The 92,333-nt window shown below is 68.8% G+C and carries 93 protein-coding genes; 68 read left to right on the top strand and 25 right to left on the bottom strand.

Translation table 11 applies throughout. From position 1 onward, the window contains the following. The 39 genes from AB0I81_RS59030 to truA form a co-directional block, all read left to right on the top strand. Positions 1–213, top strand: a 213-nt coding sequence (locus tag AB0I81_RS59030; protein ID WP_175600297.1) for a hypothetical protein, incomplete at its 5' end; no start/stop codon positions are given. Between the two features lie 16 nt (positions 214–229). Next, the gene (locus tag AB0I81_RS59025; protein ID WP_360678263.1) at positions 230–4,105 is read left to right on the top strand and encodes a DNA-directed RNA polymerase subunit beta'; all 3,876 of its coding nucleotides are present in this window, start codon (positions 230–232) and stop codon (positions 4,103–4,105) included. 724 nt (positions 4,106–4,829) lie between these two features. Beyond that, positions 4,830–5,204: a 30S ribosomal protein S12 gene (gene rpsL, locus AB0I81_RS59020; RefSeq protein ID WP_049572713.1), complete on the top strand. Its 375-nt coding sequence runs from the start codon at positions 4,830–4,832 to the stop codon at positions 5,202–5,204. Positions 5,205–5,206: 2 nt separating this feature from the next. Then, the gene (gene rpsG, locus AB0I81_RS59015; RefSeq protein WP_043623423.1) at positions 5,207–5,677 is read left to right on the top strand and encodes a 30S ribosomal protein S7; all 471 of its coding nucleotides are present in this window, start codon (positions 5,207–5,209) and stop codon (positions 5,675–5,677) included. A gap of 40 nt (positions 5,678–5,717) precedes the next feature. After that, complete coding sequence (gene fusA / locus AB0I81_RS59010; RefSeq protein ID WP_360678260.1) at positions 5,718–7,817, top strand: elongation factor G; 2,100 nt, start codon at positions 5,718–5,720, stop codon at positions 7,815–7,817. Positions 7,818–7,969: 152 nt separating this feature from the next. Beyond that, on the top strand, positions 7,970–9,163 hold the full coding sequence (gene tuf, locus AB0I81_RS59005) for an elongation factor Tu (protein WP_360678258.1): 1,194 nt from the start codon (positions 7,970–7,972) through the stop codon (positions 9,161–9,163). Between the two features lie 255 nt (positions 9,164–9,418). Next, positions 9,419–9,727 carry a 30S ribosomal protein S10 gene (gene rpsJ / locus AB0I81_RS59000; protein WP_012887830.1) on the top strand — a complete coding sequence of 103 codons (309 nt, stop codon included), beginning with the start codon at positions 9,419–9,421 and terminating at the stop codon, positions 9,725–9,727. 14 nt (positions 9,728–9,741) lie between these two features. After that, positions 9,742–10,395: a 50S ribosomal protein L3 gene (gene rplC / locus AB0I81_RS58995; protein WP_360678256.1), complete on the top strand. Its 654-nt coding sequence runs from the start codon at positions 9,742–9,744 to the stop codon at positions 10,393–10,395. Continuing rightward, positions 10,392–11,042: a 50S ribosomal protein L4 gene (rplD, locus tag AB0I81_RS58990; RefSeq protein WP_360678254.1), complete on the top strand. Its 651-nt coding sequence runs from the start codon at positions 10,392–10,394 to the stop codon at positions 11,040–11,042. Before rplC ends, rplD begins: the two co-directional genes overlap by 4 nt. Before the next feature lie 68 nt (positions 11,043–11,110). Then, the gene (rplW, locus tag AB0I81_RS58985; protein WP_360678276.1) at positions 11,111–11,413 is read left to right on the top strand and encodes a 50S ribosomal protein L23; all 303 of its coding nucleotides are present in this window, start codon (positions 11,111–11,113) and stop codon (positions 11,411–11,413) included. Between the two features lie 106 nt (positions 11,414–11,519). Beyond that, complete coding sequence (rplB, locus tag AB0I81_RS58980) at positions 11,520–12,356, top strand: 50S ribosomal protein L2 (RefSeq protein WP_360678252.1); 837 nt, start codon at positions 11,520–11,522, stop codon at positions 12,354–12,356. Positions 12,357–12,367: 11 nt separating this feature from the next. Next, on the top strand, positions 12,368–12,646 hold the full coding sequence (rpsS, locus tag AB0I81_RS58975; protein ID WP_360678250.1) for a 30S ribosomal protein S19: 279 nt from the start codon (positions 12,368–12,370) through the stop codon (positions 12,644–12,646). 31 nt (positions 12,647–12,677) lie between these two features. Further along, complete coding sequence (gene rplV / locus AB0I81_RS58970; protein WP_360678248.1) at positions 12,678–13,031, top strand: 50S ribosomal protein L22; 354 nt, start codon at positions 12,678–12,680, stop codon at positions 13,029–13,031. Then, positions 13,031–13,897, top strand: coding sequence for a 30S ribosomal protein S3 (rpsC, locus tag AB0I81_RS58965; protein ID WP_360678246.1), 867 nt, complete (start codon positions 13,031–13,033; stop codon positions 13,895–13,897). Before rplV ends, rpsC begins: the two co-directional genes overlap by 1 nt. Positions 13,898–13,899: 2 nt before the next feature. Continuing rightward, entirely contained in the window at positions 13,900–14,319 is a 420-nt protein-coding gene (rplP, locus tag AB0I81_RS58960) for a 50S ribosomal protein L16 (RefSeq protein ID WP_125644673.1), read from the top strand. Then, a complete protein-coding gene (rpmC, locus tag AB0I81_RS58955) occupies positions 14,319–14,555 on the top strand; it encodes a 50S ribosomal protein L29 (RefSeq protein ID WP_360678244.1) in 237 nt (78 codons plus the stop codon). The genes rplP and rpmC overlap by 1 nt, the downstream gene beginning before the upstream one ends. Further along, complete coding sequence (gene rpsQ, locus AB0I81_RS58950) at positions 14,548–14,844, top strand: 30S ribosomal protein S17 (RefSeq protein WP_360678242.1); 297 nt, start codon at positions 14,548–14,550, stop codon at positions 14,842–14,844. Before rpmC ends, rpsQ begins: the two co-directional genes overlap by 8 nt. Before the next feature lie 191 nt (positions 14,845–15,035). Continuing rightward, positions 15,036–15,407, top strand: a complete 372-nt coding sequence (gene rplN, locus AB0I81_RS58945) for a 50S ribosomal protein L14 (RefSeq protein ID WP_360678240.1) — start codon at positions 15,036–15,038, stop codon at positions 15,405–15,407. Between the two features lie 11 nt (positions 15,408–15,418). Beyond that, positions 15,419–15,712: a 50S ribosomal protein L24 gene (rplX, locus tag AB0I81_RS58940; protein WP_360678274.1), complete on the top strand. Its 294-nt coding sequence runs from the start codon at positions 15,419–15,421 to the stop codon at positions 15,710–15,712. Then, positions 15,712–16,299, top strand: coding sequence for a 50S ribosomal protein L5 (gene rplE, locus AB0I81_RS58935; RefSeq protein ID WP_360678238.1), 588 nt, complete (start codon positions 15,712–15,714; stop codon positions 16,297–16,299). Before rplX ends, rplE begins: the two co-directional genes overlap by 1 nt. Positions 16,300–16,303: 4 nt before the next feature. Then, positions 16,304–16,489, top strand: a complete 186-nt coding sequence (locus AB0I81_RS58930) for a type Z 30S ribosomal protein S14 (RefSeq protein ID WP_020542298.1) — start codon at positions 16,304–16,306, stop codon at positions 16,487–16,489. Between the two features lie 193 nt (positions 16,490–16,682). Continuing rightward, positions 16,683–17,081, top strand: a complete 399-nt coding sequence (gene rpsH, locus AB0I81_RS58925) for a 30S ribosomal protein S8 (protein WP_219467986.1) — start codon at positions 16,683–16,685, stop codon at positions 17,079–17,081. Positions 17,082–17,097: 16 nt separating this feature from the next. Next, positions 17,098–17,640: a 50S ribosomal protein L6 gene (gene rplF, locus AB0I81_RS58920; protein ID WP_360678236.1), complete on the top strand. Its 543-nt coding sequence runs from the start codon at positions 17,098–17,100 to the stop codon at positions 17,638–17,640. A gap of 2 nt (positions 17,641–17,642) precedes the next feature. Continuing rightward, entirely contained in the window at positions 17,643–18,026 is a 384-nt protein-coding gene (gene rplR / locus AB0I81_RS58915; RefSeq protein ID WP_360678234.1) for a 50S ribosomal protein L18, read from the top strand. 25 nt (positions 18,027–18,051) lie between these two features. Next, complete coding sequence (gene rpsE, locus AB0I81_RS58910; RefSeq protein ID WP_043623468.1) at positions 18,052–18,681, top strand: 30S ribosomal protein S5; 630 nt, start codon at positions 18,052–18,054, stop codon at positions 18,679–18,681. A gap of 2 nt (positions 18,682–18,683) precedes the next feature. After that, a complete protein-coding gene (gene rpmD, locus AB0I81_RS58905; protein ID WP_189141227.1) occupies positions 18,684–18,866 on the top strand; it encodes a 50S ribosomal protein L30 in 183 nt (60 codons plus the stop codon). Positions 18,867–18,868: 2 nt separating this feature from the next. Next, positions 18,869–19,324, top strand: a complete 456-nt coding sequence (gene rplO / locus AB0I81_RS58900) for a 50S ribosomal protein L15 (RefSeq protein WP_360678232.1) — start codon at positions 18,869–18,871, stop codon at positions 19,322–19,324. A 168-nt stretch (positions 19,325–19,492) separates the two neighbouring features. Further along, a complete protein-coding gene (secY, locus tag AB0I81_RS58895; protein ID WP_360678230.1) occupies positions 19,493–20,797 on the top strand; it encodes a preprotein translocase subunit SecY in 1,305 nt (434 codons plus the stop codon). Next, on the top strand, positions 20,797–21,447 hold the full coding sequence (locus tag AB0I81_RS58890) for an adenylate kinase (RefSeq protein ID WP_360678228.1): 651 nt from the start codon (positions 20,797–20,799) through the stop codon (positions 21,445–21,447). Before secY ends, AB0I81_RS58890 begins: the two co-directional genes overlap by 1 nt. Before the next feature lie 115 nt (positions 21,448–21,562). Beyond that, positions 21,563–22,372 (top strand): type I methionyl aminopeptidase, encoded by an 810-nt coding sequence (gene map / locus AB0I81_RS58885; RefSeq protein ID WP_360678226.1) that lies wholly within the window; start codon positions 21,563–21,565, stop codon positions 22,370–22,372. Positions 22,373–22,387: 15 nt separating this feature from the next. Next, on the top strand, positions 22,388–22,819 hold the full coding sequence (locus tag AB0I81_RS58880) for a DUF1707 domain-containing protein (protein ID WP_360678224.1): 432 nt from the start codon (positions 22,388–22,390) through the stop codon (positions 22,817–22,819). A gap of 239 nt (positions 22,820–23,058) precedes the next feature. After that, positions 23,059–23,280 (top strand): translation initiation factor IF-1, encoded by a 222-nt coding sequence (gene infA, locus AB0I81_RS58875; protein ID WP_012887858.1) that lies wholly within the window; start codon positions 23,059–23,061, stop codon positions 23,278–23,280. Positions 23,281–23,304: 24 nt separating this feature from the next. Next, entirely contained in the window at positions 23,305–23,418 is a 114-nt protein-coding gene (gene rpmJ, locus AB0I81_RS58870; protein ID WP_003956441.1) for a 50S ribosomal protein L36, read from the top strand. Between the two features lie 219 nt (positions 23,419–23,637). Then, positions 23,638–24,018, top strand: coding sequence for a 30S ribosomal protein S13 (gene rpsM, locus AB0I81_RS58865; protein ID WP_360678221.1), 381 nt, complete (start codon positions 23,638–23,640; stop codon positions 24,016–24,018). Between the two features lie 45 nt (positions 24,019–24,063). Beyond that, complete coding sequence (rpsK, locus tag AB0I81_RS58860) at positions 24,064–24,468, top strand: 30S ribosomal protein S11 (RefSeq protein ID WP_020542285.1); 405 nt, start codon at positions 24,064–24,066, stop codon at positions 24,466–24,468. Between the two features lie 17 nt (positions 24,469–24,485). Beyond that, the gene (gene rpsD / locus AB0I81_RS58855) at positions 24,486–25,112 is read left to right on the top strand and encodes a 30S ribosomal protein S4 (RefSeq protein ID WP_360678219.1); all 627 of its coding nucleotides are present in this window, start codon (positions 24,486–24,488) and stop codon (positions 25,110–25,112) included. 105 nt (positions 25,113–25,217) lie between these two features. Beyond that, the gene (locus tag AB0I81_RS58850; protein WP_043623495.1) at positions 25,218–26,234 is read left to right on the top strand and encodes a DNA-directed RNA polymerase subunit alpha; all 1,017 of its coding nucleotides are present in this window, start codon (positions 25,218–25,220) and stop codon (positions 26,232–26,234) included. Positions 26,235–26,354: 120 nt separating this feature from the next. Next, a complete protein-coding gene (gene rplQ, locus AB0I81_RS58845; RefSeq protein ID WP_360678217.1) occupies positions 26,355–26,903 on the top strand; it encodes a 50S ribosomal protein L17 in 549 nt (182 codons plus the stop codon). Positions 26,904–26,981: 78 nt separating this feature from the next. Further along, entirely contained in the window at positions 26,982–27,983 is a 1,002-nt protein-coding gene (gene truA, locus AB0I81_RS58840) for a tRNA pseudouridine(38-40) synthase TruA (RefSeq protein WP_360678215.1), read from the top strand. Here the strand turns inward: truA and AB0I81_RS58835 are convergent. The 3 genes from AB0I81_RS58835 to AB0I81_RS58825 all read right to left on the bottom strand — a co-directional run bounded on the left by AB0I81_RS58835 (position 27,970) and on the right by AB0I81_RS58825 (position 34,008). Further along, complete coding sequence (locus tag AB0I81_RS58835; RefSeq protein WP_360678213.1) at positions 27,970–31,020, bottom strand: hypothetical protein; 3,051 nt, start codon at positions 31,018–31,020, stop codon at positions 27,970–27,972. The genes truA and AB0I81_RS58835 overlap by 14 nt on opposite strands. 99 nt (positions 31,021–31,119) lie before the next feature. Beyond that, positions 31,120–33,309 carry a hypothetical protein gene (locus AB0I81_RS58830; protein WP_360678211.1) on the bottom strand — a complete coding sequence of 730 codons (2,190 nt, stop codon included), beginning with the start codon at positions 33,307–33,309 and terminating at the stop codon, positions 31,120–31,122. 24 nt (positions 33,310–33,333) lie between these two features. After that, on the bottom strand, positions 33,334–34,008 hold the full coding sequence (locus tag AB0I81_RS58825; RefSeq protein ID WP_360678209.1) for a CAP domain-containing protein: 675 nt from the start codon (positions 34,006–34,008) through the stop codon (positions 33,334–33,336). Between the two features lie 395 nt (positions 34,009–34,403). Here AB0I81_RS58825 and rplM point away from each other — a divergent pair, with 395 nt between their 5' ends. Genes rplM through glmM form a run of 3 tightly spaced genes read left to right on the top strand, consistent with a single transcriptional unit; the run spans position 34,404 to position 36,750 of the window. After that, positions 34,404–34,847 (top strand): 50S ribosomal protein L13, encoded by a 444-nt coding sequence (rplM, locus tag AB0I81_RS58820; RefSeq protein ID WP_049562428.1) that lies wholly within the window; start codon positions 34,404–34,406, stop codon positions 34,845–34,847. A 27-nt stretch (positions 34,848–34,874) separates the two neighbouring features. Continuing rightward, positions 34,875–35,402 (top strand): 30S ribosomal protein S9, encoded by a 528-nt coding sequence (rpsI, locus tag AB0I81_RS58815; protein ID WP_360678206.1) that lies wholly within the window; start codon positions 34,875–34,877, stop codon positions 35,400–35,402. Position 35,403: 1 nt separating this feature from the next. Next, positions 35,404–36,750, top strand: coding sequence for a phosphoglucosamine mutase (glmM, locus tag AB0I81_RS58810; RefSeq protein WP_360678204.1), 1,347 nt, complete (start codon positions 35,404–35,406; stop codon positions 36,748–36,750). Positions 36,751–36,794: 44 nt separating this feature from the next. Here the strand turns inward: glmM and AB0I81_RS58805 are convergent, their stop codons facing one another. The 8 genes from AB0I81_RS58805 to coaA form a co-directional block, all read right to left on the bottom strand. Next, a complete protein-coding gene (locus AB0I81_RS58805; protein ID WP_360678202.1) occupies positions 36,795–37,262 on the bottom strand; it encodes a hypothetical protein in 468 nt (155 codons plus the stop codon). Beyond that, on the bottom strand, positions 37,259–38,527 hold the full coding sequence (locus tag AB0I81_RS58800) for an AAA family ATPase (RefSeq protein WP_360678200.1): 1,269 nt from the start codon (positions 38,525–38,527) through the stop codon (positions 37,259–37,261). The genes AB0I81_RS58805 and AB0I81_RS58800 overlap by 4 nt, the downstream gene beginning before the upstream one ends. 21 nt (positions 38,528–38,548) lie before the next feature. Further along, positions 38,549–39,265: an ABC transporter permease subunit gene (locus AB0I81_RS58795; RefSeq protein WP_360678198.1), complete on the bottom strand. Its 717-nt coding sequence runs from the start codon at positions 39,263–39,265 to the stop codon at positions 38,549–38,551. Position 39,266: 1 nt separating this feature from the next. Beyond that, positions 39,267–40,181, bottom strand: coding sequence for an ABC transporter ATP-binding protein (locus tag AB0I81_RS58790; protein WP_360678196.1), 915 nt, complete (start codon positions 40,179–40,181; stop codon positions 39,267–39,269). Next, positions 40,178–41,038: an ABC transporter permease gene (locus AB0I81_RS58785; protein ID WP_360678194.1), complete on the bottom strand. Its 861-nt coding sequence runs from the start codon at positions 41,036–41,038 to the stop codon at positions 40,178–40,180. The genes AB0I81_RS58790 and AB0I81_RS58785 overlap by 4 nt, the downstream gene beginning before the upstream one ends. Next, entirely contained in the window at positions 41,031–41,942 is a 912-nt protein-coding gene (locus tag AB0I81_RS58780) for an ABC transporter ATP-binding protein (RefSeq protein ID WP_360678192.1), read from the bottom strand. Before AB0I81_RS58780 ends, AB0I81_RS58785 begins: the two co-directional genes overlap by 8 nt. Positions 41,943–41,982: 40 nt before the next feature. Further along, on the bottom strand, positions 41,983–42,909 hold the full coding sequence (locus AB0I81_RS58775; RefSeq protein WP_360678190.1) for a DUF389 domain-containing protein: 927 nt from the start codon (positions 42,907–42,909) through the stop codon (positions 41,983–41,985). Positions 42,910–43,138: 229 nt separating this feature from the next. Beyond that, positions 43,139–44,044, bottom strand: coding sequence for a type I pantothenate kinase (coaA, locus tag AB0I81_RS58770; RefSeq protein WP_360678272.1), 906 nt, complete (start codon positions 44,042–44,044; stop codon positions 43,139–43,141). A gap of 184 nt (positions 44,045–44,228) precedes the next feature. On the opposite strand from coaA, the gene AB0I81_RS58765 reads away from it, so the two are divergent. The 12 genes from AB0I81_RS58765 (at position 44,229) to tsaD (ending at position 54,273) form a co-directional block, all read left to right on the top strand. Continuing rightward, positions 44,229–45,626: an alkaline phosphatase PhoX gene (locus tag AB0I81_RS58765; RefSeq protein WP_360678188.1), complete on the top strand. Its 1,398-nt coding sequence runs from the start codon at positions 44,229–44,231 to the stop codon at positions 45,624–45,626. A 13-nt stretch (positions 45,627–45,639) separates the two neighbouring features. After that, positions 45,640–45,990 (top strand): holo-ACP synthase, encoded by a 351-nt coding sequence (locus AB0I81_RS58760; RefSeq protein ID WP_360678186.1) that lies wholly within the window; start codon positions 45,640–45,642, stop codon positions 45,988–45,990. A gap of 57 nt (positions 45,991–46,047) precedes the next feature. Beyond that, positions 46,048–47,499 carry an NAD(P)H-hydrate dehydratase gene (locus tag AB0I81_RS58755; protein ID WP_360678270.1) on the top strand — a complete coding sequence of 484 codons (1,452 nt, stop codon included), beginning with the start codon at positions 46,048–46,050 and terminating at the stop codon, positions 47,497–47,499. A gap of 57 nt (positions 47,500–47,556) precedes the next feature. Beyond that, the gene (gene alr, locus AB0I81_RS58750) at positions 47,557–48,717 is read left to right on the top strand and encodes an alanine racemase (protein WP_360678184.1); all 1,161 of its coding nucleotides are present in this window, start codon (positions 47,557–47,559) and stop codon (positions 48,715–48,717) included. A gap of 19 nt (positions 48,718–48,736) precedes the next feature. Beyond that, a complete protein-coding gene (locus AB0I81_RS58745) occupies positions 48,737–49,786 on the top strand; it encodes an alpha/beta hydrolase (protein WP_360678182.1) in 1,050 nt (349 codons plus the stop codon). Between the two features lie 23 nt (positions 49,787–49,809). Beyond that, positions 49,810–50,244, top strand: coding sequence for a tRNA (adenosine(37)-N6)-threonylcarbamoyltransferase complex ATPase subunit type 1 TsaE (gene tsaE, locus AB0I81_RS58740; protein WP_360678268.1), 435 nt, complete (start codon positions 49,810–49,812; stop codon positions 50,242–50,244). A gap of 168 nt (positions 50,245–50,412) precedes the next feature. Continuing rightward, entirely contained in the window at positions 50,413–51,099 is a 687-nt protein-coding gene (locus AB0I81_RS58735) for a hypothetical protein (protein ID WP_360678180.1), read from the top strand. 4 nt (positions 51,100–51,103) lie between these two features. Continuing rightward, positions 51,104–51,646: a class F sortase gene (locus AB0I81_RS58730; RefSeq protein WP_360678178.1), complete on the top strand. Its 543-nt coding sequence runs from the start codon at positions 51,104–51,106 to the stop codon at positions 51,644–51,646. A gap of 209 nt (positions 51,647–51,855) precedes the next feature. After that, positions 51,856–52,131, top strand: coding sequence for a hypothetical protein (locus tag AB0I81_RS58725; RefSeq protein WP_360678177.1), 276 nt, complete (start codon positions 51,856–51,858; stop codon positions 52,129–52,131). Positions 52,132–52,158: 27 nt separating this feature from the next. Next, the gene (gene tsaB / locus AB0I81_RS58720) at positions 52,159–52,806 is read left to right on the top strand and encodes a tRNA (adenosine(37)-N6)-threonylcarbamoyltransferase complex dimerization subunit type 1 TsaB (RefSeq protein ID WP_360678175.1); all 648 of its coding nucleotides are present in this window, start codon (positions 52,159–52,161) and stop codon (positions 52,804–52,806) included. 11 nt (positions 52,807–52,817) lie between these two features. Continuing rightward, entirely contained in the window at positions 52,818–53,249 is a 432-nt protein-coding gene (rimI, locus tag AB0I81_RS58715) for a ribosomal protein S18-alanine N-acetyltransferase (protein WP_360678266.1), read from the top strand. Then, positions 53,242–54,273: a tRNA (adenosine(37)-N6)-threonylcarbamoyltransferase complex transferase subunit TsaD gene (gene tsaD / locus AB0I81_RS58710; protein ID WP_360678173.1), complete on the top strand. Its 1,032-nt coding sequence runs from the start codon at positions 53,242–53,244 to the stop codon at positions 54,271–54,273. The genes rimI and tsaD overlap by 8 nt, the downstream gene beginning before the upstream one ends. Before the next feature lie 54 nt (positions 54,274–54,327). Here tsaD and AB0I81_RS58705 read toward each other — a convergent pair whose 3' ends face one another. Continuing rightward, positions 54,328–56,367: a hypothetical protein gene (locus tag AB0I81_RS58705; protein WP_360678171.1), complete on the bottom strand. Its 2,040-nt coding sequence runs from the start codon at positions 56,365–56,367 to the stop codon at positions 54,328–54,330. A gap of 196 nt (positions 56,368–56,563) precedes the next feature. Next, positions 56,564–57,793 (bottom strand): methyltransferase domain-containing protein, encoded by a 1,230-nt coding sequence (locus AB0I81_RS58700; protein WP_360678169.1) that lies wholly within the window; start codon positions 57,791–57,793, stop codon positions 56,564–56,566. A 383-nt stretch (positions 57,794–58,176) separates the two neighbouring features. Here AB0I81_RS58700 and groES point away from each other — a divergent pair, with 383 nt between their 5' ends. Together groES and groL are read left to right on the top strand one after the other, a co-directional pair. After that, positions 58,177–58,491 carry a co-chaperone GroES gene (gene groES, locus AB0I81_RS58695; RefSeq protein WP_197093639.1) on the top strand — a complete coding sequence of 105 codons (315 nt, stop codon included), beginning with the start codon at positions 58,177–58,179 and terminating at the stop codon, positions 58,489–58,491. A gap of 70 nt (positions 58,492–58,561) precedes the next feature. Continuing rightward, the gene (groL, locus tag AB0I81_RS58690; protein ID WP_360678167.1) at positions 58,562–60,181 is read left to right on the top strand and encodes a chaperonin GroEL; all 1,620 of its coding nucleotides are present in this window, start codon (positions 58,562–58,564) and stop codon (positions 60,179–60,181) included. Positions 60,182–60,414: 233 nt separating this feature from the next. On the opposite strand, the gene AB0I81_RS58685 is transcribed toward groL, so the two are convergent. Next, positions 60,415–61,266: a helix-turn-helix transcriptional regulator gene (locus AB0I81_RS58685; protein WP_360678165.1), complete on the bottom strand. Its 852-nt coding sequence runs from the start codon at positions 61,264–61,266 to the stop codon at positions 60,415–60,417. Between the two features lie 174 nt (positions 61,267–61,440). Here AB0I81_RS58685 and AB0I81_RS58680 point away from each other — a divergent pair, with 174 nt between their 5' ends. The 4 genes from AB0I81_RS58680 (at position 61,441) to AB0I81_RS58665 (ending at position 64,420) form a co-directional block, all read left to right on the top strand. Continuing rightward, positions 61,441–62,217 carry an SDR family oxidoreductase gene (locus tag AB0I81_RS58680; protein WP_360678163.1) on the top strand — a complete coding sequence of 259 codons (777 nt, stop codon included), beginning with the start codon at positions 61,441–61,443 and terminating at the stop codon, positions 62,215–62,217. A 381-nt stretch (positions 62,218–62,598) separates the two neighbouring features. Beyond that, the gene (locus tag AB0I81_RS58675) at positions 62,599–63,345 is read left to right on the top strand and encodes a hypothetical protein (protein WP_360678161.1); all 747 of its coding nucleotides are present in this window, start codon (positions 62,599–62,601) and stop codon (positions 63,343–63,345) included. A 269-nt stretch (positions 63,346–63,614) separates the two neighbouring features. Next, positions 63,615–64,250, top strand: coding sequence for a sigma-70 family RNA polymerase sigma factor (locus AB0I81_RS58670; protein ID WP_090930520.1), 636 nt, complete (start codon positions 63,615–63,617; stop codon positions 64,248–64,250). Next, positions 64,247–64,420, top strand: coding sequence for a hypothetical protein (locus AB0I81_RS58665; RefSeq protein WP_360678159.1), 174 nt, complete (start codon positions 64,247–64,249; stop codon positions 64,418–64,420). Before AB0I81_RS58670 ends, AB0I81_RS58665 begins: the two co-directional genes overlap by 4 nt. On the opposite strand, the gene AB0I81_RS58660 is transcribed toward AB0I81_RS58665, so the two are convergent. After that, positions 64,381–64,758 carry a DUF5319 domain-containing protein gene (locus tag AB0I81_RS58660; RefSeq protein ID WP_080043188.1) on the bottom strand — a complete coding sequence of 126 codons (378 nt, stop codon included), beginning with the start codon at positions 64,756–64,758 and terminating at the stop codon, positions 64,381–64,383. The genes AB0I81_RS58665 and AB0I81_RS58660 overlap by 40 nt on opposite strands. Positions 64,759–64,797: 39 nt before the next feature. Beyond that, a complete protein-coding gene (locus AB0I81_RS58655; protein WP_360678157.1) occupies positions 64,798–65,814 on the bottom strand; it encodes a helix-turn-helix transcriptional regulator in 1,017 nt (338 codons plus the stop codon). Between the two features lie 454 nt (positions 65,815–66,268). Here AB0I81_RS58655 and guaB point away from each other — a divergent pair, with 454 nt between their 5' ends. The 3 genes from guaB (at position 66,269) to AB0I81_RS58640 (ending at position 69,246) form a co-directional block, all read left to right on the top strand. After that, complete coding sequence (gene guaB / locus AB0I81_RS58650) at positions 66,269–67,750, top strand: IMP dehydrogenase (RefSeq protein ID WP_360678155.1); 1,482 nt, start codon at positions 66,269–66,271, stop codon at positions 67,748–67,750. A 3-nt stretch (positions 67,751–67,753) separates the two neighbouring features. Next, positions 67,754–68,875 carry a GuaB3 family IMP dehydrogenase-related protein gene (locus AB0I81_RS58645; RefSeq protein ID WP_360678153.1) on the top strand — a complete coding sequence of 374 codons (1,122 nt, stop codon included), beginning with the start codon at positions 67,754–67,756 and terminating at the stop codon, positions 68,873–68,875. Between the two features lie 116 nt (positions 68,876–68,991). Beyond that, a complete protein-coding gene (locus AB0I81_RS58640) occupies positions 68,992–69,246 on the top strand; it encodes a hypothetical protein (RefSeq protein WP_360678151.1) in 255 nt (84 codons plus the stop codon). A gap of 189 nt (positions 69,247–69,435) precedes the next feature. Here the strand turns inward: AB0I81_RS58640 and AB0I81_RS58635 are convergent, their stop codons facing one another. Further along, positions 69,436–70,002 carry a dihydrofolate reductase family protein gene (locus AB0I81_RS58635; RefSeq protein WP_360678149.1) on the bottom strand — a complete coding sequence of 189 codons (567 nt, stop codon included), beginning with the start codon at positions 70,000–70,002 and terminating at the stop codon, positions 69,436–69,438. 72 nt (positions 70,003–70,074) lie between these two features. On the opposite strand from AB0I81_RS58635, the gene AB0I81_RS58630 reads away from it, so the two are divergent. Together AB0I81_RS58630 and AB0I81_RS58625 are read left to right on the top strand one after the other, a co-directional pair. Then, positions 70,075–70,647, top strand: a complete 573-nt coding sequence (locus tag AB0I81_RS58630) for a TetR family transcriptional regulator (protein WP_360678147.1) — start codon at positions 70,075–70,077, stop codon at positions 70,645–70,647. A gap of 10 nt (positions 70,648–70,657) precedes the next feature. Next, a complete protein-coding gene (locus AB0I81_RS58625) occupies positions 70,658–71,434 on the top strand; it encodes an aminoglycoside phosphotransferase family protein (RefSeq protein WP_360678145.1) in 777 nt (258 codons plus the stop codon). Between the two features lie 28 nt (positions 71,435–71,462). Here the strand turns inward: AB0I81_RS58625 and AB0I81_RS58620 are convergent, their stop codons facing one another. Genes AB0I81_RS58620 through AB0I81_RS58605 form a run of 4 tightly spaced genes read right to left on the bottom strand, consistent with a single transcriptional unit; the run spans position 71,463 to position 75,207 of the window. Continuing rightward, a complete protein-coding gene (locus AB0I81_RS58620) occupies positions 71,463–72,287 on the bottom strand; it encodes a class II fructose-bisphosphate aldolase (protein ID WP_360678143.1) in 825 nt (274 codons plus the stop codon). 9 nt (positions 72,288–72,296) lie between these two features. Then, positions 72,297–73,205: a 1-phosphofructokinase family hexose kinase gene (locus AB0I81_RS58615; protein ID WP_360678141.1), complete on the bottom strand. Its 909-nt coding sequence runs from the start codon at positions 73,203–73,205 to the stop codon at positions 72,297–72,299. Beyond that, positions 73,202–74,338, bottom strand: coding sequence for an N-acetylglucosamine-6-phosphate deacetylase (gene nagA, locus AB0I81_RS58610; protein WP_360678139.1), 1,137 nt, complete (start codon positions 74,336–74,338; stop codon positions 73,202–73,204). The genes AB0I81_RS58615 and nagA overlap by 4 nt, the downstream gene beginning before the upstream one ends. Next, positions 74,335–75,207, bottom strand: a complete 873-nt coding sequence (locus tag AB0I81_RS58605) for a sugar isomerase (protein WP_360678137.1) — start codon at positions 75,205–75,207, stop codon at positions 74,335–74,337. Before AB0I81_RS58605 ends, nagA begins: the two co-directional genes overlap by 4 nt. Positions 75,208–75,336: 129 nt before the next feature. On the opposite strand from AB0I81_RS58605, the gene AB0I81_RS58600 reads away from it, so the two are divergent. Beyond that, positions 75,337–76,107 carry a DeoR/GlpR family DNA-binding transcription regulator gene (locus AB0I81_RS58600; RefSeq protein WP_360678135.1) on the top strand — a complete coding sequence of 257 codons (771 nt, stop codon included), beginning with the start codon at positions 75,337–75,339 and terminating at the stop codon, positions 76,105–76,107. 126 nt (positions 76,108–76,233) lie between these two features. Further along, the gene (gene glpD, locus AB0I81_RS58595; RefSeq protein WP_360678133.1) at positions 76,234–77,967 is read left to right on the top strand and encodes a glycerol-3-phosphate dehydrogenase; all 1,734 of its coding nucleotides are present in this window, start codon (positions 76,234–76,236) and stop codon (positions 77,965–77,967) included. Between the two features lie 73 nt (positions 77,968–78,040). Here glpD and AB0I81_RS58590 read toward each other — a convergent pair whose 3' ends face one another. From AB0I81_RS58590 to AB0I81_RS58575, 4 genes are all read right to left on the bottom strand, one after another. Further along, positions 78,041–79,288 carry a S8 family serine peptidase gene (locus AB0I81_RS58590; protein WP_360678131.1) on the bottom strand — a complete coding sequence of 416 codons (1,248 nt, stop codon included), beginning with the start codon at positions 79,286–79,288 and terminating at the stop codon, positions 78,041–78,043. A gap of 156 nt (positions 79,289–79,444) precedes the next feature. Then, positions 79,445–81,454, bottom strand: a complete 2,010-nt coding sequence (locus tag AB0I81_RS58585) for a beta-propeller domain-containing protein (RefSeq protein WP_360678129.1) — start codon at positions 81,452–81,454, stop codon at positions 79,445–79,447. A gap of 32 nt (positions 81,455–81,486) precedes the next feature. Next, positions 81,487–83,664 (bottom strand): serine/threonine-protein kinase, encoded by a 2,178-nt coding sequence (locus AB0I81_RS58580; RefSeq protein ID WP_360678127.1) that lies wholly within the window; start codon positions 83,662–83,664, stop codon positions 81,487–81,489. Positions 83,665–84,242: 578 nt separating this feature from the next. Next, positions 84,243–84,635: a hypothetical protein gene (locus AB0I81_RS58575; RefSeq protein WP_360678125.1), complete on the bottom strand. Its 393-nt coding sequence runs from the start codon at positions 84,633–84,635 to the stop codon at positions 84,243–84,245. On the opposite strand from AB0I81_RS58575, the gene AB0I81_RS58570 reads away from it, so the two are divergent. Continuing rightward, positions 84,628–92,333, top strand: a 7,706-nt coding sequence (locus AB0I81_RS58570) for a DUF6531 domain-containing protein (RefSeq protein ID WP_360678123.1), incomplete at its 3' end; no start/stop codon positions are given. The genes AB0I81_RS58575 and AB0I81_RS58570 overlap by 8 nt on opposite strands.

The raw sequence follows: 92,333 nt of genomic DNA, 5'->3' as shown, positions 1-92,333 counted from the left end.
GTCAAGGGCGAGAACATTCCCGAGCCGGGCATCCCCGAGTCCTTCAAGGTGCTCATCAAGGAAATGCAGTCGCTGTGCCTCAACGTCGAGGTGCTCTCCAGCGACGGTATGTCCATCGAGATGCGTGACACCGACGAGGACGTCTTCCGCGCCGCGGAGGAGCTCGGTATCGACCTGTCCCGGCGTGAGCCGAGCAGCGTGGAAGAAGTCTGAGGGGGAGATCGCAAACATGCTGGACGTCAACTTCTTCGACGAGCTTCGGATCGGGCTGGCGACGGCCGACGACATTCGTCAGTGGTCGCACGGCGAGGTCAAGAAGCCGGAGACGATCAACTACCGGACCCTCAAGCCGGAAAAGGACGGGCTCTTCTGCGAGAAGATCTTCGGTCCGACCCGGGACTGGGAGTGCTACTGCGGTAAGTACAAGCGAGTCCGGTTCAAGGGCATCATCTGTGAGCGCTGTGGCGTCGAGGTCACCCGCGCCAAGGTGCGTCGTGAGCGGATGGGCCACATCGAGCTGGCCGCGCCGGTCACGCACATCTGGTACTTCAAGGGTGTCCCGTCGCGCCTCGGTTACCTGCTCGACCTGGCCCCGAAGGACCTGGAGAAGGTCATCTACTTCGCGGCGTACATGATCACGCATGTCGACACCGAGATGCGTGAGCGTGACCTGCCCTCGCTGGAGGCGAAGATCTCCGTCGAGCGGCAGCACATCGAGCAGCGCCGTGACGCCGACGTCGAGACCAGGCAGAAGAAGCTCGAGGCCGACCTGGGCGAGCTTGAGGCCGCCGGCGCCAAGGGCGACCAGCGCCGCAAGGTCCGCGAGGGCGCCGAGCGCGAGATGCGTCAGCTCCGCGACCGGGCCCAGCGCGAGCTGGACCGGCTCGACGAGGTCTGGAGCCGCTTCAAGAACCTCAAGGTCCAGGACCTTGAGGGCGACGAGCTGCTCTACCGCGAGATGCGCGACCGCTTCGGCCGCTACTTCAAGGGCGGCATGGGCGCGCAGGCGATCCAGGACCGCCTGATCAGCTTCGACCTCGACGCCGAGGCCGAGAACCTGCGCGAGACCATCCGCAGCGGCAAGGGCCAGAAGAAGGCCCGCGCGCTCAAGCGGCTCAAGGTCGTGTCCGCGTTCCTGAACACGACCAACTCGCCGCGCGGCATGGTGCTCGACTGCATCCCGGTCATCCCGCCGGACCTGCGCCCGATGGTGCAGCTCGACGGTGGCCGGTTCGCCACCTCCGACCTCAACGACCTGTACCGCCGGGTCATCAACCGCAACAACCGCCTCAAGCGTCTGCTCGACCTCGGCGCGCCCGAGATCATCGTGAACAACGAGAAGCGGATGCTGCAGGAGGCCGTGGACGCGCTGTTCGACAACGGCCGTCGCGGCCGCCCGGTCACCGGGCCCGGCAACCGGCCGCTGAAGTCCCTCAGCGACATGCTGAAGGGTAAGCAGGGTCGTTTCCGCCAGAACCTGCTGGGCAAGCGAGTCGACTACTCCGGCCGTTCGGTCATCGTCGTCGGCCCGCAGCTCAAGCTGCACCAGTGCGGTCTGCCCAAGCAGATGGCGCTGGAGCTGTTCAAGCCGTTCGTGATGAAGAGGCTCGTGGACCTCAACCACGCGCAGAACATCAAGTCGGCCAAGCGGATGGTCGAGCGCGCCCGCCCCGTGGTGTGGGACGTGCTCGAAGAGGTCATCACCGAGCACCCGGTGCTGCTCAACCGGGCGCCGACGCTGCACCGTCTGGGCATCCAGGCGTTCGAGCCGCAGCTGGTCGAGGGCAAGGCCATCCAGATCCACCCGCTCGTCTGCACCGCGTTCAACGCGGACTTCGACGGCGACCAGATGGCCGTGCACCTGCCGCTGTCGGCTGAGGCCCAGGCCGAGGCACGCATCCTGATGCTCTCGACCAACAACATCCTCAAGCCGGCCGACGGCAAGCCCGTGACGATGCCCACCCAGGACATGGTCATCGGCCTGTACTGGCTGACCACCCAGAAGGACGGCGCGCAGGGCGAGGGCCGCGTGTTCGGCTCCATCGCCGAGGCGCAGATGGCCTTCGACCGCCGCGAGCTGGAGATCCAGGCGAAGATCCAGATCCGGCTCAAGGACGTCCTGCCGCCGCGCGAGTGGGTGGCTCCCGAGGGCTGGGAGCAGGGCGACCCCCTGCGGCTGGAGACCACGTTCGGGCGGTGCCTGTTCAACCAGACGCTGCCGGCCAGCTACCCCTTCGTCGACTTCCAGGTCGGCAAGAAGCAGCTGTCCATCATCGTGAACGAGCTGGCGGAGACCTACCCCAAGATCGAGGTCGCCAACTCGCTCGACGCGCTCAAGGACGCCGGCTTCCGCTGGGCGACCCGCTCCGGTGTCACCATCTCGATCGAGGACGTCGTCGCGCCCCCGAACAAGCAGGACATCATGGAGAACTACGAGCGCCGGGCCGACAAGGTTCAGCGTGAGTACGAGCGCGGTCTGATCACCGACGAGGAGCGCCGTCAGGAGCTCATCGAGATCTGGACGCACGCGACGGCCGACGTCGAGACCGACATGGTCAACGCCTTCCCGGCGACCAACCCGGTCTGGATGATGGTCAACTCCGGCGCCCGCGGTAACAAGATGCAGGTCCGGCAGATCGCCGGTATCCGTGGCCTGGTGTCCAACACCAAGGGTGAGACGATCCCGCGGCCGATCAAGGCCTCCTTCCGCGAGGGCCTGTCGGTGCTGGAGTACTTCATCTCCACCCACGGTCAGCGGAAGGGTCTGGCCGACACCGCCCTGCGTACCGCCGACTCGGGTTACCTGACCCGTCGTCTGGTGGACGTGGCGCAGGACGTCATCGTGCGCGAGATCGACTGCGGCACCGACCGCGCGGTCCCGCTGCACGTCGGCGAGCGGGACTCCTCGGGCAACCTGGTCAAGGCGGAGAACGCCGAGTCCAACGTGCACGGGCGCATCCTGGCCGAGGACGTCGAGGTGGACGGCAAGGTCATCGTCCCGGTGGGCGTCGACATCAACGACATCCACGTGACGAAGCTGGTCGAGGCCGGCGTCGAGACCGTGCGTACCCGCAGCGCGCTCGTCTGCGAGGCCAAGATCGGTGTCTGCGCGACCTGCTACGGCCGCTCGCTGGCCACTGGCAAGCTCGTGGACGTCGGCGAGGCGGTCGGCATCATCGCCGCCCAGTCGATCGGTGAGCCGGGCACGCAGCTGACCATGCGTACGTTCCACACCGGTGGTGTGGCCGGCGCCGACATCACCCACGGTCTGCCCCGTGTCACGGAGCTGTTCGAGGCGCGCATCCCCAAGGGTGTCGCCCCGATCTCCGAGGCCGAGGGCCGGGCTCGCATCGACGAGACCGACAAGACCAGGAAGATCGTGATCACCCCGGACGACGGGTCCGAGGAGATCGCGTACCCGGTGTCGATGCGTTCGCGCCTGCTCGTGCAGGAGGGCCAGCGCATCACGGTCGGCCAGCAGCTCGTCGCCGGTGCGGTCAACCCCAACGAGGTGCTGCGCATCCTCGGCCCGCGGGCCGTGCAGCTGCACCTGGTGGCGGAGGTCCAGCAGGTCTACCGCTCGCAGGGTGTGTCGATCCACGACAAGCACATCGAGATCATCGTGCGGCAGATGCTCAAGCGCGTGAACGTGCTGGAGTCCGGTGACACCGACCTGCTGCCCGGTGAGCTGGTGGAGCGTCCGCGCTTCGAGCAGATGAACCGCGAGACGGTGGCGGAGAGCGGCTCCCCGGCCGCCGGCCGCCCGGTGCTCATGGGCATCACGAAGGCGTCGCTGGCCACCGAGTCGTGGTTGTCGGCGGCATCCTTCCAGGAGACGACCAGGGTCCTGACGGACGCGGCGATCCACGCCAAGTCCGACTCGCTCCTGGGCCTGAAGGAGAACGTCATCATCGGTAAGCTCATCCCGGCCGGTACCGGCATGCCGCAGTACCGCAACATCCGGGTCGAGCCGACCGAGGAGGCCAAGGCGGCCATGTACACGGTCGGCGGCTACGACGGCTCCGCGGCCGACTACACCTTCGGCACCGGCAGCGGCGAGGCCGTCCCGCTGGAGGAGTACGACTTCGGCCAGTACAACCGGTAAATGCTCTGAGTGATGCGCCCGGGTCTCTCGTCAGGGAGGCTCGGGCGCGTTGCTTTTCCCATCCGTCGCGGCGCCGCTTTTTCCATCCGTTACGGCGTTGCCTTTTTGATCCGTTACGGCGCTGCCGTGGCCGCCCCAGACGCCGTACGGGGCTGAGGACCTTCCAGGGAGACGCCCGCTGAGCCCTTCAGTGGCTGGGCGCCGTTACGGCGCCCTGTGGGCCGTCTGTGTGGTGCACAGGACCTCCGGGCCGGTGGGATCTCCCTCGATGGTTCGCCAGGGGACACTAACCGCCAGGTGAGAGGCCGGACAGTCGAGTCTTCACTGTTCCGATGCCGGAGGTTCGACGAACAGCTCGCAAGATGGTCGCGAAGGCCGATATCATGGTCGGCGGAGCTGTAGATGGGCTGGATGAAAGGCCCTGGCGATCCGGAGCGGTAAGGCTTGCCCGCCTTGTCGCGTCGTTTTGACGTGTCGCTGGAGGCTGGGTAGTCTTGAGCATCGTGCCCGTCTTCTAGCGGGCTCTCGACCGCGCGCTCATTGCGGGCGCAGGACGGCTCTCTGGCTCGTACATCCTCGCGGGACGTGTCTGTGTGACTAGCGCGACACGCCCGAGCGCGGGGGCGCCGAGACAAGAAAAACCAGCAGGTCATGACACCGGCAGCACCTGCGAATCGCAAGACCTTTTGACGTAACACCGGCCAAGGCACGAAACGGAGTGGCAGTGCCCACTATTCAGCAGTTGGTCCGCAAGGGCCGGCAGGACAAGGTCTCCAAGACCAAGACTCCTGCCCTCAAGGGGAGTCCGCAGCGGCGCGGTGTGTGCCAGCGCGTTTACACCACGACTCCGAAGAAGCCCAACTCGGCACTGCGCAAGGTGGCCCGTGTTCGGCTCACGAACGGCATCGAGGTCACGGCCTACATCCCCGGTGTGGGTCACAACCTGCAGGAGCACTCCATCGTGCTCGTGCGTGGCGGTCGTGTGAAGGACCTGCCTGGTGTTCGCTACAAGATCATCCGCGGCTCGCTGGACACCCAGGGTGTCCGCAACCGCAAGCAGGCCCGTAGCCGCTACGGCGCGAAGAGGGAGAAGAGCTAACAATGCCTCGTAAGGGTTCTCCTGGCCGTCGTCAGCTCATGTCTGACCCGGTTTACAGCTCGCCGCTCGTGACCGCCCTGATCAACAAGGTGCTCCTGGACGGCAAGCGCTCCATCGCGCAGTCGATCGTCTACGGCGCCCTCGAGGGCTGCAGGGAGAAGACGGGCAACGACCCGGTCGTCACCCTGAAGCGCGCGCTTGACAACGTCAAGCCGACCCTTGAGGTCCGCAGCCGTCGCGTCGGTGGCGCGACCTACCAGGTGCCGGTCGAGGTGCGCGCCGCGCGCAGCACCACGCTGGCCCTGCGCTGGCTGGTGCAGTACTCCCGCGCCCGCCGCGAGAAGACGATGACCGAGCGCCTCATGAACGAGCTCCTCGACGCCAGCAACGGCCTCGGGGCGAGCGTGAAGAAGCGCGAGGACACCCACAAGATGGCCGAGTCCAACAAGGCCTTCGCCCACTACCGCTGGTAACCCCGGCGGGTTCGACGAGACGACGAGGACGCGAGTTAAAGTGGCCGCTACGACCGCTCTTGACCTGGCCAAGGTCCGCAACATTGGGATCATGGCCCATATCGACGCGGGCAAGACCACCACGACCGAGCGCATCCTGTTCTACACCGGCATCAACTACAAGATCGGTGAAGTCCACGAGGGCGCTGCCACGATGGACTGGATGGAGCAGGAGCAGGAGCGCGGCATCACGATCACGTCTGCCGCGACGACCTGCGAGTGGCTCGGTCACACGATCAACATCATCGACACCCCTGGTCACGTCGACTTCACCATCGAGGTGGAGCGTGCGCTCCGCGTCCTCGACGGTGCCGTCGCCGTGTTCGACGGTGTCGCCGGTGTTGAGCCGCAGTCGGAGACGGTGTGGCGCCAGGCTGACCGCTACAACGTCCCGCGCATCTGCTTCGTGAACAAGATGGACCGGGTCGGCGCGGAGTTCCACCGCTGCGTCGACATGATGATCAGCCGCCTCGGCGCGATCCCGGCCGTCGTTCAGCTCCCCTGGGGCGTGGAGGCCGGCTTCCGGGGTGTCATCGACCTCGTGAAGATGAAGGGCCTGCTCTGGAGCGAGGAGGCGGCCAAGGGCGAGATGTACGACACCGTCGACATCCCGGCCGACCACGCCGAAGCCGCTCGCGAGTGGCGCGACAAGCTGGTCGAGACCGTCGCCGAGAACGACGACGAGCTGATGGAGCTGTTCCTGGAGGGCACCGAGCCCACCGAGGAGCAGCTGGTCGCGGCCCTGCGCCGCGCCACCCTCGCCGGCAGCATCAACCCGGTTCTCACCGGCACCGCGTTCAAGAACAAGGGCGTGCAGCCCCTGCTCGACGCGATCGTCGCCTACCTCCCCGCCCCGACCGACATCCCTGCCTTCAAGGGTCACGCGGTCGGCAACGAGGACAAGGTGGTCGAGCGTCACGCGGACCCGACCGAGCCGTTCGCCGCGCTGGCCTTCAAGATCCAGAGCGACCAGCACCTGGGCCGTCTCACCTACATCCGCATCTACTCGGGCACGCTCGAGTCCGGTTCCGGAGTCATCAACTCCGTGAAGGGCAAGAAAGAGCGGATCGGCAAGATCTTCCAGATGCACGCGAACAAGCGTGAGGAGCGCCCGTCGGCGCACGCCGGGCAGATCGTCGCCGTGATGGGTCTGAAGGACACCACCACCGGTGACACCCTGTCCGACTCCACGCACCAGGTCGTGCTCGAGTCGATGACGTTCCCGGCTCCGGTCATCAACGTCGCCATCGAGCCCAAGACCAAGGGCGACCAGGAGAAGCTGTCCACCGCCATCCAGCGGCTGGCCGAGGAGGACCCGTCCTTCCAGGTCCGCCGTGACGAGGAGACCGGTCAGACGGTCATCTGGGGCATGGGCGAGCTTCACCTGGAGATCCTCGTCGACCGGATGCGTCGCGAGTTCAAGGTCGAGGCCAACGTCGGCCGCCCGCAGGTCGCCTACCGCGAGACCATCCGCCGCAAGGTGGAGAAGGTCGACTACACCCACAAGAAGCAGACCGGTGGTTCCGGTCAGTTCGCGCGGGTCATCATCAACCTCGAGCCGCTCGGCGAAGGCAACGACGGCTACGAGTTCGAGAACAAGGTCACGGGTGGCCGCGTCCCGAGGGAGTACATCCCCTCGGTCGACGCCGGCGCCCAGGAAGCCGCCGAGTTCGGCGTGCTGGCCGGTTACCCGATGGTCGGCGTGAAGGTTACGCTGACCGACGGCGCCGCCCACGACGTCGACTCCTCGGAGATGGCGTTCAAGATCGCTGGTTCGATGGCGTTCAAGGAGGCCGCTCGCAAGGCCGACGCGGTGCTTCTCGAGCCCACGATGTCCGTCGAGGTCACCACGCCCGAGGACTACATGGGTGATGTCATCGGCGACCTCAACGGCCGCCGCGGGCAGATCCAGTCGATGGACGAGCGCGCAGGCGCTCGCGTCATCACGGCGCTCGTGCCGCTCAATGAGATGTTCGGCTACGTGGGTGACCTGCGTAGCAAGACGCAGGGGCGGGCGAGCTACAGCATGCAGTTCGACTCCTACTCGGAGGTGCCCCCGGGCATCGCCAAGGAGATCGTCGCGAAGGCCCGGGGCGAGTAGTTCCTGGTCTGACCCCGTGAGGGGTTGGGCCGGGACGTCAAGTCCTGGTCCCTGGCGGGATGGTGAGAGCCATCCCGCCTCCAAGGGGTTCGGAATCACCCGGGCCCGAGTGTGCAGACGAAAGTCAGTCAGATTCTCTAAGGAGAGAACCAGTGGGCAAGGCCAAGTTCGAGCGGAACAAGCCGCACATGAACATCGGCACCATTGGGCATATCGACCACGGTAAGACCACACTGACCGCGGCGATCACCAAGGTGCTCCACGACCGTTACCCCGAGCTGAACGCCGCGACGCCGTTCGACAAGATCGACAAGGCGCCGGAGGAGAAGGCTCGTGGCATCACGATCTCCATCGCGCACGTCGAGTACCAGACCGAGAAGCGCCACTACGCCCACGTGGACTGCCCCGGTCACGCCGACTACGTGAAGAACATGATCACCGGTGCGGCTCAGATGGACGGCGCGATCCTCGTGGTCGCCGCCACCGACGGCCCGATGCCGCAGACGAAGGAGCACGTCCTCCTGGCCCGCCAGGTCGGCGTCCCCTACATCGTCGTGGCGCTCAACAAGTCGGACATGGTGGACGACGAGGAGATCCTCGAGCTCGTCGAGCTTGAGGTCCGTGAGCTCCTCTCCGCTCAGGAGTTCCCCGGCGACGACCTGCCCGTCGTCCGCGTCTCCGCCCTGAAGGCTCTTGAGGGCGACCAGAAGTGGGCCGACAGCATCGTCGAGCTCATGAACGCCGTGGACGAGAGCGTTCCCGAGCCCCCGCGTGAGACGGAGAAGCCGTTCCTCATGCCGGTCGAGGACGTCTTCTCGATCACCGGTCGCGGCACCGTCGTCACCGGTCGTATCGAGCGCGGCATCGTCAAGGTCAACGAGCAGGTCGACATCATCGGCATCAAGGCCGAGAAGACGACGACCACCGTCACCAGCATCGAGATGTTCAACAAGATGCTCGACGAGGGTCACGCGGGCGACAACGCCGCCCTGCTGCTCCGTGGCATCAAGCGGGACGACGTCGAGCGCGGCCAGTGCATCATCAAGCCGGGCACGACCACCCCGCACACCGAGTTCACCGGCCAGGTCTACATCCTGTCCAAGGACGAGGGCGGCCGCCACACGCCGTTCTTCAACAACTACCGCCCGCAGTTCTACTTCCGTACGACTGACGTGACCGGTGTGGTGAACCTCCCCGAGGGCACCGAGATGGTCATGCCGGGCGACAACACCGAAATGCGCGTTGAGCTGATCCAGCCCATCGCCATGGAGGAAGGCCTCAAGTTCGCGATCCGTGAGGGTGGCCGCACCGTCGGCGCCGGCCGGGTCGTGAAGATCATCAAGTAGCTGTACCGTCGGGCCGGCGGTCGGCCCCGAACCCCGGGACCGGCCGCCGTACCACGCAGGGCCCCATGCACGGCGCCGTGATCCTGCAGTAGCTTCGGCCGAACGTGACCGAAGTCACTGCCGGATCACGGAAGAAAAGGCAGATCGACTGCGTCTGCCTCGTGGGGTCAGCGCAGGTCTGACCTGCGCAAATGATTAGCGGCAACAGGCCGCACGATACTTTTTCAGACGACAGCGAAGGACACCGAGGCCACTATGGCGGGACAGAAGATCCGCATCCGGCTTAAGGCCTATGACCACGAGGTCATCGACAGCTCGGCCAAGAAGATCGTCGAGACGGTGACGCGGACTGGCGCGAAGGTCGCGGGCCCGGTGCCGCTGCCGACCGAGAAGAACGTGTACTGCGTCATCCGCTCGCCGCACAAGTACAAGGACAGCCGCGAGCACTTCGAGATGCGCACGCACAAGCGGCTGATTGACATCATCGATCCGACCCCCAAGACCGTCGACTCGCTCATGCGGCTCGACCTCCCCGCGGGTGTCGACATTTCGATCAAGCTCTGAGGGAACGCACTGACATGGCTAAGACGATCAAGGGCGTCCTGGGCAAGAAGCTCGGCATGACCCAGGTCTTCGACGCGGACAACCGGATGGTTCCGGTCACCGTGGTCGAGGCCGGTCCGTGCGTGGTGACCCGGGTCCGCACAGCAGAGAAGGACGGCTACTCCGCCGTACAGCTCGGCTTCGGGCAGGTCGACCCCAGGAAGGTCAACAAGCCGCTCGGCGACTACCTGCGTAAGCACGACATCACCCCGCGCCGTTACTTCGCGGAGATCCGCACCGACGACGCGAGCGACTACACCCTGGGCCAGGAGCTGCTGGCCGACACCTTCGAAGCCGGCCAGTTCGTCGACGTGACGGGCAAGAGCAAGGGCAAGGGCTTCGCCGGTGTCATGAAGCGGCACGGCTTCGGTGGTCTGGGCGCGTCGCACGGTACGCAGCGCAAGCACCGCTCGCCGGGTTCCATCGGTGGCTGCGCCACCCCGGGCCGCGTTTTCAAGGGTCTGCGCATGGCTGGCCGGATGGGTAACGTCCGCACCACCGTGCAGAGCCTGAAGGTTCACGCCGTGGACGCCGAGAACGGTCTCATCCTGATCAAGGGTGCGATCCCCGGCGCCAACGGCAGCCTGGTCCTCGTCCGTACCGCTGCCAAGAAGGGGGCTGCCAAGTGAGCACCACTATTGACGTCCTCGACGCCAGCGGCGCGAAGACCGGCACCGTTGACCTGCCCGACGCCGTTTTCGGCGCCAAGGTCAACGTTCCGCTGATCCACCAGGTGGTCGTGGCCCAGCTCGCCGCTCGCCGGCAGGGCACCCACAAGACCAAGACCCGTGGTGAGGTCTCCGGCGGCGGCAAGAAGCCGTACCGCCAGAAGGGCACCGGCCGCGCCCGTCAGGGCTCGACCCGCGCTCCCCAGTTCGCCGGCGGCGGCGTCGTCCACGGCCCCGTGCCGCGTGACTACTCGCAGCGCACGCCCAAGAAGATGAAGGCCGCCGCCCTGCGCGGCGCCCTGTCCGACCGGGCCGGCGGCGGTCGCGTGCACGTGGTGAGCTCCCTGGTCTCGGGCGAGACGCCCAAGACCAAGGCCGCCCTGCAGGCCGTGCGCAAGATCACCCAGGCCGCCCGCGTCCTCGTCGTCGTCGACGCGGACGACGAGCTGACCTGGATGAGCCTGCGCAACGCTCCCGAGGTCCACCTGCTGGACGCCGGGCAGCTCAACACCTACGACGTGCTGGTGCACGACGACGTGGTCTTCACCCAGGAGGCGTACGACCAGGTCGTGGCGCGCCTGAGCGAGGGCGGGAAGGAAGAGGCCTGATGTCCGACGCAACCACCGAGTCGCAGGACGTCGTCCAGTCCTCCGAGCCCGAGCAGCGCAAGGGCCGGATGGAGCGGGTCACCGACCCGCGCGACATCATCATCAAGCCGGTCGTCTCCGAGAAGAGCTACGGCCTGATCGATGAGAACAACAAGTACACGTTCCTGGTGCGCAACACCGCGAACAAGACCCAGGTGAAGATCGCCGTCGAGCAGATCTTCGGGGTCAAGGTCACCAGCGTGAACACCATCAACCGGCAGGGCAAGCGCAAGCGCACCCGTACCGGCTTCGGCAAGCGTCCCGACACCAAGCGCGCGATCGTGAGCCTGGTCGAGGGCGATCGGATCGACATCTTCGGTCAGATCGGCTAGCGGCCTTAGAAGTGAGCGCGGGCCGCATGGCCCGCGCGGGGCTGAGACCGTCGCACTCCGGTGCGGCGGGCTCACCCATGTAACCGACGAAGGATGAACGAAAAAGATGGGCATCCGTAAGTACAAGCCGACGACTCCAGGTCGCCGCGGATCGAGTGTCTCGGACTTCTCCGAGATCACCCGCAGCACCCCTGAGAAGTCGCTGCTTGCACCCCTGCACAGCAAGGGCGGCCGCAACGTACACGGCCGGGTCACCGCTCGCCACCAGGGCGGCGGTCACAAGCGCGCCTACCGGATCATCGACTTCCGTAGGCATGACAAGGACGGCGTTCCGGCGAAGGTCGCTCACATCGAGTACGACCCCAACCGCACCGCCAACATCGCTCTGCTCCACTACGCCGACGGCGAGAAGCGCTACATCATCGCGCCGACGGGCCTCAAGCAGGGCGACCGGATCGAGAACGGCCCCGGGGCCGACATCAAGCCGGGCAACTGCCTGCCGCTGCGCAACATCCCGACCGGTACCTTCATCCACGCGGTGGAGCTCCGTCCGGGTGGTGGCGCCAAGCTGGGCCGTTCCGCCGGTGCGCAGATCCAGCTGCTGGCCAAGGAGGGCACCTACGCCACGCTGCGTATGCCGTCCGGCGAAATGCGCATGGTCGACGTGCGCTGCCGCGCCACGGTGGGTCAGGTCGGCAACGCCGAGCAGGCCAACATCAACTGGGGCAAGGCCGGCCGTATGCGGTGGAAGGGCAAGCGCCCGACCGTCCGCGGTGTCGCGATGAACCCCGTCGACCACCCGCACGGTGGTGGTGAGGGTAAGACCTCCGGTGGTCGTCACCCGGTGAACCCCAAGGGCAAGCCCGAGGGTCGTACCCGTCAGGCGAACAAGGCCAGCGACAGGCTGATCATCCGCCGTCGGTCCAAGAGGAAGAAGCGGTAGGAGCAGCCGAGATGCCACGTAGCCTTAAGAAGGGTCCCTTCGTGGACGGTCACCTTCAGAAGAAGGTGGAAGTCCAGAACGAGAAGGGCACCAAAACCGTCATCAAGACGTGGTCGCGGCGCTCCATGATCGTTCCCGACATGCTCGGGCACACGATCGCCGTGCACGACGGCCGCAAGCACGTCCCGGTGTTCGTCACCGAGTCGATGATCGGCCACAAGCTCGGAGAGTTCGCTCCCACGCGGACGTTCCGCAGCCACGTCAAGGACGACCGGCGCAGCCGGCGATAGACGCCTTCAGAAGCAGTTAGAGGAGTAAGCGATGGAAGCCAGGGCTCAGGCGCGGTTCGTCCGCGTCACGCCCCTCAAGGCCCGCCGCGTGGTGGACCTTATTCGCGGGCTGCCCGCTTCGGAGGCGCAGGCCGTGCTGCAGTTCGCTCCCCAGTCGGCGAGCGAGCCGATCTACAAGGTGCTCAGCTCCGCCGTGGCGAACGCCGAGCACAACTTCGATCTCGACCCCAGCACGCTCGTCGTGAGCCGCGCGTGGGTCGACGAGGGCCCGACGCTGAAGCGGTTCCGTCCGCGTGCACAGGGTCGCGCCTATCGGATCAACAAGCGGACGAGCCACATCACCGTGATCGTGGAGTCCCGCGAGCCGAAGGGAAGGACCCGATAGTGGGCCAGAAGGTTAACCCGCACGGGTTCCGCCTCGGCATCACGACCGACTTCAAGAGCCGGTGGTACGCCGACAAGCTGTACAAGTCCTACGTAGCCGAGGACGTGTCGATCCGCCGCATGCTGCAGAAGGGCATGGAGCGGGCCGGCATCTCCAAGGTCGAGATCGAGCGCACGACGGACCGCGTGCAGGTGGACATCCACACCGCGCGTCCCGGCATCGTGATCGGCCGCCGCGGCGCCGAGGCCGACCGCATCCGCGGTGACCTGGAGAAGCTGACCAAGAAGCAGGTCCAGCTCAACATCCTCGAGGTCAAGAACCCGGAGATCGACGCGCAGCTCGTCGCGCAGGGCGTGGCCGAGCAGCTGTCCAGCCGGGTCTCGTTCCGCCGTGCCATGCGCAAGGCGATGCAGTCGGCCATGAAGTCCGGCGCCAAGGGCATCCGTGTCCAGTGCTCCGGTCGTCTGGGCGGCGCCGAGATGTCCCGGTCGGAGTTCTACCGCGAGGGCCGGGTGCCGCTGCACACGCTCCGCGCGGACATCGACTACGGCTTCTACGAGGCCCGTACGACCTTCGGCCGCATCGGCGTGAAGGTCTGGATCTACAAGGGCGAGGCTCCGACCAGCCGCGCCGAGCGTGAGGCGGCTGCCGCCGGCGCTCGCGCCGGCCAGCGTCGTGACCGCGACGACCGTCGTGGTGGCGGCGGCGGTGGCGACCGTCCGCGTCGTGGTGGCGGTGACCGTCCCCGTCGTGGCGGTGGCGGCCGTGGTGACCGCGGCGACCGCGCACCCCGTAACAACGAGGCGGCCGCGCAGGCCGCCCCCGAGACCGGCCCGGCTGCGCAGCCGGGTGCTGAAGGGAGCTGACCATGCTGATCCCGCGCAGGGTCAAGCACCGCAAGCAGCACCGGCCTGACCGCAGCGGAGCCGCCAAGGGCGGCACCAGGGTCGTGTTCGGCGAGTTCGGCATTCAGGCGGTTGAGCACTCGTACGTGACCAACCGGCAGATCGAGTCCGCTCGTATCGCCATGACCCGTCACATCCGCCGTGGCGGCAAGGTGTGGATCAACATCTACCCCGACCGTCCGCTCACCAAGAAGCCGGCCGAGACCCGCATGGGTTCCGGTAAGGGTTCGCCGGAGTGGTGGATCGCCAACGTCAAGCCCGGACGCGTCATGTTCGAGCTGTCCGGCGTGGCGGAGTCGGTGGCGCGTGAGGCGCTCACCAGGGCGATTCACAAGCTTCCCATGAAGTGCAAGATCGTCAAGCGTGAAGTTGGTGAGGCGTGATGGCTAAGGGCCTGACCGCCGGGGACCTGCGGGTGGAGGACCAGGACACCCTGGTCCAGAAGCTCAAGGAAGCCAAGGAAGAGCTGTTCAACCTTCGCTTCCAGTCGGCGACCGGTCAGTTGGAGAGCCACGGGCGGCTGCGTGCCGTCCGCCGCGAGATCGCCCGTATCTACACCGTGATGCGCGAGCGCGAGCTGGGCATCGTCACGGTCGAGAAGGAGACGAGCGATGGCTGAGACCGAGACCACCGAGAGCACGGAGACGGCGGAGAACGCGCGGAAGTTCCGCAAGGTCCGCGAGGGCCTGGTCGTCAGCGACAAGATGGACAAGACCGTCGTCGTCGCCGTCGAGGACCGCGTCAAGCACCGTCTGTACGGCAAGGTCATCCGCCGTACGACCAAGTACAAGGCGCACGACGAGGCCAACGCCTGTGGCGTCGGCGACCGCGTGCTGCTGATGGAGACCCGCCCCCTCTCCGCCACCAAGCGGTGGAGGGTCGTGGAGATCCTGGAGAAGGCCAAGTAGGCCCTCTCTGACATACCGCGCCTCGTGGGGGCTCCCAGAGCCCCCATGACGGTGTCCAAGGACGCGGGGCCGCACGGTCCCGCGTCGCCTGCGGTGCGGCGCCCTGAGGGGCGCTGTGGCCGTGGGAACAAGACAATGCAAGGTTCCGCCAGGCTCAGAAATGAGAACCGGCGCGACTATCAGGAGTAGACGTGATCCAGCAGGAGTCGCGGCTCAAGGTCGCCGACAACACGGGCGCGAAGGAAATCCTTTGCATCCGCGTTCTCGGTGGCTCGGGCCGACGCTACGCCGGTATCGGCGACGTCATCGTCGCCACTGTCAAGGACGCGCTGCCGGGCAGCACGGGCGTCAAGAAGGGCGATGTGGTCAGGGCCGTCATCGTCCGCACGGTCAAGGAGCGCCGCCGGCCCGACGGCTCCTACATCCGCTTCGACGAGAACGCCGCCGTCATCATCAAGGACAGCGGTGACCCTCGCGGTACTCGTATCTTCGGCCCGGTCGGCCGCGAGCTGCGCGACAAGAAGTTCATGCGCATCATCTCGCTCGCCCCGGAGGTGCTGTAATGCCGAAGTCGCTGCATGTGAAGAAGGGTGACCTGGTCCAGGTCATCGCCGGCAAGGACAAGGGTGCCAAGGGTCGTGTGATCGCCTCTCTCCCGCGCGAGGACCGCGTGGTGGTCGAGGGCATCAACATGATCAAGAAGCACACCAAGGAGACCCACCAGGGCCCGCGCGGCGCCAAGACCGGCGGCGTGCAGAGCATGGAGGCTCCGATCCACGTCTCGAACGTGAAGAAGCTCAAGGACGACAAGCCCGCCGACAAGAAGGCCGACGAGAAGAAGGCCGACGAGACGGGTGAGGACAGCTGATGACTGCCACGACCACCGAGAACGAGACCGCGACCGAGCGCCCGACGCCGCGACTCAAGACGAAGTACCGCGAGGAGATCGCGGCCCAGCTTCGCGAGCAGTTCGGCATCGAGAACGTCATGCAGATCCCCGCCCTGACCAAGATCAAGGTCAACATGGGTGTGGGTGAGGCGGCTCGCGACTCCAAGCTCATCGAGGGCGCCGTCCGCGACCTCACCGTGATCACCGGTCAGAAGCCGGCCGTCGTCCGGGCGCGTAAGTCCATCGCGCAGTTCAAGCTGCGTGAGGGCATGCCGATCGGCGCGCACGTCACGCTGCGCGGCGACCGCATGTGGGAGTTCCTCGACCGGCTGCTGGCGCTGGCCCTGCCCCGTATCAGGGACTTCCGCGGCCTGTCGCCCAAGCAGTTCGACGGCAACGGGAACTACACCTTCGGTCTGACCGAGCAGGTCATGTTCCACGAGGTCGACCAGGACAAGGTCGACCGGCCGCGGGGCATGGACATCACCATCGTGACCACCGCGAAGACCGACGACCAGGGCCGGGCGCTGCTGAAGCTCCTCGGCTTCCCGTTCAAGGAGGCCTGATCCAATGGCGAAGAAGTCGCTGATCGCCAAGGCGGGGCGCAAGCAGAAGTTCGAGGTCCGGGCCTACACGCGGTGCTCGCGCTGCGGTCGGCCGCGCGCCGTCTACAGGAAGTTCGGGCTCTGCCGCGTGTGCTTCCGCGAGATGGCGCACCGGGGCGAGCTGCCCGGCATCACCAAGTCGAGCTGGTAGGTACCCTGGTGAGCGGCCCTGGTGCCGCTCATCGGGCACTCATATTTCAGTAGAAGAACAGGACGCTCCTCGTGAGCGTTCGTGACCACGCTGTAGGTCCACCGGTAGAGCACGGAAGAGGTAGCCGAAAGGCGGACTCGACCAGTGAAAGTGCTTCACCGACTGGAAACCGCGGCGAGGAAGGCCACTGGCCATGACGATGACCGACCCGATCGCAGACATGCTCACGCGTCTGCGAAACGCGAATTCGGCGTACCACGACAGCGTGTCGATGCCGTACTCGAAGATCAAGGCGCACATTGCCGAGATCCTCCAGCAGGAGGGTTACATCCAGGCTTGGACCGTCGAAGACGCCAAGGTCGGGAAGAACCTCGTGGTGGAGCTCAAGTTCGGGCCCACCCGTGAGCGGTCGCTCGCGGGCGTGCGCCGGGTTTCCAAGCCCGGTCTGCGCGTTTATGCGAAGAAGGACAACCTGCCTCGAGTCCTGGGCGGACTGGGCGTCGCGATCATCTCGACGTCCCACGGCCTCATGACCGACAAGCAGGCCGGCAAGCGTGGTGTAGGCGGGGAAGTCCTCGCCTACGTCTGGTAGAGGGGAGGACCACAGCATGTCGCGTATCGGACGACTGCCCATCCCTGTGCCCAGCGGCGTAGACATCACGATCACCGGCCAGGATGTCCAGGTCAAGGGCCCGAAGGGCACGCTCAATCACTCGGTCGCCGAGCCGATCAAGGTCGCTCGCGACGACGACGGCGCCATCGCCGTCTCCCGGCCGAACGACGAGAACAAGGTCCGTGCGCTGCACGGCCTGTCCCGGACGCTGATCGCCAACATGGTGCAGGGCGTCACTCAGGGCTACTCCAAGAGCCTTGAGATCGTCGGCGTCGGTTACCGCGTCCAGGCCAAGGGCCCGACGCAGCTGGAGTTCGCACTGGGCTTCAGTCACCCGGTCATCGTCGACGCCCCCGAGGGCGTCACCTTCCGCGTCGAGAAGCCGACCGTGTTCCACGTGGACGGCATCGACAAGCAGAAGGTCGGCGAGGTCGCGGCCAACATCCGCAAGTTGCGCAAGCCTGACCCGTACAAGGGCAAGGGCGTGCGTTACCAGGGCGAACAGATCCGCCGCAAGGTCGGAAAGGCTGGTAAGTAGGCATGGCTCCGAAGACTGCGTTCAGCAAGCACACGGCTGCCCGCACCGTCTCGCGGGCCCGCCGTCACCGCCGCGTCCGCAAGTTCGTCGTCGGTACGGCCGAGCGTCCGCGCCTGGTCGTCAATCGCTCGACCCGTCACATGTTCGTCCAGATCGTGGACGACTCCGTCGGCCACACGCTGGTGAGCGCGTCCACCATGGACGCCTCGCTGCGCACGCTGGAGGCGGACAAGACGGAGAAGGCCAAGAAGGTCGGCGAGCTCCTCGCTCAGCGGGCCAAGGAAGCCGGGATCACGGCGGTCGTCTTCGACCGCGGTGGCAACCGCTACGCCGGTCGCATCGCGGCCCTGGCGGACAGCGCCCGCGAAGGCGGGCTCGAATTCTGATGGCAACTGAGAAGAGGAACCACTGATGGCTGCAGCTCCGCGTCGCGGTGGCGGCACCGGTGGCGAGCGGCGGGACCGTCGTGACGATCGCCGCGGTGGCGCCGCCGACAAGGGCGTCTCGTACATCGAGCGCGTAGTTAAGATCAACCGAGTGGCCAAGGTCGTGAAGGGTGGTCGTCGCTTCAGCTTCACCGCCCTCGTCGTCGTCGGTGACGGCAACGGCCTGGTCGGCGTCGGCTATGGCAAGGCCAAGGAAGTCCCCGCGGCCATCGCCAAGGGTGTCGAAGAGGCCAAGAAGCACTTCTTCAAGGTGCCCAGGATCCAGGGCACCATCCCGCACACCGTGCAGGGCGAGGAGGCGGCCGGCGTCGTCTTTCTGCGTCCCGCCTCGGCCGGTACCGGCGTCATCGCCGGTGGCCCGGTCCGCGCGGTCCTGGAGTGCGCGGGCATCCACGACGTGCTGTCCAAGTCGCTCGGCTCGGACAACCCGATCAACATCGTGCACGCCACCGTGGCGGCTCTGAAGGGCCTTTCGCGCCCCGAGGAGATCGCCGCCCGCCGTGGCCTGCCGATCGAGGACGTGGCCCCGCCGGCGATGCTCAAGGCCCAGCGTGAGGGTCTGGCGGAGGCTGCGGCCGCGAAGGCGGTGAGCTAGTCATGGCACGCCTGAAGATCACTCAGGTTCGCTCGAAGATCGGTGGCAAGCAGAACCAGCGCGACTCGCTGCGTTCGCTTGGCCTGAAGCGAATCGGCGACGTCGTCGTCAAGGAGGACCGGCCCGAGATTCGCGGCATGGTCTCCGTGGTGACGCACCTCGTCGCCGTGGAAGAGGTCGACTAGTCATGACTGACAAGGCTCCGCTCAAGATTCACGACCTGCGTCCCGCCCCCGGCGCCAACAAGGCCAAGATCCGCAAGGGTCGTGGCGAGGCGTCGAAGGGTAAGACGGCCGGTCGCGGCACCAAGGGCAGCCACGCCCGTACGACGGTCCCCCTCGGTTTCGAGGGTGGCCAGGTGCCGCTGCAGAGGCGTCTGCCGAAGCTCAAGGGCTTCTCCAACGCCCTGTTCAAGACGACCTACCAGGTCGTCAACCTTGACAAGATCGGCGAGCTGTTCCCCGAGGGTGGCGAGGTCACCGTCGAGACGCTGGTCACCAAGGGTGCTGTTCGCAAGAACCAGCTCGTGAAGGTGCTCGGCACCGGCGAGATCTCGGTCGCGGTGAACGTGACGGCTCACGCCTTCTCGTCCTCCGCGAAGGAGAAGATCGCCGCCGCCGGTGGTTCCGTTACCGAGCTGTAAGAGCTATTACGAGGCGTGGGGGCTTTGACAATGGGCCCCCACGCCCGTAGTGCGTTAGAGTTCGCGAGACGGCAGGCTTCTGTCCGGCTCGTTTGACATGAGACTTCAGATGGCAGATCCCCGCACCATCGCTAACTCACACCGCCGTAAAGGCGCGCAGGAGGGACCGTGCTGACCGCGTTTACCCGGGCGTTCCGGACACCGGACCTGCGCAAAAAGTTGCTCTTCACCCTGGGCATCATCGCGCTTTTCCGACTCGGCTCGGTTCTTCCGACCCCGGGCGTCCACGTCGAGAACCTCGCCGCCTGTTTCGACCAGGCTCGTAGTGGCGAAACCGGCAACATCTACGGGATGGTCCAGCTCTTCAGCGGCGGCGCTCTGCTCAAGCTGTCGGTGTTCGCGCTGGGCATCATGCCGTATATCACCGCGAGCATCATTCTTCAGTTGCTCGTCGTGGTCATCCCACGACTCGAAGCGCTGAAGAAGGAAGGCCAATCCGGTCAGACCAAGATCACGCAGTATACGCGTTACCTGACCATCGGGCTCGCTGTTCTGCAGTCCACCGCCTTCATCGCGCTCGCGCGTACCGGTCAGCTCTTCCCGAACTGCCAGCAGGACGTGCTGCTCGACCCCGACAACATCTTCCAGATCGTGACGATGGTGGTCATCATGACCGCCGGTACGTCCGTGATCATGTGGCTCGGTGAGCTCATCACCGACCGCGGCGTCGGCAACGGCATGTCCATCCTGATCTTCACTCAGGTCGTGGCGGTCTTCCCGTCCGAGCTCGCCAACATCTTCCAGGCCAACAAGTTCACCTTCGCGGTCGTCATGGTGGTCGGCATCTTCATGATCGCCGCCGTGGTCTTCGTGGAGCAGGCGCAGCGCCGCATCCCGGTGCAGTACGCCAAGCGGATGGTCGGCCGAAGGATGTACGGCGGCACGTCCACCTACATCCCGCTGAAGGTCAACCAGGCCGGCATCATCCCGGTGATCTTCGCGTCCTCGCTGCTCTACCTGCCGCAGCTCATCACCTCGCTCTTCTCCACGAGCGAGAACGTGGTGATCACCTGGATCTCGCAGAACCTGGCCACGGGCGACACCCCGATCTACATGGCCACGTTCTTCCTGCTGATCATCTTCTTCACGTACTTCTACGTGTCGATTACGTTCAACCCCGCTGAAATCGCCGACAACATGAAGAAGTACGGTGGTTTCATTCCGGGCATCCGTCCCGGCCGTCCGACGGCTGAATACCTGAACTTCGTGCTCACCCGTCTGACCGCGCCTGGCGCGCTCTATCTGGGTCTGATCTCCATGGTCCCGATCGTCGCGCTCGCGGTGGCCGGTGCGAGCCAGAACTTCCCGTTCGGAGGGACGAGCATTCTGATCATGGTAGGCGTCGGCCTGGACACGGTGAAGCAGATCGAGAGCCAGCTGCAGCAGCGCAACTACGAAGGTTTCCTGCGGTAGTGCGTCTCGTTCTGGTCGGGCCCCCCGGAGCGGGTAAGGGGACACAGGCCCAGTACATCGCATCGAACCTGTCCATCCCGAAAATATCGACAGGTGACATCTTCCGTGCCAACGTCTCCGGCGGCACGGACCTTGGCAAGCTGGCCAAGACGTACATGGATCGTGGCGATCTGGTGCCCGACGAGGTCACCATCGCCATGGTCCGTGACCGTCTGTCCGAAGACGACGCGCAGGACGGGTTCCTGCTCGACGGCTTCCCGAGGAACGTCGCGCAGGCGGAGATCCTGCGCGACATGCTCAAGGACTGGGGCCAGGCGCTCGACCTCGTACTCGAACTCGTCGTCGATGACGAAGAGGTGGTCAGGCGGCTGGCCGGCCGGCGCACCTGCAGCCAGTGCGGCCGCATCTGGCACGTCGAGTTCGACGACAAGAAGGACGACAGGTGTGACGCGTGCGGGGGCGCGCTCTTCCAGCGGGACGACGACAAGGAAGACACGGTCAGGCACCGCCTGGAGGTCTACCAGGAGCAGACCGCGCCCCTGGTCTCCTACTACGCCGACGAGGGCATCCTGGTGGGCGTCGACGCGACGGGCCCGGTGGAGGAAATCACTCAGCGGGCCATGGACGCGATCCGGCCGTTCATGGACTGAGAGGTCGGCGTACGACCGATTCGCGGAGGTGGCACGGGTTTCCGTGCCACCTCGCGGCTATTGTGGGGGGAATTGGGCCCCCACCGTGGCCCGTTGAGACCCAGGGGGGCAGAAGATGTTCAAACGCAACAGGCACGGAATCCAGATCAAGTCGGCCGAGCAGCTGGACAAGATGCGCGCGGCGGGCCTGGTGGTCGGGCGCACGCTCGACCTGCTGAGGCGCTCGGTCGAGCCGGGCATGACCCCGCTGGACCTCGACGTCATCGCCGAGAAGGCGATCAGGGACGAGGGCGCGATCCCGTCCTTCAAGGGCTACCAGGGCTTTCCCGCCACGATCTGCGCGTCCGTGAACGACGAGGTGGTGCACGGCATCCCGGGCAATGCCCGCAAGCTGGTCGAGGGGGACATCATCTCCATCGACTGCGGCGCCATCCTGGAGGGCTGGCACGGCGACTCGGCGGTGACCGTTCCCGTGGGCGAGGTGGACCCGAAGCTGACGGAGCTGATGCGGGTCACCGAGGAGGCCATGTGGCGCGGCATCGCCGCGCTGAGGCCCGGCCGGCACCTGTCCGACATCGGGTACGAGATCGAGCGGTACGTGAAGTCCCAGGGCCGTTTCGGCATCCCTCCCGAGTACGGCGGCCACGGCATCGGCACCGAGATGCACATGGACCCGTGGATCGCCAACCACGGCAGGCCCGGCAGGGGACCGATGCTGGAGGAGGGCATGTGCCTGGCCATCGAGCCCATGGTCAACCTCGGCACCGAGCGCACCCGCGTGCTGGCCGACGACTGGACCGTGGTCACGATTGACGGCAAGCAGTCCGCACACTTCGAGCACAGCGTCGCCGTGACACATAATGGTCCTTGGGTGCTTACCGCTCTGGATGGGGGCGAAGGGCGCCTGGCGCAACAGAAGAGCTAACCGGGAGTGGGTGGGATGGCGAACAGCCCCGAGATGCGTGCCTCCGACGCCGACCGTGACCGGGTCGCCGCCATCCTCCGCGAACACACCGCGCAGGGCCGCATCAACATGGATGAGTTCAACGAGCGGCTCGAACAGCTCTACAAGAGCAAGACCTATGGCGAACTGGCCAGGCTGACCTCTGATCTGCCCGATGTGGACCTGCGCCACCTGCCCGTCAAGGCCACGGCCGCGCCGGCTCCCGAGAAGCAGGGCATGCACACCGGGATGCGGGCGGCCTGGAGCGCCTGGGCCGTGGCCAGCGGCCTCAACTGGGTGATCTGGCTGATCGTGAGCATCACGTCCGGTGACCTGATCTATCCGTGGCCGCTGTGGGTGATGGGGCCGTGGGGCGTCATCCTGCTGGTGAGCACGATCTTCGGCGACAACAAGCCCAAGCCCACTTAGGCGCTCTCGAACGGCCTGAGGCGCTGTTGCCGTGGGGTAGACTCTTACGTGGTTGTGTCAGGACACCTGGCACGCGTTTCGCGTTTTGAGCTCAGGTGTCGTACACTCCTTAGTCGGCTCACTATGACCTATCGCGCGTCGGCGATCTTTGCTGATCGTCGCTCTCTTCGAAGCGCGAGGGTCGCGGCTGCTTAGTGAACCGGAGCCTCAGACGACCGATCAGTGAAACGCGAGGAATTTTGGCCAAGAAAGACGGCGCCATCGAGATCGAGGGCACTGTGGTCGAATCGCTCCCGAACGCCATGTTCCGGGTGCAGCTCGACAACGGCCACAAAGTCCTGGCCCATATCAGCGGCCGGATGCGGATGCACTACATCCGGATCCTGCCGGACGACAGGGTTGTCGTTGAACTGAGCCCCTACGACCTTAGTCGCGGGCGGATCGTCTACCGATACAAGTAAGACGTCTGAGGAACACGAAGGACAATGAAGGTAAAGCCGAGCGTCAAGAAGATCTGCGACAAGTGCAAGGTGATCCGCCGGCACGGTCGCGTCATGGTGATCTGCGACAACCTGCGCCACAAGCAGCGTCAGGGTTAGTCGCCGCAAGGCTTCTCCGAGTCCGCCCCGGAAGGGTGCGGGCTCGACGTATGAGAAGCCTGAGTCAGTTGTAGCGCCTCACACTCGAGCAGGCGGGCCCGTTTCCGGGCGCGAACCACTCGGGCGACCCCCGGTCGGAGGCCGGGGCCCTCACCCCGGGCATTGGGGAGGGGTAGTGCGGTGCAAGACCTCCGCCACAAAGAAGGAGAATGCCCGACCATGGCTCGCCTGGTTGGCGTCGACCTCCCCCGCGACAAGCGGCTGGAGATCGCTCTCACCTACATCTACGGAATCGGCCGCACCCGCGCCCAGGAGCTGCTCAAGGCCACCGGCGTGAACGGCGACCTGCGCGTGCACGAGCTCTCCGACACCGAACTCGTCCCGATGCGTGACTACATCGAGGCGAACTTCAAGATCGAGGGTGACCTGCGCCGTGAGGTTCAGGCCGACATCCGTCGCAAGATCGAGATTGGTTGTTACCAGGGCATCCGGCACCGCAAGGGCCTTCCCGTGCACGGTCAGCGCACGCAGACCAACGCGCGTACCCGTAAGGGCAAGAAGAAGACCGTCGCCGGTAAGAAGAAGCCCGGTAAGAAGTAGTCCACGCAGCCGCGGGACCGAAGACCTCAGGAGTGAAGGCAACCTATGCCTCCTAAGAGCCGCCAGGGTGCGCCCAAGAAGGTGCGCCGCAAGGAAAAGAAGAACGTCGCTCACGGGCACGCCCACATCAAGAGCACGTTCAACAACACGATCGTCTCGATCACCGACCCGAACGGGAACGTGATCTCCTGGGCCAGCGCCGGCCACGTGGGTTTCAAGGGCTCCCGTAAGTCCACCCCGTTCGCCGCCCAGATGGCCGCCGAGAACGCCGCGCGTCGCGCCATGGAGCACGGCATGCGCAAGGTCGACGTCTTCGTCAAGGGTCCCGGCTCCGGCCGTGAGACCGCGATCCGCTCGCTGCAGGCCACCGGCCTCGAAGTGGGTTCGATCCAGGACGTCACCCCGGTGCCGCACAACGGCTGCCGTCCGCCCAAGCGCCGCCGCGTCTGACCAGGAGATATTGAGAAATGGCTCGTTACACGGGCGCGGACTGCAAGCTCTGCCGTCGCGAGAAGACCAAGCTCTTCCTCAAGGGCAGCAAGTGCGAGTCCGCCAAGTGCCCCATCGAGATCCGTCCTTACCCCCCGGGTGAGCACGGCCGCGGACGTCCCAAGGAGTCCGAGTACCAGCTTCAGCTTCGCGAGAAGCAGAAGACCCGCCGCATCTACGGCGTCCTCGAGAAGCAGTTCCACAACTACTACGAGGAGGCCGCGGGCAAGACCGGCAAGTCGGGTGAGGTGCTGCTCCAGATCCTGGAGAGCCGTCTCGACAACGTCGTCTACCGCGCCGGTTTCGCCCAGTCGCGCGACGCCGCCCGCCAGCAGGTCCGTCACGGGCACTTCCTGGTGAACGGCAAGAAGGTCGACATCCCCTCGTACCGCGTGCGCGAGCACGACATCATCGAGGTCCGTGAGACCAAGCGCAACCTGCTGCCCTACGAGGTGGCCCGCGCCACCGCCGGCGAGCGCGGCGTTCCCGCGTGGCTCGGCGTCGTGCCGGACAAGCTCCGCGTCCTGGTTCACCAGCTGCCGGTTCGCCAGCAGATCGACACCCAGGTGCAAGAGCAGCTCATCGTCGAGTACTACTCGAAGTAGTCCTTCGGCTGGGCCGGGGTGTGGATTTCCGCATCCCGGCTAAGCTTTGTATATCGGAGTGGCGTCATATAGCGGTCGCCACACGAAACAGGGGAGAACCCGCACATGCTGATCGCTCAGCGTCCGACTCTGCTCGAAGAGTCGATCGACGAGACCAGGTCCCGATTCGTCATCGAGCCGCTGGAGCCGGGTTTCGGCTACACCATCGGCAACTCGCTGCGCCGTACGCTGCTGTCGTCCATTCCGGGCGCGGCCGTGACGAGCATCCGCATCGAGGGCGTGCTGCACGAGTTCTCGACCGTTCCCGGGGTCAAGGAAGACGTCACCGACATCATCCTGAACCTCAAGGAGCTGGTCGTCTCCTCCGAGCACGACGAGCCGGTCGTGATGTACCTGCGCAAGCAGGGCCCCGGTGAGGTCACCGCCGCCGACATCGCGCCGCCGGCCGGTGTCGAGGTGCACAACCCCGAACTGCGCATCGCCACGCTCAACGGCAAGGCGAAGCTGGAGATGGAGCTGACCGTCGAGCGCGGTCGCGGCTACGTCTCCGCCGCGCAGAACAAGCAGCCGGGTCAGGAGATCGGCCGGATTCCGATCGACTCGATCTACTCCCCGGTGCTCAAGGTCACCTACAAGGTCGAGGCGACCCGAGTCGAGCAGCGTACCGACTTCGACCGCCTCATCCTCGACGTCGAGACCAAGCCCGCCATGAAGCCGCGCGACGCGGTGGCCTCCGCGGGCAAGACGCTCGTCGAGCTCTTCGGCCTGGCCCGCGAGCTCAACGTCGAGGCCGAGGGCATCGACATCGGCCCGTCGCCGACCGACGCCGCCCTCGCCGCCGACCTGGCGCTGCCGATCGAGGAGCTCAACCTCACGGTCCGCTCCTACAACTGCCTCAAGCGCGAGGGCATCCACACCGTGGGTGAGCTCGTCGCCCGCAGTGAGCAGGACCTCCTCGATATAAGGAATTTCGGCGCCAAGTCGATCGAAGAGGTCAAGCAGAAGCTGCACGAGATGTCGCTGGCGCTCAAGGACTCCCCGCCCGGGTTCGACCCGAGCGCGGTGGCCGGTGGCGGCTACGACGACGACGACAGCGCGTACGTCGAGACCGAGCAGTACTGATTCTGGTCCCCGCGCTCTCTGCGGGGGCTCGACAACGGACCGCGCGGTGCAAGACCGCGGTCCGGCCCGACCCCGGTACCTGGTACGGCCGGGGCGGGTTAACCCAAGAGGAGAAAGACCATGCCCAAGCCCACCAAGGGTGCACGTCTTGGCGGCAGCCCGGCGCACGAGCGGCTGATCCTGGCGAACCTCGCCACCGATCTGTTCCGCCACGGCAAGATCCGCACCACGGTCGCGAAGGCCAAGCGCCTGCGTCCGGTCGCGGAGCGCCTGATCACCAAGGCGAAGAAGGGCGACATCCACAACCGGCGTCAGGTTCTGGCCGTCGTTCGGGACAAGGGCGTCGTGCATCACCTGTTCACCGAGATCGCGACGACGTTCGCCGAGCGTCCCGGTGGTTACACCCGGATCACCAAGATCGGTGCGCGTAAGGGTGACAACGCTCCGATGGCGGTCATCGAGCTGGTGACCGAGCCGCTGAACGGCGTCACGACCCGCCGCACCGAGCCCGAGGCCACCGCGCCGGCGGCTGCGGCCGCTCCGGCCGAGGAGGAGACCAAGGCTCCCGAGGCCGACGAGGCCCCGGCTGCCAAGGACTCCGAGCCTGCGGAGGCTTCCGAGTCCTCTGAGACCTCCGAGGCTTCTGAGGCGAAGAAGGACGAGGCCTGATTTTTCAGGCTGTATGAGACGGGCCCGGATCCCCTGGCGGGGGGTTCGGGCCCGTTTCGCTATCCAGGGAGGATCATTGTGGTACGGCTCCGCCTCGACCTCGCGTACGACGGGACCGGCTTCTCGGGATGGGCCAGGCAGCCGGGGCTGCGTACGGTTCAGGGGGAGATCGAGCAGGCGCTCGGCCGGATCCTGCGTGCCGACGAGCCCGTGATGCTGACCGTGGCCGGGCGTACCGACGCGGGGGTGCACGCGCGGGGGCAGGTCGCTCATGGGGACGTGCCGGAGGCGGCGCTGGGGGAGCTCGACGGGAACCGGGGGCCGCTGGGCGTCGATGAGCGGCTCTCTGCGCTTGTTAGGCGGCTTGGGGGTGTCCTGGAGCCCGATGTACGGATTTTTCGTGTCACGGTGGCTTCTGAGGGCTTTGACGCTCGGTTCTCGGCGATGTTCCGGCGGTACGCGTACCGGGTGAGTGATGCCCCGGGTGGTGTGGACCCGCTGCGGCGCCGGGAGGTGGTCTGGCACAACCGGCCGCTGGACCTCGGCGCGCTGAACGCGGCGGCCGCGCGACTGCTCGGAGAGCACGACTTCGCGGCCTTTTGTAAGAAGCGCGAGGGCGCCACCACGATTCGTGAGCTGCAGCGGCTGGAGTGGGTCCGGCGGGCGGACGGGGTGCTGGAGGCCACCGTCGTGGCCGACGCGTTCTGCCACTCGATGGTGCGGGCGCTGGTCGGGTCGTTGCTGGCCGCCGGTGATGGGCGGCGGGCGGTGGAGTGGCCCGGGGAGGTGCTGGCGCGGGGCGTACGCGATTCGGGGGTGCATGTGGCGCCGGCGCACGGGTTGTGCCTGGAAGAGGTGGGCTATCCGCCGGAGGCGGAACTCGCCGCGCGGGCATTGGCCACGCGGCGAGTACGAACTGCGGCCTCAGCCCTTGAAGATGAGGACCTCGATGGTGCCACTCTTGATGGTGCCACTCTTGATGGTGCGGCTCTCGATGGTGCGGCTCTGGATGATGCGGCCAGTACGAACGGCGGCATTGATGGTGCGGTGAGTGGGGACGGCGGGCTCAGCCCTTCGTGATGCGGCGTTCCAGGACCTGTGAGGTGTGGTCCCGGAAGGCCCCGCTGACCTTGGGCAGGGTCTTGTCCTTGGCTTCCGGGGTGTGGCCGTCGGCGTGTGTGGCGTAGCTGAAGACGATGTAGCGGCCCCAGACCAGGCCGGCCGCGTAGCCGCCCGCGATGTGCACGCGCTCGCCGCCCGAGCCGGTGGAGCCGGGCAGGCCGCGGAACCAGACGTTGCGTGACAGGTCCTTGGCCTGGTCCGCGGCGGTGGCGGCGTCCTTGTCAGGCAGTACGGCGATGCCGGTGGTGACGGCGTAGCGGCGCTTGCTGTCGACGTACGTGGCCCGCAGCACCCTGCTGCACTTCCGCTCCTTCAGCGCGTCGGCGAACGCGCCGATCGCGGCCCTGTCGCAGGTCGTCTCCATGTGCGCCTTGACCCTGTTGAACGTGGTGCCCGCCGCGCTCACCTTCTTGCTCGGGAACGCCTCCGACAACGACAACTTCTGCGGGTCGGTCGTCTCGGTGTTGAGCATCGACGTGCCCGCCGCTCCGTCGGCCGGTGGCGGGGTGCTCCGCTCCGTGGCCGTCGGCGGTGCCGAGGTGGTGGCGCGGGCGGCGGCCGTGGTGGGCGTGGGGGCGCTCATGGCCTGAAAGGCGAAGAAGCCGCCGGTCGCCACGCCTGCCAGAGCCAGGGCGCCCAGTGTGACCAGCAGGGCCCGCTTGCTCTTGGCCGGTGGTGGCGGGGGTGGGGGCTGGGTCTGGAACGGGGGTTGCTTGAACGCGCCCGGTGGGAAGGCCGGTCCGCCCTTCTGGGGGGCGGGCAGGGTCAGGGAGGTCGAGGAGCGCTGGCCCCAAGTGTCCCTGGAGAACGGGAGCTCTGGCAGTTTGTCGCCGGAGGGCGGGGGTTCGGGCAACTTTTCGCCCGGGGACCGGGGGTCGGGCAATTTGTCGCCGGAGGATGGGAGTTCTGGCAGCTTTGCGCCGGAGGGTGGTGTGGGGGGCCAGACGGGTACGTCGCCCGGTTCCGGCGGGCGGGTGGACGGGGTGTTGGCGGCGTCGTGCCTGGCCGCGGTGGGGTCGAAGAAGTGGGCCCGCTGAGGGCCGGCCGTGGCCTGTCGGGGTGGGGTGGGGCGGGTGATGTCCTCGTGGGTGAAGGGCTGGGCCTCGTCGTGCTCCGCCGTTGCTACGGGGGCGGCGAGGTGGGGTGGCTTGCGGTCGGACTTGGCGTCGATCGGCGGGATGCCGGTGGGGTCGGTGTCGTCCGCGTGGCGGGTGTCGTCCTGGTGGGCCTCTCCCGGCTGAGGACCGCGCGGGTATTGCGGGTTTTGCACGCGTTGCGGGGCTTGGGAGTTTTGCGAAGCATGCGGGCCGTGTGGGGCATGTGCGCCTTGCGAGGGATGTGCGCCCTCTGGGGCACGTGCGTCGTGTGGGGCTTGCGGGTCCTGTGGGGCTTGCGCGCCCTGTGAAGGATGCGCGCCCTCTGGGGCATGTGCGCCCTGTGGGAGACCCTGTGGGGCTTGCGCGCCGTGCGGAGCTTCAGGGTGAGTGCTGACGAGCCCGGTGTCGTCGGGGCCGCTTTCGTTGTGCCCGGCGCTGGTGTGGTCGGCGTTGCTGTGGCCGATGGCGGTGGACTGAGGGCTTCCAGGTCGGGCGGCTTCCTGGTCGCTGGGTTCGCCTTCGTTGGGCCCGTGTTCGGTGAGTCCGTGTTCGTCGGGCTCATGCTGGCCGGGCCCATGCTGGGTGGGCTCCTGGGCGGAGTGCTGGGCGGCGTCGTGTTTTGCGGCGGCCGGGTCGAAGAAGTGGGCCGGGCGGGTCCAGCCCTCCGGGTTGGTGGAGTTCGGGGCGAAGGGCGGGGGCAGGCTCGGATCGTCGGCGTCGGGTACGGCCTCCAGCTCGCCCGTGGCGGCCGGCCATGGCGACATGGCGTGCGGGTCGGTGACGGGTCCGGGCCACACCGGCATGCCCGCCGCGGCGGCGGTGAACGCGGGTGGCGGCTCCCAGGGCGGTGCGCCGGGCACCACCGGGTCCACCGGCCAGCGTCCCGTCTGCCTGCCGCTCTCTTCCCCCGCCTCGCTCCACGGGCGTATGTCGCGCAGGCGCCCGGGGCGAGTCTGATCGGACTCTGCCGAATGCGGGTGCGCCGGCGGCTGCGGGTGCCCGGGCCAGGCCTGCTCGGCCTCGGGGGCACTGGAGGGCGGCTGGTCGCGCTGTGGTGCGCCGAAGGGTGGCTGGTCGGACCCCGGTGCGCCGAAGGGAGGGCGGTCGGGCTGCGCGCTGAAGGCGTGACCGACGTCAGGCGTGCCGAACGGCGGGTGGTCGGTAGCCGCGCCGAACGGCGGGCGATCGGTAGGCCCGCTGAACGGCGGAAGGTCGGCAGCCGCGCCGAACGATGGATGGTCGGCGGGTGCGCTGAAGGGCGGGCGTTCGGCGGGGGTGCTCAGCGGTGGGCCGTCGGCCGCTGCGCCGGACCTCGGGTGGTCGGTGGGTGTGCCGAACGGCGGGTGGTCGGTTGCCGCACCGAACCTCGGATGGTCGGCGGGTGTGCTCAATGGTGGGCCGTCGTCAGCCGCGCCGAACCTTGGGTGGTCGGTGGGGGTGCTCAGGGGTGGGCCGTCGGCCGCTGTGCCGAAGCGTGGGTGGTCGGCAGGTGTGCTCAGCGGTGGGTCGTCGGTAGCTGCGCCGAACCTTGGGTGGTCGGTTGGTGAGGTGGGTGGCTGCTGGCCGCCGTACGGAGTGAAGGGGGTTTGGGGTGGGGGGAGGGTGAGGTTGGGGTCTGTGGGGTTGGAGTACCAGTCGTACGGGGCGGCTTCGTCGCCGGGCACCTCCCAGGGGTGAGTGCCGGACGGCTCCGTCGTACGGGATATGTCGGGCGGCGGTTCCGTGAAGGTGGGGACGGCGGAGGAAGTCTCGCCGTCCGCCGCCTCCTCGGAAGGGCTGAACGCCGGTGGAACGTCTCGCTCGCTGGTCTGGCCGAAGCTCGGCGGTGGCGTCGCAGGGGTGGCCGAGCCGTCGGCCTCCCTGCGATCGTGCTCGGATCCGGGTTCCTGGCCACGCATAACTGGAGCCTAGCGAGAGTAGCGAGATCGTTATGTCGGTATGGGTGTTCCCAGCGGCATCAGGCGACCCGATTGTCACTCATGTCACACAATGCCGGTTCAGCTCAGCGCGTTACCGGTGAGCGTACGGTGATCCAGAGCCTGGTACACCGTGGCCTTGGTGATGTCGTTGATGGCCTCGGAAATGCGCTTCGACCCCTTTGAGTCCGGCTTCGTGCCGTCCTTGTTCTGGAACCAGACCAGGATCGCGTAGTGGCCGTACGTCGAGATCTTCGCGCCGCCGCTGCCCGAGCCGAGGAGTTTGGTGACGGTGTCCTTGCCTGCCAGCGGCTTGACGTAGTTCTCCTTGTTGCCGGCCTTGGCCACCTTGGTCGACTGCTTGCCGCTGCTGAGGTTGGCTACGCCGACCGTACCGATCACCTTGCCGGCCTTGTCGCGGAAGCTCGCGCGCAGGAACTGGGTGCACTTGGCGGACTTGAGCGCCTTCTGCAGGGAGTCGCCGAGGGCGCCGTCCGTGCACTTCTTGTCCTTGCTGGTGATCGTCATCTCGTAGCCGCGGCCGGAGACCGTGAACTTCTTCTTGGAGCCGAAGAACTCCTTGACCGAGATGGCGTCGGGGTCGGTCTCGCGGTCGGCGGCGAAGCCGTACTTGCCGGCCGGGACCGAAGGCAGCGGCGCCGAGGTCTGGCGGGCCGCGGCGGTCTGGGCGGTGACGGGGGGATCGGCGTTGAACATCAGCGCCAGGCCGCCGCCGAGCAGTCCGAGCACCGCCACACCGCCGAGAGCGAACCACAGTGGGGCGCGTGATCGCTTGCCCTCGTCGTACGGGCTCCAACCGACCCTGCTCTGCGCGGGCTGCGGGGTTCCTCCGTCGGCTGCCGCCGCGTTGTCGTCCTTGCGGGCACGGCGGCCCCTGCTGGGCTTGAGCGCGTCGGCGCCAGGGTCGTCTGAGTCGGGGGAGTCGGCACCGAAGGCGTCGGCTCCGAAGGCGCCCGATGCGGCGGCGTCGGGTCCGGGGGTCTTCGCCCGTCGGTGGCCGGGCTTGCGGCCTTCGGGTGTGGGGCCATCGGATCCAGGACCGCCGGGGCCGCCGGGTCCACCGGGCGCGCTTCCTCCAGGGCCGCCGGGTCCACCGGGTCCGCCGGGCGCGCCTGCTCCAGGGCCACCGGGGCCGGATGCGCCTGCCCCAGGTCCACCGGCTCCAGGTCCACCGGGGCCGGGTGCGCCGAATCCACGGTTGTCGGAACCGCGGCCGTCACGCCCAGCTGCGCCGGGGCCGTTGGGCCTGCCGCCGCCGAAGGAGTCGTCGCCGAACGGGTCACGGGCGAACGGGTCGCGGCCGATCGGACCGCCCTGCTGAGGGCCGCCCTGCTGGGGACCGCCCTGCTGGGGACCGGTCGGTGGTCCGCCATGCCGGCCACCTGCGGGTCCGCCTCCCGGAGGGCCGCTCATGAACAGGGTGCCCGTGGAGTCTTCGCCCCCGGCGCCTCCCGCAGGTCCACCGCCGGGCCCTCCCGGGAGCCCGCCGTCCTGCCTGCCGCCGCCGGGCCCCTGCGGAGACACACCGCCGCGTCGGCCGCCCGCCGGTCCGTCGGCAGAGGAGGAGCCGCCGCCGAAGAAGCCGCCCGCGGGGTCGCCGGCTCCGGGGCCGTTCGCGGGGCCGCCCGGGGGGCCGTCGTTGCCGAAGAAGCCGCCGCCTCCGGGGCCGCTCGGGGAGGTGTCGTTGCCGAAGAAGCCGCCGCCTCCGGGGCCGCTGGGGGAGGTGTCGCCGCCGAAGGAGCCGGGGGCGTTCGCGGGGGTGTCGTAGCCGGGGAGGCCGGGGTCGCCACCTCCCGGTCGGCCCCTGCGGGGGCCGCTGTTGGAGGAGGAGCCGCTGGCGAAGAAGCCGCCCGGGGGATCACCCGCTCCGGGGCTGCTCGGGGGGTTGTCGCCGCCGAAGAAGCCGCCGCCCCCAGGACCGCTCGGGGAGGTGTCGCTCCCGGGGAAGCCACCGCCTCCAGGGTGGCCGCTGGGGGAGGTGTCGCCGCCGAAGAAGCCGGGGCCGTTCGGGGAGGTGTCGTCGCCGAAGAAGCCGCCACCGGACCCGCTGTCGCGGGGGCCGCCGTTCGCTGGTCCGCTGTTGGTGAAGAGGCTGCCAGCAGGGCCGCCGCCTGCGGGAGCGTCGCCTGCGGGGCCGCTCATGAGGGGGTCACCGTTGGGCGCGCCGCCCGGCTGCTTCGGGGCGCCTCCCATCCCGTAGGGGGCGCTGCCCGTGCCGTGGTCACGTTCCCCACTGCCGTTGGAAACCATGCGGCGACATTACCGTGATGTTCGTCATTGGGTTCCGAAGTCCTGGGTCCACCATGGGCCGCCGGGACCCGAGGCGACGCCGACGCCGATCGCCTTGAGGCGGCAGTCGAGGATGTTCTTGCGGTGGTCGGGGCTGTCCAGCCAGCCGCGTACCGCCTCTTCAGCGGTGTTGTATCCGGCCCCGATGTTCTCCGCCGCACCCCACCGGTATCCGGCCCGCTCCATCCGGTCCCAGGGCGAGGCGCCATCGGGGGAGTTGTGCGCGAGTTGCCCTGAACGGGCCATCTCCAGCGAGTGTGTACGAGCCGACCGGCTGAGCCCGCTGTCCACCCTGAGCGAACCGCAGCCCCGCTCGACCCGGGCCTCGTTGGTCAGGCGGACCACCTTCGAGGCCACACCCGTCAGCACCCGTACGCCTTCGCGCCCGTCGTCGAACACCGCGGGATCGTCATGAGAGTTGAAGCCGGGGATCTGGTCCTGCGGCGTCTTGGTGGGCTTGGGCGTGGCGGAGCCGCGCGGGACCTTCTTGGTCGTGGCCTCGCGGGGGATCCTGTCGAGCTGCGGCTGGGACTTCCTGGCCGTCGTCGGGGCGGGGTTGGCCGTGGCGGCGGCGGGCGGGGCGGTCTCGTTCAGGTAGACGTGGCGGGCGGGCTCCACGTCGCCGGTCAGCCGGCCGATCAGCACTCCCATGAAAAGCATGGCCATCATGAGACAGACGAACACACCCAGGTGGCTCCGGCGCCGAAGGCCGCGCTGGGTTTGCCGGGTTTGAGAGTTCCGCCACATACCGCCGCTAACGATAGAGATGTCTGGTCTTGGGAAAGAAGGGGTCCCAGGGAAACGAAATCGAACCGTTCTGCGGTCAGGTAGAATCGCACAGGGTTACCGGTCTTTTGACCACCACGCCTCCGGGCGGGTAGCCTAGTCGTCTGTTGTGTGCACAGGTCCAGCGTGACCGATGCGCGGCGCGTCCGGCGTCATCTCCCGTACTGAGGAGACGGAAGGTCCGGGCTGTCGTGTGCCCGCACCGACCGACCAATGAGCTGTCGCATCCCGACAGCGCCGAAGACGCGAGCATAAAGAAGGCTACGACCGTGCGCACGTACTCACCGAAGCCCGCCGACGTCCAGCGTCAGTGGTACGTCATCGACGCGACCGATGTCGTGCTGGGCCGGCTGGCCAGCCACGTCGCGATCCTGCTCCGCGGCAAGCACAAGCCGATCTTCGCCAACCACGTTGACACCGGTGACTTCGTCATCGTCATCAACGCCGACAAGATCGCGCTCAGCGGCAACAAGCGTGAGCAGAAGAAGGCTTACCGCCACTCGGGCTACCCGGGCGGTCTGCGTTCCGTCAGCTATGGCGAGCTCATGGACAAGCGGCCCGACAAGGCAGTGGAAAAGGCCGTCAAGGGCATGCTGCCGAAGAACTCCCTCGGCCGGAAGATGGCCAAGAAGCTGAAGGTCTACGCGGGTTCTGAGCACCCGCACCAGGCCCAGCAGCCGGTGCCGTTCGAGATCACCCAGATCGCCCAGTAGTAGCTTCGAAAGATTTAGAGGAGAACCGTGGCTGAGCCCACCGGTGTCGAGACGGCCGTCGAGACGGCCGAGGTGGAGGACTTCTCCAGCAGCGAGGAGTTCCCGTCCGAATACACCACCGAGTCCACCGCCAGCGCTGACGCTCCCGTGCGCAAGCCCGTCACCACGGGCAACTCGTACGGCACCGGCCGCCGCAAGGAGGCGATCGCCCGCGTGCGCATCGTCCCCGGCACCGGCAAGTGGACGATCAACGGCCGTTCGCTGGACGCCTACTTCCCGAACAAGGTCCACCAGCAGATCGTCAACGAGCCCTTCGTGGTGCTCGGCGCCGAAGAGGCGTTCGACATCATCGCGCGCATCGACGGCGGCGGCGTGACCGGTCAGGCCGGCGCGCTGCGCATGGGCCTGTCCCGCGCCCTGGCGATCCTGGACGTCGAGGTCAACCGCCCGCCGCTGAAGAAGGCCGGCTTCCTCACCCGTGACGCCCGCGCCACGGAGCGGAAGAAGTACGGCCTCAAGAAGGCCCGTAAGGCTCCGCAGTACAGCAAGCGCTAAGTTGGCGCGCCTTTTCGGCACCGACGGGGTACGTGGGGTCGCGGGTCGCGACCTCACGGCACAGCTCGCCATGGACCTGTCCGTGGCGGCTGCGCACATCCTCGGCGATGCAGGCGCGTTCGCCGCTACCGGACGTCGTCCGGTGGCGGTCGTAGGCCGGGACCCGCGTGCCTCGGGAGAATTTCTCGAGGCCGCAGTGGTCGCCGGCCTCGCGGCGTCTGGAGTGGATGTGCTGCGCCTCGGCGTGTTGCCCACCCCGGCCGTCGCCCACCTCACCGCCGCGCTCGGCGCCGACATCGGCGTCATGTTGTCGGCCTCGCACAACCCGGCGCCCGACAACGGCCTCAAGTTCCTCGCACGGGGCGGCTTCAAGCTGTCCGACGCGGTCGAGGACGAGATCGAGCGGCGGCTGGGCGAGAAGTGGAGCTTCCCCGTCGGCTCCGGCGTGGGACGCGTGCGCGACGCCTACGGTGAGGCGGATCGCTACATCTCGCACGTGCTGACCACGATGACCGCGCCGCTGGACGGCCTGAACGTCGTGGTCGACTGCGCGCACGGCGCCGCCCACATGGTGGCTCCCGAGGCGCTGGTACGAGCGGGCGCCAGGGTCGAGGCCATCGGCGCCAGACCCGACGGCCTCAACATCAACGCCGGCGCCGGCTCCACCCACCTGAGCAAGCTCCAGCAGGTGGTCGTCTCTCGCGGAGCCGACCTGGGCGTGGCCTACGACGGCGACGCCGACCGCTGCCTGGCGATCGACCACACGGGCGCGATCGTGGACGGCGACCACATCATGGCCGTACTGGCCGCCGCCATGCACGGCGACGGCCTGCTGGCCAAGGACACCGTGGTCGCGACCGTGATGTCCAACCTGGGCTTCAAGCTGGCGATGCGCGACGCGGGGATCACCGTGGTGGAGACCGCGGTGGGCGACCGCTACGTGCTGGAACGGATGAAGTCCGACGGCTTCAACCTGGGCGGCGAGCAGTCGGGCCACGTCATCATGCTCGACCACGCCACCACGGGCGACGGCCTGCTCACCTCGCTGCACCTGCTGGGCGTGGTGGCCAAGTCGGGCGTGCCGCTGAAGGAACTGGCCTCGGTGATGACGCCGCTGCCGCAGATCCTGATCAACATCAAGGACGTGGACAGGGGCAAGGCCGCGGTGCCCGAACTCGTCGCCGCCGTCGCCGAAGCGGAGGCGGAACTGGGCGAGACCGGCCGCGTCCTGATCAGGCCGAGCGGGACCGAGCCCATGATCCGCGTCATGGTCGAGGCCGCATCGGAGGAGCACGCCTCACAGGTGGCGGGCCGCCTGGCCGACGTCGTCCGTACGGCCTGCGTCTAGAAGTCTCGTCGGGTACGGCATCGCGGTGCCGTACCCGACCTTTGTCACGAGTGGGACCTGAGCTGGTCGTCCAGGGTCCAGATGGCCACTTCCACGCCTGTCACGCGGCTGCGGTAGAGCTCGCGTTCGGCGAGGATGCACAGGTCGCCCAGGCCGAGCTTGCTCATGACGTGGTCAGACAGCGGGACGCCGGTGCCCGCGCCGTCGATGAGCGAGCGCAGGAAGCCCGCTCCCCATTCGACCGTGTGCAGGACCCACGGGGCTCGGCCGTCGATCACCATCTCCAGCAGTTGCGACAGCTTCTCGGCGTAGAGGCGGCGGAGCCGGCCGTCGGGGAGTTGGGCGATGTGGTTGCCGGTCTCGATCACCGTTGTGACCGGGAGGATGAGCTGGCAGCCGCGTTTGTGCTCGGTGAGGTCACGGGCGACGGCCGCGCGGTTCTGGTTCTTGCCGGGGACGTCGAGCAGGTTGCACAGGATGGTGGTGTCGACGAACTCGACTCTGCGGCTCACTGCTGCCCGAGGCCCATCAGGCGGTCGAACTCCGTGTGGTCGAGTTCGGGTGTGCGGCGTTCGAGTTTGCCCGCGGTGACGACGGCGCCGAGATCTCCTTGGGCCATCAGGCTGGGGTAGCCCTCGATGTCCGGAAGATTCGTCAGGTGGGACAGGCCGGTGGCGCGGTCTCTGGTGCTGACGATGACGTTGGCGTGGTCCTCGGGGGCCAGGGCGGACAGGAGCGCCGGACTGTGCGTCGTGAAGATCACCTGAGCGCCGGTCGTCGCCTTGACCAGGTCGAGGAGCTGAGAGGCTTGCGAGGGGTGCAGGCCGTTCTCCAGTTCTTCGATGACCAGCGTTGGGGACGTCGAGTCGGCCGAGCTCAGGTCAAGGTTCTCGCCCTCATGGAGCAGGGTGGTGGCGATGGCCATGTAGCGGAGCAGGCCGTCGCTCATCTCGCGGGCGGGAGTCGATGACGTGCCTTCCTGGAGGGCGAGCATCACGTCGCCGAGGGTGGAGCTGACGAGGTCGATGGTGGAGATCTCGTGTTCGACGAGTGCCTGAGTGTGCCACACCAACTCGTCGAAGCTCTCCGGCGCGGACTGTCGCATGTGATGGATCACAGCGGATAGGTTCTCTGCGGTTCTGCGCAGGCGGATGTCACGGCCTGGCACGTATTGCCGCATCAGATGGGGCACCGGATCGAGGTGGAACACGCGGCGCAACGCATTCAGCAGATCGTCCGCTGCGGGCTTGGCATGACGGGGAAGCATGCTCGCCGACACGCTGAAGCGCAGGCGAGGGATCATGAGGCTGGAGAGGGGGAGATCGCTCCAGCGGGCGTGGGTCCGATCAAAGAGGCTGGTTGGTGATCCCAGCTTCGGCTGGTCCGAGGTGCCGCGCCAGCCTGACATCGTCTCGCGGATGACGTCTGGGTCCGGCCCGAGACGGATCGTGAGGTCGAGATCCACTGCGGTGTAGCCGTCCTCGGTCGCCCGATCGGGGTTGAGGACCGTGCAGCCCAGCGTGAACACCTCGCTGCCGTGTGGGGGGCAGCCCTCTATCCCGCCGCGCAACGGCCCCTCATCGCCGCGCCTGCTGTCGAGGGCGTCGACGATATGGCCGCCCTCGGCGAGCCGTGACAGCACCTCCAGCGCGTCGAGGGCGTTGGACTTGCCGCTGCTGTTTCTGCCGATGAGCACGGTCATGTCGCCCATCGGCAGTACAGCGTTCCTGAAGGTCTTGAACTCCGTCAGCCGCAGCTCTGTCAGGCGCGCAGGCATGGCCCCAACACTACAGGTGATCTACTCGTCGCCCGTGAGGGAGAACGCGCGGAGTCGCTGGCCGGCCCACAGGACCGCGGCGACGGTGATGAGGAGCAGGGCCGGGATGGCGACGCCCAGGGCTACCTCAGCCTTGAAGAAGGGTGAAGTGGTGAACTGGTCGGCTATTGACTGGCCCCAGTGCTGGATGGAGAACTTGCGGGCGCCCGGGATGAGGTTGCCCACCAGGCTCTCCCAGACCAGGGCGTAGATGATGCCGATCGTGACCGCGTGCCTGGTGACGATGCCCAGGAGGAGGAAGACGGCCGCGTAGGCGATGCCGGCGACCAGGGTGCCCAGGGCGAAGCCGGCCGCGATGCCGTCCTCGTTGCGGATCAGGAGCCAGCCGGCCGCGTACGTCGGCACGGCCGCGAACAGGGCCAGCAGCGAGGCCGCCACCAGGAACTTCGTCTGGACGATGACCGGGCGGGAGATCGGCTTGGACATCAGGTGGATGATGGTGCCGTCGTCGATCTCCGGGGCGATGACGCCGGTGCCCGCGATCAGGCCGAGCAGCGGCAACATGGTGCCGATGGCGAAGTTCTGCAGCAGCAGCACGGCCGAGCGCTGGTCGGCGCCGCCGAAGACGCGGAACAGCACGGCCAGGCCGATCAGGGCGAGCGGCAGCAGCAGGAGCAGGATGATCCGCCGGCGGCCCAGCAGAGCGCGGTAGGTGATGCCCGCAACCACGGTGTTCATGTCAGGTGCTCCGGTTGATCAGGTAGGAGAAGACGCTCTCCAGGTCCTCGTCCGCCGGGGAGACCTGGTGCAGGCGTACGCCCTCGGCCCGGGCGACCCGGGGCAGGAGGCGGGCGAACCGGCGGAACTCGCTGGCCTGGACCTCCAGGCCGTCGGGGCGCAGCGTGATGCCGCCGGTCGAGGCGTCGCGGACGAGGGCGGCGGCGAGTTTCCTGTCGTCGCTGGAGCGGATCATGAACAGGTGGGGCCTGTCCGTCATCAGCCGCCTGATCTCGCGGAAGTTGCCCGACGCCGCGTGCCGGCCCGCCACCAGGACCTCGATGTGCTGGGCGACCCGTTCGACCTCCTCCAGGATGTGGGAGCTGAACAGGATCGTCTTGCCGGCCGTGCCCATGGCGCGGATCAGGTCCATGAGGTGCATGCGCTGGCGGGGGTCCATGCCGTTGAACGGCTCGTCCAGCAGGAGCACGGGCGGGTCGTGGACGAGGGCCGCGGCTACCTTGACGCGCTGGCGCATGCCCTTGGAGTACGTCTCCACGCGCCGGTCCTTGGGCTCCTCCATCTCCACCGTGGCCAGCGCCTTGCGGGCGGCCTCGACGGGGTCGGGCAGGCCGTGGAGGCGGGCGGCGGACAGGACGAACTGCCAGCCGGTGAGGAAGCCATACACACCCTCCCGCTCCGGAACTAGGCCGATATTTCGGTAAATGTGGTGGTTCTTCCAGACCTTGGCGCCGTCCAGCGAGACCGTGCCGCCCGAAGGGGACAGGAAGCCGGCCATCATGTGCAGGAGCGTCGACTTGCCCGCGCCGTTCGGGCCGAGCAGCCCGGTGACCCCGGGGCCGATGGTCATCGTCACGTCGTTGACGGCCACCACGTTGCCGTACCAGCGTGACACCTGCGAGAGCTCGACCTTCATCGCGCGGCCGCCTTCCGGTAACGCAGAGCGAGAGCGAACAGGCCGGCGATGAGCAGCACCAGCAGGACCGCGACCGAGGCGACGCCGCCCGGATAGGCGCCGTCCTCGATGGAGTGCGGCGGGGTGCCGAAGAGTGCGCTCTGTACGGAGTCGACCAGCCAGAACGGGTTCACCAGCCAGGCATAGGAGGCCGCGACCTCGTTGCCGGAGGAGTACAGGGTGCCGTAGAGGATCGGGACCGCGGCCGACGACAGTAGGTACACCGTGATCACCGAGGCCACGCCGAGCCCGCGCCGCGGCGTGAACGAGGCCAGCGCCAGCCCGAAGACCGCCAGCAGCAGCGCCAGCACCAGCGCCATGGCCATCGCGCCCAGGTACTCGCCGGTGGCCGGCGGCCCCGCCATGTCCACCACCAGCTCACCCAGGTACATCAGCGTGATCGGCACCGCGATGAGCGCGAACACCGCCACGGTCATCGCCACGACCTTGGCGCCGACGTACTCGATGATCGAGACGGGACGCGAGAGGTAGAGCGGCAGCACGCGGTAGCGCAGGTCGGGCGCGACCACCGTGGGGGACTGCGCGGCCAGGAAGATCGCCACCACGGCCTGCATGACGACCGCGTACCCGCTGTAGGCGATGCCGCGCTGGTTGATCAGGGCCATCATGGCGATGCCCACGACGGCGGGCAGGATCATGATGGCGGCCAGCGAGAAGGGCACGATCTTGCTGCGGGCGGGTCGGCCGAGGCCGAAGATGCCGCGCAGGCTGTGCACGGCCAGGGCCCGGGTCGAGTGCCAGCGGCCGAGGCGTACGCCGTCATAGTGGCGGTAGCCGATGTCGTAGATCTCAGACATGTGCGCCGACCTCATCCCTGAAGACGTCCTCGATGCGGTGGCGTCCCTGCTCCAGGCGGATGAGGCACAGGTCCAGCTCGGCGGTGGTGTCGCGGATCGCGTCGTACGTCTCGGGCCCCAGCACCTTGACCACCAGCATGCGCCCCTGCCGCGAGACGGTCTGCCCGCCGCCGGACAGCCGGGCCGCCAGCTCGTCGAGGCCCTCGTCGACCTCCACCGTCACGGTCTGCGTGGCCTGGGTGAACTCGCCGATCGCCGAGGAGCGCAGCAGCCGCCCGGCGTCGATGACGATCACGTGGTCGCAGATGCGTTCCAGCTCGCCGAGCAGGTGGGAGGTGACCAGCACGCTGATGCCGAACTCGGTGCCGATGCGCCTGATCAGCGTCAGCATCTCGTCGCGGCCGCGCGGGTCGAGGCCGTTCGTGGGCTCGTCGAGGAAGATCAGTTTGGGGTCGTGGACGAGCGCCTGGGCCAGCTTGACCCGCTGCTTCATGCCGGTCGAGTAACCCCCGACGGGCCGATAGCGCTCTTCGGCCAGGCCGACGTGGCGCAGGACGTCGGCGGCGCGCTCGCGGGCGGCGGTGCGCGGCAGGCCGGACATCCGCGCGAGGTGCACGACCAGTTCGGTGGCGGAGACGTCGGGGGGCAGGCATTCGTGCTCGGGCATGTATCCGACGAGCCGCCGGATTTGGGCGCCCTGCTCGGTGACGTCCAGATCGAGCACCCGTGCGGCGCCGCCGGAAGGCGGCAGAAGGCCGAGCAGGATCTTGATCAGCGTCGACTTGCCGGCGCCGTTCGCCCCCACCAGGCCGGTGACGCCCGGGCCCACGGAGACCGTGAGCTGGTCGACCGCGGTGACGGTGGGGAAACGTTTGGTCAGCCCCTCGGTTGCGAGGATGTGCATGTGCCGGACACTACCGGGGCGAACCTGGCCATGGCCTCGGTCATACGGATGAACGCCGTCCTACTTGAGGCCAGAATCTGCGCTGGATCCAGAGGGTGACGGTGCCGGCGATCACCATTCCCAGGATGTTGACGGCGAGCTGGGAGACCGAGCCCGCGACCTCGTTCCAGTCGCTCAGCGACAGGGCGACGGCCGCGTAACCGGCCGCGGGGACCGTGGTGACCGAGATGAAGACGCCGACCAGGGCCGAGGACTTGCCGGCCGTCACCGACAACACCCCGGCCGCGCCCGCCAGCAGCGCCACGATGAACGACCAGCGGTCGGGCTTGACGATGAACTGGACCTCCTCGTTCTCCCGGAGGTTGCTCATGTCGAACCAGCCCAGCCACTGGGAGACGAACGCGCAGGCGAAGGTGATCGCGATCGCCACCAGGAACCCGATGACCAGCGTGCGCAGCGCCGTCGCCACCAGGTGCCACCTGACGTTCAGCAGGCCGAAGCAGACGGCCGCGACCGCGCCGAACTCCGGCCCGAGCACCATCGCGCCGACGATCAGAATGGGCGAGTTCTGCAGCACGCCGATCCCCGCGAGCTGGGTGGCGATGGCGAAGAAGGCCAGGTACGCCCAGGTCACCCGCGAGTCGGTGGAGACCTTCTGCGCGAGTTCCTCCCAGATGACCGCGTCGTCGGGATCGCCCGGAGCCTCCTCGATCGCGTCTTCCGCGGCCTTCGACAGCGAAAGATCGACCTGCTCGGCGGCGATGGAGCCCTCTGTCTCCAGCCACTTGAGCCGGCCCAGCACCTCGTTGGCCGACTCCCTGGCCGCGTCGCAGAAGACCAGGTCGCCCCGCGGCTCGCGGGCCGCGCCCGGCAGGACGACGATGTTGGTGACGCCGGGGCAGTCCTCCAGCACCGCCGTCGCCTCTTCGGTGCGCGCGGCCGGGATGATCAGTCGCAGATGTAGCACGGGCCCATTGTTGTCGATCTAACCTTGATGATGTGTTGATAGGGATACGCGAAGCTTCCTCGCATGATCTGGTTCACGTGCCACGACCACGGTGAGGAGTGCTGGTTCGCCGACGTCGACGACCAGGAGTGCGCCGGCAGGTTCGCCCGCTACCTGTTCGAGGAGGCGTTCGGGTCCGACGCGTTCGGGTCCGACGCGTTCGGGTCTGACTCGTTCGGGTCTGACTCGTTCAGGTCTGACGGAGACGCACCCGCCGTACGGAGTGGTCGACGCCCTTCTTGAGTACGAGATCCGCCCGGCCCCTGGTGGGGGCGATGTTCTCGATGAGGTTGCGCTCGTTGATGTCGCGCCAGACGTTACGGGCGAACTCCGTGGCCTCCTCGTAGGAGAGCTGCTCCGCGATGTGCCGGAAATACGACTTCGGGTCCTCGAAGGCGGTCCGGCGGAGCTTGTGGAAACGTTCGACGTACCAGGTGCGGATGTCCTCGACCTTGGCGTCCACGTAGATGGAGAAGTCGAAGTAGTCGTTGACGGCGAGGGACGTGGGCGGGGCCGGTTGCAGGACGTTGAGTCCTTCGATGATCAAAATGTCGGGGTTCCGCACGGACTGGGTGGCGCCGGGGACGATGTCGTACTCAAGGTGGCTGTAGACGGGCGCGTGCACCTCCGCCCCGCCCGCCTTCACCTCCGCCACGAACCTGACCAGCGCGCGCCGGTCATAGCTCTCGGGGAAGCCCTTGCGATGCATGATCCCCTTGGACTCCAGCACCGCGTTGGGGTAGAGGAAGCTGTCGGTGGTGATCAGCTCCACGTTCGGGTGCTCGGGCCAGCGGGCCAGGAGGGTGTGCAGCAGGCGCGCGGTGGTCGACTTGCCGACCGCGACGCTGCCCGCGATGCCCAGGATGTAGGGGACGCGCTGCCCAGGGTGGCCGAGGAACGCGCTCAGCACGCTGCTGCGCTGCTTGGACCCGGTGAAGTGCAGGTTGAGCAGCCGGGTCAACGGAAGGTAGATGTCGGTCACTTCGGTCAGATCGATGGGATCTTCGACGCCGCGTAGCTCTTCCAGCTCGTCTGCGGTGAGAGTCAAGGGCGTGTTCTTGCGGAGTTCGCTCCACCGCTCCCTGCTCAGTTCCACGTAGCCGTTGTTCACCTTGGCAGCGTAGCGACGGGGGACGAACCGGATACCCGCGGGTCGGTCCACAGCCTGTGGATAAAAACGTGGGATTACCGAGAGCCCAGATGGGGAATGACTGCAGGTCTTGGCAAATCAGCTATGGAGGGGTACGCCGGCGGCTACTGTCCGGACGGGAGGTAGTTCCGTGGACCGTCGTCGCTTCATCGTGGCCGGCATCGCAGGGCCCTTCGCCGGGGTCGCGTGCGCCGGAGCCAAGGGAGGGGCCAAACCCGTGCGCGGGTACGGGCCGCTGCGTCCCGTACGCGATCTGCGCGACGGAAAGGTGCGCCTGCACCTGCCCGACGGCTTCAAGTACCGCTCCTTCAGCCTGGCGGGCGAGAAGTTCAGCGACGGCAGCACCGTGCCGGGCAGGCACGACGGCATGGCCGCCTTCTCCGGGCCCAAGGGCAGCGCCGTCCTGATCCGCAACCACGAGGTCACCGGCCCCGTGGGCGCGTTCGGCGACAAGGACAGGGCCTACGACCCGGCGGCCGGCGGCGGCACCTCGACGTTGCAGGTCACCCGCCACGGCGAGGTGGTCAAGAGCGTGCCCTCACTGAACGGCACCATGACCAACTGCTCGGGCGGCCCCATGGTCTGGCGGGCCTGGGTGAGCTGCGAGGAGACGGTCAACGGCCCCGACGTGGCCGACGACCACACCGGCGCCGACAACTCCAAGCTCACCAGGAAGCACGGCTACATCTTCGAGGTGCCCGTCGGCCGCGCCGCCACCGCCAGGCCGATCAAGGCGGCCGGGCGCTTCCCGCACGAGTCGGCCGCCTTCGACCCCTCATCGGGCGCCATCTACCTGACCGAGGACAACTTCTCCTTTCCGTCGGGCTTCTACCGCTACCTGCCGCCCAAACACCCGGTCCTGGCCGGCCGGCTGCTCGACGGCGGCCGGCTGCAGATGCTCGCCGTCGGCGACGAGGAACGCAAGGACCTGTCGGCCGGGCAGCGGCGCGGGGCCGCGTACGGGACCGTCTGGGTGGACATCGACGACCCCGACCCGCGCTTCACCGGCAGGCCGTCCTACGACGAGGCCTCCCAGGCCGTGGGCAGGCAGGGCAGGAAGAAGGGCGCGGCGATCTTCTCCCGGCTGGAGGGGGCGGTGCACCACCAGGGCACGGTGTACTTCGTCTCCACCCAGGGCGGCGCCACCGCGCCCGGCGACCGCAAGCCCGACGGGTTCGGCGACGGGCGGGGGCAGGTGTGGGCGTACGAGACGTGGAGCGGCCGGCTCAGGCTCGTCTACGAGTCCCCGCGCTCGTCGGTGCTCGACCTGCCCGACAACGTGACGGCCAGCAGGCGCGGCACGCTGGTGTTGTGCGAGGACGGCGACGGCGACAACTTCCTGCGCGGCATCACCAAGGCGGGGGAACTGTTCGACTTCTGCCGCCTGCAGCCGATCGCCGGCGACGCGGGGGCGGAGTTCGCGGGCTCCACCTTCGGGCCCGGCGGGCACACCCTCTACGTCAACGTCCAGGCCGCGCGGGGCATGTCCATCGCCATCTGGGGTCCATGGGAGCGCGGGCCGTTCTAAGTAGGCTGGGGCGATGATCCTGGGTATCGGCGTGGACGTCGTGGACATCGCCCGCTTCGAGACCGCGCTGGAGCGTACGCCGAGGCTGCGGGACCGGCTGTTCACCGAGGACGAGAAGGGGCTGCCGGTGCGGTCCCTGGCCGCCAGGTTCGCCGCCAAGGAGGCCGTGGCCAAGGCGCTCGGCTCACCCAGGGGGCTCGGGCACCTGGAGGCCGAGGTGTGCCGTGGCGAGCTGGGCAGGCCCGAGCTGCGGGTCACGGGCAAGGTGGCCGAGGTCGCCTACGGGCTCGGCGTCAAGCGCTGGCACATCTCACTCAGCCACGACGCGGGCGTGGCCGTGGCCTATGTGATCGCTGAGGGATAGCTTCGGATCATGCGTGCGACGGCATATGGCGACCTGGGCGCCGAACGGAGTGAGGCCATGAACACCGCTTTCACTGCCGACCAGATCCGTGGTGCCGAGCACGCGCTCATGGCGCTGCTGCCGGAGGGGACGCTGATGCAGCGCGCCGCCGTCGGCCTCGCCGCCGTCTGCGCCGACCTGCTGGGACGCGTGTACGGCAAGCGCGTGGTGCTGCTCGTCGGCAGCGGCGACAACGGCGGCGACGCCCTGTACGCGGGCGAGCGGCTGGCCAGGCGCGGAGCCCGGGTGGGCGCGGTGCTCGCCGGGTCCAGGACGCACGAGGCGGGCCTGCGGGCGCTGCGCCGGGCCGGCGGGCGGGTCGTCGAGGCGTCCGAGATCGAGCGGGCCGGCCTGATCATCGACGGGCTCGTCGGGATCGGGGCCACCGGGGCGTTGCGTGAGCCGTACGCGCGGCTGGCCGAGCAGGCGAACGCCGCCCGGGGCGCGGTCGTGGCCGTGGACGTGCCGAGCGGGGTGGACGCGAGCAGCGGGCAGGTCGAGGGGGCCGCCGTACGGGCCGGGGTCACCGTGACGATGGGGGCGTACAAGACGGGGTTGCTGGTCGATCCCGGCGCGTCCGCCGCGGGGAAGGTCGTGCTGGTGGACATCGGGCTGGGGCCGCACCTGCCCGATCCCGACGTCGCCGCGCTCACCGGCGGCGACGTGGGCCGTCTGCTGCCGCGTCCCGGGGAGGAGTCGGACAAGTACCGCAGGGGTGTGCTGGGCGTCGCGGCGGGCAGCGACCTGTTCACCGGCGCCGCCGTGCTGGCCGTCGGCGGCGCGCTGCGCGGCGGCGCGGGCATGGTCAGGTACGCCGGACGCGAGGCCCCGGTCGCCCAGGTGCGCTCGCACTGGCCGGAGGCCGTGGTCACGCTGCTGGCGGAGCCCTCGATCGAGCAGGTGGGCCGGGTGCAGGCCTGGGTGCTCGGGCCGGGCCTGGGCACCGACGACTGGGCGCACGAGCTGGCGGCCAGGGTGCTCGCCTCCGACGTGCCCGTGCTGATCGACGCCGACGGGCTGACGCTGGTCGCCAGTGACCGGGCGTTGCTGCGGCGCAGCGCGCCGGTCCTCATCACGCCGCACGCCGGTGAGCTGGCCAGGCTCATCCGGGCGGACCGCGCCGACATCGAGGCGGCCAGGCTGGAGCACGTCCGCGCGGCCGCGGCGGAGCTGGGCGTGACCGTGCTGCTCAAGGGCTCGACCACGGTGGTGGCCGAGGGCGTTCGGCCGGTGCGGGTCAACGCGACAGGCACGCCCTGGCTGGCCACGGGTGGTACGGGCGACGTGTTGTCCGGGCTGGCGGGCGCGCTGCTCGCCGGTGGGCTGAGCTGCTACGACGCCGCCTCGTGCGCCGCCTACCTGCACGGGGAGGCGGGGCGGCTGGCCGCCGACGGCGCACCCCTGACGGCCGCCGACGTCGCCACGGCCGTCCCGGCCGCCGTCCGCGCCGTGACGAACGCTTCCCGGTGATCCCATGACGGGTGGAAATCGCGCTCGACCACGCGCGGGAGCTGCCACACTGGAAGGATGTACTCCTCAGTGGCCACTCCCGCCGAGGCGCGTGTCGACCTGGCGGCCATCAGGCACAACGTGGCCCTGCTCAAGGAGCGGGCCGGCGGCGCGGAGCTCATGGGAGCGGTCAAGGCCGACGCCTACGGTCACGGATTGTTGCCCACGTCAGAGGCGGTGTTGGAGGGTGGGGCCGGCCGGCTCGGCACCGCGTTCGTCCGCGAGGCCCTGGAGCTGCGGGCCGGCGGCGTCACCGCGCCGATCCTGGCCTGGCTGATCACCCCGGGCGAGCCGCTCGACGAGGCGCTGACCGCCGGCATCGAGCTGTCGGCCGCCGACGTGCGGCTGCTCGACGAGATCGCCGACGCCGCCCGGCGCACCGGGCGTACCGCGCGCATGCACCTTGAGGCCGACACCGGCATGAGCAGGGGCGGCTCGCCGCTCGCCGCCTGGCCCGAACTGCTGGCCAGGGCGCTGGAGCTGCGCGCGGAAGGCGTCATCGAGATCGCCGGGCTCTGGTCCCATCTCGCCTGCGCCGACATCCCGGGGCATCCGTCGGTCGGGCAGCAGATCGAGGCGTACGAGGCGGCGCTGAAGCTGGCCGACCAGGCCGGCGCGGCAGGCTCCGAGGTGATCAGGCACATCGCCAACTCGGCGGCCATCGTGACGCTCCCGGAGGCCCGCTACGACCTGGTCAGGCCCGGCATCGCGATGTACGGCCTGAGTCCCGTCCCCGAGCTGGGCGACTTCGGCCTCAGGCAGGCCATGACGCTGGTCGCCAGGATCGCTCTGGCCAAGCGCGTCACCCAGGGATCCGGGGTGTCCTACGGGCACCTTTACACCACGGAGCACGAGACCACGCTTGGCCTCGTTCCTCTCGGGTACGCGGACGGCGTACTCCGGCACGCGACGGGGCGGGCCGAAGTACTGGCGGGCGGACGCCGCAGGCGCATCGCGGGCCGGGTGTGCATGGACCAGTTCATGATCGACATGGGCGACGACCCGCTCTCGGCGGGCGACGAGGTGGTGCTGTTCGGGCCGGGCGACGGGGGCGAGCCGACCGCTCAGGAGTGGGCGGATACCCTCGGCACGATCACGCATGAGATCGTGACGAGGATCGGTTCGCGTGTGCCGCGAGTTCACCGGAACGTGACGAAGGGCACTTCGCGGCGGCGATGAGCGGAGAAGGATCGGGTACATGACGACGACAACACGGCGCAGGGTGGGGATCGCCGGCGCGCTCGTCGGTGCGGCTTCCGCCGGCGTCGCGGCGGTGGCACTGGCCAAGCGTTACGCGGTCGGCCAGATCAGGCTGCGCCCCGACACCGAGGCGAGCGAGCCGTTCGGTGAGCTGCGGGGCAGGGAGCGCACACTCGTCACCTCCGACGGCTATGCCCTGCATGTGGAGATCGACGGCCCCGAGGACGCGCCGCTGACCGTCGTGCTCTGCCACGGTTACTGTCTCAACCTGGAGTCGTGGCACTACCAGCGCAAGGACCTGCGCGAGAACTACCGGGTCGTGCTCTGGGACCAGCGCTCGCACGGGCGTTCGCAGCGCGCCGGCGCCGAGGACTGCACGATCGACCGGCTGGGCGACGACCTGGCCGAGGTGATCGAGAAGTTCGTGCCGGGGCCGTGCGTGCTGGTGGGCCACTCCATGGGCGGCATGACGATCATGGCGCTGGCCGACCGCCGTCCCGAGTTGTTCGGTGAGAAGATCCGCGCGGCGGCGCTCATCGCGACCTCGGCGGGCAAGCTGGCCGAGCTGACCCTGGGCCTGCCCGCGATGTTCTCCAAGATCGTGCACAAGGTGACCCCCGGCACGGTGTCGATACTGGGCAAGCGGGGCGCGCTGGTCGACAGGACCCGCCACGCGGGCAGCGACATCGCCTTCCTGATCACCCGCCTGTTCGGTTTCGGCGACTCCAAGAACATCAGCCCCACCGTGGTCGACTTCGCCGAGTCGATGATCAGGGCGACGCCGACCGAGGTGGTCGCCAACTTCTATCCGGCGCTGATGAACCACGACAAGCTCTCCGCCCTGCACGTGCTGGACCCGGTGCCCACCGCGATCCTGGTCGGCGACCGCGACTGGCTGACCCCGCCCGACCACAGCAAGGCCATCGCCGCCGCGCTGCCCAAGGCCCAGTTCACCGAGGTGCCCGACACCTCCCACCTGATCCAGCTCGAACGTCCCGGCATCGTCAACGACGCGCTGCGCGACCTGCTGAAGAGGGTGGAACGCTAGTGCGGCTGCCCACCTCCGACGACATGCGGGCCTACGGCGCCCGCCTGGCCGCCCACCTGCGCCCCGGCGACCTGCTGGTCCTGTCGGGCCCGCTCGGCGCGGGCAAGACCACGCTGGTGCAGGGCATCGCCGAGGGCCTCAAGGTACGCGGCCCGATCACCTCGCCCACGTTCGTGATCGCCAGGGTGCACCCCTCGCTGCGGCAGGGCCCGCCGCTCGTGCACGTGGACGCCTACCGCCTGGGCGGCGACCTGGAGGTGGACGACCTCGACCTGGACGCCTCGCTGGAGGATTCGGTCACCGTCGTCGAGTGGGGCGAGGGACTGGTCGAAGGGCTGGCCGAGGACCGGCTGGAGATCCACATCGACCGCGAGGCCGGCGACGAGGCCCGCGTTGTGACACTGCGAGGCGTGGGCTCCAGGTGGGCCGACACGCCGTCTGATCCGCTACAAGACTGAAACCCCGGTAAAACACCGGTATGCCTGGCACCCTGGACACACCAGGCCGGGGATCGAAATCATGATCGTTGGTCAGGGATTCGCCTAGAATTTCTGGGTATCAGGACGAGCAGGCCCACCAATTTTGGTGGATGCTGGGGTGCAAGACGGCGGAGTGGGGTGCGGCCGGTGCTCAGGGTCAGGCGAGTCGTGTGCGCGGGAGCCATCGTCATGGTCGGTGTGACCGGCTGTTCGGCTTCGGCGGGCGCCGATCCAACAGCCACCCCAACGGTCTCGACCCCCGCCCCGACGGCCACCGCCACGACCACCACGACCGAGACCAGCACCCCGAGGACGACCACCACCAGGCCGACCATCATGGTCCAGCTCAATCCCGACCGCGTCACCGCCGGCGAGACCTCCAGGGTGTTCGTGCTGGCCAACTGCCCCGTTCCGACCGGTGGCCCGCGCCACGAAGGCACCGCCACGTCCAGGGCGTTCGTCAACGGCGTCAGGCTCAACCCGGTTCCCGCGGCCTCGGTCACCCCCACGGGCAACGTCACCGCCCCCGCCGGCTCGCCGTGGGTGCGCGGCGAGGCGCAGGTCTCGGGAACGATCCGACGCGACAGCTACCGGGTGGACGTCAAGTGCGACGGCACCAACGACATGGGCAGGGCCACGCTCAGGGTCGTGGCGGCCGAGCCCGAGCCGACCAGGACCGTGCCCACCAGGGCGCCGAGGGCCGGTGGCGGCGGCACGTACGCGCAGGACGCCTCCGACGACTCCTCGATCCCGTTCGGCCCGGCCGGCGTGCTGATCGCGCTGGCCCTCGCCGCGGGCATCGGCTTCGCGGTCAAGCGGCGCAACCGGGCATAACGCCGTGGCCCGCCCAGGACGGGTGGTGCTCGCCGGCGCCGTCACCGGCATTCTGCTGTTCGCCTTCGGCAAGGGCATGCAGACCAACAGCACCGCCCCCGCAGCCAAGAACGTCGTGCCCAAGAGCATCGACATCCCCTCGATCGACGTGGACGCGTCGCTGATGAAGCTCGGGCTGCTGAAGAACGGCGAGGTCGAGCTGCCGCCGTACGAGAAACCGAAGGTGGCCGGCTGGTACACCGGCAGCGCGGTGCCCGGCGAGAAGGGCGCCTCGGTGATCATCGGTCACGTCGACACCAAGACCGCCCCCGCCGTGTTCTACAAGCTCAAACAGTTACGCAAGGGCGAGAGCGTCAAGGTCGAGCGCAGCGACGGCAAGGTCGTGGAGTTCAAGGTGGACTCCATCGAGCAGGTGCACAAGGACAGCTTCCCCACCGACCGGGTGTACATCGAAGACGGGTTGAAGCTGGTGACCTGCGGCGGCAAGTTCGACTACGCTGCCGGCGAATACCTCGACAACGTCATCGTGTACGCCTCGCCGGTCTGAGAGCCCCATGAGCGAAACCGCCGCCCCGCCCGCCGCCGGTGTCCGCCTGCCGTGGGCGCGGGTGCATCCGGGGGCGCGCGCGGCCGTCGAGGAGTTCCTCGGCGGGCCCGTGGCCGAGGCGGTCACCCAGCCGGGCGGCTTCTCCCCGGCCGCGGCCGTGCGGCTGCGTACGACGGGTGGCAGGCGCGCCGACAACATTCTGCTGAGCGATGAACGTGGACTGGCCTTGGGCCTGCCGCGGTGCGGCCTGGTACGACCGGGTGGCGATGTTGCCGTCCGTCGGCATGCAGGGCGGGCCGTCGCCGCAGGAGCTGTTCACCGACCCTGATCCGGCCGTTACCGTGGTGGTCGCCGCCATTGCCGGCTACTTCGCCTGGCAGTGCCGGCAGCCCGATCCGCCGGGGCTGCCCACGGTCAGGGCCTTCCAGCGGGCGCAGGGCGTGGTGGCGCTCGACTGGCTCAAGCTGCGTACGGGATGGGCGTGACCGCTACGGCGGGTAGGCTAAACAGTCGTGCTGGTCCTGGCCTTTGATACCGCGACGCCCGCCGTCACCGCCGCGCTCCACGACGGGCAGCGCGTGCTCGCCGAGTCGACGACGATCGACGCCCGGCGGCACGGAGAGCTGCTCGTGCCCACCATCGAGCTCGTGCTGAAACAGGCGGGCGCGGCGCTGCGCGAGGTGTCGGCCATCGTGGCCGGCAGCGGTCCCGGTCCCTACACCGGGCTGCGCGTGGGGCTGATGACCGCGCAGGGGCTCGCCACGTCGCTGGGCGTGCCCGCGTACGGCATCTGCACGCTCGACGCCGTCGCCTACGGCAGCGGACGCACCGAGCCCTTCATCGCGGCCACCGACGCGCGGCGCAAAGAGGTGTTCTGGGCCCGCTACACCGACCTGCGCACCCGGCTCGACGGCCCCTTCGTGGACCGGCCCGCCGACGTGCCCGTGGAAGGGCTGCCGGTCGTGGGCGCGGGCGCCGAGCTCTACGCCGACCTGCTGGGCGACGGCGGCGACGCGCCCGCCTACCCCTACGCGGGCGCCCTGGCGGCCCTGGCGGCCGAGCGGCTGGCCGAGGGCATCCCGCTCGACCCGCCGCGGCCGATCTACCTGCGCAGGCCCGATGCGGCGGTGCCGGGCGCGCCCAAGAGGGTGACGGCGTGAAGCTGCGCACGATGACCGAGGCCGACCTGCCGGCGGTCATGGCGATCGAGCGGGCCACGTTCCCGCTCGACGCGTGGAGCGAGGGCATGATGCGCGGCGAACTGGCCGACATGCCCCGCACGCGCCACTACGTGGTGGTCCTGGTGGACGACGAGATCGTGGCCTACGCGGGCCTGGCCGCCGCGGCCGACCAGGCCGACGTGCAGACCATCGCGGTGCTGGAGAAGTACCAGGGCACCGGCCTGGGCAGCGCGATGCTGACCGAGCTGCTGGCCGAGGCGCGGCGCAGGGGCGCGCGGGAGATCTTCCTGGAGGTACGCGCCGACAATCCGCGTGCGCAGGCGGTCTACCGGCATTTCGGGTTCGAGGACATCGGCACCCGCCGCCGCTACTACGACGACGGCACCGACGCGATCATGATGAAGAGGAAGCTGGATGGCTGACGAACCCCTGGTCCTGGGCATCGAGACGTCCTGCGACGAGACCGGCATCGGCATCGTCAGAGGTCACACGCTGCTGGCCAACACGATCGCCTCCAGCATGGAAGAGCACGCCAGGTACGGCGGCGTGGTGCCCGAGGTCGCCTCGCGCGCCCACCTGGAGGCCATGACGCCCACCGTGGAGGCCGCGCTGGCCGAGGCCGGGCTCAAGTTCGCCGACATCGACGCCATCGCCGTGACGGCCGGTCCAGGGCTGGCGGGGGCGCTGCTGGTGGGCGTGGCCGCGGCCAAGTCGTACTCGCTCGGGCTCGGCGTGCCGCTCTACGGCGTCAACCACCTCGCCGCCCACGTCGCGGTGGACCAGCTCGAACACGGGCCGCTGCCCAAGCCGTGCATCGCCATGCTGGTCTCCGGCGGGCACTCCTCGCTGCTGCTCGTGCCCGACGTGGCCGCGGACGTGATCTCGCTCGGCTCCACCGTGGACGACGCGGCGGGGGAGGCGTTCGACAAGGTCGCCCGCGTGCTGGGCCTGCCGTTCCCCGGTGGTCCGTACATCGACAGGGCCGCCCGCGACGGCTCGGGCGCCGCCATCGCCTTCCCGCGCGGCAAACTCGACGACGGGACCCTCGACTTCTCCTTCTCCGGGCTCAAGACGGCCGTGGCGCGCTGGGTGGAGGCCCGTCAGGCGTCGGGCGAGTCCATCCACGTGCCCGACGTGGCCGCGTCCTTCCAGGAGGCCGTGGTGGACGTGCTGACCCGCAAGGCGCTGCAGGCGTGCAGGAAGTACGACGTGCACGACCTGCTGATCGGCGGTGGGGTGGCGGCCAACTCCCGGCTGCGGGCGCTGGCCCAGGAGCGGTGCGAGGCGGCCGGCGTACGGCTGCGCGTGCCCAGGCCGGGGTTGTGCACCGACAACGGCGCCATGGTCGCCGCGCTGGGCTCCGACCTGGTCGCGGCCGGCATCACGCCCTCGACGCTGGCCATCCCCGCCGACTCCTCGCTACCGATCACGACCGTGCACGTCTGAGCTTCCCTCTCGGAGGCGGCTCTTAGGCGGTGTGCACGGCCGTGAGGCGCTTTGTCAGTCCTTGCCCCGGGTCGGGCGCAGGAGGGCCTCGGCCAGGGCCAGCATGGTCTCCTCCAGCGCGCTCAGGCGCGTGGCCAGGTCATCGGTCGCCGGCTGGACGATGCCGGACAGCGTACCGGCCATCTCATCGCCGTCGGGCCGGGACCTGACCAGCTCGGTGAGCGCGTCCGTGGCGGCGGCCAGGCGGTCGGCCTGCGCCTGCGAGGCGGTGGCCAGCCGTTCGGCCTGGGCTTCGGTGGCGGCGGCCAGGCGCTCGGCCTGCTCGCCCGTGTGCGCCTGGATCAGCTCGGGGATGGCCAGGGTGGCGGGAAGCTGGGTCACGCGCTCGTTGACGGCCTCGATGCGGTCGTCGACCGACTCCAGGTGCTCGCCTGCCTGCTCGGCGCGGGCGGCCAGGCCGTTCAGGTGGGTGTCTAGGCCGTGGAAGCGGGTGTCCAGGCCGCCGAAGTGGCCGTCGACGGTGTCGAAGCGGCTGCTCATATGCTCTTCGGCCTCGACCAGCCGCTCGTCGATGGCGTCCATCTGGTTGTCGAGCTTGTTGAAGCGGCCCTCGTTGCGGGTGGCGATCTCGTTGACGTGCTGGTCGCCGGCGGCCATGCGCTCGTCGAGCGAGGCGAAACGCGCGTCGATGCGTACGTCGAGGGCGTCGAAGCGGTCGTCGTGCCGGCCGAGATGCCCGTCGAGGGTGCCCAGCCGCTTGTCCACCCCGCCGATCTGGCCGTCCATGGAGACGAGCCGCTTGTCCACGCCGCTCATCCTGCCGTCGAGCCCGTCGAGCCTGGTGTCGATGTCGGACAGGCACTCCTCGGAGGACTCCAGCCGCCCGTCGAACCCGGTGAGCTTGGAGTCCAGGCCCGAGAGCGTGCCTTCGGCCCGGTCGAGGCGGGCGTCCACGCCGGTGAGCCGGGCCGTCAGGCGCTGCTCGCTCTCGCCGAGCTGTACGGCCAGGTGCTGGTCGGCCTCGTCGAGCCGGATGGTCAGGCGCTGCTCGATGCCGGACAGGCGGCCGGTGAGCTGCTCGTCGGCGTCCTTGAGGCGGGTGACGAGCCGCTCGTCGGCCTCCAGGAGCGCCGTGGCCAGGCGCTGGTCGGTCTCGTCGAGCCGGATGCTCAGCCGCTCGTCGGTCCGGTTCAGGCGCTGCGTGAGCTGCTCGTCGGCCAGGTCGAGGCGGGCGTTCAGGTGTTCGTCGGTCTGGTCCAGGCGCTGCGTGAGCTGCTCGTCGCTCTGCTCCAGGCGGGTCGTCAGCTGCCCGTGGGTCTCACCGAGCCGGGTGGTGAGCCGCCGGTCGGTCTCGTCGAGCTTCGTGGACAGGTGCTCTTCGGTCTCGTCGAGCCTGGTGGCGAAGCGCCGTTCGGCGGTCTCGACCTTGGCGGAGAGCTGCTCGGACGCGCCCGCCAGACGCTCGGTGACGCTCTCCGACAGGTCGGTGACGACGACCTCGACCCTGTCTGTACGTCCGGCCAGCTCCGCCATCGACTTGTCGAGCCGGGTGAAGCGGCTGGCCGCGGCCTCCATGCTGGAGTTGAGGCTGGCCAGCATGGTCGCGAAGTCGGACATGCCCTTGTTGATGCCGTCGGTGCTGTCGAGCACCGTCTGCAGCCGGTTGAGCGCCTCGTCCACGCTTTCGCCGACGGTGCCCAGGTCGGCCCACAGGCTCGGCAACTCCGAGACTGGGGCCACCCGGGTGTCGACGTGGTTCACCCGCTCGCCGACGGCGTCCACGTGGTCGCGTACGGCCTCCACGTGCTGCGCCAGGCCCTCGGCCCACATCGGCGGCTTGGCGGTGATCTCGTCGAGCCGCCCGCTGACCGATTCGAGCGTGCCGCTGAGACCGCCCAGCTCCCGCTCGCGCACCTCGCGCAGCAGCCACTCCATGCCTTCGAGCCGCTGGCGGATCTCGTCGAGCACGGCGCCCTGGGTGCGTTGCTCGTACACGTGGTCCTGGGCGGCACGCGCGAGCAGGTCGCGCATCCTCTTGGGGACGGCGTCCTGAGTGCCTGCCTGAAGAACGGCTGTGTGGTTGGAATGATCCACCGAAAGCTCCTTCGCTCGCCGACGGTCTGCCGCGCAGCGGTGGGATAGGTCCGGTTTATTGGGTGCAAGACGGAGAACGCGGCTAACCGCAATGGGAGGAAGAACTCCCGGCCGCCCACCTTAGTCTTTCGATCATGGTCCGTGAGGGCTGAATTGAAAGATCGTGGTTAACGCACCGATGGCCGGATTCGGAGGTTCAGCCAGGTGAGAGGGGCTTGCAGATGAGAACGGAGGGTTTGTCGGCGATCCTGGTCAGGACGATGACGGCCGTATTGGCGCCTTTCAGCCGCAAATCGGAACGAAGGCGTTCGATGTCGATGGCGGAGCCGCGCTTTTTGATGGTGACATTGCCGACTTGCCGCTCGCGGAGGGCTGCCCGGAGTTTTTTCAGGGAAAAGGGAAAAATGTCCTCCACTTCGTATCTGGACGCCCATGGGGTGTCCACCGCGTCGTCGGCCGCGATGTAGGCGATCATCGGGTCGGGCAGCCGGCCGCCGACCAACTCGGCCACCTCCCCGACGAGGTGCGCGCGGATCGCGGCGCCGTCCGGCTCGTAGAGGTAGCGGCCGGGAGGCCCGGCCGGGGCCTGGACGCCGGTGGCGGTCAGCGTGTGCCCGCCGGGCAGCAGGGTGGCCCGCCTGCCGCCGCCCCCGCCCGTCCACAGCGTGGCCTCCTTGACCTCGCCCCTGTACGAGATCCACTCGGCCTGCGCACCCTCGGGGATGAACTCGTACGGGATGCCGGGGGCGACCTTGAGACAGGCCAGCCGGGCCCGCGCGAGCAGGTCGAGCACCACGGGCCAGGGCGGGGAGTAGGCCATGGGGTCGAACGTCCTGCCCCGGCCGGTCCGCCTGGCCGGGTCGGCGAACAACACGTCGTACTCCTCGGGCCTGACCTGCGCCGCGTCCGCCACGGCCACGCTCACCCGGTCGGCGAGGCCGAGCGCCTCCGCGTTGGCCCTGGCCACGGCCACGGTCAGGGGGTCGGTGTCCACGGCGGCCACGGTGCAGCCCGCACGGGCCAGCGCGATGAGGTCACCACCGATGCCACAACAGGCGTCCACCACGCGCGGTGCGGGCCGGTCGTGTGGTGCGGGCAAGCCGCGTTGCCTGGGCTCGCCGGGTCGGTCGGGGGCCTGGAGGAGGTCGATCACGCGGCGGGCGCGGTGTTCGGCCACCTCCGTCCTCGTGGACTGTTCCAGGCCGTGCGGTGTGAAGTACATCAACCCGGCGTCCTCGCCGAACTTGGCCCTGGCCCGCGCCCTGAGCCCGGCCTGGGTGAGCGCGGCGGAGGTGAGCGCGGCGTCGTACGTACCGCGCATGGTGGTGGCGGCGGCGACCGGATCGGCGCCCGTCAGTTCCTCGGCCTCGGCGAGCGCGCGCCTGCCGCGCGGGGTCAGCAACTCGGTGAAGGCGTCGAGATCCACGTCACCCGACGTTAGCGCCACACCCGACCGGCGGGAACGTCCGGGCGGCGCGGTGCCGGGCCTTCGGGCGGCGCGGCGCCGGGCCTTCGGGCGGCGCGGCGCCGGGCCTTCGGGCGGTGCGGCGCCGTACTTTCGAGCGGCGCGGTGCCGACCGGAGATGTACGCGCACGTGGAAGACTGGGTGGTGTCGGCGCGGTGCGAAGAGTGTCTGATCGCTCTCAGCGGAGGCGTTCGTGTTGACTGTCAAGCCCCTCTTGCATATGTTTCCTGTTGGCACTCTCCCCTTGAGAGTGCCAACGTGCGACGAGGCAGGTCTGACACCCGCGACGGCAGGCCCAGCTGGTCGCCTCTTCTAGATCATTCAAATCTGAAGGGGAGGTCCGATCGTGACGACCGCCACCAAGGTTCCCGTTAAGCCGCTCGGCGACCGCATTGTGGTTCAGCCGCTTGAGGCCGAGCAGACCACCGCTTCCGGCCTGGTCATCCCGGACACCGCCAAGGAGAAGCCGCAAGAGGGCAAGGTCCTCGCGGTGGGCCCCGGCAACTGGGATGAGGACGGCGACAAGCGGATTCCGCTCGACGTCTCTGAGGGCGACATCGTCCTCTACAGCAAGTACGGCGGCACTGAGGTCAAGTACGGCGGCGAGGAGTACCTCGTGCTCTCCGCCCGCGACGTTCTCGCGATCATCGAGAAGTAAGCCGGTGTGTCGAGCCCCGGGCGCTCTTGAGGGCGGCCGGGGTTTTCGACGCTAGGAGAGGACTTTCAGTATGGCGAAGATCCTGGAGTTCGACGAGGACGCCCGCCGCGCGCTCGAGCGCGGTGTGAACGCCCTCGCGGACGCCGTGAAGGTTACCCTCGGCCCGCGTGGCCGCAACGTCGTCATCGACAAGAAGTTCGGTGCGCCGACGATCACCAACGATGGTGTCACCATCGCTCGTGAGATCGAGCTGGAAGAGCGTTACGAGAACCTCGGCGCCCAGCTCGCCAAGGAAGTTGCCACCAAGACCAACGACATCGCGGGTGACGGCACCACCACCGCGACCGTCCTGGCCCAGGCCATGGTCCGCGAAGGTCTGCGCAACGTGGCCGCCGGCGCCTCGCCGCTGTCGCTCAAGCGCGGCATCGACAAGGCCGCCAAGGTGATCAGCGACAAGCTGCTCGCCAGCGCCCGCGAGGTCTCCGAGAAGAAGGAGATCGCCGACGTCGCGACGATCTCCGCCCAGGACGCGAAGATCGGCGACCTGATCGCCGAGGCGTTCGACAAGGTGGGCAAGGACGGTGTCCTCACCGTCGAAGAGTCCAACGCCATGGGCATGGAGCTCGAGTTCACCGAGGGCATGCAGTTCGACAAGGGTTACCTGTCGGCCTACATGGTGACCGACCCCGAGCGGATGGAGTCCGTCCTCGAGGACGCCTACATCCTGCTCACCCAGGGCAAGATCGCCTCCATCGCGGACTTCCTGCCGCTGCTGGAGAAGATCGCCCAGACGAAGAAGCCGCTGCTCGTGGTGGCCGAGGACGTCGAGGGCGAGGCCCTGGCCGTCCTGGTGACCAACAAGATCCGCGGCACCTTCACCTCCGTGGCCGTCAAGGCCCCGGGCTTCGGCGACCGCCGCAAGGCCATGCTGCAGGACATCGCCATCCTCACCGGTGGCCAGGTCGTCAGCGAGGAGGTCGGCCTCAAGCTGGAGCACGTCGGTGTCGAGGTGCTCGGCACGGCCCGCCGCGTCGTCGTCACCAAGGACGCCACGACCATCGTCGACGGCGCCGGTGACCAGCAGGCCATCGAGGACCGCGTCAAGGAGATCAAGATTGCCATCGAGCAGTCCGACTCCGACTGGGACCGCGAGAAGCTGCAGGAGCGCCTGGCCAAGCTCGCCGGCGGTGTGTGCGTGCTGCGTGTCGGCGCCGCCACCGAGGTGGAGCTGAAGGAGAAGAAGCACCGCCTCGAGGACGCGATCTCCGCGACGCGCGCCGCGATCGAGGAGGGCATCGTCTCCGGCGGTGGCTCCGCGCTCATCCACGTCGCCAAGGAGCTCGACGACCTCGGCCTCACGGGCGACGAGGCCACCGGTGTGGCCATCGTGCGCCGCGCCCTGGTGGAGCCGGCCCGCTGGATCGCCGAGAACGCCGGTCTTGAGGGCTACGTGGTGACGCACAAGATCACCGAGCTCGAGCCGGGTCACGGCCTCAACGCCGCCACCGGCGAGTACGGCGACCTGATCGCCCAGGGCGTCAACGACCCGGTGAAGGTCACCCGCTCTGCCGTGCAGAACGCGGCTTCGATCGCGGGCATGCTGCTCACCACCGAGGCGCTCGTGGTGGACAAGCCCGAGGAGGAGGCCCCGGCCGCCGCCGGAGGTCACGGTCACGGCCACGGCCACTGACCGCTCCTTCACACCATCCGTACGGCCCGCACCCGAGAGGGTGTCGGGCCGTACGGCTTTCCGGGCCTGCACGATGTGGCGGAACGCGCGAGATCCCGGCTCGGGCGTGAGGTCAATACCGTCGTCATCACCCGCGCACGTTGGGAAGCCGAGCAGGACGGGTTCATCCGAGAGCTCCACCAGGTCCCGATCGCCGGAGGGGAACAGGATGACAAGATTCATCCTGTGAGCCGTCATTGGCCCGAGTGGGCCGGGGCGGTCCAGCTGCTCAGCAGGCGCAGGGCCGTGGCGGTGGGGGAGCCGGGTTCGGCGTTGTAGACGCACAGGGTCTGGTCGGGGTCGCCGGGTGGCTGGAACGACTCGTAGGCGAAGTGGAGATCGCCGACCACGGGGTGGCGGTAGTGCTTGGCGCCGTGCGTACGGCGTAGCACGCGGTGGTCGTTCCACCAGGTGGTGAACTCGGGCGAGCGCAGGGTGAGCTCGCCCACGAGGTCGGCCAGCCGCCGGTCGTCCGGGTGGCGGCCGGCCTCCAGGCGCAGCATGGCGACGGTCTCGGCGGCGATCCGTGGCCAGTCCCCGACCCGTTCGCGGGCCTCCGGGTCCAGGAGGTAGTAGCGGGCCAGGTTGCGCTGCGGTACGGGCAGCGCGTCGAAGTCGGTCAGCACCGCCCGCGCCAGCCGGTTGGCGGCCAGCACGTCGGTGCGCCGGCCGAGGATGAAGGCGGGCACGTGCTCCAGGGTCTGGAGCATGAGGTGCAGGCCGGGGCGGACCCGCTGCGGGGCGGTGGGCGCGCGCCTGGCCGGGGTCGGCCGGGCCAGCAGGTCGGTGAGGTGCTCGCGTTCGGCGAGGTCGAGCTGGAGCACGCGGACGAGCGCCTCGACGATCTCCGGGGAGGGGTTGCCGGCGCGGCCCTGTTCGAGACGGGTGTAGTACTCGGTGCTCATGCCGGCCAGGCGGGCGACCTCGTCGCGGCGCAGGCCGGGCACCCGCCGGGCGCGGCCGTCCGCCGCCAGCCCTGCCTGGTCGGGGCTGATCCGGGCGCGACGCGATCGCAGGAAGTCGGCGAGTTCGTCACCACGGTTCATACCTCCATTGTGAGTCAGCCGCAGGGGTGCGCCGGCGCTCTGGGTGGCCCTGCCGGTACCTGCCTCCGAAGGGCCTGCTACATCCCCGAAATCGCAGCTCAGGGATGGTGTGCTGGATGCGTGGCCGGTGAGTCGCCGGGCACTGTTCATCTGTCTGCGAAAGGTTTCAGCGCCATGTCCGTACGAACTCTCGCCAAGCCCCTGACCGGTCGTGTGGCGGTCGTCACCGGAGCCTCCAGCGGCATCGGGGAGGCCGCGGCCGAGCACCTGGCGGAGCTGGGCGCGCGCGTCGCCGTCCTGGCCCGGCGCGCGGACCGGCTGGACGGGCTGGTCTCCAGGATCGAGCGGAACGGCGGCACCGCGCTGGCCGTCGCCGCCGACGTGACCGACACCGGGGCCGTGCGTTCCGCCGCCGGGCGGGTGGCGGCCGAGTTGGGGGCCGCCGGGCTGCTGTTCAACAACGCGGGCGTCATGTTGCCCGCGCCGATCGAGGAACTGGCCGAGGATCAGTGGCGGCACCAGATCGACCTCAACATCACGGGGCTGATGAACGTCATCGGCGCGTTCACCCCGCAGCTGGTCGAGGCCGCCGGTGATCAGGGGGTGGCCGATCTGATCAACACCTCGTCGATCGCGGCTCAGAACATCTTTCCGAACTTCGCCGTGTACTCCGGGACCAAGGCGTACGTCACGCATCTCTCGCGTCACCTGCGGGTCGAGCTGGGTCCGAAGAACGTGCGGGTGTCGGCGATCGAGCCGGGGATCGTGGGCACCGAGCTGCAGAGCCATGTCACCGATGACGGCGCGTTGCGGTGGCTGGAGGGGAGCAAGGAGGCTATGGAGTGGCTCACGCCGGAGGACATCGCGCGGACCGTCGGTTTCGTCGCCACGCTGCCGCCGCGCGTGAACCTGCAGCAGGTCACGGTCATGCCCACCGGCCAGCCCAGCTGACCACCCTGGCCTGTCCGGGCCGCTCTGGCGACTTGCCCGACCCGCTCTGGCTTGCCCGACCCGCTCTGGCTTGCCCGACCCGCTCTGGCCTGCTCGACCCGCTCTGGCCTGCCCGAACGACCCGCCTTGGCCCGTCTCACCCGCTCGACCGCTCGACCGCATGCGGATGGCCGGGCTGAGGAGGGCCCGGGGGCGCATCGGCCTTGCCGAACCGCATGGCACGCGCCAGGCACCCGCCCACCTGGTGTGAGGCCACACACTCCCGGCTGCCCGGCTGCCCGGCTGCCCGGCTGCCCGGGGCGCGGGGCGCGGGGGTGGCGGCTGGGTCGGATTAGGCTCGGGCGGGTTGGTGGAGCGGGTGTGTGGAAGGGCGGCCTGGGGATGCGGTATCAGCGGGCGGTGGAGCGGTTGCGGATGCTCGCCGAGGCGTGCGAGCAGACCAGGCGGGTGCCGGTGGACGAGCCGTTCCTGCGGGAGGCGTACGTCTTCGGCGACCTGACGGCGGGGGCGGATCCGGTCGAGGTGATCGAGGTCGCCTTCGTGCTGAACCTGCCGCCGGAGGAGGTGGCCTGGGAGACCCAGCCGCCCGGCACGGCGTGGCTGGTGGACTTCCTGCGGCTGGATCGGGGCGGGGTCGCCTACTGGTGGCGGTCGCGCGGGGAGCCGGTGGGCAACCATCGCATCCGCGAGCCGGTGCGCTTCTGGTCGCTGGACGGGGTCGAGAAGGGGGTGCTCGACGCGCTGGCCGAGCGGCGGTTCGGGGCGGTGCGTGAGGTGGCCGCGTACGGCGATGGAAGCGGGCGTACGGCGGCGCAGGTCCAGGAGGAGCTACGGACGGCCCTGGAGCACCTGCGCGCCGTGCACGGGGCGTACTGGGAGCGCGGCTGGCGGCGCACGCACAGGGGGCGGGGGCGGTACCCGGAGAACCACCTGTGGGAGGCGGTCGCGGGGTATCTGGACCTGCTGGACACGCGGGCCGAGCAGCTTCAGGATCTGCCGAGCACGCGGGGCGAGGAGCTTCAGGATCTGCCGGGCGCGCGGGAAGAGGGGCTTCAGGGTCTGCCGGGCGCGCGGGAAGAGGGGGATCCGGGTCTGCCGGACGTGCGGGGTGAAAGGGCGGGGGAGTGAAGTGAGGACCTCATCGCTCCGGGTGGCTCCGCCCGGAGTCGGGCGGGATGGGGGGAAGTGGGGGAAAAGGTGGAATATTGGAGTAAACCGGGAGTCTGTGATAAGCGTCCGGAGTCTGACAAATGTCGTGCATTCCGGGTTATCCCGTGAAACATTATGTCACCATAAAGGCTTAGTGTGGTCGGTTGATTACTGCTCGTTATCGTCGCTTCAATGTGACCAATCCGTAGCCGTTCGCCATGACGACAGGCCGGATCAGTGCGGGCATAGTGCCTATCGTGAGCGAGGGAAGCGTCGCCGACGCCAAAATTGGGGTAAGGCTCGCGTCGAGACTTCCGGCACGGACGGATGACTCCGACCTAAGAGAACTGACGAGCCTCGCCGTGCAGGGAGATCGCAGTGCGATCGAATCCCTGCTCGGTGAGTTGCGTCCGATGGTGGTGCGGTATTGCCGCGCCCGGCTGGGCAGGGTTTCAGGGCAATATCACATTGCCGATGACGTGGCCCAGGAGGTGTGCATCGCGGTGTTGTCCGCGCTGCCGCGATACCGGGACATGGGGCGGCCATTCGCCTCCTTCGTGTTCGGGATCGCCTCGCACAAGGTGGCCGACGCGCTGCGAAGTTCGGTGCGCTCGGCCGTTCCGACCCAGGATCTGCCGGACGGGCCCGACGACGGTCCGGGGCCGGAGGAGACGGTGGTGCGCTACATCGAGGTGGAGCACGCCAGGCGGCTGCTGGCCAGGCTGCCCGACAACCAGCGCGAGTTGCTGCTGTTGCGGGTGGTGTCGGGGTTGTCCGCCGAGGAGACCGGTAATGTACTCGGTATGTCACCAGGTGCGGTCCGCGTCGCCCAGCATCGGGCGCTGGCACGGTTGCGGCAGATGGCGGAGCTGGAGTCGGCTTGACTCCTGAGGAGGAGACCGACGCGCTGCTCGACGCGCTCGGTCGCGGACAGTCGCCCGACTCGGGCGATCCGGCCGCGCGCCTGCTGGCAGCGCTGCTCGACGATGTGGGCAGGCGGCGGTCCGCCGTGTCTCAGCGGCGTTCCTCCGTGTCGATGACGCCGTCGACGTAGCCTCTGGCGTAGTCCCAGCTGACGTAGTCCGCCGGGTCCGGGTGGAAGGCCGGCTCGTGTACTTGGGGCTGGCCTTTCTCGATCATCTGTTTGAGGTTGCCGCGCAGCAGTTCCCAGTCGAAGAAGTGCTGCTCGCCGCACTCCGGGCAGTCGAGCACCAGCCCCAGCACCCCCTGCGGTTCGAGCAGGGAGCGGAAGACCTCGACGTCGGCGAGGTCGGTGATGGCCTCGTCGCGCTCGGCCGCCGTGAGTGGCTCGGCATCGTCGAGCGCGCCCATCGCCGAGGAAGGGTCGTTTGGGTCATCCGCGAACGGATCGCGGGGGACGTCTTCCAGCACCTTCCCACCATATGACCGAAGCGGCCCCAGCGGTGGGGATTACCTGAGCCATCCGCGTCTGGCCGCCTCCGCGCCTGCGTGAAAGCGGGATTGAGCGCCCAACTCGGTCATGGCGTCGGCGAATCTCGCGCGTACCGTACGCACCGACAGGCCGAGCTGGCGGGCGATCGAGTCGTCGCACATGCCCTGCGCGGCCAGGCGCAGCACCTGGATGATGCCGTCGCCCTTGCGGCCCCACGGGACGGGTACGGCGCGCGCCCAGAGCTCACGGAAGAGCGAGGTCAGCATGCCCACGACGACGGAGGTGCGGACCAGGTAGAAGTTGTAGGCGTGGTCGGGCAGGTTGCCGCCCCAGTGCGCGGGCAGGCCGGCGACCTCCGAGCCGGCGGTCATGAACCAGCTCGGCACCCGGTCCAGCGTGCGTACGCTGCCGCCGGTCTCGACGAGGCGGGTCAGCTGGTCGCGTACGCCCGGGAGCATGAGGGTGGAAACCGGGATGATCGCCCGAACAGTAAGAAGGCTTCGTTCTTGCGCATCAATCCATGGATCCGCAAATTTCCGTGCAAAGTCAGTCATTGTACGTTCATCTGGAACGGCAGTCAGTAATGGCATTGGTGGTGTTTGACACTGTACGGCGATGCCGACCACGCTCTCGTACAGGATGTCCGCCCCGCTTGCCATCTCCACCGTAAAAGGGCCGCTGCGATAGTCGCGGCCCGCGTCATAGTCACGGATCAGGCCGCGGATGGAGCCGAGCGCCGAGTCGATTCTGCGGCTCTCCTCCGCCAGATGATCGAGCCGTTCGGCGATCAGCCGGCCGAGCGCCGCGGCGGGGTGTCTGGCGAGATATTGTCCCGATTGTTCATCTATGACGCCCAGTTTGACGAGATCGTCCAACTGGCGGCCGACTTTTTCGACGGGATCGTCCATGGCCTGTGCCAGGTCGGTACGTGTCGCTTTGTGCAGGCGCAGCACCGCTGAGTACAGGGCGGTCTGGGCGGGGTCGAGGCCCAGCGTCTCGAACGGGTCGGAGATGATTTCGGGCTCGTTGCGCATTCTGGGCGGCTCCGTCGGGGGGACACGGGCGTGCCGCGAGGATAACCCCGCATTACGCCTGTGTCCGCTTCTTGCGCTGACTCGTTCCAACCGGCATGCAACTTCGTGCAATTGCACGTTTGCACATTGCGGTGTGCCGGTGAGTAACGCAGGCTTTACCTAGCGTCGGCATCCAGCAAGGGCGCGGTTGCGCCGGCCATCAGAACGCGGAGGGGGGTTCGGTGGTGCGTTGCGCCGCCGTTGCCCGGGTGCCGGTGGCCGGGGGATGGGACGGATCACCGACCGTCCCATCCCCCGGCACTTTGTGATGCCGGGGGTACGACGGACCGTGGGGGTCATCGTGCCCCCGGCCATCCGCCGCCACTCCCCGCACTTGTTGCTCCCGGGCTCCGTGTGGTTTGGACGCAGGCCCTAGACTTAGCTGAATCAGCGCTAGGCAGGAGGGGGCCGCGGCATGTCCAAGTTCACCGAAATGGGTTTGACCTTCGATGACGTGCTGCTGGTGCCGGGTTATTCAGACCTCCAACCGGGCGAGGCCGACACCGGTTCCCGCCTGTCGCGGGGCATCACGCTGTCCATCCCGCTGGTCTCCGCCGCGATGGACACCGTCACCGAGGCCCGCATGGCGGTCGCCATGGCCAGGCAGGGCGGCATCGGCATCCTGCACCGCAACCTGTCGGTCGAGGAGCAGGCCCAGCAGGTCGATCTGGTCAAGCGGTCCGAGGCCGGCATGGTCACCAACCCGGTGACGTGCAGCCCGGACGACACGCTGGCCGACGTCGAGCGGCTGTGCGCCACGTACCGGATCTCCGGGGTGCCCGTGACGGACGCGGCGGGCACGCTCGTCGGCATCGTGACCAACCGCGACATGCGCTTCGAGAACGACCAGACGCGGCCCGTCCGCGAGGTCATGTCACCGATGCCGCTCGTCACCGCCCCGGTGGGGGTCTCGCGTGACGACGCGTTCGCGCTGCTCAGGAAGAACAAGATCGAGAAGCTGCCGCTGGTGGACGCCGAGGGCAGGCTGCGCGGCCTGATCACGGTCAAGGACTTCACCAAGAGCGAGCAGTACCCGCTGTCCACCAAGGACGCCGACGGCCGGCTGGTCGTCGGGGCGGCCGTGGGCGTCGGCGGCGACGCCGAGCTGCGTGCCAAGGCGCTCATCGAGGCCGGGGTGGACGTCGTGGTCGTGGACGTGGCCCACGGCCACTCCAAGGGCCTGGCCGAGATGATCGCCAAGCTCAAGGCCAACAGCAAGGTCCAGGTCATCGGCGGCAACATCGCGACCAGGGCCGGCGCCCAGATGCTGGTCGACGCGGGCGCCGACGCGGTCAAGGTGGGCGTGGGCCCCGGCTCCATCTGCACCACCCGCGTGGTGGCCGGGGTGGGAGCGCCGCAGGTCACGGCCATCCACGAGGCGTCGAAGGCGTGCGCGCCCGCCGGGGTGCCGGTGATCGGCGACGGCGGCCTGCAGTACTCGGGCGACATCGTCAAGGCGATCGCCGCCGGGGCCGACACGGTCATGCTGGGCTCGCTGCTGGCCGGCTGCGAGGAGTCGCCCGGTGAGCTGATCTTCATCAACGGCAAGCAGTTCAAGTCCTACCGGGGCATGGGCTCGCTCGGCGCCGTACGCAACCGCGAGCGCGGCGGCACCTCCTTCAGCAAGGACCGCTACGCCCAGGCGGACGTCGGCGGCGAGGACAAGTACATCCCCGAGGGGATCGAGGGCCAGGTCCCCTACCGCGGCCCGGTCGCGGCCGTCGCCCACCAGCTCGTCGGCGGTCTGCGCCAGGGCATGTGGTACGCGGGCTGCCGCACGATCGGCCAGATGCACACCGACTGCGAGCTCATGCCGATCACGTCGGCGGGTCTCAAGGAGAGCCATCCCCACGACATCCAGATGACCGTGGAAGCTCCGAACTATCACAGAAGGTAAGTCATGACTCAGCAGGTGGAGATCGGCCGGGGGAAGACCGGGCGGCGGGCGTACTCGCTCGACGAGATCGGACTGGTGCCCTCGCGGCGCACCCGTGACCCGGAAGAAGTCTCGATCGCCTGGCAGATCGACGCCTACCGGTTCGAGCTGCCCGTGGTCGTCGCTCCGATGGACAGCGTGGTCTCGCCGGCCACCGCCATCGAGATCGGCCGGCTCGGCGGCCTGGCGCCCCTCGACCTCGAAGGGCTGTGGACGCGCTACGAGGACCCGCTGCCGCTGCTGGAGGAGTGCGCCGCCCTCGACCAGGCGGCGGCCACCAAGCGGCTGCAGGAGATCTACGCCGCGCCGATCCAGGAAGAGCTGATCGGCCGCCGGATCGAGGAGATCCGTGCCTCCGGCGTGACCACCGCCGTACGGCTGTCGCCGCAGCGCACGGTCCAGTACCACAAGGCCGTGATCGACGCGGGCGTGGACATCTTCGTCATCCGCGGCACCACGGTCTCCGCCGAGCACGTCTCGGGGCGGGCCGAGCCGCTCAACCTCAAGCAGTTCATCTACGAGCTGGACGTGCCGGTCATCGTGGGCGGCTGCGCCACCTACACCGCCGCCCTGCACCTCATGCGCACCGGCGCGGCGGGCGTGCTGGTCGGCTTCGGCGGCGGCGCCTCGCACACCACGCGCAACGTGCTGGGCGTGGCGGTGCCGATGGCCACCGCGATCTCCGACGTGGCGGCGGCGCGGCGCGACTACCTGGACGAGTCCGGCGGCCGTTACGTGCACGTGGTCGCCGACGGCGGCATGGGCACCTCCGGCGACATCGCCAAGGCCATCGCCTGCGGGGCCGACGCCGTGATGGTGGGCTCGCCGCTGGCGCGCGCCGCCGAGGCGCCCGGCCACGGGTTCCACTGGGGTTCGGAGGCGCACCACCCCGACCTGCCGCGCGGGCGGCGGGTCGCGTTCGGCACCGTGGGGACGCTGGAGCAGATCCTGCACGGGCCCTCCAGCGTGGCGGACGGCTCCATGAACCTCATGGGGGCGCTGAAGCGCACCATGGCCTCCACCGGTTACTCCGACATCAAGGAGTTCCAGCGGGTCGAGGTCGTGGTCGCGCCGACCCAGCGCTGAACCATACCCGTTGACGGCCGCCGCTCCTCCTGGGGTGGCGGCCTTCTGCTGGGTGTGCGTCGCGCCCTACACCGTGGCGCGGGCGATATTGCGGTAACCGACATAGGGTTCTCTTTATGGAGGAATCGCTCGAAGATCGGGTCGTCAGGCTGGAGCAGCAGGTCGCCGACCTGCAGCGGCTCATTGGCATCGACCCCAGGTTCATCGACTCGCGGGCCGAGGGGCCCGCGCTGCCGCCGGACTTCTACCGGGCGCTCGGCCAGGGCAAGAAGATCCAGGCCATCAAGATCTACCGCGAGGCGACCGGGGCGTCCCTGGTGGTGGCCAAGAACGCGGTGGAGGCGATGGCACGGCAGTCGCGGGGGTATTGAGTAGGCGCCTGGCGGGCGTCTGGCGGGCACGGTGTGCCGGACGTCGAGCAGTTGTTCCCTGACGGGTGCTCCCTGATGGGCGACGAGATGGGGCGGGAGCTCCCGCGGCGGGCGGCGGAGCGGCGCACAGGTGCAGGTGCGGGTGCGGGCTGAGGTCGCTCCGCCGCCTCAGGAAGGTCCACCGGGCGCTCAGCGGGTGTAGGTCATGAGGACGGTGCCGTTGCTGAACGTACGCGTGCCGGTCAGCGTGAACGTGGTCGGGTTGAAGGAGCCGTGGAAGACCGGGATGCCCTCTCCGGCCACCACCGGATAGCACTTGATGATCATCTCGTCGATCTCGGGCAGGAGCTGGGCGGCCAGGTTGCCGCCGCCACAGAGGTAGATGTCGCCGCCCTGCTCCTGCTTGAGCCGGCGCACCAAGCCGATCGGGTCGTCGGGGACCAACTCCACGGCGGGGTCGTCCACGCTCTTGATGGTGCCGGAGACGACGTACTGCCGCAGGTGGGCGTACGGGCTGGAGTAGCCGACGGCGAGTCCGGGCTCGTAGCTGCCGCGGCCCATGATGACCGTGTCGAAGCGCTTGTTGGGCGCGTCGAAGCCGATCTGGTCGCGGACGGGTGTGGGGACCATCTCGGGGTATTCGCCGTTGATGTAGGCCGCCATGTCGTCGGCCACCGGATAGAAGTCGAACTCGCCCCCGGGACCCGCGATGTAGCCGTCGATCGAGGTGGCAATGTAATAGACGAGCTTTCGCATACGATCAACTCCGTTTGAAGTACTATGAGTGAACTGGTTAGACCGTAGTACTACAACTGGAGTGGTGTCAACATGGTCCGACAGAACACGGCCAGACGGACGGCGCTGATCGACGCCGCGATCGAGGTGCTGGCAGCGGAGGGAGCGCGCGGGCTGACGTTCAGGGCGGTGGACGCGCAGGCCGGGGTGCCCACCGGCACCGCCTCCAACTACTTCGCCAACCGCGACGACCTGCTCACCCAGGCGGGCGGCCGGATCTACGAGCGGTTGCAGCCCGACGCCGCCGAGGTCGCCGACAGCCGCTCGGGGGCGCGCGACGGCGACCGGGTCGCCGTGCTCATCCAGGGGGTGGTCGATCGGGTCTCGTCGTTCAAATCCGGCTACCTGGCCCTGCTGGAGCTGCGGCTGGAGGCCACCAGACGGCCCGCGCTGCGCACCGTGCTGACCAAGCACATCCGCGCCGACGTGGACGCCAACATCCGCCACCACCTCGCCTCTGGCCTGCCCGGCGACGAGGACACCGTGGTGCTGCTCTACCTGGCGATGAACTGGCTGGTGGTCGAGCGGCTCACGCTGCCCGACGTGTTCGGCGAAGATGAGATGCGCAGGCTTGTGACCAGCGCCGTTGAGCGTCTGTTGGCCTAAGCTGGCGAGCGTGGCCGATCTTGCGCACACGCACGAGCTGACCTACGAGGGCGACCGCGTGGTCAAGCGGTACGTGGCCGGCAAGCCGGGCGCGGCCGAGCGCGAATGGCGGGCGCTGAGCCTGCTGGCCCGGCACGCCCCCGGACTCGCGCCGGAGCCGATCGCGTACGAGTCCGGCACGGTCACGATGACCAGGATCGGCGGGGTGCCGCTGCGCGGGTTGTTCGCGCGGGCCGGGCACGTCGCCGCCATGGCCGAGGCCCTGTGCGAGCTGCACACCGCCGTGCCCGACCGCGAGTTGCGCGCCGTCCCGCTGCGTCCCTGGCAGCGCGAGGCGCTCGTGGACTGGGTCAGGCCCCGGTGCGCCGCCTGGCAGCCCAGGGAGCCGCTGGCCGATCGCGCGGTCAGGGAGGGTCTGCGCTGGCTGGAGAGCTGGGCGCCGGGCGAGTCGGGGGTCAGGCCGGCGTTCGGGGCCGGCGACGGCAACCTCGCCAACTTCCTGTGGGACGGCGCACGTGTACGCATCGTCGACTTCGAGGATTCCGGGCGCAGCGACGTGGCCTTCGAGGTGGCCGAGCTCGCCGAGCACGTGTCGATGTGGGTGGACGGCGAGGTGGAGATCGCCCACCGGTTCGAGCTGGACCCGAGGGAGGAGCGGCGAATGCGGGAGTGCCGCAAGGCGCACGCGCTGGTCTGGTTGTTCCTGCTGTCCCACGAACACCCACGCAACCCACCGGGCACCTTCCACCGACAGGCCGAACGCGTACTGGCGACCCTGAGCGCCTGAAACCTCGCCCCGGCACCAGCTCGGGGCCTCAGCCGGAGAGTACGCCCAGGAGGTGGGTGACCTCGCGGGCCACTGCGTCGCGGCCGGCCTTGAGGTACTTGCGGGAGTCCACGACCCGCTCGTCGTGGGCCAGGTAGTCGCGTACGGCGCCGGTGAACGCCTTGTTCAGGTGGGTCGCGATGTTGATCTTCTTCATGCCCTGCCGCACGGCCTCGCGCAGCACGTCGTCCGGCACGCCCGACGAGCCGTGCAGCACCAGCGGCACCGGCACCGCGGCGCGCAGCTCGGCGATGAGCTCCAGGTCCAGCACCGCGTCCTTGGTGGTCATGGCATGGGAGGTGCCCACGGCCACGGCCAGCGCGTCCACGCCCGTGCGCGTCACGTAGTCCAGGGCCTCGTGCGGCTTGGTACGGGCCCCCGGCGCGTGCACCCCGTCCTTGCCCCCGACCTCGCCCAGCTCGGCCTCCACCCAAACGCCGCGCTCGTGGCACCAGGCCGCCACCCCGGCCGTGGCGGCGACGTTCTCCTCGTCGGGCAGGGCGGAGGCGTCGTACATGACCGAGCCGACGCCCAGCGCCACCGCCTCCTCGACCAGCGCCCGCTCGGTGGCGTGGTCGAGATGGACCGCGACCGGTACCTCGGCGCGCCGCGCGACCGCCAGCGCGGCCAGCGCGATCGGCTCCAGTGCGCCGTGGTAGCGCACGCAGTTCTCGCTGATCTGCAGCACGACGGGCAGACCGAGGGCCTCCGCGCCGGTGACGATGGCGGTGGCGTGCTCCAGCTGGATCACGTTGAACGCGCCCACCCCCGCGGGTGACTGGCTGACGATGTCGCCGATGGTGGCGAGGGGCATGGCTGCTCCTTACGTGATGATGATCTGGGGGTGTATGTCGGCGTACACGTCGGGGTCGAACTCACCGGCCACGGGCGTGGCCACGGCCGCCGCGCCGAGCGCCGCGGCCCGCCTGAGCCGCTCCGGCCACGGGACCGCCTCGACCAGGCCCAGCGCCAGCCCGGCGACCAGCGAGTCACCCGCCCCCGTCGGGTTGCCCAGCACGGTGTACGGCATCCGCGCCGAGAACGTTCCTTCCCCTGTGACGGCCAGCAGCCCGTCGGCGCCCATGGACACCACCACGGCCGCCGCGCCCCGGCCGCGCAGCGCCTGCGCGCCCTCGGCGGGGGTGCCGCCGGGCACCGCCCTGGCCAGCTCTTCGGCGTTGGGCTTGAGGATGGCGGGACGGCCCGCCGGTGCGTGGCGCAGGGGGGCGCCGTCGGCGTCCACGATGGCCGGGACGCCCCTGCCGGCCGCGATGGCCGCCAGGGTGGCGTAGGCGTCGGCGGGGACGCCCCTGGGCAGGCTGCCGGACAGGACCACCGCGTCGGCGTCGCCCAGCAGCTCCTCGTAGCGCCGGGTGAAGCCGTCCAGCTCGGCGGGCGTGACCTCGGGTCCCGGCTCGTTGAACAGCGCGGTCCGTCCTGTGGGCAGGTCGGAGACGGCCAGGGTGGTGCGGGAGTCGGTGGCGATGGCGTACAGGGCGCTGGGCAGGCCGGACGTGCGCAGGTCCGTTTCGATCGCGCGCCCGGTCGGCCCGCCGGCCAGCCCCGTGACCAGCACGTCGCGGCCGAGCGCGGCCAGCACCCTGGCCACGTTGACGCCCTTGCCGCCCGCCCGCCTGTGCACCTCGCCGACCCGGTTGACCCCGTCCCAGTCGACGCCGGGCACCTGGTAGGTCACGTCGAGGGCGAGGTTGAGCGTCACCGTGAGGATCATCGGGGCTCCGTGATCCAGACGCCGTCCTTCAGCACACCGTCCACCTCCAGCGAGTCGGAGAGCACCACCAGGTCGGCCGCCTTGCCGACGGCGATCGAGCCGATCCTGTCCGCCAGGCCGAGCACCCGGGCGGGCGTCAGCGAGGCCACCTGGACCGCGTCGGGCAGCGACATGCCCAGCTCCTGGACGGCGCGCCGGAACGCCACGTCCATCGTGAGCGTGGCGCCCGCGATCGAGCCGCCCTCCACCAGCCGGGCCACGCCGTCCCGCACCCGTACGGGCATGGAGCCCAGCTTGTAGTCGCCGTCGCTGAGGCCGGTGGCCGACATGGCGTCGGTGATCAGCGCGGTCCTGCCGGGCCCGGCCACCTCGTACGCCAGCCGCAGCATGGCCGAATGCACGTGCACCCCGTCGTTGACCAGCTCGACCGTCACCCGCTCGTCGTCGAGCAGGGCCGCCACGGGCCCGGGGGCGCGGTGCCCGAGCGGCGGCATCGCGTTGTACAGGTGCGTGGCCACGGTCGCGCCCGCCTCGATGCCCTCGATCGCCTGCTCGTAGCCGGCGTCGCTGTGGCCGATGGCGGCGATCACGCCCTCCGCGACGGCCGTCCTGATCGTGTCGAGCGCGCCGGGCAGTTCGGGCGCGATGGTCAGCATGCGCACGTGCCCGCGCCCGGCCTTCACCAGCCCGGCGAACTCCTGCGGCGAGGGCTCGCGCAGCACCGTCGGGTCGTGCGCGCCGCAGCGGGCCCTGGAGATGTAGGGGCCCTCGAAGTGGATGCCGGTCAGCAGCCCGTCCTCGCACAGCTCGGCCAGCGCCGACGTCGCCCTGGTCAGGTCCTCGATCGAGCCGCTGACCAGGCTGGCCATGGTCGTGGTGGTGCCGTGCCCCCGGTGCAGCGCCACGGCGTCACGCGCCTGATCAAGGTCACCGGTGGGGAAGGAGCCGCCGGCGCCGCCATGGTTGTGGATGTCCACGAAACCCGGCACGACGTGCCGCCCGCCGACGCTGAGACCGGGACCGGGGGCGGATCCCTGCCCGACGTGCGTGATGCGGCCGTCTTCGATGGTCAGCCACCCCTCGTGCACACCTTCGGGGGTCACGATCCTGGCGTCGGCAAGAGTAAGGCTCATGAGGAAAGGATCACAGATCGAGTGAGGTGCATGGGCTCGTCGGGGTTCAGCCCTCGGGCGAATGCCCGCGCCACGGCCACCCGCTGGGCCCTGACCAGCTCGGCCATCGGGTCGAGCGCGCTCTCCACGAACGTGCCGCCGGTCTGCTCGACCTGCCCGCGCAGGCCCTCGGGGGCGGTGCCGAGCATCCACGTCACGCGTCCGGGTGCGGCGATGCTGATCGGCCCGTGCCGGTATTCCATCGCCGGGTACGCCTCCGTCCACGAGCGGGACGCCTCGCGCATCTTCAGCGCGGCCTCCTGGGCCAGGCCGACCGACCAGCCGGCGCCGAGGAAGCTGAACTGCTCGGCGTTCACCAGCGCGTCGGGCAGCGGCTCGGAGACGGCCCGCTCGGCGTCGGCGATCGCCTGCGTGAGGTCCTCACCGAGGCTCGCGCGGAGCATGGCCAGCTGCGTGGTGGCGAACCTGGTCTGCACGACCGACCGCTCATCGGCGTAGTCGAGCACGATGACCTCGTCGGCCGCCGTCATGATCGGCGTGTTCGGGTCGGCGGTGATGGCCGTGGACCTGCCGGTCGTGGTGGCCAGGAGGTCGAGGACCTCGGTCGTGGTGCCGGAGCGGGACAGCGCGAGCACACGGTCGTAGCCGCGGCCAGCCGGGAACTCGGAGGCGGCGAACGCGTCGGTCTCGCCGTGCCCGGCCCGTTCGCGCAGCACCGCGTACGCCATCGCGATGAACCACGACGTACCGCAGCCGACGACGGCCACGCGCTCTCCCTCGCGCGGCAACGCGTCGGCGGGGACGCTCGCGACGGCGCGCCGCCAGCAGTCCGGCTGGGACGCGATCTCGGCTTCGGTGTGGGTGGTCACCACTTGCCTCCCATGTTTGATTGTTTCTGCGTTTTTTATATCAGGAAAGAGCATGTATGAACACTGGTGGCTTGGTACCCCGGGTTGTGCCACGCTTGCACCTGTTCCTCATCCCCTAGGGAGGCCCTGGTGTCCCGCTATGACCGCTGGAACGCCATCCTGGAACTGCTGGCCCAGGAGGGCAGGCTCACGGTGGAGGAGGCCGCTGCGGCGCTCGACGTCTCCACCGCGACGATCAGGCGGGACTTCGACCAGCTCGCCCAGCAGCAGATGCTCATGCGCACCCGGGGCGGCGCGGTGGCCCAGAGCGTCAGCTACGACCTCCCGCTGCGCTACAAGACGGCCAGGCACGCCGACGAGAAGCACCGCATCGCGCTGGCGGCGGCCGAGTTGGTCCCGCCCGGCGCGGTGATCGGCCTGAACGGCGGCACCACCACCTCCGAGCTGGCCCGCACCCTGGCCACGCTCTCCACGCTGGAGAGCGGCTTCACGATCGTCACGAACGCGCTCAACATCGCCGCCGAGCTCACCGTCCGCCGGCACGTCAAGATCGTGGTGACCGGCGGGGTGGCCAGGCAGCAGTCCTACGAGCTCATCGGCCCGCTGGCGAGCGGGGTGCTGGAACAGGTGACGCTGGACGTGGCCTTCCTCGGCGTGGACGGGCTGGACGTCGAGCTGGGCGCCTCGGCCCACCACGAGGGCGAGGCCAGCGTCAACCACCTGCTGATCAGCCGGGCGGCCCAGGTCGTCGTCGTGGCCGACGCCTCCAAGGTGGGCCGGCGGGCCTTCTCCCGCATCTGCCCGATCGGCCAGATCGACACGCTGGTCACCGACGCCCAGCTCTCCGACGCGCTCGCGGGCGAGCTGACCGACGCGGGCGTGAAGGTCGTACGCGCCTGACCTGGGTTGGGTGGGTCTGACGAGGCCGCACGTGTTTGCTCGGGTCCGTCCGTCACCAGCGGTTACAGGTCGAGTCCTGCGCGGGTAGGTATGGAGCGCAGGCGACGGCGCGTTCCAGGGGGAGTTATGACGTCGGCAAGGTGTGCGGCCACACTCGGGCCCGCGGAGCGGTCCCAGGCGTTGAACCGCATGAGAGCCCAGGAGCTCGACTTGGTCGTGGTCGGCGGCGGCGTCGTGGGGGCGGGGATCGCGCTCGACGCCGTCACGCGCGGCCTGGACGTGGGGCTGGTCGAGGCGCGCGACTTCGCCTCAGGCACCTCCTCGCGCTCCTCCAAGCTCATTCACGGCGGCCTGCGCTATCTGGAGCAGCTCAACTTCGAGCTCGTGCGCGAGGCGTTGCAGGAACGCGCGCTGCTGCTGCAGCGCATCGCGCCGCACCTGGTCAGGCCGGTGCCGTTCCTGTTCCCGCTGACCCACTACGGCTGGGAGCGGCCCTACGTCGGGGCGGGCGTGGCGCTCTACGACACGCTCGGCTTCGCGACGGGCCTGAGCAGGGGCGTGCCGGGCCATCGGCATCTGTCCAGGTCGCGGGCGCTCCGGCTGGCCCCGGCGTTGAAGAAGACCGCCTTCACCGGCGCGGTCCAGTACTGGGACGCCCAGGTGGACGACGCGCGCTTCGTGGTGGCCACGCTGCGCACCGCGGCCACCTACGGCGCGCACATCGCGCAGCGGGCGCAGGTGGTGGGGTTCCTGCGGGAGGGCGAGCGGGTCACCGGCGTGCGGGTGCGCGACCTGGAGTGCGACGAGGAGTTCGAGGTACGCGCCCAGCAGGTCGTCAACGCCACCGGCGTGTGGACCGACGACATCCAGGAACTGGTCGGCGGGCGCGGCCAGATCCACGTGCGCGCCTCCAAGGGCATCCATCTCGTCGTGCCGCGCGACAGGATCCACTCGCTGACCGGCATCATCCTGCGTACCGAGAAGTCGGTGTTGTTCGTGATCCCCTGGGGCCGCCACTGGATCATCGGCACCACCGACACGGAGTGGACGCTCGACAAGGGCCACCCGGCCGCCTCCCGCACCGACATCGACTACCTGCTCGACCACGTCAACGCGGTCCTGTCCGTGCCGCTGACGCGCGACGACGTAGAGGGCGTGTACGCGGGGCTGCGGCCGCTGTTGTCGGGCGAGTCCGACGAGACCTCCAAGCTGTCCAGGGAGCACGTGGTCGCGCATCCCGTGCCGGGCCTGGTGATGATCGCCGGCGGGAAGTACACGACCTATCGGGTCATGGCCAAGGACGCCGTTGACGCCGTGGCGCACGGCCTCGACCAGCGGGTGCCGCGCTCGTGCACCGACCGCATCCCGCTGGTCGGCGGCGAGGGCTACCAGGCGCTGTGGAACTCCCGGCACCGCATCGCCCAGGAGTCGGGGCTCCACGTGGCCAGGATCGAGCACCTGCTGCACCGCTACGGCACGCTGATCTACGAGGTGCTCGAACTGATCGAGCAGGACGAGTCGCTGGGCCGGCCGCTGTCGGGGGCCGACGACTACCTGCGGGCCGAGATCGTCTACGCCGCCACCCACGAGGGGGCCAGGCACCTCAACGACGTGCTGACCCGGCGTACGCGCATCTCCATCGAGACCTTCCACCGCGGGGTGGCGGTGGCGCAGGAGTCGGCCGAACTGCTGGCCGGGCCGCTCGACTGGGACGGCGAGCAGGTCAAGAGGGAAGTGGAGTACTACACCAAGCGGGTGGAGGCGGAGCGCCGCTCGCAGGAGCAGGACTCCGACCACGAGGCCGACGCGATCAGGCTGGGCGCGCCGGAGATCGTTCCCGTGGTCGCGCCCGAGCACTGATCTGCCAAGAAGGGCGGGCGGCCCGCGGTGCTGCGGGATCCGCGGACCGCCCTTCCTGGATGGTTCTACTTCGTCATGACGGCGGGTACTGCGTGGCGTCGTGCACGTCGAGCAGCGGCTCCTTGACGCCGTCGCCCGAGTCGTCGGTCCAGTTCGAGTTGCCGGTCGAGATCAGCGTGCTGCGTACCGCCAGCGAGCCCGCCCTGGTCGTCGGCTTGTTGGCGCCGGAGGTGAGCACTCCGGCGGCGCCCGCCACGTGCGGGCTGGCCATCGACGTGCCGCTGATCGTGGCGTAGCCGCCGGCGCGGTAGGTCGAGTAGATGCAGGTGCCCGGCGCCGTGATCTCCACGGTCGTGCCGTAGTTGGAGTAGAACGCCGAGGTGTCGTCCTGATCGGTTTCGCTGCGGCACGACAGCGTGCTGCCCCCCGTACCGCCCGGCAAACCGTCATTGTCGGTCAAAGCGGAAACGGTGACCACGTCGGGGTGGTTGGCGGGGAAGAACGAGGAGGTGTTCGCGTGGCTGTTGCCGGCGGCCACCACGACCACGATGCCGGCGTTGACCGCGTTCCTGATGGCCGTGCTGATCGCGCTGCTCGAACAGCCGTTGCAGCCCAGGCTCAGGTTGATGACCTCGATGGTGGAGGCGCGGGCGACCACCCAGTTGATGCCGGCCGCGATGCCGGCCAGGGAGCCGGAGCCCGCCGCGTTGAGCACCTTCACGCCGTGGATGCGGGCGCCGGGCGCGACGCCCACCGGGCCGATGGTGTTGTCGAGTGCGCCGACCGTACCCGCGACGTGCGAGCCGTGGCCGTTGTCGTCGGTGCCGGAGTTGTTGACGCAGAGGCCGGTCAGGCAGTTGGCCCTGGCGACCACGTTCAGGTCGGGGTGGGTGTTGTCCACGCCGCTGTCGACCACGGCGACGTCCACGTCGATGCGCACGTCATCGACGCCATCGATGTCCAGGTTCGGGTTGCTCGGGCCGAAGATGCGGCGTACGCCCGTCGGCACGGTCTGCACGAAGGCGTGCACCTCGGCGTCGGGCTCCACGCTGATGACGTTCGGGTTGCTCTTGAGGTCTTCCGCGGCCTTCGCGCTCAGGCGGGCGGTGTAGCCCTTGAACGCGTGCTCGTAGACGCCGACGAGTTCGCCGCCGAGCCGGGACACCTGGTCCTGGGCGGCGTTCTGGGTGGTGCGCAGCGCCGGGTTGAGCTGCACGATGTAGGTGCCCTCCGGGGCGGCTGCGGCCGAGACGGGCAGTGGCGCGGCGAGTAACGCCAGCGCGCCGGCGAGCAACGCGAGCAGGGGGGTGCGTGATCGCATGGCGGTCGTGGGCCTTCCTGGATCTGGGACCGGGCGCCCGATCTGACACGAACCCGCCGGTCCGACAATAAGGTGTAAGTAAAGCTTTCACCATTTGTCGGTATAAGTCCACAAAAAAAGGTGCCGGTTCGCTACAAACCGGCACCTTCTGGTTGCTTAACGGAGCGGGATCCAGGATTGTGAGGCGAGCGTCGTGGCGTCGTTGACCTGCACGCCCTCGTACGAGAGCGTCCACAACGAGTCGCCGATGACCATCGAACGCTGGATGCCCGGCTCGTAGGTGTAGCCGCCCTCCTGGCGCTGCGACGGATGCTTGATCATGCCGAGCTTCTTCACCCCGGCGTCATCGATCTTGAGCACGAGCGCGCCCGACTCGTCCTGCTTGGTGAGCGGGATCACCGACAGCCCGGTCTTCTGCCAGTACAGGAACGCGTGCGGGTCCCACTCGGCCCCCGAGCCCGACTCCTTCTGGAACAGCTGCGACAACCGGCGCGGGGCCGCCGGGTCGCTGACGTCGAACAACGAGACCTGCGTGCCCAGCGTCCTGCCCTTCTCGCTGGCCTCCTGGCCGATGCCGATGAGCCGGCCGTCGCCCGCGGGGTGCAGGTACGCCGAGTAGCCGGTGATCTTCAGCTCGCCCGTCACCTTGGGCGCCGCCGGGTCGGCCAGGTCGAGCGTGTACAGCGGGTCCACCTGGCGGAAGGTGACGCAGTAGCCGACCGGGCCGATGAACCTGACCGAGTAGATGCGCTCACCCTTGCCGAGACCGCCGACCTGGCCGGTCGTGGCCAGGGTGTCGGACTTGAGCACGTGGATGGAGCTGGAACTGGTCTTGTCGTCGGTGGAGTTGTCGGTGGTGGCGACGCGGAGGTGACCGTCGTGCTCCGACAGGGAGTACTGGTTCAGCAGGCGTCCCGAGACCTTGCCCGAGGCCACGTAGGAGGGCGCGCCGGGCGAGGTGATGTCGAACCTGTGGATCTCCGTCTCCTCCGGCGGGACGGTGGGGGTCGGGCGCGGGCTCGGCTCCTGAGGTGCGCTCACCGTGGGGTCGGTGGGGGTCGGCTCCTCCGCCGGAGCCGCCGCGGGGCTGGTGGCGGGCGGCGTCTCTTCGACCGGGAGCGGGCGTATCACCGGCGGGGACCACCAGCGCGCGTTGCTGGCCACGTACAGGCTCTGGCCGGTGCCGTAGACGATGTCGCCGTCGGCGGCCAGGCTGATCGGGTCGGTGCCCGCCGCGGTGACCCCCTGCGCCAGGTCGATGGTGTGCACGGTCAGCATCGAGGTGCCGGTGTAGTCGGCGGGGTGGCTGACCCGCTCGCACGCGACCGACTTCTTCGTGACCGTGCCCGACGCGTCCGTGATCTCGATCTTGGGCAGCCAGGCGTCCGCGGGGGCCTGCCGGATCGCGGCCTGGTTCTGCTTGATCCGCTCGGCCTCCGGGACCTCGCCCTGGGGCTGGGGGAAGGTGATGTCGGGCTGGCTGCGGGTGACGAGCCGGACCGTGGAGCCGACCATCCTGGCATCCACGTACGAGCCCTGCGGCCTGATCGTGCTCAGCACCTTGGGCTCGCCCGCCAGGTCGACCAGCACGTACCGGGTGTCGGCGGGCGGGCCGGCGCTCTTGTACATGATGCCGCCGCCGCGCATCAGCACCAGCGCCCGGTCGCCGGAGACCAGCAGGTCGGCGGGGAGGCCGGGGCCGACCCTGTCACCGTCACCGTCGCTGTCACCTTCGCTGTCGTCGGTGAGTTTGAGTGACGAGGTGACCTTCTTGGTGGCCGTGTCGATGATCCGCAGGGTGTTGTCCGCGACCGTGATGACCCGGTTGCCGTCCGTCTTGACCAGGTCGGGCTCGTCCACGCCGGCTTCGTGCACGTTGGTCGTGGAGTGCTCGGGAGTGGCCGCCACGGCCTTCTCGGCCGAACTGTCGGCATCCATCCTGGCGAACGTCATGTAGCCGCCGAAGCCGTACGCGGTGACGTTCTCGGCGGCCTTCGCGCGCAGCCCGGCGAGCAGGTCGTCGCAGCTGCTGTAGGCCACCAGGCGGATGGCGCCGAGGCTGGTCTTCGACGGCTCGGTCGGGGCGCCTCCCGTCGAAGAGGTGCAGGCGGTCGTGGCCGCCGCGAGCGTCGCGGCGGCCACGATCCTGCGGATCAACGTGTTCATGCCCTTCATCACGGCTGCGTGCGCGCGATGGTTCAGGAGCCTCTGGACGGATTGACGGTGAAGGCCGGGCTGAAGTCGAGATTCTCCGGCACTTCCAGCAGCTTGCGCAGCAGCTTCCCGTTGAAGTCGACCACCTGGACCTCGTCGTTGGTGCCGTTGTCCTGTTCCCAGCAGTAGAGATGGTCGTTGTCGTAGAAGCCGAGCACCTTGTCGCAGTCGGAGGAGAACTTCTTCACGCGCTCACCCGAGCTGACATCCCAGATGCAGTGGTCGCCGTCGCCGCCGTTGGGGCAGTTGGTGACGAACTCCTCGCCCGAGGGCGAGAACATGTTCCGCGTGCCGGCAGGTAGTGTGCCGACGCCCGGCAGGGAGTGTGTGGCCTCGCCCTGGGCGTCGAAGAAGCGCAGGCCGACGTTCTTCTCATCGCCGTACATGTTGACCGCGCCCTGCTCCTCACCGTCCAGGCCGAAGGCGGTCCCTCGGATCGAGGTGTCGTCCACGTTGACCACCTCGGCCTGCTTGCCTGTCACGTCGATGAGCACGAAGCCGAGGTAGATCCAGTCGTCGCCGCTCTTCTTCTCGATGTTCAGCAGGATCTTCGAGCTGTCTTTCGACCATCTCCTGATGCTGCTGATCAGCGGTTTCTTGACGGTCTTGAGCGTCGTGCGCTCGTTCGTCCGCAGGTCGGTCAGGACGATGAAGTCGTAGTTGTCGGAGCTGTAGCTCCTGCCTCTGGCGGCCATGTAGCGGCCGTCGGGGGAGGTCTGGGTCTCCCAGTTCTCGGCGTACTTCTTGAAGGTGCCCTTCAGCGATTGCCTGGAGTAGTCGATCCAGTCGTCCTTCTTCTTGTCCAGGACCTCGTAGGAGGTCAGGAGGATGGCGTCGTCCGGGTCCTCGTAGTGGGAGATCTGCCCGCCGGGCAGCGTCCGCCTGGTGCCGGTACGCGGCACGGCCGCCTGGCTCGGCGTCGGCGGCTGGGTCGTGGCCCGGCTGGGCGACGACGTCCGGTCGTTGTCTACGGCGACGGAGGACTTGTCGAGCTGGACGATCACGATCACACCGGCGAGCATCAGCAGCGCGACCGCCACCGTGATGCCGGCGATCAGCGGGCCCTTGCCGCTCTTGCGCGGCGGGTGCGGGTACATGCCCTGGCTCTGCTGCCACGTGGCTCCGTGCGGCATGCCCTGCGAGTACGGGCCGGAGGCCGGGTGCGGGACGGGGCCGGAGTAGGGCCCGTGCCCGGACCCAGGCCCCGACAGAGGCCCGGAACCGGGGCCGGATGGGGGACCGGAACCGGGGCCCGACGGCGGGCCGGGGGCGAGTGGCGGGCCCGGGGGCGCGAAGGGGCGTGCGCGGCCGGCCTCGGCGGCGCCCTGCGCCAGCATGCCGGAACCCGCCCCCGGCTGCTGCAGCAGCCGCATCATCACCTGGTCCGCCGTGGGCCGCTGCGCCGGATCCTTGGACAGGCACGCGACCACCACGTCACGCAGCGGACCCTCACCGAGCGCGCCCAGGTCGGGCTGCTGGTTGAGGACCCGGTTGATCACCGCGGGCATCGTGTCGCTGCCGAACGGCGCCCGCCCCGAGGCGGCGAAGACCATCGCGCTGGCCCAGGCGAACATGTCCGCGGCCGGCCCGACGGTGTGTCCCATGATCTGCTCGGGCGGCATGTACGACGGCGTCCCCACCACCGTGCCGCTGATCGTGGAGGTGGCGTTCAGCGCCCGCGCGATGCCGAAGTCGATCACCCGCGGTCCGTCGGCCCCGATGATCACGTTGGCCGGCTTGAAGTCGCGGTGCACGATGCCGGCCTGATGGATGGCGGCCAGCGCCGTGGCGGTGCCGATGGCCAGCCGGTGCAGGACGGAGCCGGTGCGCGGCCCCTCCTCCTGCACCACCCGCTGAAGAGAGGGGCCTTCGATGAACTCGCTGACGATGTACGGCCGGTCCAGTTCGACGCCTGTGCCGAGGACGGCGGCGGTGCAGAACGGCGCCACCTGCTGGGCGACCTGGACCTCACGCAGGAACCGCTCCACGCTCACCTGGTCGCCCGACAGGTCGGGGCGCAGCCACTTGACGGCCACGTTGCCGCCCGCGTGGTCCTTGCCCAGGTAGACGACGCCTTGACCACCCTCACCGAGGCGACCGAGGAGTTCGAGACCCCCCAGTCGCTGTGGATCTCCGGGCCGGAGCGGTGCGAAGGATGCCATGAGGGGATTCTGGCCCTATGCCGCTCATCCGCAAAAACTACTGGCGGGTAGCAACGCGGAACCTCCTTCCGGCCAGGCAGGATCGCCCGGACCGGATGGGCGGGCGGATCGGTCGCGCCCCGCACGGCGATCTTCCTGCCGCCGCCGCGCGGGACCACACCGAAAGTGATGAGCGGGCCACAAATTCAATAGCTCTTCTTTTTAAACTTCGCGCCGATCTACATTTCATCTAAATGGCGGCTGTGATCCAGATCACACTAGGAAAACTGAACATCTGCTGATAATTTTCTGATCGTTTGGACTAGATCTTTCTCCGGGCGCCTGAGGGCACAGTCCGCGGTGTCGGAGCTTTTCCGCCTTTTTCATGGGCGTGCGGAGGGTGGTCGTATGGATTCGTGTCGCTTTGGCATGGGCAATATCGGTCCGTCGCGATGGTTAATTCGGCTGGCCACTGTATTAGTGGTGGTATTGCTTCCCGGGTTGCTCCAGTTAACCGGGCTTCCGGTGGCCGCCAACGCCGTCACCGTCGCGCCGGAACTGCCGGTGCAGCAGTGGGGCACCGCGAAGAGCCTGCCGCATCAGGTGAAGTCCGAGGTCACGCGGTCCGACGCGGGTCCGGATGGGGCTGCCGTACCCGAGAAGGGTGAACGGCCCAAGGGCTCATTGGCTCCCGAGAAGCGCTTTGAGTTGACGGACGAGCCGGCGACCGGCGGGCTGAAGAAGCCGCCGCCGCTGCCGAAGAGCGATAATCCGGCTGCGGAAAGTGAAAAGGCTGACCGGCCGCCCATGGTGAAACCGGCCGCCGGGCAGATCCCCGCGCCGCCCGTGAAAAAGTCCATAACTCGGGTTTCCGGTGCCGCGCATATTGCCGCGGCGGCGCCCACCGTGTCCTCGTTGTCCTCCTCGGGAAAGCTCGACTCCGGCACATGGACCTTCTCCGGCACGGCCCCGTATTTCTCGGCGGTGGTCACTGATCCGGACGGCGGCGGGGTGCGGCTCGGGGTCGAAATCGAGCACGACCCGGCCGCGACAGGGCAGGGGACCGGGCTGATCTGGGCGGGCGAGCAGACCACCCATGTGTCGTCGGGGTCGCGGGTTTACAGCCCGAATGTGCCGTCGGGCAAGTTGCAGGACGGATGGTCGATTCGCTGGCGGGTGCGGGGGTTGGCCGGCAGTTCGGCGGGCGCCTGGTCGGGCTGGCAGGCAGGAAAGATCGACACCCCCAAGCCGACGGTGTCGGACGTGAAGGCGTCGGGGACGCAGGGATCCGGTCTGTGGACGTTCTCCGATGCGACGCCGACCTTCTCGGCCAGGGTGCGGTACTCGGAAGGCAACCCCCACCTGACCTTGGAAGCGGAGATCGAACATGATCCCTCTGCGGCGGGTCAGGGTTCTGGGCTGATCTGGTCGGGTTCGAGTTTCCTCAACGGGTGGTCCTACTCGGGGCAGCGGGCGACCACTATTCCTGTGACGGAAGGGAAGTTGCAGGACGGGTGGCTGATCCGCTGGCGGGTGCGAGCCCAGATTGCCGGCAACGGTCTTGCCGGACCGTGGTCGGAGTGGCAGGCCGGGAAGATCGACACGCACAAGCCGACGGTGTCCGCGCTGTCCTCTTCCGGAGGATATGGCGATGGGTTGTGGTGGTTCGGCGATACGGAGCCGTACTTCTCCGCCGTGGTGACCGATCCGGACGATCGGCAGATGTACTTGGAAGCGGAGGTCGAGCACGATCCTTCTGCGGCGGGTCAGGGTTCTGGGCTGATCTGGTCGGGTTCGAGTTTCTTCAATGGGTACTCCTACTCGGGGCAGCGGGCGACCACATCTACCGTGTCGAAAGGGAAGTTGCAGGACGGGTGGCAGATCCGCTGGCGGGTGCGAGCCAAGGCTTCCGGCAACGGTGTCGCCGGACCGTGGTCTCAGTGGCAGGCCGGGAAGGTGGAGACCACCAAGCCGACGGTGTCGGAGGAGTCGGCCTCTGGAACGCTCAGCTCTGGCTTATGGGCGTTCTCGACCACGACGCCGACCTTCACGGCACGGTTGAAGGACCTGGGTGAACGTCGGCTGTCCATGAGGGCGGAGATCCACCATGACCCGTCCGTACCGAACCAGGGCACCGGGCTGATCGATTGGACCTCGACCCCTTACAACAGCGACCACTACTCGGGGGACAAGGCCACGACCACTCCGGTGTCGGCCGGGAAGCTGCAGGATGGGTGGCTGGTTCGCTGGCGGGTGCGGGCCGAGGCATCCGGTGAGAACGCGGTGGATGGCCCGTGGTCGGGGTGGCAGACGGCAAGGATCGACACCTCCAAGCCGACGGTGTCGAACATGTCGGCGTCCGGGACGCTGAGCTCGGACTTGTGGGCGTTCTCTACGACGACGCCTACCTTCTCGGCGACGGTGAGCTACGCAAAGAATGACTCGCTGTCCCTGGATGCGGAGATCGAGCATGATCCTTCTGCGGTGGGTCAGGGTTCTGGGCTGATCGCCACGACTTCGACTGCTTACAACGTCGAGTACTACTCGGGGGACAAGGCCACGACCACTGCGGTGTCGGCCGGGAAGTTACAGGACGGGTGGCTGGTCCGCTGGCGGGTGCGGGCCCGTGAAAAGGGCGATGGCGTTGATGGCCCGTGGTCGGAGTGGCGAACGGCGAGAATCGATACCACCAAGCCGACGGTGTCGAACATGTCGGCGTCCGGGACGCTGAGTTCGGGCGTGTGGACGTTCTCCAGCACGACACCGACCTTCAGGGCGATCGTGGACGATCGTCAGGATCGCGCGATGGTACTGGTCGCGGAGGTCGAGCATGATCCGTCCGCGCCGAGCCAAGGTTCCGGGCTGATCTGGTCCGATTCGAGCGCGGTAGGCGTCACCTATAACTCCGGGCAGCGGGCGGCCACCGACCCTGTGTCGGCCGGAAAGCTGAAGGATGGGTGGCTGGTTCGCTGGCGGGTGCGGGCAAAGACTTACGGCACCGGCAGCGTGACTGGGCCGTGGTCGGAGTGGCAGACAGGGAAGGTCGAGGTCGGCAAGCCGGCCGGTACCGGACTGGGCGCCTTACCCGCCACCCGAGGCACCGACCGATGGACGTTGTCCTCTCTCACGCCCTCCCTCTACATGAAGGTGACCGACCCGGCCGGCGCCGCGTCCTACCTCGCCGCCGAGGTTGAACACGATCCCTCGGCACCTGGCCAGGGCACCGGCATGATCTGGTCCGCCGTGGCGAGCACCTCCTACGCCTCAGGCTCCAACGCCTGGATCCAGGTGCCAACGGGCAAGCTGCAGGACGGCTGGCAGATCCGCTGGCGCGTACGCGGCCGGTCCACCGCCGGCACCTTCGGCGCCTGGTCCGACTGGCAGACCTCCAAGGTGGACATCACCAAGCCGGCCGCCGCCGCGGCGGGCATGACCCCGGCCACCGCGGGCGACGGATCATGGACGGTGGCGTCCGTGACGCCGTGGTTGTACGCCAAGGTGACCGACCCCGACAACCGGGCCTCGTACCTGGGTGTGGAAATCGAGCACGACCCCGGCGCGACCTCCCAGGGCACGGGCCTCATCCACAGCGCGACCGCGACGACCTCGTACACCTCCGGTTCCCACGCCTGGTCGCAGGTGCCGGCCGGCAAGCTGCGGGACGGCTGGCGGATCCGCTGGCGGGTGCGCGGCAGCACCACCACGGGCGCCAACGGCCCGTGGACCGACTGGCAGAGCGCCAAGGTGGACCTGAAACGGCCGTCCGTGGAGGACGTGGGCATGAGCCCCGCCACGCGCTGGACCGCCTCGTGGACCGCGGGCTCGCTCACGCCCTGGCTCTACGCCAAGGTCACCGACCCGCAGAACCGGCCCTCCTACCTGGGTATCGAGGTGGAGCACGATCCCGAGGCGGTCGAGCAGGGCACGGGGCAGATCTACGCGGGCACGGCCACGACCTCCTACACCTCCGGCACCAGGGCCTGGATGGCGGTGCCGGCAGGCAAGTTGCAGGACGGCTGGGCGATCCGGTGGCGCGTGCGCGCCGTGACCACCAGCGGTGTCGAGAGCGCCTGGTCGGACTGGGTGTCGGCGAAGGTGGGCGCGCTGCCGTTCAAGACCTTCACGCCCGACAACAACAGCCAGGTCGGCACGCTGACCCCCACCGTGTCGGCGCACGCGCAGCCGCCGAACGAGGCCCAGGTCAAGTACTGGTTCCAGGTGTGCGCGGGAACGCGGCCCAACTGGACGTGGTGTGAGGCGTCCAAGGAGTGGGGCACGGCCAACCACTACAAGGTTCCGCCCGGCAAGCTGAAGTGGGGGGAGACGTACTACTGGTACGCCTCCGCGACCGCGAACGGCGGCACCGTCACCTCGTCGTGGCGGGCCTTCACCGCCACGCCCGAGCAGGGCACGATCAACTCGCTGCTCACCTTCGGCACCGACGGCCGCGAGTTCAACCACGCGTCGGGCAACTACACGCACACGGCCACCGATCTCGCGGTGCCGGTGGCGGGTGTGCCGCTGGCCGTGACGCGTACGTACAACAGCCTCGACCCGCGTACCGACCAGGCGTTCGGCACGGGCTGGACGACCCGCTGGGACATGCGGCTGGAGAACGAGCCGCAGACCGCGACGGTGCTGGTGACCTACCCAGACGGCCGGCAGGTGCGCTTCGCGGCCAAGGGCGACGGCACGTACGCTCCCCCGGCCGGTACGCACGCCACCATGGCCAAGGTCGATGGCGGCTGGCGGTTGATGGACAAGTCGTCCACCTCGTACTGGTTCGACGCCGACGGCCGGCTGTCGAGGCTCTCGGACAGCCGCAACCGTACCCAGGAGCTGTCCTACGGTGACGACGGGAAGCTGGCCAAGGCCACCGCGACCGGTGGCAGGTCGCTGACCTTCACCTGGACCGGCAACCATGTGACGAGTGTGTCGACCGACCCGGTGGACGGCTCGCCGATCAGATGGACCTACCACTACGACGGCGACAAGCTGGTCAAGGCCTGCCCGCCGGACTCCACCACGGCCTGTACGACCTACGGCTACACCGACGCCTCCCGCTACCGCAACATCGTCCTGGACTCCAAGCCCACCAGCTACTGGCGGCTGGGAGAGAGCGGTACGGCCATCGGCACCAAGGTCGCCAGCGCGGCGGCCTGGAACGGCGGCACCGACGACGCCAAGGTCTCGGGCCCCGGCGGCGACCTGGCGACCGGGGTGCCCGGCGCGCTCGGCGGCTCCACGGACACCGCCATGCGTTTCAAGGGCGGCGTCAACTCGACGTACGTCTCGCTGCCCTCGGCGAGGATCAGCGGGCGCGGCGGCAACCTCGCGCTCGAAGCCTGGTTCAGGACGACCGGCTCTGGCACGGTCATCGGCTACCAGAACTCGGCCACGAACACGCCCACCTCCTTCACCCCCGTGGTCTATGTGGGCACCGACGGCAAGCTGCGGGGCGGGTTCTACGCCGGCAAACCGGAGCCCATCACCTCGGCCGCCCCGGTCAATGACGGGAACTGGCACCACGTCGTGCTGTCCGGGGCGGAGGGCACCCAGACGCTCTTCCTCGACGGGCAGCTCGTCGGCACCCTCACCGAGCAGCCCGGCGGCAGCGGCCAGCCCGGCGATCTCCTGGGGTTGATCGACCACAAAGATCAGTGGGAGACCCGGGTCGGGCACGGCTTCGCCTCGGCGTCCTGGCCGGCCACGACCACGACCACGGCGGCGTTCCCGTTCGCCGGCGAGATCGACGAAGTGGCGCTGTACGACAAGCCCATGGGCCTGAACCTGGTCCGCACCCACTACGCGGCCAGGCTGGCGCAGCCGCAGCTCACCAAGGTCGTACAGCCTTCCGGCCGGGTGTGGGCCGAGAACGCCTACGCTGCCGACGGCGGGCGCCTGACCACTCACACCGACGGCAACGGCGGCCAGTGGAAGTTGTCGGAGCCGGCCTACACCGTGGAGTCGAGCACGCTGCGGGTGGCCGCCACCACGGTGACGGACCCGAACGGCAAGACGCTTCGCTATGCCGACGACCCGATGCGGGGCTACCGTACCGTGTCGCGTGCCGACCAACTCGGCCATCTGACCCGCTACAGCTACGACGTCGGCGGCTTCCTCACCAAGGTTCTGGACAGGAACAACAACGGCGCCGAGCTGTTCTGGGACGTACGCGGCAACGTGATCGCCAAGAAGACCTGCCGCGACGCCGGCACCTGCGCCACCGAGTACTTCGACTACTACCTCAAGGTCGACGACCTCTTCGACCCGCGCAACGACCAGCTGATCACGCAGCGTGACGGGCGGTCGGCCAAGGCCGACGACGAGCGGTACGCCACGACGTGGGCGTTCAACTCCCATGGCGAGGCGACCTCCAAGACCGTCCCGCCGACCAGCGACTTCCCGCAGGGCCGCAAGACCACCACCACCTACACCGACGGCACCGAGCCCGCGGTCGGCGGCGGCACGACTCCGGCCGGCCTGGTGAAGTCGGAGTCCAACTACAGAGGCAAGGAGACCACCTACCAGTACACCGCCGCCGGTGACCTCGCGCGGACGGAGACGCCCGCCGGGCTGACCACCAAGTTCACGCGCGACGAGATCGGCCGGGTAAAGACCAAGACCGAGATCTCCTCGGCCCACCCGGACGGCGTGACCACGTCGTTCACCTACGACGCCGCGAGCCAGGTGCTCACCCACAAGGGGCCGGGGATCAAGAACGAGGTCACCGGGGTCACCCACACCTCGGAGGTGAAGTACACCTACGACCTGGACGGCAACACGCTGACCGAGACCGCCTCCGACCTGACCGGCGGCGACCCGGCACGCGAGGTCGTCTACACCTACGACGGCCACGGGCGGGTCGAGACGGTGACCGGGCCCGAGGGCGGCAAGGTCTCCTACACCCACAACGCGCTGGGCGACCAGGGCAGCATGGTGAACGAGCTGGGCAACCGCGTCGAGTACGGGTACACGGCGCGAGGTGAGCTGGCGACCACCACGCTGAAGGGCTGGACCGGCAGCCCGGTGTCCCCGCAACCGGCCAAGGACGTCCTGCTGGAGTCGCGCTCCTACGACCCGGCCGGTCGGCTGGCCGCCAGGGCGGACGCGATGGGCCGCAAGACCTCCTACACCTACTACGCCGACAACCTGCCGGCGCAGGTGATCGCCGACGACGTCAAGGTGAACGGCGCGGCCACCCCCAGGGACGTGGTGCTGGAGTCCAACACCTACGACCCGGCCGGCAACGTGGTCCGGGTGGACGGCGGGGGCGGCGTCGAGCGGGTGGACTACGAGGTCGACGCGGCCGGCCGGGCGACGTCGGAGACCTTCGACCCCGCGGGCCTGGCCCGCAGGAACGCCTACGTGTACGACGCCAACGACAACGTCACCAAGGTCACCAGGACGGCCGCCAAGACCGGCCGCGCGGAGAGCATCGAGTACGTCTACAACGACGACGACGTGCCGACCCGGCGCACCGTGGAGAACGGCGACCAGGACCTGACCACGAGCTGGAAGGTCGACGAGCGCGGCCTGGCCGTGGCGCAGACCGACCCGCGCGGCAACGTGCCGGGCGCCGACGCGGAGGACTTCACCGCGCACGCCCGCTACGACCTGGCGGGCCGGCTGGTGGAGGTGAAGGCGCCCGAGGTCAAGACCGAGGTGTACGGCGCGGAGCCCAAGGTCGAGCGACCCTCCGCGCGCTTCGGCTACGACAACGCCGGCAACCGTACCCACGAGGCCGACGAGGCGGGCGACGTCACGACCTCGGCCTATGACCGGCTGGGCCGGCTGAAGTCGGTCACCGGGTTCGCGTACAAGCAGCCGGGCGGTCAGACGCTCACCCCGACCGAGACCTTCGACTACAACCCGGCCGGCCAGGTGACCAAGTACACCGACGAGCGCGGTTCTACTTGGAGCACCGAGTACGACGCGCTCGGCAACCGGGTCCGCGTCACCGAGCCCGCCGTCACCGGCAAGCCCGCCGGACAGTGGGTCTACGAGTACGACGAGGCCGGCGAACTGCTCGCGGCCGTGGACCCGACCGGGGCCCGGACGCAGAACACCTACGACGACCTGGGCCGGCCGATCACCAGCACGGTGCTGGAGCGCAAGCCGGCGACCGAGGCGTTCATCACGACGCTGGAGTACAACGACGCCGGGGCGCGGACCAAGGAGATCGGGCCGCAGGGCCGCACCACGTCGTGGGAGGTGAACGCGGCCGGCGAGATCACCAAGGAGACCGACCCGGCCGGCAACGCCACCTCCTACGAGTACGACCTGGCCGGCCGCTCGACCAAGGTCACCAACGCGCTGAACAACTCCACGCTCAGCGAGTACGACCTGGCCGGCCGGCGGACCGCGGTCGCGGAGACCGACGACACCGGCAAGGAGTTGCGTACCACCCGCTACGGCTACGACGCCGACGGCAACGAGACGACCGAGACCACGCCCGAGGGCCACACCATCAGCAGCGCGTACGACGCGACGGGCCTGCTGACCGAGCTGACCGAACCCGTCACCGACGGCAAGTCGATCAAGACGACGTACGGGTACGACATCACGGGCTCGCTGACCCGGTCCACGGACGGCCGCGGCAACACCGTCTGGACCACGTTCAACAGCCTCGGCCTGGCCGAGAAGACGATCGAGCCGGAGACCGCCGCCCACCCCGCGGAAGCGGATCG

Origin of the sequence: Nonomuraea sp. NPDC050404 (genome assembly GCF_040655495.1) — a bacterium.
Taxonomy (GTDB): Bacteria; Actinomycetota; Actinomycetes; order Streptosporangiales; family Streptosporangiaceae; genus Nonomuraea.
The sequence above is the reverse complement of the archived record's forward strand: the minus strand, read 5'-3'. Positions and strand labels throughout refer to the sequence as shown.

Excerpts from the sequence above, each read along its gene's own strand:
- AB0I81_RS59025 (WP_360678263.1), top strand. The coding sequence starts at position 230 with ATGCTGGACGTCAACTTCTTCGACGAGCTTCGGATCGGGCTGGCGACG.
- rpsG (WP_043623423.1), top strand. The coding sequence starts at position 5,207 with ATGCCTCGTAAGGGTTCTCCTGGCCGTCGTCAGCTCATGTCTGACCCG.
- rpsJ (WP_012887830.1), top strand. The coding sequence starts at position 9,419 with ATGGCGGGACAGAAGATCCGCATCCGGCTTAAGGCCTATGACCACGAG.
- rplC (WP_360678256.1), top strand. The coding sequence starts at position 9,742 with ATGGCTAAGACGATCAAGGGCGTCCTGGGCAAGAAGCTCGGCATGACC.
- rplW (WP_360678276.1), top strand. The coding sequence starts at position 11,111 with ATGGAGCGGGTCACCGACCCGCGCGACATCATCATCAAGCCGGTCGTC.
- rplB (WP_360678252.1), top strand. The coding sequence starts at position 11,520 with ATGGGCATCCGTAAGTACAAGCCGACGACTCCAGGTCGCCGCGGATCG.
- rpsS (WP_360678250.1), top strand. The coding sequence starts at position 12,368 with ATGCCACGTAGCCTTAAGAAGGGTCCCTTCGTGGACGGTCACCTTCAG.
- rplV (WP_360678248.1), top strand. The coding sequence starts at position 12,678 with ATGGAAGCCAGGGCTCAGGCGCGGTTCGTCCGCGTCACGCCCCTCAAG.
- rplP (WP_125644673.1), top strand. The coding sequence starts at position 13,900 with ATGCTGATCCCGCGCAGGGTCAAGCACCGCAAGCAGCACCGGCCTGAC.
- rpmC (WP_360678244.1), top strand. The coding sequence starts at position 14,319 with ATGGCTAAGGGCCTGACCGCCGGGGACCTGCGGGTGGAGGACCAGGAC.
- rpsQ (WP_360678242.1), top strand. The coding sequence starts at position 14,548 with ATGGCTGAGACCGAGACCACCGAGAGCACGGAGACGGCGGAGAACGCG.
- rplE (WP_360678238.1), top strand. The coding sequence starts at position 15,712 with ATGACTGCCACGACCACCGAGAACGAGACCGCGACCGAGCGCCCGACG.
- AB0I81_RS58930 (WP_020542298.1), top strand. The coding sequence starts at position 16,304 with ATGGCGAAGAAGTCGCTGATCGCCAAGGCGGGGCGCAAGCAGAAGTTC.
- rpsH (WP_219467986.1), top strand. The coding sequence starts at position 16,683 with ATGACGATGACCGACCCGATCGCAGACATGCTCACGCGTCTGCGAAAC.
- rplF (WP_360678236.1), top strand. The coding sequence starts at position 17,098 with ATGTCGCGTATCGGACGACTGCCCATCCCTGTGCCCAGCGGCGTAGAC.
- rplR (WP_360678234.1), top strand. The coding sequence starts at position 17,643 with ATGGCTCCGAAGACTGCGTTCAGCAAGCACACGGCTGCCCGCACCGTC.
- rpsE (WP_043623468.1), top strand. The coding sequence starts at position 18,052 with ATGGCTGCAGCTCCGCGTCGCGGTGGCGGCACCGGTGGCGAGCGGCGG.
- rpmD (WP_189141227.1), top strand. The coding sequence starts at position 18,684 with ATGGCACGCCTGAAGATCACTCAGGTTCGCTCGAAGATCGGTGGCAAG.
- rplO (WP_360678232.1), top strand. The coding sequence starts at position 18,869 with ATGACTGACAAGGCTCCGCTCAAGATTCACGACCTGCGTCCCGCCCCC.
- map (WP_360678226.1), top strand. The coding sequence starts at position 21,563 with ATGTTCAAACGCAACAGGCACGGAATCCAGATCAAGTCGGCCGAGCAG.
- AB0I81_RS58880 (WP_360678224.1), top strand. The coding sequence starts at position 22,388 with ATGGCGAACAGCCCCGAGATGCGTGCCTCCGACGCCGACCGTGACCGG.
- rpmJ (WP_003956441.1), top strand. The coding sequence starts at position 23,305 with ATGAAGGTAAAGCCGAGCGTCAAGAAGATCTGCGACAAGTGCAAGGTG.
- rpsM (WP_360678221.1), top strand. The coding sequence starts at position 23,638 with ATGGCTCGCCTGGTTGGCGTCGACCTCCCCCGCGACAAGCGGCTGGAG.
- rpsK (WP_020542285.1), top strand. The coding sequence starts at position 24,064 with ATGCCTCCTAAGAGCCGCCAGGGTGCGCCCAAGAAGGTGCGCCGCAAG.
- rpsD (WP_360678219.1), top strand. The coding sequence starts at position 24,486 with ATGGCTCGTTACACGGGCGCGGACTGCAAGCTCTGCCGTCGCGAGAAG.
- AB0I81_RS58850 (WP_043623495.1), top strand. The coding sequence starts at position 25,218 with ATGCTGATCGCTCAGCGTCCGACTCTGCTCGAAGAGTCGATCGACGAG.
- rplQ (WP_360678217.1), top strand. The coding sequence starts at position 26,355 with ATGCCCAAGCCCACCAAGGGTGCACGTCTTGGCGGCAGCCCGGCGCAC.
- AB0I81_RS58835 (WP_360678213.1), bottom strand. The coding sequence starts at position 31,020 with ATGCGTGGCCAGGAACCCGGATCCGAGCACGATCGCAGGGAGGCCGAC.
- AB0I81_RS58830 (WP_360678211.1), bottom strand. The coding sequence starts at position 33,309 with ATGGTTTCCAACGGCAGTGGGGAACGTGACCACGGCACGGGCAGCGCC.
- AB0I81_RS58825 (WP_360678209.1), bottom strand. The coding sequence starts at position 34,008 with ATGCTTTTCATGGGAGTGCTGATCGGCCGGCTGACCGGCGACGTGGAG.
- AB0I81_RS58800 (WP_360678200.1), bottom strand. The coding sequence starts at position 38,527 with ATGCCTGCGCGCCTGACAGAGCTGCGGCTGACGGAGTTCAAGACCTTC.
- AB0I81_RS58795 (WP_360678198.1), bottom strand. The coding sequence starts at position 39,265 with ATGAACACCGTGGTTGCGGGCATCACCTACCGCGCTCTGCTGGGCCGC.
- AB0I81_RS58790 (WP_360678196.1), bottom strand. The coding sequence starts at position 40,181 with ATGAAGGTCGAGCTCTCGCAGGTGTCACGCTGGTACGGCAACGTGGTG.
- AB0I81_RS58785 (WP_360678194.1), bottom strand. The coding sequence starts at position 41,038 with ATGTCTGAGATCTACGACATCGGCTACCGCCACTATGACGGCGTACGC.
- AB0I81_RS58780 (WP_360678192.1), bottom strand. The coding sequence starts at position 41,942 with ATGCACATCCTCGCAACCGAGGGGCTGACCAAACGTTTCCCCACCGTC.
- AB0I81_RS58760 (WP_360678186.1), top strand. The coding sequence starts at position 45,640 with ATGATCCTGGGTATCGGCGTGGACGTCGTGGACATCGCCCGCTTCGAG.
- AB0I81_RS58755 (WP_360678270.1), top strand. The coding sequence starts at position 46,048 with ATGAACACCGCTTTCACTGCCGACCAGATCCGTGGTGCCGAGCACGCG.
- alr (WP_360678184.1), top strand. The coding sequence starts at position 47,557 with ATGTACTCCTCAGTGGCCACTCCCGCCGAGGCGCGTGTCGACCTGGCG.
- AB0I81_RS58745 (WP_360678182.1), top strand. The coding sequence starts at position 48,737 with ATGACGACGACAACACGGCGCAGGGTGGGGATCGCCGGCGCGCTCGTC.
- tsaE (WP_360678268.1), top strand. The coding sequence starts at position 49,810 with ATGCGGGCCTACGGCGCCCGCCTGGCCGCCCACCTGCGCCCCGGCGAC.
- AB0I81_RS58725 (WP_360678177.1), top strand. The coding sequence starts at position 51,856 with ATGAACGTGGACTGGCCTTGGGCCTGCCGCGGTGCGGCCTGGTACGAC.
- rimI (WP_360678266.1), top strand. The coding sequence starts at position 52,818 with ATGACCGAGGCCGACCTGCCGGCGGTCATGGCGATCGAGCGGGCCACG.
- tsaD (WP_360678173.1), top strand. The coding sequence starts at position 53,242 with ATGGCTGACGAACCCCTGGTCCTGGGCATCGAGACGTCCTGCGACGAG.
- groL (WP_360678167.1), top strand. The coding sequence starts at position 58,562 with ATGGCGAAGATCCTGGAGTTCGACGAGGACGCCCGCCGCGCGCTCGAG.
- AB0I81_RS58685 (WP_360678165.1), bottom strand. The coding sequence starts at position 61,266 with ATGAACCGTGGTGACGAACTCGCCGACTTCCTGCGATCGCGTCGCGCC.
- AB0I81_RS58680 (WP_360678163.1), top strand. The coding sequence starts at position 61,441 with ATGTCCGTACGAACTCTCGCCAAGCCCCTGACCGGTCGTGTGGCGGTC.
- AB0I81_RS58675 (WP_360678161.1), top strand. The coding sequence starts at position 62,599 with ATGCGGTATCAGCGGGCGGTGGAGCGGTTGCGGATGCTCGCCGAGGCG.
- AB0I81_RS58655 (WP_360678157.1), bottom strand. The coding sequence starts at position 65,814 with ATGCGCAACGAGCCCGAAATCATCTCCGACCCGTTCGAGACGCTGGGC.
- guaB (WP_360678155.1), top strand. The coding sequence starts at position 66,269 with ATGTCCAAGTTCACCGAAATGGGTTTGACCTTCGATGACGTGCTGCTG.
- AB0I81_RS58645 (WP_360678153.1), top strand. The coding sequence starts at position 67,754 with ATGACTCAGCAGGTGGAGATCGGCCGGGGGAAGACCGGGCGGCGGGCG.
- AB0I81_RS58640 (WP_360678151.1), top strand. The coding sequence starts at position 68,992 with ATGGAGGAATCGCTCGAAGATCGGGTCGTCAGGCTGGAGCAGCAGGTC.
- AB0I81_RS58635 (WP_360678149.1), bottom strand. The coding sequence starts at position 70,002 with ATGCGAAAGCTCGTCTATTACATTGCCACCTCGATCGACGGCTACATC.
- AB0I81_RS58630 (WP_360678147.1), top strand. The coding sequence starts at position 70,075 with ATGGTCCGACAGAACACGGCCAGACGGACGGCGCTGATCGACGCCGCG.
- AB0I81_RS58620 (WP_360678143.1), bottom strand. The coding sequence starts at position 72,287 with ATGCCCCTCGCCACCATCGGCGACATCGTCAGCCAGTCACCCGCGGGG.
- AB0I81_RS58615 (WP_360678141.1), bottom strand. The coding sequence starts at position 73,205 with ATGATCCTCACGGTGACGCTCAACCTCGCCCTCGACGTGACCTACCAG.
- nagA (WP_360678139.1), bottom strand. The coding sequence starts at position 74,338 with ATGAGCCTTACTCTTGCCGACGCCAGGATCGTGACCCCCGAAGGTGTG.
- glpD (WP_360678133.1), top strand. The coding sequence starts at position 76,234 with ATGACGTCGGCAAGGTGTGCGGCCACACTCGGGCCCGCGGAGCGGTCC.
- AB0I81_RS58590 (WP_360678131.1), bottom strand. The coding sequence starts at position 79,288 with ATGCGATCACGCACCCCCCTGCTCGCGTTGCTCGCCGGCGCGCTGGCG.
- AB0I81_RS58585 (WP_360678129.1), bottom strand. The coding sequence starts at position 81,454 with ATGAACACGTTGATCCGCAGGATCGTGGCCGCCGCGACGCTCGCGGCG.
- AB0I81_RS58580 (WP_360678127.1), bottom strand. The coding sequence starts at position 83,664 with ATGGCATCCTTCGCACCGCTCCGGCCCGGAGATCCACAGCGACTGGGG.